Source organism: Streptomyces sp. NPDC047072 (genome assembly GCF_040643855.1).
Classification (GTDB): Bacteria; Actinomycetota; Actinomycetes; order Streptomycetales; family Streptomycetaceae; genus Streptomyces.
On the sequence record NZ_JBEYVC010000023.1, the window covers coordinates 4,821 to 90,660 of the forward strand.

Sequence of the window (85,840 nt, forward strand, 5' to 3'; positions counted from 1 at the left end):
CTTCGGCTCTTCGGCTCGGCGCGCTCGGCCCTCCGGGTTTGTCTGCTTCGGCTCTTCGGCTCGGCGCGCTCGGCCCTCCGGGTTTGTCTGCTTCGGCTCTTCGGCTCGGCGCGCTCGGCCCTCCGGGTTTGTCTGCTTCGGCTCTTCGGCTCGGCGCGCTCGGCCCTCCGGGTTTGCCCGCCTCGGCTCTCCGGCTCGACGCGCTCGGCTCCCCGCCTCCGCCCCCTCAGCTCTCCGGGTTTGTCTGCTCGGCTCTCGGGCTCCACGCGCTCAGTTCCTCGGCTCAGCGTGCCCAGGCTCCCTTGCGGCGCCCGTTCCGCTCTCCGGCTTCGCCCGCCCATCTCCTCGGCCCCACGTGCCCAGGATCCCTTGCGCCGCGCGCCCAGTTCTCCGGCCCTGCCCGTCAGGATCTGGCCCCGCCCGCGCAGCCCCCCGCCCGCTCAGCTCGGTTGCAGATCCCGCTTCCGGCGCGCCGCCCCCGCCCCGCTCGGCATCGCCGGGTGCAGGCCCAGCAGGACGATGCCGGTGACGATCGCCGCGAGGCCCGCCGCCTCCCAGGCCAGTGCGCCGGTGTCGGTGCGCAGGCGGTCGCCGAGGAAGCCGACCCCGCAGAGGATCCCGGCGAGCGGCTGGGCCGCGGTCAGGGCGGGGAGTGACATCCGCAGCGGCGCCGTCTCGAACGCGCTCTGGACCAGGACGAGCCCGGTGATCCCGAGGGCCAGCACGCCGTACGGCTGCCAGCCGGTCAGCAGCTCGGCGAGGCCGCCCTCGGAGAAGCGCTGGCCGCTGACCCGGGTGAGGGCGTCCTGGACGCCGTAGAGGAGACCGGCCGCGAGGGCGAGCAGGACGGGCCCGGCGCTCAGCCGGGACCGCTTGGCGTACGTGGTGAGCAGCAGGGCGAGGCCGATCATCGCGCCGATGATCAGCCAGTGCCGGAAGGGGTCGGTCACCGCGCTGCCGCCGCGCGGCTCGCCCGCCACGATGAACGCGGTCACCCCGCCGGCGAGCAGCGCGAGGCCCGCCCAGCCCTGGCGCCCGAGCGGCTGCCTGGTCTGTCTGCGGGAGAGCGCGAGGGCGAACAGCAGGTTCGTGGCGAGCAGCGGCTCGACCAGCGAGATCTCGCCCCGCCCCAGCGCGATCGCGCCCAGGACCATGCCCGCCACCATCAGGGCGATACCGCCGAGCCAGCGCGGCACCCGCATCAGGTCGAGCAGCAGGCGCGGCGAGAGGAAGTCGCTCAGTGGTGCCTGGCGCGCGGCGTTCTGCTGGAGCACGAACCCGAAGCCCAGGCAACAGGCGGCGCTCACGGCGAGAGTCAGAACCAGAACCGACACGCTGCGTACCTCGATCATCGGGCCGGGGTGGCGGGGTGCGTAGTGGCCGACTGTAGCGCCCCAGGGCCCGGCTTGCCCCTGGGAGTACCCGGATCCGGGCCGTCGACTCATGGTCACCGCGCCCTGTCGGTCGAGGCCGTCGGCGCGACCGTCCCGTCATGGTGCGGGCAGCCCGCGCGGGACGCCATGGCGTACGCCACAGGAGCAGCACCTTGACCGGGTCCCACCAGCATCAGTTCCTCACAATTCCCTCTCAGACATGGAGAGTTGACGCGTGTAATACGCCTGTGGGCCTTGACGTGAACCATGGGCGGGCGGTTGGCTGTGCGTGATCAGTCCATGGCGGTCCGCAGCAGTCGCCGATGCTCCCGTCGGCTGACGCCCCCGCCCACCACGAATCGCTTTCCGTGAGGAAAACACCCACGGTGTCCCCACCCCCGCCACCCTTCGGCCTGAGCCGGAAGCGTGCTGCCCACGCCTTCGACGCGGCCCTCGACGACACCGAACTCGTCGAGGCGCGCGCCGCCCTGGCACAGGGACGCTGGCAGGCGGTCCGGGCGCTGCTGGTGCGCACCGGTGACGACTGGGACCGCCGGGGCCACCGGGTCACCGTGCTCGCCGCCGAGCCCTCCACGGAGGCCTGGGCCCGCGACTGGCTGCTCGCCGAACCGGACTCCGCCGAGGCCGCCACCCTGCTCGCCCTCGCCCTCGTCGAGCGGGTCCGGCGGGGCAAGGGGAAGCCGGACACGGCCCGCGAGGCCTGCCGGACCGCGGCCGCGCTCGCGCCCGCCGACCCCACCCCCTGGCTCGGCCTGCTCATGCTGGAGCGCGACCTCGGCGCGGCGGACGTGGTCTCCCAGGTCTTCGACCAGCTGCGGACACGGCACGCCGACCACCACCACGCCCACCACCTGATGGTCGCCCGGCTCGCCGAGCACCGCTCCGAGGTGGGCCCCGACCCGCTGCACGAGGTCTACGACTTCGCCAACTGGGCCGCCGAGCAGGCCCCCGCCGACTCCCCGCTGGCGATCCTGCCGGTCATCGCGCACGCCGAGCGCTACCGGGTGCTGGCCGGGGGCGGGCACGAGCCGGGCGACCCGGTCGCCTCCGGCCACTGGGCCGGCCGCCGGGCCCGGCAGGTGATGAAGTCGGCCTTCGACTGGTGGCTGGAGTGGGAGCAGGAGGGGCACCCCCGCCGGCTGGTCGACCTCAACTTCCTCGCGCACGCCAAGTTCTGCGAGGGCCGGGTGGCCGAGGCCGCCGCCCTCTTCCACCGCATCGGCGACCACCCGACCCCGGCCCCCTGGTCCTATCCCGACCGCGAGCCGTACTCCGCCTTCCGTGCCGCGCGCGACAGTGCGCTCGGCGCGGTGTGACACCCCCCGAGACCCATGAAGGACGCCATGACCACTGAGAGTTCCCCCGCGAGCAGACCCGACATCAGCACCTTCAAGGGTCAGGACCGGGCCCTGCGCGCCGACCGCCTCGGCACCGGGGGCCTGCTGCTCTCCGTCCTCGCCTCGACCGCGCCCCTGCTGGTCGTCGCGGGTGTCATGCCCACTACATTCGCGGTGGTCGGCATCATCGGACAGCCGATCCTCTACGTCCTCATCGGCGTGGTCCTGATCCTCTTCAGCTTCGGCTACGCCGAGATGAGCCGGCACGTGCACAACGCGGGCGCCTTCTACGCCTACATCTCCCGCGGCCTCGGCGGTACGGCCGGTGCCGGGGCGGCCCTGGTCGCCCTCGTCGCCTACAACGGCTTCCAGATCGCCATCTACGGCCTCTTCGGCTTCGAGGTCTCCGGCCTCTTCGCCACCTACGCCGACCTGAGCATCGCCTGGTGGATACCGGCCCTGGTGGCCGCGCTGGTGGTGGGCGCGCTCGGCTGGCTGAAGGTCGACGTCAACGCGCGCCTGCTCGGCGTCCTGCTGGTGATCGAGGTGGCCCTCGTCGTCATCTTCGACATCGCCGCCGTCGCCGACCCGGCGAAGGAGGGCCTGTCCCTGCACGCCTTCAACCCGGACACCCTCACCGGCGCGGGGCTGGGCACCGCGCTCTGCTTCTGCTTCGGCGCCTTCGTCGGCTTCGAACAGGCCCCCGTGTACGCCGAGGAGACCAACCGCCCGGACGTCCTGGTGCCCCGCGTGATGTTCAGCGCGGTCGCCGGGGTCGCCGTCTTCTTCGCGATCAGCAGCTGGGCGCTCACCGTGGCCACCGGGCCCTCGGCGATCGTCGGCGAGTCGCAGAAACAGAGCGCCGGACTGCTCTTCGGCCTCACCGAGTCCCGCCTCGGCGCCACCTTCACCGACGTCCTGCACGTGCTGTTCGTGACCGGCATGTTCGCGGCCATGCTCAGCTTCCACAACGTCGTCGCCCGCTACACCTTCGCCATGGGCCGCGAGGGCCTGCTCCCCGCCGCCTTCGGCCGTACGCGGAGCTCCAGCGGCGCCCCCGGCACCGGTTCGCTGCTCCAGACGGTCGTCGCGCTCGTGATCGTCGTCGGCTTCGCCATCGCCGACGACAAGCCGACCGGCGACCCCACCGAGCCGATCCTGCACCTGTTCACCTGGGGCGGGAACATCGGCGCCCTCGGCGTGATCGTGCTGATGGCCGCGGCCTCCGTCTCGGTCATCGTCTTCTTCGCCCGCCGCGGTGCCGCCGGCGCCCAGGCCTGGCGCCTGGTCACCTCCGCGCTCGCCGGGATCGCCCTGCTCGTCATCGCCGGGTACACGGTCAAGGACTTCGACGTGCTCGTGGGCCTGGGTCCGGACTCCGCGCTGAGCTGGATCCTGCCCGGCATCGTCCTGCTCGCCCTGGTGGCCGGCCTGGTGCAGGGCCTGGTCCTGCGTGCCCGCAACCCCGAGGCCCACGCCCGCATCGGCCTCGGCAACGAGGCGTTCCAGCTGGAGAAGGCGGCGGGGGAGACGTCCTCACTCTGAGAGCCCGGTGAGAACTGGTTACGGAAGTCTGACGGCATCCGCGATTCCTGGTCGCGCCGGGGTCGCGGGTGTTCGAATGGGAACGTGAACTCCGGACAACCCGAGGAGGAGCGCGGCGCCCCGGTCGGCCGCCGCGTCCTCCTCGGCACCCTCGGCCTGGGCGCGCTCGGCGTGGTCGCCGCGCCCACCCTGCAACGCGGCCTGGAGGCCTTCCTCGGCAGCGCCGCCGACAAGGACCCCACCGGTCTGACGGGCCTGCTCCCCAACGGCGGCGGCTTCCGCTACTACTCGGTGACGTCCTCGGTGCCGCACAAGAACGCCGCGAACTACCGGCTGAAGGTCGACGGCCTGGTCGCGACACCGCGCGAGTACACCCTGGCCGACCTGCGCGCCCTGCCCCAGACCCGGCTGGTCAAGGACGTCCAGTGCGTGACCGGCTGGCGGGTCCCGGACACGCCCTTCGAAGGCGTACGACTCTCCGCGCTGCTGGACGCCGCCGGAGTGACCGCCAAGGCGGGCGCCGTCCGCTTCAGCTGCTTCGACGGGGCGTACACCGAGAGCCTCACCCTCGACCAGGCCCGCCGCTCGGACGTCCTGGTCGCCCTGCGCATGCAGGACAAGGAGATCGGCCACAACCACGGCGGCCCGGTCCGCCTCTACGTGGCCCCGATGTACTTCTACAAGTCCGCCAAGTGGCTCTCCGGCATCACCGTCACCGAGGACGTGGAGCCGGGCTACTGGGAGGAGCGCGGCTACGACGTGGACGCGTGGGTGGGCAAGTCGAACGGGCGGGACGATGAGCCTACGAACTGACGCGCCCCGGCTGGAGTCCCGCATCCGGCGCTTCGGCCGCGCCCAGAAGTGGGTGCACCGCACGACCGCCGCGCTGATGGGCGTGTGCGTGGCGACGGCGGCCTGTCTCTACATCCCCCAGTTCGCCGAACTCGTCGGCCGCCGCGAGCTGGTGGTCCGTATCCACGAGTGGGCCGGCCTGGCGCTCCCGGTCCCGGTCCTGGCCGGCCTCGTCTCCCGCGCCTTCCGCGCCGACCTCGGCCACCTCAACCGCTTCGGCCCACACGACCGCGTCTGGCTGCGCGCCGCCCTGCGCCGCGACAAGCGCCGGTCCTCGCGCCCGGCGGCCAAGTTCAACGCGGGCCAGAAGATCTACGCGGCCTGGATCGCCGGCGCGACCCTGGTGATGCTCGGCACCGGCCTGCTGATGTGGTTCACCCACCTCACCCCCATCCAGTGGCGCACCAGCGCGACCTTCGTCCACGACTGGCTCGCCCTCACTCTCGGCATCGTCCTGGCCGGCCACATCGGCATGGCGCTGGGCGATCCGGAGGCCCGGCGAGGACTCAGGACCGGGGACGTGAGCCGCGAGTGGGCGGAACGCGAACATCCCCTGTGGCGGCCGTGAGCCCTACGGGCACTCGGTCCGCCGGCGCTCCGCCCCGCTGACGTACTCCACCCGCAGCCCCGGATCCCCCTCGCGCAGCACGTACAGCGTGCCGTCCGACGGGGACCAGTGGCGGGGGACAAGGAACAGCCGGTCGCCGGAGACGTGGAACAGACGCAGCCCGGCGTACCGGAAGTGGTACGGGCTGCCCTTCTCCGCCACGGCCGCGACACAGCTGCCGCCACCGCGGATCAGCAGATCCTGCTCGCTGAACACGACGACCACGGGGAAGCCGCCGTCCACGGTGGCGGCCGTCTCGGCGGCCCGGGCCCGGCCGACGATCCCGGCGTACGCGTACACCGCCCAGAACAGGGCGACGACGGCCACGAGGAGCGCGGGCGCCCAGATCCGCGCGGCCGCCTGCCGCCGGGACTCCTCTCCGGGGTCCGGCCGGGTGCGGGCGTACGCGCTGAGCAGCACGCCGACGAGCGCGGCGAGCGGGACGAGCAGGTCGAGCAGGCTCGGCGACAGGTAGTACAGAAAGCCCAGCAGCAGCGCGGGCAGCCAGGCGTGCCGCAGGACACGCAGCACGGCCGCCGCCCGCTCCGGGTCCCGCTGGACCCTGCGGTGCAGCACGGCCGCGACCATCGAGGCGGCGGCCAGGGCGAGGACCGGGAAGTACAGGGCGTCGACGCTGCGCAGGAGGTAGTCGGCGGTGGAGAGCCGGAAGAGGGTGTCCCTGAGGCCCAGAGCACGGGTCTCCTGGTCCGTGCTGGCCCAGCCGAAGTAGAAGAGGACGGCGGTGAAGAGGGAGAGGAACGAGCCGACGGTACCGATCAGCTCCAGCCAGCTGCGGGGTTCGGGCGGGCGAGGAGGCGGGGGTGCCGGTGCGGGCGGTGTGGGGTCCGGCGGGGGAGTGGGCGGTGCGGGTGGCGGGGGAGCGGGTGGTGGGGGATCCGGTGCGGGTGGATCGGGCTGGGGCGGGGATGTCGTACGGCCGAGTCTCGCGCCCGCGCGGGCCAGTGCCCTTCGGAGACGGGGCAGGGGGGCGGGGGCGGTCACGGGGCCGTCGTGGGGTTCGGGTCCACGACGGTGAAGGCCTTCTCGAGGGTGTCCTCGACGCCGTACTTCATCCAGACGTCGACGATCCGCGGATAGGTGGCGAAGGAGGGGACCGTGGTGGTGAAGGAGAACCGGTCCTTGGACTGCGACCCCTCGACGAACGTGAGTCCGTCCGGCGGTTGCGCGCCACCGACGAGGAAGTTCCCGACCGAGACGGAGACCAGGTCCTCGGGACTGAAAGGGGCACCGCTGACCTGGACGGTGATCTGGTCGCCCGCTTTCACCTCGGCGGGGGTCGCCTTGACGATCCGGAAGGTGCAGACCGCCTTGCCACCGGTCTGGTCGGAACCGCTCAACTCGTCGGTGGCCGAAGGGTGTTGTCGGTGGAACCGCAGCAAGTCACCGAGCACGGCGTACGCGGCCTGCCCCTTGCAGGTGTCGGCGCCCCCCTTGGCGGCGGCGTAGTGTTCGGCCGCCTTGTCCCAGGTGCCGCCGCTCTGGCCCTGGACCGCGAGACAGACATGGGCCAGACCGCTCAGCACCTGCCACGCGGGGTCGGCCTTGTCCGGTTGGGACTCGATGATCCCCAGCGTGGCCGCGCACTCGCCGGGCTTCCGCCCGAGTTCGTCGTAGATGAACTCGGGGTCCGGCGACTGCTCGGTGTTGGGCGAACGCGGGCCCGGCCGCAGCCAGTTGGGCTTCTCCACGGGACCTGGCCCACTGCCCCCGGAACTGCTACCGCCGGAGCCGGAGCCCCCACCCCCGCCGCCGGAACCGCCCCCGCTGCTCCCGCCACCCCCACCCGCACCGCCACCGCCCGCGTCGTCGGAGGGCCTCCACGTCGGCATGCCCCCACCGGAACCGCCGGAACCACCAGAGCCGCCGGAACCCTCCGAACCACCCGAAACACTGGAGTCCCCGGAACCCCCAGAAGCGCTGGAACCACCGGAGCTGTCAGAACCGCCAGAACTGCCAGAACCACCAGAGCCGTCGGATTCCCCCGACCCCCCGCTCCCGCCCCCGTCCTCCCCGCCCCCGGAAACCCCTCCCGACACACTGGTCTCCCCGGACCCTCCGGAGCGGTCGTCCCCGCCTCCCCCGCAGGCCGCCGCCGTCCCGATCACCAGCGTTCCCGCGAGAAGTAACCCCGATACGCGCATCCCGAGTGAGATCGCCATGACGCCCCCCGTTGTCAGGTCACCTCATGATGGGACGAACCTCCGTGCCGGGGAAGCGACTTGGCCCAGGCTGCGAAAGCAGGGGCGAACGGATGCCGGAGGGGGAAAGCGGAACGGCCCGTCCTCGCGGGGAGGATGGGCCGTGGGAGCCGCAACACAGGGCGTAGAACCGCTAGATGACCAACGAGAGCAGCAGGACCAGACCGCCCGCGACCACCGAGATGATGGTCTCCATGATCGACCAGGTCTTGAGGGTCTGGCCGACGTCCAGGCCGAAGTACTCCTTGACCAGCCAGAAGCCCGCGTCGTTGACATGGCTGAAGAAGAGCGACCCGGCGCCGATGGCGAGGACCAGCAGGGCCGTCTCCCCGGTCGACATGCCCTCCGCGAGCGGGGCGACCAGACCGGCCGCGGAGATCGTGGCCACCGTCGCCGAGCCGGTCGCGAGCCGGATCGCCACCGCGATCAGCCAGGCCAGCAGCAGCGCCGGGATCGACCAGTCCTTGGAGATGTCCAGGACCATCTGACCCACACCGGAGTCGATCAGCGTCTGCTTGAAGCCGCCGCCCGCGCCGACGATCAGCAGGATGCCGGCGATGGGCGCGAGACCCTTCTCGACGAGCGGGGAGAGCCGCTCCTTGCCGAAGCCGGCGGGCCGCAGCAAGGTGAAGATGCCCACGAGGACCGAGGCGAGCAGGGCGATCATCGGCGAGCCGACGACGTCGAAGACCCGCTGCACGGTGTTCTCCGGGTCGTCGATCACGATGTCGACGAGGGCCTTGGAGAGCATCAGGACGACCGGCAGGAGAATCGTGGCGAGGGTCGGACCGAAGCCGGGCCGCTTCTCCAGGTCCTCCGAGACCCGCTGCGGGATCATCCGGTCCGGCGCCGGCACGTCCACCCAGCGGGCCGCGTACCGCGAGAACAGCGGCCCCGCGATGATCACCGTCGGGATGGCGACCAGGACACCGAGCGCGAGCGTGACACCGAGGTTGGCGTCGACCGCGTCGATCGCGACCAGCGGGCCCGGGTGCGGCGGCACCAGGCCGTGCATCACCGAGAGGCCCGCGAGGGCCGGGATGCCGATGCGCATCAGCGAGTAGTTGCCGCGCTTGGCGACCATCAGCACGACCGGGATCAGCAGCACCACGCCGACCTCGAAGAAGAGCGGCAGGCCGATCACGGAGGCGATGAGGACCATCGCCCACGGCATCGAACGGCCGCCCGCCTTCGCGAGGATCGTGTCGACGATCTGGTCGGCGCCACCCGAGTCGGCGAGCATCTTGCCGAGGATCGCGCCGAGCGCGATCAGCACGCCCACGCCGGCCACCGTGGTGCCGAGACCGGTGGTGAAGCTGGCGATGGCCTTGTCGAGCGGCGCCCCGGCGACCGCGCCGAGCACGAGCGTGCCGAGGGTCAGCGACAGGAACGCGTGGAGCTTGAACTTCGTGATGAGCAGGACGATGACGGCGATGCCCGCCAGGACGGCGATGCCCAGCTGCGCGTGGCCGGCCGAGGTGATCGGCTCGGGCGCGTCCGCTGCCAGCATCTCGACACTGAGTCTGGTCACGGGGATTCCCTTGCAGGTACGGGGGGTTGCTACGGGGGGGAGGGGGGTTACGGGAGTTCGGTGAGCGCCTTCGCGGCCCGGCCGGTGATCTCCTCGGGGCTGCCCGACACGTCCACCGCGATCCCGGCCTCGTCCTCCTGGAGGGGCTGGAGCGTGGCGAACTGCGAGTCGAGCAGGGCGGTGGGCATGAAGTGCCCCTGCCGATGGGACATCCGGTCCTCGATGAGGGCCCGGTCGCCCGCCAGGTGCACGAAGACGACGCCGGGCGCGGCGGCCCGCAGCCGGTCGCGGTACGACCGCTTCAGCGCCGAGCAGCTGACGACCCCGCCGAGCCCCGCCCGCCCGTGCGCCCACGAACCGATGGCGTCCAGCCACGGCCACCGGTCCTCGTCGGTCAGCGGGGTGCCCGCCGACATCTTGGCGATGTTGGCCGGCGGGTGGAAGTCGTCGCCCTCGGCGTACGGGACGCCGAGCCGCGCGGCGAGCAGCGGGCCGACGGTGGTCTTCCCGGTGCCCGCGACGCCCATGACCACGACGACATGGGGGGTGTTCATCGCTGCCTCGCTGTCTTCTTCGACGCTGTCTTCTTCGACTGTTGTGCACGCAACTGAAACCGATTAGATACGACTATTCAAGAGTCTGTGACAAATAAGTCTGACTTTTTCGCGGTGTGACACGCCCCGTACGCTGAGTGCATGAGCACATCCGGCCGGGGGCTGCACGGCCACGTACTGGAATCCCTCGGCCCCGCGATCACCGCGGGCGAGTACCCGCCGGGCAGCGTTCTGCGCACCGACGAGCTGGCCCAGCGCTTCGACGTCTCACGCTCGGTGATGCGCGAGGCGGTCCGGGTCCTGGAGTCGATGCACCTCGTCGAGTCCCGCCGCCGCGTGGGCGTGACCGTCCGCCCGGCGTCCGAGTGGAACGTCTACGACCCGCAGGTCATCCGCTGGCGGCTGGCCGGCGCCGACCGCCCGCGGCAGCTGCGCTCGCTGACCGTGCTGCGCTCGGCGATCGAGCCGGTGGCGGCGGGCCTGGCCGCGAAGAACGCGACGGCGGAGCAGTGCGCGGAGCTCACCGAGTGCGCGCTCGGCATGGTCGCTCACTCACGCGGACGTCAGCTGGAGGGCTATCTCTTCCACGACATCGCCTTCCACCGGGTGATCCTGCACGCCTCGGGCAACGAGATGTTCGCCCACCTGGGCGACCTCGTCGCGGAGGTCCTCACCGGACGTACCCACCACGAGGTCATGTTCGAGGACCCCGACCCGGCCGCCGTCACCCTCCACGTCCAGCTCGCGGAGGCGATCCGCGGCGGCGACGCGACCCGCGCGGAGGAACTGACCCGCGAGATCACCGTGGGCGCACTCCAGGAACTCGACATCCTGGCGCCCTAGTCACTCCAGGAACTCCCCGTCGACGTACACCCAGGCCCCGTCGACCCGCTCGAACCGACTGCGCTCGTGCAGCGAACCGCCCTTGAAAGAGGCCCGGAACGTCACCGTGCCGGTCGTGTGGAAAGCCGAGCCGTCGGTCGTGGCGAGAATCTCCAGACCCGTCCAGCGCATCCCCGGATCCAGCTCCAGCGAGCCGGGACGGGTCCGGGGGTGCCAGGTACGCACCAGGTAGTCCCGGTGCCCCTTCACGAACGCGCTGTACCGCGACCGCATCAACGCCTCGGCGGTCGGCGCGGCGGCCGTGCCCCGGTGGAAGCGGCCGCAGCACACGTCGTACGCCTCCGGCGAGCCGCACGGACAAAGGGCACGTCGGGCCACGGTCACCCCTGCCTGGTGTTGGTCGGCGGATGCGTGGGCCGCGCCGGGATCTGTGCCGGCAGCGGCGGCAGCGCCGTCCCGTGGACCCACTTCTCGAACACGTCGTCCAGGGGCTCGTCCGCGAAGCGGTTCACGTGGGACCGGAGCGTCGCCGTCGTCACCGCACCGCCCCGGTGCAGCCCCGCCCACCCGCGCAGCATGCGGAAGAACGCCTCGTCGCCCATCGCGCACCGCACCGCGTGCAGCGCGAGGCCGCCGCGCTGGTAGAGCCGGTCGTCGAACATCGTCTTGCGGCCGGGGTCGGCCAGCTTCAGGTCCTGCGGCTGCCCGGACAGCAACCGGTGCGCCACGGCGGCCAGTTGCTGGGCCGTACGGCCCCCCGACCGCTCCGACCACAGCCACTCGGCGTACTTGGCGAACCCCTCGTTCAGCCAGATGTGCCGCCAGTCGGCGATGGACACGCTGTTGCCGAACCACTGGTGCGCCAGCTCGTGCGCCACCAGCCGCTCCGAACCCCGGGCGCCGTCCACGTGGTTGGCGCCGAACAGCGACAACCCCTGGGCCTCGACGGGGACATCGAGCTCCTCGTCGGTCACCACGACCGCGTACTCGTCGAACGGGTAGGGCCCGAACAGCTCCTGGAACAGCTCCATCATCTGCGGCTGCCGCGCGAAGTCCCGTGAGAACTCCGGCAGTAGATGCGCCGGGATGTGCCCGTGCTGTGGCACCCCGCCCGGGCCCGGGTCGCCCAGCAGCACCGTCTGGTACTTGCCGATCGCGAGCCCGACGAGATAGCTGGACGTGGGGGCCGCCTGCTCGTACACCCAGGTCGTCGTGGACGCCTTCGTCGTACGGGTCAACAGCCGCCCGCCCGCCACCACCGCGTACGCCGACGGCGTGGTGACCGAGATCTGGTACGACGCCTTGTCGGCGGGCCGGTCGTTGCACGGGTACCAGGACGGCGCCCCGATCGGCTGGCTCGCCACCAGCGCCCCGTCCTCCAGCTCCTCCCAGCCGAGCCCGCCCCAAGGGCTGCTCACCGGCTTGGGGTTGCCCGCCCAGTGCACCTCGACCGTGAACGCGGCGCCCGGCCGGACCGGCTTGGCCGGGCGGATCCGCAGCTTGCCGCCGCGGTGCGAGTAGTGCGGCTGCCGGCCGTCCACCCGCACCCGGCCGACCTTGAAGTCGGCGAGGTTCAGCGAGAACTCGGCCAGCGGCGAGCGGCCCGCTATGGCGTTGATCCGGGCCGCGCCCGCCAGCCGGTTGGGTGCGGGGCGGTAGTCCAGCGTGAGCTCGTACCGGTGCACCCGGTACCGGGAATCACCGTGGTCCGGGAAGTACGGGTCCGAACCCGCCGCCTGCTGAACTGCCACTGCCGCTTCTGCTCCCTGCGCTGCGTCGCCACTCCAAGCCGCCGGTGCACCGCTCACCGGATCCGAGTGGCCCGCGTTCAGGGACGCCATGCCTCGATCGGGTTGCCGAGCCAGCGGGTGTCGTCCGGGACGGACTCCGCGGCCATGACGAGCGACGCGGGACCCAGCGTGGTGCGGGCCCCGACCGTGCTGCCGGGCAGCACGATCCCGCCAGGGCCCAGTGTGGCGCCCTCACGGAGAACAACAGTATCCGTCCGCAAGATCCGGTCGTGGAAGAGGTGGGTCTGGAGCACACAGCCCCGGTTGACCGTCGACGCGTCCTCAAGGCGTACCAGATCCGTCTCCGGCAGCCAGTAGCTCTCCACCCAGACGCCCTTGCCGATCTTCGCGCCGAGCCCGCGCAGCCACGCCGTCAGCACCGGCGTACCGGGCACGGATCCCGCCAGCCACGGCACCGCGAGCACCTCGACGAAGGTGTCCGCCAGCTCGTTGCGCCACACGAAGCCGCTCCACAGCGGGTGCTCCCCACTGCGGTGCCGCCCCACCAGCAGCCACTTCGCGACGATCGACACGAGCCCCGCGGCCGCACCGGCGGCAAGCAGCACCACGCCCGCCAGCAGCCAGGCCCACGCCCCCAGCACACACAGCGCGGCCACGGTCAGCACCGCGAGCCCCGCTGAGCAGAACACCGGCACGATCCGGCACAGCTCCACAAGACCGCGCGCCCACAGCAGCCGCGCCGGCGGTTCGTACGTCCGGCTCTGGTCGCCCCCGGCCGCGCTGCGCGGCAGCTTCACCGGCGGCAGCCCGAGGTACGACGTGCCCTTCTTCGCCTTCTTCGGCGTCGCCGACAGCACGCCCACCAGACCGCCGTCCGGCACGGTCCGCCCCGGCGCGGTCATCCCGGAGTTCCCGAGGAACGCCCGCCGCCCGATCTCCGCACGCCCTATCCGCACCCAGCCACCGCCCAGTTCGTACGGCGCGGTCAGGGTGTCGTCTGCCAGGAACGCGCCCTCGCCGACCGTCGTCAGGCTCGGCAGCGCGAGCACGGTCGACACCTCGGCACCGCGCCCGATCCGCATCCCGAGCAGCCGCAGCCACACCGGCGTGACCAGCCCGGCGTACAGCGGGAAGAGCGTCTCGCGCGAGCGGTCCATCAGCTGCGTCACGGTCCAGGCCTGCCACCCGATCCGGCTGTGCGTCGGATACGTTCCCTCACGCAGCCCCAGGCTCAGCAGCCGTACGGCGACCAGGAGCAGCAGCGCGTACGCGAGCCCGAAGGCGAGCGTGGCCGGGACCAGGGCCAGGGCGACGCTCGGGACGGTCGGGTCCGCCGGGTCGACGAAGACGCGGGCCGTGAGCAGCGCCGCCCCGGCCGCGAGCACCGGCAGGGCACTGAGCGCGAAGCCCGTGACGCCGTACATCACCCGCCACCACGTGCCCCGCACCGGCCGCTCCTTCGGCCAGTTGCGCTTGGCCTTGCCGAGCTTGACCGCGGGCGCGCCCGCCCAGCGCTGGCCGGTCGGGATCTGCCCGGTCACCGCGGAACCGGGAGCCACCTCGGCCCGCTTGCCGACCCGGGCGCCCGGGAAGAGCATGCTGCGCGTGCCGACGACGGCGTGCGCACCCACCTTGACCTGGCCGATCTCCAGCCGGTCCCCGTCCAGCCACCAGCCGGACAGGTCCACCTCGGACTCCACGGCCGCGCCCCGGCCCAGCTTGAGCATGCCGGTCACCGGCGGCAGCGAGTGCAGATCCACGTCCTGGCCGACCTTGGCGCCCAGCGCCCGCGCGTACCGCTCCAGCCAGGAGCCGGTCAGCGAGGTCGCCCCGCTGAACTCCGCGAGCCGCTCGGCGGTCCAGAGACGGAGGTGGACGCTGCCACCGCGCGGGTGGCGGCCCGGCTGGACGCCCCGCAGGAGCAGCCGCGCCCCGCCCGCCGCGATCGCGAGCCGTCCGGGCGGACTGAAGAGGAGCAGCGCCCCGGCCCCGACCAGCCACCAGGAGGCGCTCGGCAGCCATGCCAGTCCGAGGACATTCCCGAGCGCGGCGAGCGGCACCAGCCACCGCAGCCCGAGCAGCGTGAACAGGGGGAGCAGAACGAGGAGTTGGACCAGCTGAGCCTTCAAGGGCACCGGCGCGATCACCCGCGCGGCCCCGTCGTCCTGCGCAGACTCCTCCAGCCTGCGCGCCAACTTCCGCAGCACGGGCTGCTGGTAGATGTCGAGGACGGCCGCGCTCGGGTAGCGGGTGCGCAGCCGCGTGGTCAACTGGGCGGCGGCCAGGCTGGATCCGCCGATCGCGAAGAAGTCGTCACGGGCACCGGTGACCGGGATGCCGAGGACTTCCGTCCACTGCTCGGCCAGCCACGCCTCGGTGCCGTACAACTCCTCTGTCTTTACGGCGGTTTCGAGCCCCTCCAGCGGCCAGGGCAGGGCGTTGCGGTCGACCTTGCCGGAGGTCCGGGTGGGCAGTTCCGCGACCGGGGCCAGCAACGGCACCAGCGCGGCGGGCAGTTCGGCGCGCAGTTTCTCCACGGCGGCCGCCTGGTCCCAGCCGTCCTGCGTGACGACATACCCGACGAGGAGCTGGTTGCCGCTGCGCGCGGTCCGTACGGCGGCCGCGGCCCCCGCGACACCCGGCAACGCCTGGAGCGCCGCGTCGACTTCACCCAGCTCGATCCGCCGCCCGCCGAGCTTGATCTGCTCGTCGGCCCGTCCGAGGAAGACCAGCCCCTCGGCGTCGGCGCGCACGAGGTCACCGCTGCGGTACGCCCGCTCCCAGCCCAGCGACTCCAGCGGCGCGTACTTCTCCGCGTCCTTCTCGGCGTCCAGGTACCGGGCGAGCCCGACCCCGCCGATCACCAACTGCCCGCTCGCGCCCATCGGCACGGGCTCCCCGGCCTCGTCGACGACGGCCAGCTCCCAGCCGTCCAGCGGCAGCCCGATCCGGATCGGCTCCTCGCCGGTCATCAGCGCGGCACAGGCCACGACGGTCGCCTCGGTGGGCCCGTACGTGTTCCACACCTCGCGCCCCTCGGTGACCAGCCGCTGCGCCAGCTCGGGCGGGCACGCCTCTCCACCGAAGATCAGCAGCCGTACGTCGTTCAGGGCCTCCGGCTCCCACAGCGCGGCCAGCGTCGGCACCGTCGAGACGACGGTGATCTCCTGCTCGACCAGCCAGGGCCCGAGATCGGCACCGCTCCTGACCTGGGAGCGCGGTACCGGCACCAGACAGGCGCCGTAGCGCCAGGCCAGCCACATCTCCTCGCAGGAGGCGTCGAAGGCGACCGACAGCCCCGCCGCTCCAGGGCGCCCGGGCGGAGGTTGGTGACGAACACGTCGGCGCGTTCCAGCAGCCGCTCCAGTACGTCCTTGCCCTCCGGCGAGCGCAGGTCGAGGACGATCCCGCGCTTGCCGCGGTTGTCGGTCTCGAACGGGGGAGCGCCGTCGATGTCCTGCCCGACATGCTTGAGCGTGTAGCGGTTGGGGTCGCCGGTCGGCGCCTCCACCTTCACCACGTCCGCGCCCCAGTCGGCGAGCATGGTGGCCGCGGCCGGTGCCGCCACCCACATGCCCAACTCGACTACGGAATAGCCCTCAAGTGGCCGCACGGCCCACCTCCAGATCAGTCGGGACGTCTCAACACCCCTGCTCAAAACCCCCGTTCAACACCCCTGCCGTACGCCTGCTACACGCCGCGGAAGTCGCCCGGTCGGCGTTCCCGGAAGGCCTTGAGTCCCTCGGCCCGGTCCTCGGTGCTGAACAGCACCGCGACGGTCTCGCGCTCGTACGCGATCGCCGCCTCCAGGTCCATGCCGAGCCCGTAGTCGATGAGCCGTTTTCCGGCCGCGAGCGCGAGCGGGGCCCCGGCGGTGAGCTTCGCGGCCAGGGCTTCGGCGGTCTTGAGCGCGCCGCCGGGTTCGGCGAGTTCGTTGACGAGTCCGAGCGCGTGCGCCCGCTCCGCGTCGATCGGCTCGCCGGTGAGGATCATCTGCTTGGCGATCGCGGGCGGCAGGAGGCGGGGCAGCCGCTGGGTGCCGCCCGCGCCCGGCAGGACGCCGAGCTTCATCTCGGGCAGGCCCAGCCGGGTGCCGCGCTCGGCCACCCGCAGGTCGCAGGCGAGAGCCAGCTCCAGGCCGCCGCCGAAGGCGAACCCGTGGAGGGCGACGACCGACGGCTTGGGGAAGTCCTCCAGGAGCGCGAACGCCTCGGTCAGGCGCCCCACGAAGGCCCGGAACTGCCCGGGTGTCGTGAACGACTCGATCTCACCGAGGTCGGCACCGGCCGAGAAGGCCCGTCCCGCACCGGTGACGACCAGGGCGCGCACGTCGTCGTTGTCGCGGAGGTCGGCGAGAGCCTGCTTCAGCTGGTCGGCGGTCTCGGATCCCAGGGCGTTGAGCTGCCCGGGCCGGTCGAGCGTCAACACGGCGATTCCATCGCGGAGTTCAGTACGCAGCACGTCGCTCACCTCAGACCATCGTCAGTCCGCCGCTGACCGAGAGCGTCTGCCCGGTCATGTAGGCGGCGTCGTCGGACGCGAGGAAGGCCACCACACCGGCGATCTCGTCGGGCCGGGCGACGCGGCGCAGCGGGATGGCCCGCACGGTCGCGTCGTACATCTTCTGGCTGTAGTCGGCGACCTGGCCGAGCAGGGCGGTGTCGGTCGGACCCGGGCAGACGCTGTTGACGGTGATGCCGTGCCGGGCGACCTCGCGGGCCAGCGCCTTGCCGAAGGCGATGACCCCGCCCTTCGTCGCGGAGTACACCACCTCGCCGGACGAGCCGACGCGGCCGGCGTCCGAGGCGATGTGCACGATCCGGCCGCCCCCGCTCTCGATCATCGAGTCCAGAACGGCCCGGGTCACCGTGATCGTGCCGCGCAGATTGACGTCGATGATCCGGTTCCAGGTGTCCTCGGCGCTGTCGACGAAGCGGCCGATGACGTCGACGGCCGCGTTGTTGACCAGGACGTCCACCGGACCGAGCTCGACGGTCACCCGCTCCACGGCCGCGTGCACGGCCGCGCTGTCGGAGATGTCCGCGCCGACCCCCGTCGCCCGCACCCCGTACCGCTCGACGAGTCTGCCCGCGACCTTGGCGGCGGCCTCAGCGTCCAGGTCGCAGACGGCGACCGCGGCTCCCTGGGCGGCGAGCCGGTCGGCGATCGCCTCGCCGATGCCGCGTCCCGCTCCGGTGACGAGTGCCACCTTGTCCCGTACGCTCACGCGCCCTCCCTCGCCCAGGTCTGGATACAGCGCTATCGTATAACTACTTCAGCTAAATAAGCGAGATGCCTGAGTGGAGTCGAGCATGCGCCGAACGATCTTCACCGAGGAACATGAGCTGTTCCGCGAGACCGCCCGCACCTTCTACCTGCGCGAATGCGCCCCGTACGCCGAGCAGTGGGAGCGCGACGGTCAGGTGAGCCGGGCCGCGTGGGCGGCGGCGGGCAAGGCCGGACTCATCGGCTGGCAGTTCCCCGAGGAGTACGGCGGCCAGGGCGTCCGGGATTTCCGCTACAACGCCATCATGGCCGAGGAGATGGCGGCCACCAGCTCGGTCGGCATCGGACTCGGGTTGCAGAACGACGTCCTGCCGCCCTATCTGATGAACCTCACCACACCTGAGCAGAAGGCTCGCTGGCTCCCCGGGGTGATCAGCGGCGAGACGATCTGCGCGCTCGCGCTGTCGGAGCCCTCCGCCGGGTCCGACCTCAAGGCCATTCGCACCACCGCCCGCCGGGACGGCGACGAGTGGGTGATCGACGGCTCCAAGACCTTCATCACCAACGGCATCCTGGCCGACCTGGTGATCGTCGCCTGCAAGACCGACCCGGAGGCCGGCCATAAGGGCATCAGTCTGATCGTCGTCGAGCGCGGAGCCGAGGGCTTCGAGCGCGGACGCAAGCTCGACAAGGTCGGCATGAAGGCCCAGGACACCGCTGAGCTGTTCTTCCACGAGGTCCGTGTTCCCGCCGAGAACCTCATCGGAGAGGAGGGCCGCGGTTTCTACCACATGATGGGTAACCTCCCCACCGAACGGCTGGCCATCGCCGTCTCCTCTCTTGCGGCCGCCGAGCGGGCCTACGTGCTGGCGCTGGACTACGCCAAGACACGCACCGCCTTCGGGCAGCCCATCGGGGAGTTCCAGGCCAACCGGTTCGCGCTCGCCGACATCAGGGCGAAGCTGAACGCCGCCCGCGTGTACCTGGACGGCTGCATCATGGCCCTGATCCAGGGCGAACTGACCCCCGACGAGGCCGCCGCCGCCAAGTACTGGACCTCCGAGACCGGCTGGGAGGTCATCGACCGCTGCATGCAGCTCTTCGGCGGCTACGGATACGTCAACGAGTACGAGATCGCGCGCATCTGGCGCGATGCCCGGGTCCAGCGGGTCTTCGGGGGGACCTCGGAGATCATGCTGGAGATCATCGGGCGGTCGCTGGGTCTTTAGGCCGCGACCCGGAGCCCCGTAGGCCGCGACCCGGAGCCCTGAACTTATTGACTAGCTTGGCTTAATAGGTTAGCTATTTAACCTGGATGTGCGCAGTGTCGCGCGGTCTCTAGGAGGTACCCGTGGTCACGGTCGATGTGGAGCTGCACCAGGAAAGAGCGGAGCGCGACCTGCCGCAGCCGCGCCTGGTCATCGGCGGCAAGGACGTCACCGACACCAGCGGTGGTCTGTACGAGCACCGCAACCCGGCCACCGGTCTCGTCCAGGCCCACATTCCGCTGGCCGGGCCCACCGAGGTGGACCAGGCGGTCGCGGCCGCCCGCCAGGCCTTCGAGGTGTGGGGCACCATGCGCCCCGCGGAGCGCCGCCGACTGCTCACCCGCTTCGCCGGGCTCCTGCGCGACCACATCCCCGACTTCGCGGCGATCTGCCCGCTGGAGAACGGCGTGTGCATCGGCGGCTGGGCGGAGAACGTCGGACCGCACGTCGCCGAGTGGACCGAGTACTACGCGGGCTGGGCCGACAAGATCGAGGGCATGGTCGGTGCGGCCTACAGCCCGCACGAGAACGTCGAGTACACCATCGCCGAGCCGTACGGCGTCATTGGCCACATCATCACCTGGAACTCGCCCGCGCTGTCGCTGGCCATGAAGGTCCCGCCGTCGCTCGCCGCCGGCAACACCGTGGTCATCAAACCGGCCGAGTCCACACCGTTCTCCGCGCTGCTCTTCGCCGACCTGGCCCGCGAGGCCGGCATCCCCGAGGGCGTCGTCAACGTCGTCACCGGGCTCGGCGACGCGGGATCGGCCCTGGTGACCCACCCCGGCGTCGACAAGATCTCCTTCACCGGCGGCCCCGCCACCGCGCGCCGCATCATGGCCGACGCAGCGCTGAGCCTCAAGCCGGTCGTGTTCGAGCTGGGCGGCAAGTCCGCCAACCTCCTCTTCGCCGACACCGACCTGGACACCGTCGTCCCGTACTGCGCGGCCTTCGCCATGAGCAACACGGGCCAGGGCTGCGCCCTGCCCACCCGGCTCCTGGTGGAGCGCCCGATCTACGACGAGGTCATCGCGCGGGTCACCGGGGTGATCGCCCACCTTCCCGTGGGCGACCCGCTCGACCCGACGACGTACATAGGACCCCTCATCAACGCGGCCGCCCGCGACCGCGTCCAGGGAATGGTCGACAAGGCGGTCGGGGACCGTGCCGGGCGGCTCGTGTACGGCGGCGAACGCATCGACTCAGACGGCTACTTCGTGACTCCGACCGTCTTCGCGGACGTCGACAACCGCAGCGACCTCGCCCAGCAGGAGATCTTCGGACCGGTCCTGGCCATCACCCCGTTCGACACCGAGGACCAGGCCGTCGCCCTGGCCAACGACACCGAGTACGGCCTGTCCGCCTACATCCAGTCCCGCGACATCGCGCGCGTCAACCGCCTGGTGCCGCGCCTGAAGGCGGGGACGGTCTATGTCAACCCCGGGCCGAATCCCATCACTTCGCCTGCCACACCGTTTGGTGGCGTCGGCATCAGCGGGTTCGGGCGGGAAGGCGGCAAGGCCGGTCTGGACGAGTTCATCAACGTGAAGGGCGTCGGCATCGGCCGCGTCTGACCAACTTTGGGAGCAACGACGTGCCGAGTTTTTCCGGGGGAGAACCCCCAGACCCCCGCGTCCGCCGTCTGACGTTCGGCGACATCATCCGTGAGCACCGACGGTCCTTCCCCGACGCAGTCGCCCTCGTCGACGGCGACGTCCGGCTGACCTGGCCCCAGTTGGACGAGCGCACCAACCGACTCGCAGGCGCCCTCACGGACGCGGGCGTCGGCTCCGGCGACCGCATCCTGTGGCTGGGCCAGAACTCCTTCCGGATCTGGGAGCTGCTCGGCGCCGCCGCGAAGATCGGCGCCATGGTCTGCCCCGGCTACTGGCGCTGGGCAGCACCCGAGATGGCCTTCGCCGTCGAGGACTTCGACCCCAAGGTCGTCGTCTGGCAGGACGAGGAGATCGGCGACACGGTCGCCAAGGCGCGCGCCGAACTCGGCAGCGACCACCGGGCGTTGTGGCTGCGGCACGACGCCGAGGGCGCCGACTCCTACGAGTCCTTCCTCGCCTCCGGGTCGCCCGAGGACCCGGTCGCCGACGTCGACCCCGACTCCGCGCTCCTGGTCATCTACACCGCGGCGATCTCCGGCCGGCAGTCCGGCTCGATGCTCTCGCACCGCAACCTGCTCGCCATGGGCGCGAGCGCCGCCTGGATGGGGGACATCGGCACGGAGACGTCCTTCCTCGGCGCCGGTCCCATGTTCCACATCGGCAACTACCAGTTCTGGGGCGTCCCGGCCTTCGTCCACGGCGGCAAGAACGTGGTCGTGCGCCGCGTGGTCGCCGAGGAACTGCTCCCGCTGCTGGCGGGCGAGAAGTGCACCCACGCCTACCTGATGCCCCCGACCATCGCCCAGCTCGTCGCCCTCAACCGCGAGGCAGGACACGACCTCTCCCACCTGCGCGCGAGCGTCGCCGCACAGCTCTGGGAGGGCACCGTCCCCACCGACCAGAGCCGCTTCACCCGCAACGGCGGCGGCATGGGCCGCGGTTACGGGCAGACCGAGGTGACCGGCTTCGCGGTGACCGGCGCCTACGGCGACGCGGGCACCGGCAACGCGGGACGCCCCGGCCCCTTCACCGCCGTACGCATCCTGGACGGCACCGGCAAGGAGTGCGCGGTCGGCGAGGCCGGCGAGATCTGTGTCCGCGGTGACCTCGTGCACCTCGGCTACTGGAACCGGCCCGAGATCAACGAGGAACGCTTCCGCTTCGGCTGGTGGCACACCACCGACCTCGGCCGGCGCGAGCCCGACGGCACGATCAGCTTCCTCGGGACGACGACCCGCATGCTCAAGTCGGCCGCGGAGAACATCTTCCCGGCCGAGGTGGAGAACTGCATCGAGTCCCACCCCGCGGTGAAGGAGGCGGCAGTGATCGGCGTGCCCAACGAGCGCTGGGCGCAGGACGTCAAGGCCGTCGTGGTGCTCCAGCCGGGTGCCGACCCGGTCACCGCGGCGGACGTCATCGAGCACTGCCGGGCGCGCATCGCCTCGTACAAGAAACCGAAGACGGTCGAGTTCGTCGACGCCCTGCCGCGCACCAAGGACTACGCCAAGGACTACGAGGTGCTCGACGAGCGCTTCGGCGGTGGCGGCTATCCCGGCGGCGACACGCTCGGCGCGGGGCGGTGACCTCGTGAACGGCCGCCAGCCCGTGGTCGTCGGCGTGCACGCCACCGAACAGGCACTGACCCTGCCCGACCGCGACGCCATGGACCTCGCCCTGGAAGCGGTACGCGGCGCGATCGCCGACGCCGGACTCACCCCGGCCGACGTCGACGGCGCCCAGGTCGACTGGCCCGGCCCCGGCGGCGTACCCGGCGAGGGCAGCTCCTGGGCGCGGATGCTCGGCCGGGACCTGCGCTGGACCAGCGACTCGATGCTCGACAACGCCGGCTCACGAGGCCTGCTGAAGGCGGCCGCCGCCGTCAGCGCCGGATACGCGGACACCGTCGTCGTCGGCGGCTGCAAGCTGGTCTCGCGGGGAGCCGGTCCCGTCGGGGCCGGGGTACCCCTGGAGTTCGCCGACGTGTGGGGCAGCTATGTCGTCGCCCAGTTCGCGCTGGTGGCGGCACGGCACATGCACGAGTACGGCACGACCTCCCGTCAGCTCGCTGAGGTCGCCGCCACCATCCGCAACAACGGCACCACCAACCCGGAGGCGATGATGTACGGCCGCGGGCCGTACACCGCCGACGACGTCCTCGCGTCCCGGATGGTGGCCACGCCCTTCCACCTGCTGGACTGCTGCATCGTCGGCGAGGGCGGCGCCGCACTCGTGGTCACCACCGCCGAACGGGCCCGCGACCTGCCGCAGCCGCCCGTCGCCGTCCTCGGCGGCGGCATGGAGTACCACCAGGCCGCGTACGCCAATCCGGCGCTGTACCGGGAGGTCGGCCAGCTCGGCCGGGATGCCGCGACCCGCGCCTACGCCATGGCGGGCGTCGGCCCGCAGGACGTGGACGTGTTCTCCCTGTACGACCCCAACTCCTTCGAGATCATCCGGCAGTTGGAAGCACTCGGTCTGTGCGGGGAGGGCGAGGGCGGGCCACTGGCGGCCAGTGGTGCCATCGCCGTCGGCGGCAAGCATCCCGTCAACCCCGACGGGGGCTGTCTGTCGTACGCCTGGAACGGGACCCAGCAGATGACGCTCAAAGTCGTCGAGGCCGTACGGCAGTTGCGCGGCACCGCCGTGCACCAGGTCGAGGGCGCCGAGCTCGCGGTCGTCGGCAACGCCGGATCCGGCGCGCAGCACTACGAGATGAGCCTGCTGGGGAGGGCGCGATGAGCCGGCCCGTGCCCGTCCCCACCGACCTGTCCGCACCCTTCTGGGACGCGGCCCGACGCGGCGACCTGGTCGTCCCCTACTGCCCGAGCTGCGACCTGCGCTTCTTCGTCCCCGAGCCCGTCTGCCCCGGGTGCATGGCCGCGGGCTGGCATTACGTGGCGAGCACGGGCCGGGGGGCCGTCTACTCCGTGACCGTGGTGCACCGCGCTCCCGGCCCCGGCTTCGACACGCCCTTCGCGCTCGCCGTGATCGACCTCGACGACGGCGCCACTCTGCTCTCCCACGTGGACGCCGGCGATCCGGACGCCGTGGCCATCGGCATGCGGGTACGCGTCGACTTCCGGCCCCTCACGGACGAGATCACGCTGCCCTGGTTCGTACCGGAGTCCTGAGGCTCGTGCGCGGCGCGCTCGTTCTAGAGTCGAACTCGGTAACCTAGTTCAATCAGTTATCTAGTAGAGTGGACCGTCTACCCGGTGCTCGGGCCCTGTCCCGCACCCGTGGGCGGACGGAGGTGGCCCGGTGACGCGTACGACAGGGCAGCAGGGCGGCGGGGGCGTGAATGGTGTCAAGGTCCGCGTCCCCAAGATGGCCGAGCTGGTGGCGGCACAGCTGCGCCGCAAGATCGTGCGCGGAGAACTGGCCGAGGGCGAGGCGCTCCCGGCCGAGTCGGCGCTCATGGCGGAGTTCGCCGTCTCCCGCCCCACGCTGCGCGAGGCGTTCCGCGTGCTGGAGTCGGAGTCGCTCATCAGCGTGCGCCGGGGCGCCCGGGGCGGGGCACGGGTGCAGATCCCGGAGGGCACGGTCGCGGCCCGGTACGCCGGCGTGGTCCTCGAATACCGCGGCACGACCCTCAAGGACGTCTACGACGCCCGTACGGTCATCGAGGCACCGTGCGCCGGACTGCTGGCCGAGGAACGCACGGACGAGGACCTGGAGCGGCTGCGGGCCGCGGTCGCCGAGGCCGAGGCGCTGATGGACGACCCCTCGGCCTTCATCCGTGCCCACATGGAGTTCCACGCCCTGGTCGTCGAACTGGCGGGCAACGAGACGCTGAGCGTCCTCAACGGCATGGTCCGGCACATCATCGACCAGGCGAACTGGTCCCACGTCGACCTGGACGCGGGCAGCCCCGAGAACATCAGGGCCAACCGCCGGGGCTTCCGGGCCCACGGCGCGCTGGTCGAACTGGTCGCCCAGCGCCGGGCCGAGGCCGCCGAGGAGCTGTGGCGCCTGCATCTCCAGGAGGCCGAGGACTACCTGCTGCAGAACAGGTCCATGACCACCGTCCTGGACCTGCTCGGCTGACGCGACGTCACGTGCCGTGGAGTTCCTCGACGATGGGCTCCCACACCTCGGCGTCGATCTCGTACGCCGTGTAGAAGGACACCCGGTCGACCAGCGCCCCGTACCGGCGCCGGATCTCGCCCGCGACCCGCTCCGGTTCCGCCACGACCGCGAAGGTGTGCAGCACCTCGTCGTCGACGAGGCCGCTCATCGCCTCCCACTTGTCCTCGCGCCGGGACGTCGACAACGCGTGCAGCTCGTCGCCGAGTTCGCCCCAGCCGTGCAGCTCCAGCACCCCGCGGTAGGCGGGTGTGCTGCCGTAGAAGGCGACCTGGGCGCGGGTGCCGTCGATCGCGCGGGTCATCTCCTCCTCCGTGCGGCCGGTCGCGGTCAGCAGCAGATGGGAGACGGCGAAGTCGGCCCGCGTACGGCCGGACGCGGCAAGACCCGCCTCCACGGTCGGCAGGGTCACCTCCCGCAGGTACCGCTCGGTGGTGAAGCCGTGCGCGAGGAGCCCGTCGGCGACCTCGCCCGCCACCCGGGTCATCGCCTGGCCGACCGCGGCCACGAACACCTTGGGCGCGCCGCCGGGAGCGGGTGGGGGAGAGAAGAAGGGCGACATCAGGGTGTGCGAGTAGAAGTCGCCGCGGAAGTTCAGCTTCTCGCCCTCGTTCCAGGCGGCCCAGATCGCGTGCAGCGCGCTCACGTACTCGCGCATGCGGGCCGCGGGCCGGCTCCACGGCATGTCGAAGCGCCGCTCGATGTGCGGCTTGATCTGGCTGCCCAGACCGAGCGAGAAGCGTCCGCCCGCGTAGGTCTGGAGGTCGTGCGTGGTGTACGCGAGTTGCATGGGGGAGCGGGCGAAGGCGACCGCGATGGCCGTGCCGACCTCAAGCCGGTCGGTGTGCTCGGCCGCCAGCACCAGCGGCAGGAAGGGGTCGTGCTTGGACTCCGACGCCCACAGACCGTCGTAGCCGGCCTTCTCATGGTGCCGGGCCTCCTCCACGACCTCCGTGGTGCTCCACACGTTGAGCTTGCCGTCGACCTTCATGCCGCTCCCTTGTCCTGTTCCGTTTCCATGCCGATGCGCCGTGCGAGCAGCTCCCGGTGGTACGCCGGATCGCCGAACAGCAGCTGTGACGTCTTGGCCCGCTTCAGGTAGAGGTGGGCCGGGTGCTCCCAGGTGAAGCCGATGCCGCCGTGCACCTGGATGTTCTCCTGCGTGGCCTGTACGCACGCGTCGGAACAGAACGCCTTGGCCAGGCTCGCCACGGCGGGCAGCTCCGGGTCCTCGTTCTCCGACGCGAGCAGGGCGTAGTGAGCGGCGGCGCGCGCCGACTCCACCTCCAGCAGGACGTCGGCCAGCAGGTGCTTGACGGCCTGGAAGGAGCCGATGGGTCGCCCGAACTGGTGGCGCACCTTGGCGTACTCCACCGCCATGTCGAGCGCGCGGGAGGCCACCCCGACCTGCTCGGCGGTCAGCGCCACCGCGGCCCGGTCGAGCACCTCCGACACCAGGTCCCAGCCGTCGCCGTGCGTACGCAGCCGGGTCGCCGGTACGGCCTGGTAGTCGAGGCGGGCCTGGCGGCGGGTCGGGTCGATGGTGGGCAGTGGTGCCCGGGTCAGTCCGGCCGCGTCGCCCTCCACGCAGAACACCCCAACGCCGTCGTCGGCGCGGGCGACGGTGAGGACGACATCGGCGGTGGCACCGTCCAGGACGAACATCTTGTGCCCGGTGAGCAGCCAACTCCCGTTGCTCTCACGGGCGGTGAGCCGGACCCCGGTCTCGTCCCAGCGGGCGGAGTCCTCGGTCAGGGCCAGTGTCCCGACCAGCTCACCGGAGGCCAGTCCCGGCAACAGGCGCTTGCGGGCCTCCTCGTCGGCGCAGCGCAGCAGCGTGGTCGTCGCCAGCACGGCCGAGGACAGGAACGGCGCACACAGCAGCGCACGGCCCATCTCCTCCATCACCACGCCCACTTCGACCGGCCCGCACCCGGCGCCCCCGTACTCCTCGGGGACCGCGAGGCCCTGCAACCCGAGTTCCGTCCCCATCCGGCGCCACAGCGCCCGGTCGAAGCCCTCGGGCGTCTCCATCAGGCGACGCGTCTCCGTCTCGGGCGAGGTGTCGGCCAGGAACGCCCTTACGGTGCGCCCCAGTTCCTCCTGCTCCTCGCTGAACGCGAAGTCCATGCCTCAGCCCTCCCCGGCGGTCCGGCGGCGCGCGCGGGACGCGATGATCTTCTCGACGACGGCGATGTGGTCCGGCGAGTGCATGGTCTCCTGCTCGGCGAGCAGGGCGGGTTCGAGCACGGTGGCGAGCGCCTGCTCCAGGTGCAGGTTCACCGCGCGCTTGGTCTCGCGCAGCGCCTGCGCGGGCAGGGCGGCCAGCCGTCCGGCGAGGTCCATCGCCTCGTCCAGGAGCTTGTCCTTGGGCACGGCCCGGTTGGCGATGCCCAGCCGGACCGCCTCCTCGGCGCTCACCCGGTCGCCGAGGAACAGCAGTTCCTTCGCGCGGGTCAGTCCGACGAGGAGAGGGAGGACGAGGGCACCGCCGTCGCCCGCCACCAGTCCGACCTGTACGTGCGGGTCCGCGAGATAGGCGTCGTCGGCGATGAGGACGAGGTCGCTCAGCAGGGCCAGACTGCAACCCAGGCCCACCGCGGGCCCGTTGACCGCCGCGATGACCGGCAGCGGGCAGCGCACCATCCCGGTGATGATCCGCCGCGCCTCGTCGACGTTCTGCTCCCGGAAGGCGCGGTCGCGCTGGACCCGGGTCATGATGTCGAAGTTGCCCCCGGCGCTGAACGCCCGGCCGCGGCCGGTGAGGACGACCACCCGGGCCTCGGGGTCGTCGGCGAGGGAGTCCCACACCGAGGCGAGACCCGCGTGCAGCTCCTCGCTCATCGCGTTGAGCTGGTCCGGTCGGTTCAGCTCGATCAGCCGGACTGGCCCGACGGCCGTCACCAAGAGGTCCGTCATCTCCACCGCCATCAGTCATCATCGAACGAGTCAGTAGAGTTGAATGCTATAACTAATTAAGCTTTCTGGAAACGGCTCGCCGGAGTGACGGAGGACGCGTATGCCGCAGCAGGAGTACGACACCGTGCGGGCCGAGGTGGCGGACCAGATCCTCACTGTCACCCTCAACCGGCCCGAGAAACTCAACGCCTTCAACCCGCAGATGATGACCGACCTGCTCGACGTGCTTGACGCGGCCGATGCCGACGACGAGATCCGCGTGATCGTGGTGACCGGCGCCGGGCGCGGCTTCTGCGCGGGCGCCGACGTCAGCTCCGGCGGCTCCTCCTTCGACCACCGTAAGGCGGGCGCCTGGCACCGGGACACGGGCGGCCGGGTCGCCCTGCGGATCTTCTCCAGTACCAAGCCGGTCATCGCGGCGATCAACGGCCCGGCGGCGGGTGTCGGGGCCAGCATGACCCTACCCATGGACATCCGCCTGGCCTCGACCTCGGCGAAGTTCGGCTTCGTCTTCGCCCGCCGCGGCATCGTGCCGGAATCGGCGGCGAGCTGGTTCCTGCCCCGGGCCGTTGGCATGCAGAAGGCCATGGAGTGGGTGGCCACGGGTCGCGTCTTCGGCCCGGACGAGGCACTCGCGGCCGGGCTGGTCCGCTCCGTGCACCCGCCGGAGGAGCTGCTGCCGGCGGCGGACGCACTCGCCCGGGAGATCGCCGAGAACACCTCCGCGATCTCTGTCGCCCTCTCCCGCCAGATGATGTGGCGGATGCTGGGCGAACCCCACCCGATGACCGCCCACCGGCTCGACTCCCGGATCATGAGCCAGATCGGCGGCGGCCCGGACTCGGTGGAGGGCGTCCAGTCGTTCCTCGCCAAACGGCCGCCCGCGTTCCCGGGCCGGGTCAGCAAGGACATGCCACCCCTGTATCCCTGGTGGCAGGAGGAGGAGTTCCGCCCCCTGGAGGATCGGGCACCGGCACCGGAGGGCCAGGCATGACGACGTTCGACTACATCGTGGTGGGCGCGGGGTCCGCGGGCTGTGTGCTCGCGAACCGTCTCTCCGAGGACCCGAAGACGTCCGTCCTGCTGATCGAGGCGGGCGGCCGGGACGCCACCCCGCTGATCAGGATGCCCAAGGGGTTCGGCAAGCTGCTGGGCGATCCCCGGTTCGCCTGGCACTACCCGGTCGAGCCGGTGGGCCCGAGCCGCCGCGTCGAGCACTGGGTCCGCGGCCGGACGCTCGGCGGATCCAGCTCGGTCAACGGCATGGTCTACAACCGCGGTGACCGCGCCGACTACGACGAGCTGGAGCGGCTCGGCAACCCCGGCTGGGGCTGGGACACCATGCTGCCGGTCTTCCGGCGGATCGAGGACAACGCGCTCGGCGCCTCCCCGGCCCGGGGCGCGGGCGGCCCGCTGCACGTCTCCACCGCACCGCGGCCGGAGCCGCTCTGCGAGGAGGTGATCGCCGCCGGGACCGGACTCGGCTGGCACCGCACCTACGACCTGAACGCGAGCGACGACGAACGCATCGGCTACGCCATGGCCACCATCAAGAAGGGACAGCGGTTCAGCGCCGCCCGCGCCTTCCTGCACCCCGCCGCGGACCGGCCCAACCTGACCGTGGCCGTGGACACCGGCGTGACGCGCGTCCTCGCCGAGCACGGCAGAGCTGTCGGCGTGCGCACCCGCAGCCACGGTAGGGAGACCGACCTCCGGGCGCGGCGCGAGGTGATCCTCTCCGCAGGCAGCATCGCCACGCCCAAGATCCTCCAGCTGTCCGGCATCGGCCCGGCCGAGACGCTGAAATCGGCGGGCGTCGACGTCCTGGTCGACAGCCCGCACGTGGGCGGCCGGATGCGCGAGCACCGGTGTTTCGTCGTCCAGTACCGGCTGAAGGACGACCTCGGCTACAACAAGGCGCTCAGCACCCCGCTGCGGCAGGCCCTGTCGGGGGCGAGATATCTGGCCACCCGCCGTGGACCGCTGGCCGCGCCCGCCTTCGATGTCATCGCCTTCTTCAAGACCCGCCCCGAACTCGCCCGACCGGACGCCCAGTTGCTGATCGCGCCGGTGTCCCTGCTGCCTGACGTCCCCGGCAAGGAGACCGGCGTGGAACGCGAGCCTGGAGTGATGGGCCTCGGCTACATCCTGCGGCCGACCGCCGAGGGCGGCCTGCACATCACGTCGGCCGACCCCGACGCCCCTCTGACCATCACGCCGAACTACTACGGCTCCAACCACGACCGCACGGTGGGAACCGCCCTCTTCCGGCGCATGCGGGAACTCTTCGGGACCGAGCCGATCGCCGGCCGGATCATGACCGAGACGCTGCCGGGCCCCGGCGTGCGCGAGGACCGGGAGATCATCGACGCCGGTCTCGACCAGGGACGCTGCGGCTACCACGCCATCGGCACCTGCGCCATGGGCCCGGCCGAGGGCGACGTCGTCGACGGCCGGCTGCGGGTACGCGGCATCGAGGGCCTGCGGGTCGTCGACTGCTCGGTCATGCCGACCATGGTGTCCGGCAACCTGAACGCACCGATCATGGCCATGGCCTGGAGGGCGGCCGACCTCATCCAGGACACGGTCTGATCCCGTACCGGGAGATCTGGCCGAAACATTGTCGTAGTTTGTTTGACCTGTTAGCGTCCGGTCGGCGGACATTCAGTTGAATGCGCTAAACCATTCACCGCTGGACGGTAGCCATGAGCGATGGTTTCCTGCATGAATCCCTTCGCTGTGTCGACTGGGGGGTCGCCACGGCGGACACCATCGCGGCACCTCTGCCGCCCCTGCCGGAACGCGGCGGGCACTTCCGGCAGTGGACCGACGACCTCAAGCAGCTGACCGGCATCGTCGCGGACACCCACCGCATGGTCGCCGGATGGCCGCAGCTCCAGCCCGACGGCCCCAGCAGCTGGGACCGGGGCGCCCTGGACCGCTGCGACCGTGCGCTCGACGCACTGCTCGCGCAGGGCACCCGGCCCGCCCTCACCCTGCTCGACCGCTCACTGCCACCGTGGCTGGACGCCGCCGGCGGCTGGCTCGCCCGCGACACCGCCGAGCACTTCGCCGCCTTCGCCGCCGAACTCGGCCGCCGTTTCGGCGACCGGGTGGAACGCTGGATCACCTCCACCGACATCGCAGGCCCCACGCTCGCCGACCACGTGGCCGGAATGTACCCCCCGAACCGGGGCGCGGGCCGGGCCGGACTGCCCGCCGTCCACCACATCCTGCTCGCCAACGGGCTCGCCACGCAGGCCCTCAGGGCCACCGGCGCACGAGGCCGCATCGGCACCACGGTCACCCTCGTGGGCGGCTACCCGGCCACCGACGACCCCTACGACCGTCTCGCCCTGGAACGCCTGGAGTGCTGGACCAACCGGCTCTTCCTCGACCCCCTGCTCCTCGGCGAGCACATGGTGACCGAGGACGGCGACTCACCGGTCGACGACACCGGCTGTGTGCGCCCCGGCGACCTGGAGACCATCGCCACCGAGCAGGACCTGCTGGGCCTGTCCTGGCACACCCCGTTCCGCGTCACCGCGCCCGAGAACCTGCCCCGCGTGCTGCCGACGAGAACCTGCCAGAGCGCCCTCAACGAGGTGAACCGCCTGCTCGTGGGCCTGGGCTTCGCCATCGTCCCCTTCGACGACGTGGAGACCACCGCCTACGGCTGGCCGATCATCCCCGAAGGACTCGCCGACGCCGTCGCCGGCCTCTACGAGCTCTACGGCGACGCGCTGCCGCCGCTGTCCGTGATCGACAACGGGATGGGCGACCTGGATCTCGTCGACGCCACGGGACACAGCGACGACGAGCGGCGCCGGGCCCTGCTGCGCGCCCGCCTCTCCTGGCTGGCCGGACTCACGGCGGCCGGTGTACGGGTGTGCGGCTACGAGTACTGGTCGGTCCTGGACAACCTGGAGGCCAAGTTCCGCTACACCCGCCTGTACGCGATGGCGGTCCCGGACCACGAGGCCCCGCCGCGCCCCTCGATCCCCTCCGACTGGCTGCATCACGGCGCCTTCGCCGACGCGGCCGTACCGGAAGGGGGGCGGCCCATCGGCCTGAGTCTGGTGCCGGCCGCGCCTCGGACTCAGGACAGCACGACCTCGTAGCCCGGACGGCCGCGGCTCAGGACGCCGGAGCCTCGTAGTCCCTCCCGCGGATCAGCCGCACCGGCGTGTAAACGAGAACCTCCTCGTCCCGCTGGTTGCGTACCGTGATCCGGCTGGTCACCACGCCCCGGCCCGGCTTGCTGGAGGGCCGGGACCCGGTGGTCTCCACGACGGCGTACACGGTGTCGCCGACGTACACGGGACCCAGCACGTCGAGTTCCATGTGCAGGAAGGCGAGGCCCGTGCCGTGCAGCACGTTCGTCTGGAGGACGAGGCCCTCGGCGAGGCAGTACGTCAGTCCTCCCGGGACGAGTCGCCCCGTGTAGCCCCCGTCCGCCGCGTGCGAGGCGTCCCAGAAGAGGGGCTCGGTGAAGCCGCCCCAGGTCACGAAGTTGACCAGGTCGGTCTCGGTGATGGTGCGGCGGGCGGTCCTGAAGACCTGCCCGACCGGCATCTCCTCATACGTCAACCCCTTGACCAGCAGGGGGACTTCGGTGGTGGTCTGCTGCGGTGCCATGATCGGTCGGTTCCTCTCGTGCGGGGGTCACAGGTCCAGCGGATGCTTGGTGCCGACGCCCTCGAAGTCCGCGGCCCGCTTCTCGCGGTGCGCGGCGAGCCCCTCGACGACCTCGTGCCCGCCGAACCCGAAGAACTCCAGCCCCAGCGAGGCCTCGAAGATCGGCTGGGCGGTGCGGTACCAGTGATTGAGGGACCGTTTGGTCCAGCTGATGGCGCTGGCGGGCCCAGCGGCGAGGGCGGTCGCCACCCGCAGGGCCTCGGTGTGCACGTCGGCGTCGTCCACACACTTCGACACCAGCCCGATCCGCTCGGCCTCCTCGCCGGTGAGCGTCTCGCAGGTCAGCAGGTAGTACTTGGCCTTGGCCATGCCGCACAGCAACGGCCAGCAGATGGCGGCATGGTCACCGGCCGCGACACCGAGCCGCGTGTGCCCGTCGACGATCTTCGCCGTACGGGCGACGACGGAGACGTCCGCCAGCATGCCGATGACCAGCCCCGCCCCGACCGCCGGACCGTGGATCGCGGAGACCACCGGCTTGGAGCAGTTGAGCACCCCGTAGACCATGTCCCGCGCCTCCCGCATCACCCGGGCGCGCACCGCGTAGTCCTCGGTCATGGCCTCGATGGAGTCGAAGGTCCCGCCCGCGGAGAACGCCCTGCCCGCCCCCTGGACGAGCACAGCGCGGGTCTCCTCGTCCCGGTCCACGACGGACCAGATGTCGGCGAGCTCGCCGTGCATCCGTGGATCCACGGCGTTGAGGTTCGGGGCGTCGAGCACGATCCGCAGCACGCCGGGCGCGGGCCGCTCGAAGGTCAGGCTCGTGAACGGGGCGTAGGGATCGGTCACGTCGCGCTCCTGGTGTATTCAGTGTGGATACTATAATTATCTAACTGTATCGAGAGGTGGGCGGCAAGCAGGCCGCACGTGACGTTGCACCGAGGACGGGAAGCTCGGCATGGATCTCACCTTCAGCGAGGAACAGGACGAACTGCGCAAGGTCGTCCGCTCGTTCCTGGCCAAGCACTCCGACGAGGCGGACGTACGCCGCCTGGCCGCCGACCCCACGGGTCACGACCCCGTCGTCTGGCGACGGATGGCCAGCGAACTCGGCCTCCAAGGGCTCGCCATACCGGAGGAGTACGGCGGCTCCGGCTTCGGCTACGTCGATCTCGGCATCGTCTTCGAGGAGGCGGGCCGCGCCCTGCTCGGCGGACCGTACTTCGCCACCGTCGCCCTGGCCGCCGAGGCCCTGCTGCGCTGTGCCGACGAACAGGCGCGGCACGACTTCCTGCCGGGCATCGCGTCCGGCGAGACGGTGGCCACGCTGGCGCTCACCGAGGACAGCGGCCGCTGGGACGAGCAGGGCATCGGGCTCACCGCAGTCCGTGACGAGACCGGCGTCTGGCGGCTGAGGGGCGTGAAGACCTACGTCCCGGACGGACAGCTGGCCGACCTGCTCCTGGTCGCCGCCCGCACCCCGTCAGGCGTCAGCCTCCTCGCCGTCGAGACCGCCGACGCACCCGGCCTCGCCCGCACCCCCCTCCCCACCCTCGACCAGACCCGCAAACAGGCCCGGATCGAGTTCACGGACACCCCCGCCCGCCTCCTGGGCACCGAGGGCACGGCGTGGCCCGCCCTGGAGCGCACCCTCGCCACCGCCGCCGTACTCCTGGCCGCTGAACAGGTCGGAGGAGCCGCGGCCACCCTGGACGCCGCCGTGGCGTACGCCAAGATCCGCGAGCAGTACGGCCGGCCCATCGGCTCGTTCCAGGGGATCAAGCACAAGTGCGCCGACATGCTCATGGAGATCGAGTCCGCCCGCTCGGCCGCGTACGGCGGACTGTGGGCGCTGGACGCGGGAGACGGGACGGAGATCGCGCTCGCCGCCGCACTCGCCCAGGCCTTCTGCTCGGAGGCGTTCACCAAGGTCGCCGCCGACAACATCCAGGTCCACGGCGGTATCGGCTTCACCTGGGAGCACCCCGCGCACCTGTACTTCAAGCGGGCCAAGAGCTCCGAGGCACTGCTCGGCACACCGTCGTACCACCGGGAACTGCTCGCCACCCGGCTCGGTATCTGAGACCTCAGGGAGAAGCTGACATGGAGCTGGACTTCGGGCCCGCCGTACGCGACTTCCGCGACGAGGTGCGGGACTGGCTGGCGGACCACCTGGTGGGGGAGTTCGCCGAGCACCGGGGAGTGGGCGGCCCCACCGACGGCGCGGCCTGGGAGGTCCGCCTCGCTTGGGACCGTGAACTGTCCGCCGGGGGCTGGCTGGGCGTCGGCTGGCCCCGGGAGTACGGCGGACGCGGGCTCGGGCTGCTTGAGGAGATCGTCTTCGAGTACGAGTACGCCCGCGTGAACGCCCCGTACCGGGCCACCGTCAACGCCCTCGACCTGCTCGGCCCGATGCTGCTCAAGATGGGCAGCGAGGCACAGAAGAAGCGTTTCCTGCCGACGATCCTCGCCGTCGAGGAACTGTGGGGCCAGGGCTTCAGCGAGCCGGGCGCCGGCTCCGATCTGGCGTCCGTGCGCACCCGGGCGGAACGGGACGGCGACGAATGGGTGGTCAGCGGACAGAAGGTGTGGACCTCGTTCGGTGTGCACGCCGACTGGCTCTACGTCCTGACCCGCACCGACCCGCAGTCGGTGCGGCACAAGGGCCTGAGCCTGCTGCTCGTGCCCACCGACCAGCCCGGCGTGGAGATCCGCCCCATCCGCAACCTCGCAGGCCAGGACGAGTTCGCCGAGGTCTTCCTCTCCGACGCCCGCACGAGCGCCGACATGGTCGTCGGCGAGGTCGGCCAGGGCTGGCGCACCGCGATGGCCACGCTCGGCATCGAACGCGGCACCACGCTCCTGCCCCAGCAGCTCACCTTCGAGCGGGAGGCCGAGGCGCTGATCGACCTGGCCCGGGAGCGGGGCGCACTCGACGACCCGATGCTGCGCCGCCGTATCGTCGACGCCTGGATCTCCGTACGCATCATGCGCACCACCAACCTGCGCACCATCGCCGAACTGACCGCCGGACGCACGCCCGGCGCACAGGCCACCACCGCGAAGCTGTACGCCTCCACCCGGCACCAGCAACTGGGCCAGTTGGCCACGGAGTTGGCGGGCCCCGCCGGACAGATCGTAGGCGAGGACTACGCCCTGGACCGCCGCCAGCGCTCCTTCCTGCTCTCCCTCGCGGAGACGATCTACGGTGGGTCGAGCGAGATCCAGCGCAACATCATCGGGGAGCAGGTCCTCGGGTTGCCGAAGGAGCCGCGCCCGTGACCCCGGTCGAGGACCGTCTCGACCGCATCGAGTCGCAGCTCGCCATCCAGCAGCTGCCCATCCGCTACGCGCTCGCCGTGGACGGCCGCGACCTGGACGCCTGGGTCGGCTGCTTCCGGCCGGACGTGGACATGGGGCGTCACGGCCGCGGGCGGGATGTCCTACGGCGGCACATCGAACCCCAACTGCGCGGCTTCCACCGGTCGGTCCACCAGATCTGCGGCCACCGCGTCGAGTTCACCGGACGGGACACGGCGACCGGCGCGGTGTACTGCCGGGCCGAGCACGAGGTGGGGGAGCGGTGGATCGTGATGGCGATCTGCTACTGGGACGACTACGCGCGCGTGGACGGCGAGTGGTACTTCTCCCGCCGCCGCGAGCGGCACTGGTACGCGGCGGACGTGACCCAGCGCCCCCAGGCGGTGGGATTCAAGGGCTGGGAGGGCGCCGGGGAGCCGGCGCTGCCCGAGGCCTTCCCCGCCTGGTCGGCCTTCTGGAAGGAGACGTGATGGCACGGTTGTCAGGGAAGACGGCGCTGGTCACCGGCGGCGGGCAGGGCGTGGGCCGCGGCATCGCGCTCGCGCTGGCCGCCGAGGGGGCGGCCGTGGTGATCACCGGCCGCACCGAAGCCAAGCTGAAGCAAACGGCCGGGGAGATCGCCGAGCGCGGGGGACGGGCGTACACCGTGGTCGGGGATGTGGGGGAGCGGGAGGACGTCGACCGCATGGTGGCCGAGACGGTACGGGAGTTCGGGGGGCTCGACGTGCTCGTCAACAACGCGCAGTCCTCGGTGCAGCGCCGGTTGGCTGAGACGTCGTACGAGGACGTCGAACTCGCCTATCGCAGCGGGCCGTTGGCCGCCTTCCACGCGATGCAGGCCGCCCTGCCGTATCTCAAGGAGAGCCGCGGCAGCGTCGTGAACCTCGGTTCGTCGGCCGCCGTGCAGGGCGAGGCGACCTTCGCGGCGTACGCGATGGCCAAGGAGGCGATCCGCGGCCTGAGCCGGGTCGCCGCGCGGGAGTGGGGCGGGTACGGGATCCGGGTGAACGTCATCTGTCCGGCCGCGCTCAGCCCGGCGGCGGAGGCCTACCTGGCCGCGCACCCGGACAAGGCGGAGGAGCTCGCCCGCCAGATCCCGTTGGGCCGGCTCGGGGACCCGGAGACCGACATCGGCCGGGCGGTGGCCGCGCTCGTCAGCGACGACATGGCTTATCTGACAGGCGCGACGCTGATGTTGGAGGGCGGCCGGACCCTGATCGGGTGACCTCTCTATACGACACCACGGTCCCGCAGCGCGGTTAGCTGACTGTCCGTCACCCCCGCGAGCGCGGTGAGCACTTCGGCCGTGTGCTCACCCAGCGCCGGCGGCGGGGCGTACCCCTCGACCGGCGTCGCCGTGAACCGGATCGGGTTGGCGAGCATCGGCAGGGGTCCGGAGGCCGGATCCTCGACCTCGATCAGCATCTCGCGGTGCTGTATCTGCGGGTCGGCGAAGACCTCGGGCATCTCGTTGTACGGGCCCGCGGGGACGTCGTGTGCGTCGAGTACGGTCAGCCACTCGTCCCGGGTGCGGGTGCGCAGGATCGCCGCCAGCACCGGCAGGATCTCCTCGCGGTGGGCGATCCGGGCGGGGGTCGTGGCGAACCGTTCGTCCTGGAGGAGGTCGGTGCGGTCGGCCGCCGCGCAGAACGCGGCGAACTGCTTGTCGTTGCCCGCGACCAGGAAGATCGGCTTGTCCTTGCAGGGGAAGGCCTGCGAGGGGATCCCGCCGTACCCGCCGTTGCCACGCCGCTGCGGAACCTCCCCGGAGACCAGGTAGTTCATCGCGAAGTGGGACAGCGAGGCCAGGCCGCAGTCCAGCAGGGACAGGTCGATGAACTGGCCCTCGCCGGTGCGGTCCCGGTGGCGCAGGGCCGCGAGGACGGCCGTGGAGGCGTAGAGCCCGGTGAGGATGTCGATCATGCTGACGCCGACCTTCATCGGCTCCTCGGGGTGCCCGGAGACGCTCATCATCCCGGACATGGCCTGGAAGATGCCGTCGTAGCCGGGCCGGTCGGCGTACGGGCCGGTCTGGCCGAAGCCGGTGACCGAGAGGTAGACGAGGCGCGGGTTGAGCGCGCGCAGGCTCTCGTGGTCCAGGCCGTACTTCGCCAGCGTGCCCGTCCGGAAGTTCTCCACCAGCACGTCCGACCGCGCGGCGAGGGCGCGGATCAGTTCCTGCCCTTCTGGGGAGGCGTGGTTGACGGTGACCGACCGCTTGTTGCGGTTGCAGGAGAGGTAGAAGGCGGCGGTGTCGGTCCCCGGGGCGAACGGCGGGCCATAGGCCCGTGAGTCGTCTCCCGTCCCGGGCCGTTCCACCTTGATCACCTCGGCTCCGAGGTCGGCCAGTAGCTGAGTGGCCAGCGGCGCCGCGAGGATGCGGGACAGGTCGAGGACGCGGATCCCGGCCAGGGCGGTCGACGGCATGGAGATTCCTCCTTCAGCTGAATGAGTTAGATGAATATACTTCAGTAGCTGCGCGGCGAGGTCTATGATTGCTTCATCTAGGCGAATCATGTAGCTATATAGGTCGGTCGACAGGCCGAGACCGGAGGGCGTGCTGATGACCGTCGCGGCGAGGACCCTCACCGACCAGGAGCAGCGGGAACGCCGATCCTGGTTCCGAGCCCGCTGGGAGCGCGGAGTCGCCTTCAATCGCCGCTGCGGGATGCGCGTAAGACGTTGGGAACCCGACGGCGTCGAGATCGTGCTCCCCTACGCCGAGTTCCTCTCGGCCCACGAGGACGTCTTCCACGGCGGTGTCATCTCCGCGCTCATCGACACCGCGGGCGCCGGAGCCGTGATTGCCGGGCACGACTTCACCAAGGGCAGCCGGCTCAGCACCGTGTCGCTGTCGGTGCAGTACCTCGCACCCGCCCGCGGCCGTGAAGCGGTCGCGTACGCACGCTGTGTGCGGCGGGGCGGCCGGGTGCACTTCGCCGACGTCGACGTGCGCGCCGACGGACGCCTCTGTGCCCGAGGACAGGTGGTGGTGACCATCTCCGGGGAACGGCCCGGCGTCGGCGACCCGATCGAACCGCTGGACGAGGAGTGACGTGATGCCCGAGGAAACCGTGGTGGCCCCCGAGGACCTGGACCTGGTCCTGTACGAGGTGGACGAGGACGGCGTCGCCACCGTCACCCTCAACCGGCCCGAGCGCAAGAACGCGTGGAGCCTGCCGATGGAGCGCCGGTTCTTCACGCTCCTCGACCAGGCCGCACAGGACCCCGCCGTCAGAGTCGTGATCATCACCGGTGCGGGCAGGGCCTTCTGCCCGGGGATGGACATGCAACGCCTTGAGAAGAACTCCCAGCCGGGGGAGTCCCTCAACCTCCAGGCCCGCGTCCCCATGTACAGCAGGCGGAACATGCCGAAACCGTTGATCGCCGCCGTCAACGGCGCCTGCGCGGGCATCGGCCTGGTCCAGGCGCTCATCTGCGACGTCCGCTTCGCCGCCCGCGGGGCCCGCTTCACCACCGCGTTCACCCGCCGCGGGCTGGCCGGCGAGTACAACCTCCCCTACGTCCTGCCACGCGTCATCGGTCTGGAGAACGCCCTCGACCTGCTGCTGTCCGGCCGCGTCTTCGATGCCGACGAGGCCAAGAGCCTCGGCCTGGTCAGCCGCGTCGTGGAACCCGAGGACCTGCTCGACGCGGCCCGCGCCTACGCCCGGGACATCGCCCGCAACTGCTCACCGCGGGCCATGGCCGTCCTGCGGCACCAGGTGTACGGCGACCTGGACCGCACCTTCACCGACGCCCTCGCCCGCTCCTACTCCGCCATGGAGTTCTTCGCGGGCTCGCCCGACTTCCGCGAGGGCGTGTCGAGCTTCGTGGAGAAGCGGGAGCCCAAGTTCGAGGGACTGCCCCCGGACTTCGACCCGGACGAGGCCACGCGCGACGCGTTTCTGCCGTACTGAACCGATGTGAGGAGCACACGCAGATGACAGGGCAACCAGGGCAACCCTTCCCCGTCGAAGCCGGGCACATCATGATGTTCGCCCGTGCCATCGGTGACGAGAACCCGGCCTACGCGGGCGAGTCGGCGCTCGCACCGCCCACCTTCACCATGGCGAGCGCCCACTACGACCCCGGCTACCACCTGCGTCCCAAGCCGGACGAGGAGTGGTTCGGGTCGGGACGTGACGCCGGTGTCATGGCCGAGGGCGGGGGCGGCCTCCACGCCGAGCAGCACTTCGAGTACCACCGTCCGGTGCGCGCCGGCGAGACCCTCTACGCCCACAACAGCACCGGCCGCAGCTGGGAGAAGCAGGGCCGCACCGGCCGCCTGCTCTTCAGCGAGCGCATCACCGAGTACCGGGACGCCGACGGCGCACCGGTCGTCAGTGCCGTGACCGTGGCCGTCGTCCCCGAGGGCCCGGCGACCCCGAAGGACGCCCGATGACCCTGAGCCCGGACGACATCAAGGTCGGCGAGACGCGTGAGAGCGTCCTCGTCGACGACCTCAAGCGCACCCGGATCGTGCAGTACGCGGGCGCCTCCGGCGACTTCAACCCCCTGCACACCGACGAGCGGTTCGCCGTCGAGGCCGCGGGCTATCCCGGCGTCTTCGCCCACGGCATGCTGACGATGGGCATGACCGGCCGGGTCCTGACGGACTGGGTCGGCCCCGATGCACTGCTGCGCTACGGCGTCCGCTTCAAGGCCCAGGTCTGGCCCGGCGACACGTTGAAAGCGACGGTCACCGTCGAGTCGATCGAGGACACGCCGGCCGGCCCGGTCGCCCACTTCACCCTGCGCACCGTCAACCAGAACGGCGCCGAGGTGGTCACCGGCACCGCGGCGGCCCGCCTGGAGCCCTGACCCGATGGCCGCCGCGCAGGAGGCCGGTACGACGGCCACCTGGACCGCCCTGGTGAGCCACGCCTACGACCATGCCCGCCCCGCCGTCCGGTTCGGCGACCTGACCTGGACCGGACGCGAACTCCTCGACCGTGCGGCCGGTGCGGCCGACTGGCTGGACACCCTCGGCCTGGAGCCCGGCGAACCGGTGCCCGCACTGGTCGCCACCTCCGCAGACGCCCTCGCCCTGGTGATCGGCGGCGCCGGCTCCGGCCACCCGCTCGCCCCGCTCGGCGTCCGCATGACGGCCTACGAGATCGCCGCCGTGGTCAAGGAAACGCGAGCTCAAGTGCTGCTGGCCCAGCCCGAGTTCGCCGACCTCGGCAGGCAGGTCGCCGAACTCTCCGGCCGGCGGATCGCCATCGTGCCCGAACTAGCGCCCGGTACACGGCCGTTGACTGCCGAGCCCGACGACCTCGCCGCCGTCCTGCACACCTCCGGAACGACCGGCCTGCCCAAGCCCGTCCCCATGAGCCAACGGCGTCTCGCCGCCCGGGCCCGCGTGAACGGACGGCTGTGCGCGCTCGACCCCGACAGCTTCTACGGCGGCAGCGCCCCCTTCCACCACATCGCGGGCCTCGGCAACATCGCCGTCGCCCTCGCCGCCGGCGCCCTGATCACCGGTCTGCCCCGCTTCACCGTCGAGGGCTGGACCCTGCTGCGGGAGCTCGGCACCACCCACACCAGCATGGTCCCGGCGATGCTGGAGACCCTCCTGGCGGCCGGACAGGCCCGCCACGAGACACTGCGGACCCTCCAGTACGGCGGCGCGCCCGTCCGCCCCGGCACACTGCGGCGGACGTACGAAGCGATGCCCGGCGTCCGCATGCTCAACATGTTCGGCCAGACCGAGGGCTCCCCGATCAGCGTGCTCACCCCGGAGGACCACCGGGAGGCGGTGGCCGGGCGCACGGAACTTCTGCGGTCGGTGGGACGACCCGCACCCGGTGTCGAGATCAGGGTCCACGACCCCGGCCTGGACGGCGCCGGAGAGATCCACGCCCGCGCCGACCACCTCTTCAGCATCGACGCCGAGGGCTGGCTGCACAGCGGCGACCTGGGCCGCGTGGCGGAGGACGGGTACCTCTACCTGCTCGGCCGCCGCACCGACATGATCATCCGTGGTGGCGAGAACGTCCACCCGCTGGAGGTGGAGACGGTCCTGTCCGCGCACCCCGGGGTGGCGGACGTCGCGGTCACCGGCGTGCCCGACGAGAGGCTCGGCCAGACCGTCGTCGCCTTCGTCGTCCCCGCCGACCCCGACGCCCCACCGCAGCCCGCGGCCCTCGCCGGCCACACCCGCGCCCGGCTGTCCGGGTTCAAGGTCCCCGTCCGCTGGTGGTTCGTGGACGACCTGCCGCGCAACGCCAACGGCAAGGTCGTACGCCGCGAGTTGCGCGAACCAGGCCAAGGAGGAGCACATGATTGACCACTCGGTCGTCGCCCCGGAAGCCGTCGGCGTCGACCCGCACCGGCTGGACGTACTCCTGCGCCGGATCCGCCTGGAGGTCGAGCACGGACCTTTGCCGTCCGTGCAGGTCGCCGTGGCGCGAGGCGGAAGGCTGGTCGCCTTCGAGACCTGGGGGGAGGCCGAACCGTCCACGCGATATGTCCTGCAGTCCGTCGGGCGGTCGATCGTCGCGGGTGCGGTGTGGAAGCTGATCGGCGAGGGCCTGCTGGACGTGGGGGAGCAAGTCGCCTCGATCATCCCGGAGTTCGCGCCCAACGGTAAGGAGGAGGTGACGGTCGAGCAGGTACTCACCCACACCGCCGGCTTCCCCTTTGCACCGCTCGGCTACCCGAAGATGCTCGACCGAGAGCAGCGCCTTGCCGCCTTCGGCCGCTGGCGGCTCGACTATCCGCCGGGCAGCCGCTTCCAGTTCCACCTCACCTCGGCGGCCTGGCTGATCGCCGAGATCGTGGAACGGCGCACGGGGTTGGGGTTCGCCGATTGGCTGCGCGACCGGATCGCCGAACCGCTCGGCCTGTCCTCGCTCGAACTCGGCGTCCCGGTGGACCGTCAGGCAGACACCGTCGCCCCGATGACCGCCACCGACCGCACGAGCGACGAGCAGGAACCCGACCCCTGGGGCCCCTGGTACCTGTCCGACCCGCGGGTGCTGGCGGCCGGGGAGCCCAGCCACGCCCTGGTCGCCACGGCCGCCGACGTCGCCCTGTACTTCCAGGCGCTGGAGCACTCGGGACTGTGGAAGCCGGAGGCCGTGGCGGAGGGCACCCGGATCCGACTGACGGACCACCCGCACGGCGAGCAGATCTACGGAGGCGGGTCGGGTCGCCGTACCAGCATGGGCCTGTTCGTCACCGTGGCAGGCCCGGACGCGGGCAGCAACCTGCCGTCCACCGGTTCACCCGCCCTCTTCGGCAGCGCCGGAGCCGCCTACCAACTCGGCTTCATGGACCCGGAGACCGGCCTGTCCTTCGCCTGCCTGACCAACGGCTACCCGCTCGCCGGCTACGACCACTCCCGACGCGGCACGGCCCTGCTGACCAACATCGCGAACCTGGCTGCGGATCTGACGGACCAGTAGTGCGAGGCGCGTGCCGTGGTTGCCGTGGTCCCGGCCAACTACCGGACGAATGCGATGCCGGCGAGAACGCCGAGTGCGTAGCGCATCGCCCGGCCGCGGCGACCTGTGGAGCGGCGGATGCGATGTGATTCGGCCGACGCCGTGGAAAAGCCGTGCGTCGGTGTCACGGGCGGCAGACGGGGGGCGGCCCGGCAGCAGCACCAGATGTCCGGGTGCACGCGGGTGACCGCCTCCCCGCAGGGGTTCCCGCGCCACCAGGGCATCGGACTGGGCGGCGGACCCGCAGCCGCTATCCCCGGACAGGCCGGAGCCCGGCACCGGATTCCGGTACCGGGCTCCCGCTTGGGCCGTGTCGCTCAGCGGGTGATCAGCTGCTGGGCGTTGTTGAACATGATGTCGTCCTGGGCCGACTCGTCGAGTTCCGCGATGAGTTTGCGGAAGTCGGCCGGGTTGGCCAGGCCCTCCGCGTGGGGGAAGTCGGAGCCCATGACGATGGACTCGTGGTAGCCGAGGCGCTTGACGACGTTCACGATGTCGTCCTCCGGATAGGGCACCACGCGGACGTGCTTGCGGAAGACCTGGCTGGGGCGCTCGTCCAACTGCCCGCCGATCCAGGGGCCGTTGCGGCCCATGCCGCGGCTCTTGTCCATGTGGCGCACGAAGTGCGGCACCCACTCGGAGCCGAACTCGGACACCAGGATGTTGATGTCGGGGAACCGGCCGAAGAGGTTGTCGAAGATCAGCGCGGACAGCGTCTCCTCGACGGGGCGCTGGCCGTAGGTGTTCTGCCACTGCCAGGCCGACATCCGGAAGTGGATGGGGTTCGGGTCGTAGCCCCAGGAGGGCGCCACCTGCGAGTTGTAGTAGAACTCGCTGATGTGGTAGCAGACGCTCGCCTTGGCCTCGTTGACCAGCTTCCAGAACGGGTCGAAGTACGGGTCGCCGGGCGAGCGGCCGTACACCGGCCCGGTGGGCAGCAGGATGAAACGGGCGCCCTGGTTGAGGACGTACTCCAACTCCTTGACCGCGCTGGGCAGATCGCGCAGTGACAGCAGCGCGGGGGCGTAGATGCGGCCCTGGTGGTTGAAGCCCCAGACCTCGTTCATGTACCGGTTGAAGGAGTGGTAGTTGGCGTAGAGCGGCTCCACGCCCTTCACGTACTCCTCGGCGACCAGCGCCCAGCCGCCCGGGTAGATGATCGTCTGGTCCAGGCCCTGCTCGTCCATGACGCGCAGCCGGGCCTCGCGGTTCTGGTACGACTCGTGCATCGGCTCGAACTGGTACGTCTCCTCGGGATTGCCCGAGGCCATCGCCTTGAGCATCTCCTTGAGCGACCCGGGCCGGTAGACCTGCCCGAACTCCGGTTCCAGGCATACGACGATGCGGTCCCCGGCGAGGATCACCTCCCGCCCGTCCGGCAGGGTCACCGGGGCGACGGCCGCACCGAGGAACTCCTTCGGAAGGTAGCGGGTGAAGGAGTCCCGCTCCTCGTACATGTGCTGGTCGCAGTCGAAGATGGGCTTGCGCTGTTCGGCCATGGCGTCGCCTCCGGGCCCCAGGAACTATTCAGTACGCCTTCTATAATTATCTAACTGATTAGAGAGCGCAAGGGGGAGAGTGGAGGCGCGCGTCCGCCGCGCGGCCGGGCCGGTCAGTCGAGGAGTTCGAGCACCGTCTTGGGTCCCGCGGAGTTCACGACGTCGTCCGCACTGGAGATGTGCCGCTGCCACAGCTTCTCGGCCTCGTCCGCCTTGCCGGACTCGATCAGGCCGACCATCCGCACATGGGCCCGGTGTCCCTTGAGAGCCTGTGCCTTCTGGGCCTCGGCATCGGCCGCGCCCGCCGTGTACGAGGCGTTGGCACGGTCGATGATGTTGCGCAGCATGCCGCACAGCAGGATCAGGGTCTGGTTGCCGGTGAGCTCGACCAGCAGGGCGTGGAAGGCGTCCTGCGCGTCGACCAGGGCGAGCGGATCGTCGAGGACGGCCTTCTCGGCCGCCACCGCGTCACGCAGCCGCTTGATATCGTCCTCGGTGTGCTTCGTGGCGAGCTGGCGGGCGCAGGGCGGCTCGATGAGGGCCGCGGCACGGTAGATGTCGCCCAGGGTCGCGCCACGGTACTCGAGGATCAGGCCGGCGAAGCGGGCGGCGACGTCCGAGTCCGGAGCGCTTACCCGGGCACCGCCGTGGGCGCCGCGGCGTACCGTGATCAGGGACTCCGACTCCAGGACCCGGAACGCCTCGCGCAGCGTGGGCCGCGAGATGCCGAACTGCTCCATCAGGCCCGACTCCGGGGGCAGCGCGTCGCCGGGCTTCAGCTCGCCCCGTACGATCTGGCGACGCAGGTGGGCGGCGACCAGCTCGGCGGTCTTCGGCACCCGCACCTGACGTCCGACGCGACTGCGGGCGGGGACCGGGACGGTCGCCGATTCTGCGGTGCGGGCTGCCTCGGCCACGGTGGGCTCCTCGTATAGCTAAATGAATCGTCTTAGTGCATCGAGGGTACCAGGTCAAGCCCCCGGTGATCTTCTTCGTGCACGATCCGATCTGGCGCCCTGGCGGTCCTTGGGTATATAGATGATTCATCTAGCTATAAAACCGATGCGGGCCGATCCAAGCCGATCCAAGCCGGTCCAGCCGACGGATACCGCGGGAGTGACCTCGATGACCGAGAACCCGGCCCCGGAGATCCTCACCGATCTCACCGACGACGGGGTCATGCTGCTGACCCTGAACCGGCCCGAGCGGCACAACGCCTGGACGCTGGAGATGGAGCTGCTCTACAACGACCTGTTCGACCGGGTGGAACACGATCCACGGGTGCGGGCCGTGGTCCTCACCGGCGCCGGGCGCAGCTTCTGCCCGGGCATGGACATGAGCGTCCTGGACGCCGCCTCCTCGGGCGCCCGCCCCTGGCCGACCGACCAGCTGCCCCCGCGCACCCGCCCCATGTCCTTCCCGAAGCCCGTGGTGGCGGCCGTCAACGGCGCCTGCGCCGGCATCGGGTTCAACCAGGCCGTGATGTGCGACGTCCGGTTCGCCGTGCCGCACGCCAAGTTCGCGGCGGCCTTCAGCGCGCGCGGGCTGGTGGCCGAGGACGGCGTGTCCTGGATCCTGCCCCGGCTGGTCGGCTACGGCAACGCCGCCGACCTGCTGCTGTCCTCGCGCCGGATCACCGGGACGGAGGCGCTGGCGATGGGGCTGGTCAACCGTCTGGTCGAGCCGCAGGACCTGCTCCCGGCGGCACTCGCCTACGCGACGGAACTGGCCCGCTCGGCCAGCCCGTACGCGATGTCCCTCATCAAGCGGCAGCTCGCCGACGACCAGGCGAGGACCTTCACCGAGAGCCGCGACCACGCTGCCGCCCTGCTCGCCACGGCGAAACGCGCCCCGGACTACCGCGAGGGCGTGCGCAGCTTCATCGAGCGCCGGCCGCCGGAGTTCGCGGGCCTGGGCGAGACCCAGGTCCCGGTGCCGGCCTCGGCGCTTCCGGGGGAGGCGTCGTCGTGACCCGGTCCGAACTCCCGCTGCACCGCCGTACGATCACCGTCACCGCGTATGCGGAAGGCGGCGACGAGATCTCGGTCGAGGCGGAACTGAGCGACGTGCGCCCCTGGGCGGAGCCGTCAGCCGGCGTCGTCCACCGGATGGGGCTCGCGGTGCGCGTACGCCTGGCCGACATGGTCGTCGTGCACGCCGACGCGGACATGCGGACCTTCCCGCACGCCGAATGCCCGTTGATCACCCCGGTGTTCGACGGGCTGGTCGGGCTCAGCGTCGCCGCCGGATACAACCGGGCCATCCAGGAGCGGTTCCGCGGGGTGTCCGGCTGCTCGCATCTGCACGAGCTGGCCCGTGCCCTGGGTCCCGCGGTGGTCCAGGCGGCCATCTCGGCGAACGCGGGCCTGCGGTACGCCGGTGAGCAGGCCCAGGGCCCGCGCTCCACGGCGGGCGTGCTGAACAGCTGCCACGTCTGGGCGCCGGACGGCGTGGGGCTGCGCAAGCTGGACCTGGGCTGGGTCCCGGGGACGGGGCCGCGTCCGGTGCCGCCGCTGAGGACTTTCGAGCAGCGGGGTCCGGGGGTGTCCGGCGCCTGAATGCGGGGGAGGTCGGGGCGTTTCGGTCGACACGCCCCGCCTCATCGCCCTGCCCCCTACCGGGAACCGTCAGTCGACGTTGACCGGGCCGTCGTCCGTCCTGTCGTCCTTGCGTGAGTGCAGCTGGAGCAGACCGTTGTTGTTGCTCTCCGGCTGACGGCGGTCGTCGGAGGAGTCCGGGCCGCTCAGGTTCTGCCGGACCGAGTCGAGGATCGTCAGGCCCTGCGACACCAGGCCGGCGGCGATCTCGCCGAGCCCGTCGGCGCCGTTGAGGACGTTGACGTTGGCGCCTGCGAGGCCGCCCGCGGCCTCCTTGACGATCTGCGGGAGCTGGTCGATGAGCATCCGGTCGAGCGCGACCCGGTCGTAGGAGGCCGCCGCCTCCGCCTGGATCTTCATGCGCTGGGCCTCGGCGGCGGCGAGCACCCTGATCCGTTCGGCCTCGGCCTCGGCGGGCTTCACGATCTCGGCCACCAGCTGCTGCTGGCGCAGTTTCGCCTGCCGCAGGGCCAGTTCGGTCTGCGCGTCGAGAACCTCCTGCTGGGCGTGGGCCAGCGCCAGCGGCCCGGCCTGCGCGGCCCGCGCCTGGGCACGGTCCACCTCGGCCGAGTACTCCGCCTTGACCACGGCGGTCTGCCGGGCGTACTCGGCCTGGTTACGGGCCGCCACCTGCTCCGCCTCCACCGAGGCCTGGGTGGCCTGGGCCTGGGCGATCTGCGCCTGCCGCTGGATGGCCGCCTTGTGCGGGGCGGACATCGCGTCGATGTAGCCGGTGTCGCCGTCGTCGATCGACTGGATCTGCAGCGAATCCACGATCAGGCCGATCTTCGCCATCTCCGTCTTCGAGGTGTCCAGGACCTCCGCGGCGAGCTTCTGGCGCTCGGTGACGATCTCCTCGACCGTCATCGAGCCGATGATGGCCCGCAGGTGGCCGGCGAAGATCCGGCCGGTCAGCACCGACATCTGGTCCTGGTCCGAGAGGAACCGCTGGCCGGCGTTGATGATGCTCTCGTGGTCGTTGCCGACCTTGAAGGCGATGACCGCGCGGACGTGCAGCGCGATGCCCTGCCGGGTCACACAGGTCTCGGTGACCTCGGACTCGCACATCGACAGGGTGAGGAAGCGGGTCTTGCGGAAGATCGGGAGCACGAACTTGCCGTGCCCCGTCACCACTCGGAACGGCGCGCCCCCAGTCCCCGCCGTCCGCCCGAGATCAACATCGCCTCGTCGGGAGCGGGAACGCGGTATCCGAACATCGTTACTCCTCAGCCGGCGCCGGCGGGATCGCCGAGCGCGTCCAATGGATCCGCCCACTCGATGACGTCGACCGTGCGGCAGCCACGCGACTCGATCACGAGCACGGTCGCTCCGGTGGGCAGGGGATCCTCGGACCAGGCGAGGAAGGTCTCCGAACCGCCCCTGACCCGCACGAGGATCTCGCCGGGGCCCGCAGAACCGCGGGTTCCGATGAGCAGCTTCCCCGTACAGCCGATCACGGCCTCGTCCTGCGGCATTGCGGCCGCCCTTCATCGTCTGGCCCCAGAATCCCGACGATAGACCCACTGCTGCCGGGGGCCCAACGGGCATGACAGTCCGACGCGCGGCGCTCCGAGTGTGCGGCCGGAGATGCGGGCCGGCGGGTGTCGGTTGTCCCGCTTTTGGGGTGGCTCGCGGGGTGTCGGTTGTGGTGTGTGTGAGGTGGCCGAGGGGGTGCCGGTTGCCGTGTCTGCGAGGTGCCCAGGGGACGTGGCGTGCGTCGCCTGCGACGTGGCTCGGCGGGGGCCGTTGCTCCGTCTGGGACGTGGTCCGCCGCGTGTCGGTCGTACCGCTTGTGAGGTGGCCCAGCGCGCCGCCTGCCCCGCCCGTCACCCGACCCAGCGGGCGCCGCTTGCCCCGGCTTTGACGCCGTCCATCAGGCTTCGCCAGTTCCGTCTGCGAGGCGGCCCGGCAGGCTCCGCTCGACCCGCCCGCGACCTGACCCAGGGCCCCGCATGCCCGCCCACGACCCGCCCCACCAGCCGCCGCTCGTTCCGCTCGGGTCGCGCCCATCAGGCGCCGCACGCCATGCCCGCGATCTGGCTAAGGGGGCGCCGCATGTCCCGTCTGGGACGTGGCCCGCCGGGCGTCAGTTGTACCGCTCGCGACGTGCCCCATCAGGGCCCGCATTCCCGCCCGTGACCTGGCTGAGCGGGCGCCGGATGCTCGGGCTGCGACGCAGTTCATCAGGCTCCGCTCGCCCCGCCCGCGACGCGCCCCACCAGGCTCAGCATGCCCCACCCGTGACCTGACCCAGCGGCCGCCGCATGCCCCAGCTGCGACGCGGTCCATCAGGCCCCGCATTCCCCGCCCCTGATCTGCCCCTTCAGGCTCCGCTCGCCCCGCCCGCACCGCGCCCTACGAGGCCTCGCTCCCCCCGCCCGCAACGCACCCCACTGCCGTAGCCGACACCGCCCTCGCCCCCCTGCCCCCGCGCTAACCCCTCGGCTCCCGCGGCAGCCCCAGCACCCTCTCCGCGAGGATGTTCCGCTGCACCTGGGAGGTCCCCGCGTAGATCGTGCCCGAGCGGGCGATGAGGTACGTCGTCGACCAGGACGCCGAGGAGTTCGCGGCGCCGGGGTCGTCGGTGCGGTAGGTGCGCAGAGGTGGGCGGCCGACCGGTACCTGGCCGTGCAGGCCCATGATGTCCATCGCCAGATCGGTGACCTTGGTGTGGTACTCGCTCCAGTACAGCTTGGCGATGGACGACTCGGGACCGGGCTCGGCGCCCTTGAGCCAGCCGGTGAGGATCCGGTAGCCGAGATAGCGCATGATCTCGACCTTGGACCAGCACCAGGCGATGCGCTGCCGGATCACCGGGTCCTGGTCCTTGCCGTACAGCCGCGCCAGCGAGACCAGGCGTTCCACCTCCGCCTTGAAGAGGATCGGGTTGGTCGCCGCCTCCTCCCCACGCTCCACGCCGAGCAGGCTCTGGGCGACCGTCCAGCCGTTGTCGACGCCCCCGACGACCAGATCCGCGCGGGTGCGGGCGCCGTTGAAGAAGACCTCGTTGAAATGGAGCTGCCCGCTCATCATGCGGAACGGCCGCACCTCGACGCCGGGCTGGTCGAGGGGGACGAGGAGGAAGGAGATGCCGCGATGCCGAGGGGCATCGGGGTTCGTGCGGGCCAGGACGAAGATCCAGTCGCTGTGATGGGCGCCGGAGGTCCACACCTTCTGGCCGTCGATCACCCACTCCCCACCTTCACGCACCGCGCGCGTCCGCAGCGAGGCCAGGTCCGAGCCCGCGTCCGGCTCCGAGTACCCCTGGCACCAGGTGTCCTCGCCGCTGAGGATGCGCGGCAGGAAGTGGGCCTTCTGCTCGTCCGTGCCCCAGCGCAGCAGCGTGTTGGCCAGCATCTTCACGCCGAAGGTGTCCTGCGGCAGCCCGAACGGCACACCGGCCAGGGCCAGTTCCTCCATCAGCACCACCTGGTGGAGCTTGGTCAGGCCCCGGCCGCCGTACTGCTCGGGCCAGGTCAGCGAGAGGTAGCGGCGCTCGGCCAGCAGTCGGCGCCAGTCCCGCGCGAAGGCCCACGCCGCCTCCTCGTCGAGGGCACCGATCCCGCTCCAGTCCGCCGGCAGCGTCTCGGCGAGGAACGCCCTGACCTCGGTGCGGAACGCCTCGGTCTCGGGGGGATAGCTGATGTCCACCTGCGTACTCTCCTCGTCCGCTCCGATGCGCACAGCTGCGTCGCGCCGCCGCTCCATCGCTGTATTGATTGTTTCAGCATAATAGGTTATCTATTTAAGAGGAATAGCGTCGAGCCAGGGCGGGCTGACATGGGACTGCTGGACGGCCGCAACGCGGTGATCACCGGCGGCGCACAGGGCATCGGCTTCGAGATCGCCGGAGTCCTCGGCACCGCGGGGGCGTCCGTCGTCCTCGGTGACATCAACGAGGACGCCGCGGCGGAAGCCGCCGAACGCCTGGCCAAGAACGGTGTGGCCGCCACCTCGCTGCGCTGTGACGTCACCGACGAGGACGAGGTCGCCGCCCTCGTCGCCCACTGCGCCGACAGCTTCGGACCGGTCGACGTGATGGTCAATAACGCCGGGATCACCCGGGACGCGACCCTGCGCAAGATGGCTCTCGCCGACTTCCGCGCCGTCGTCGACGTACACCTGACCGGCGCCTGGAACGGCACCCGGTACGCCGCCGAGGCGATGCGCGCGCACGGACGGGGCGGCAGCATCGTCAACATCTCCTCCATCGCCGGCAAGGTCGGCAACTTCGGCCAGACCAACTACAGCGCCGCGAAGGCCGGTCTCGTCGGCCTCACCAAGGCCTCCGCCAAGGAGCTCGCGAAAGCCGGCATCCGCGTCAACGCCGTCCAGCCCGGCCTGATCCGTACCGCCATGACCGAGGCGATGCCCCCGGCCGCCTGGGACGCGAAGCTCGCCGAGATCCCCCTCGGCCGTGCGGGCGAACCCGCCGAGGTGGCCCAGGTCGTTCTCTTCCTCGCCTCCGACATGGCGAGCTACATCACCGGAGCCGTGGTCGAGGTGACCGGTGGCCGGTACATGTGAGCCCGCTGAACCCGCTGATGAAAGGCATGACCGATGCGTGACGCGGTGATCTGCGAACCGATACGGACTCCCGTCGGGGGCTACGGGGGCGTGTTCCGGGACGTCACCGCGGCCGAACTGGCCGCTACCGTCATACGCGCCGTACTGGAACGCACCGGCATACCGCCCGCGGCCGTGGACGACGTCCTGCTCGGCCAGTGCTACCCCAACGGCGAGGCCCCCGCCATCGGCCGCGTGGCCGCCCTCGACGCCGGTCTGCCCGTGGAGGTCCCCGGACTCCAGATCGACCGCCGCTGCGGCTCCGGACTCCAGGCGATCATCACCGCGGCGATGCAGGTGCAGACCGGCGCGAGCGGCCTCGTGCTGGCCGGGGGCGTCGAGTCCATGAGCCAGGCCGAGTTCTACACGACCGGCGTCCGCTGGGGCGTACGCGGGGCCGGCACCACCCTGCACGACCGGCTGGCCCGCGGCCGCGTCACGTCCGGCGGGGTCAACTACCCCGTCCCCGGGGGCATGTTGGAGACCGCCGAGAACCTACGGCGCGAGTACGCCATCCCCCGCGAGGAACAGGACCGACTCGCCCTGCGCTCCCACGAGAAGGCCGTCGCGGCCCAGCGGGAGGGCCGGTTCGCCGACGAGATCGTTCCCGTGGCCGTACGGTCTCGGAAGGGGGTCACGGTCGTCGACATCGACGAACACCCGCGCCCCGACTCCTCGTTGGAGAAGCTCGCGACACTGCGTCCCGTGCTCGGCCGCCAGGACCCGGAGGCCACCGTCACCGCGGGCAACGCCAGCGGCCAGAACGACGGCGCCGCACTGTGCGTCGTGACCCACCCCGAGCGCGCCGCCGAACTCGGACTGCGTCCGCTCGGCCGCCTGGTCTCCTGGGCCGTCGTCGGCGTACCACCCGACACGATGGGCATCGGCCCGGTACCCGCCACCGCCCGGGCGCTGGAGCGAGCCGGACTGAAGCTCGCCGACATCGACCTGATCGAACTCAACGAGGCCTTCGCCGCCCAGGTACTGGCCTGCACTCGTGAATGGGGCCTGACCGAGACCGACTTCGAGCGGTTCAACGTCAACGGCTCCGGCATCTCGCTGGGCCACCCCGTCGGCGCCACCGGCGGCCGCATCCTCGCCACCCTGCTGCGCGAACTCGACCGCCGCCAGGCCCGCTACGGCCTGGAGACCATGTGCCTGGGCGGGGGCCAGGGTCTGGCCGCGGTCTTCGAACGGCCCACCGACACGACCCACGCTCATGGAGGACGCTGACATGGCCGGACTCATCGCGTACGGCGCCTACGTGCCGTACCACCGCCTCGCGAGGACCGATGTCGCAGCCGCCCTGGGCGGCAGGGGAGGCAAGGGCACCCGCGCGGTCGCGGGCTACGACGAGGACACCACGTCCATGGCCGTCGAGGCGGCCCGCGGCGCCCTGGCCCGTGAAGGGCTGCGATCCCGCGTCAGCCAGCTCTTCCTCGCCACCGCCGCGCCCGCCTACCTCGACAAGACCAACGCGGCCGCCGTGCACGCCGCCCTCGGCCTCGACCCGCACGTGCTCGCCGCCGACATGGCCGGCTCCGTGCGCTCCGGCCTCGGCGCCCTGGTCACCGCCGCCCGCTCCCCGGTGCCGACCCTGACGGTCCTGTCGGACCTGCGCACCGGTCTGCCCGGCGGCACCGACGAGGTCGCGGGCGGCGACGGCGCGGCGGCGTTCGTCTTCGGCGGACACCGCAACGGGGCCCCCGTCATCGCGGAGCTGCTCGCCCACGACACGGTCAGCGACGAACTCCTCGACCGCTGGCGGCTGCCCGGCGCGCCCGTCTCCCGGGTCTGGGAGGAGCGCTTCGCCGAGGAGATCTACGTGTCCCTCGCCGACAAGGCGCTCACCGCGGCCCTCGACCACGCGGCACTCGACATCGGCTCGATCGACCACTTCGTCGTCGCGGGTCTGCACACGCGCGCGTGCGCGACGGTCCGGCGCACCGCCGGTGTCCGTCCCGAGGCGGTGACCCCGGACCTCACCGGGGCGATCGGCAACGCCGGCACCGCGCAGCCTGGACTGCTCCTCGCCGACGTCCTCGACCGGGCCCGGCCCGGCGAGACCATCGCCCTCGTCGTGCTCGGCGACGGCGCCGGAGTCCTCCTGCTGCGCGCCACCGACGCGCTCCCGGCCCACCGCGCCGCCCGCCCGGTCGCCGCCCAGATCGCCACGGGCAGCGCCCCGATGCCGTACGCCACCTATCTGTCCTGGCGGGGCCTCCTCGACCGCGAACCGCCCCGTCGGCCGGACCCCGAGCCGCCGTACGCGCCGCCCGCGCACCGCCGTACCGGCTGGAAGTACGGCTTCGTGGCCTCCCGTTGCGAGAAGTGCGCCACCCGGCATCTGCCGCCGGACCGGGTGTGCACCTCGTGCCGGAGCGTCGACGCCATGACCGACGAGCCGATGGCGGACGTGCGCGGCACGGTCGCCACGTTCACCGTCGACCGCCTGGCGGCCACCCCGAGCCCGCCGATGCTCGTCGTGGTCGTCGACTATGACGGCGGCGGCCGGTTCCGCTGCCAGCTGACCGACGCCACCGAGGCCGACGCCGTCATCGGGGCCCGGGTCGAGATGACGTTCCGGCGCACGGTCACGGCGTCCGGCGTCCACAACTACTTCTGGAAGGCCCGGCCGGTGCGCACGGGCGAGACCGAGGGGACACACTGATGGGCTCGCACGGAATCAGGGACCGGGTCGCGATCGTCGGCATGGGCTGCACGCCCTTCGGCGAGCACTGGACCCGCTCGGCGGACGACCTGCTGATCGACGCCGTCGGCGAGGCCGTCACCTCGGCCGGCATCACCCTCGACGACATCGACGCGTACTGGTTCGGCACCCAGGCGTCCGGCGTGTCCGGGCTGACCCTGAGCCGCGCGCTCCACCTGCCCAACAAGCCGGTCACCCGCGTCGAGAACATGTGCGCGACCGGCTCCGAGGCCCTGCGCAACGCCTGCTACGCCGTCGCTTCGGGGGCGTACGACGTGGCGATGGCCGTCGGCGTGGAGAAGCTCAAGGACTCCGGCATGTCCGGACTGTCCGGTACGGCCATCCCGGGCGCCGGCGACGACAGCCGCGGGGAGATCACCGCCCCGGCCAACTTCTCCCTCCTGGCGCCCGCCTACGCCGCCAAGTACGGCCTGGCGGAGGAGGAGATGAAGGACGTCATCACCCGCATCGCCTGGAAGAACCACGTCAACGGGGCCCGCAACCCGCGCGCGCAGTTCCGCAAGGAGGTGCCGCTGGAGCGCATCCGGTCGGCCCCGATCGTCGCGGGCATGCTCGGCGTGTTCGACTGCTCGGGCGTCTCGGACGGCTCGGCGGCGGCCATCGTCGTACGCGCCGAGGACGCCTACAAGTACACCGACAAGCCGATCTTCGTGAAGGCGCTGTCCTTCGCCGCCGGTCCGGCGGACGGGCTCCTCGACCCGGAGTACGACTTCACCACCTTCCCCGAGGTCGTCGCCTCCGCACAGGAGGCCTACCGGCAGGCGGGCATCACCGACCCGCGCGCCGAACTCGCCCTCGCCGAGGTCCACGACTGCTTCACGCCCACGGAGTTGGTGCTGATGGAGGACCTGGGCTTCGCCGAGCGCGGTCAGGGATGGAAGGACGTCAGCAGCGGGGCGTTCGACCTGGACGGCTCGCTGCCGGTCAACCCCGACGGCGGCCTGAAGGCCTTCGGCCACCCCATCGGCGCCTCAGGACTGCGCATGATGTTCGAGGCCTGGCTCCAACTGCGCGGCGAGGCACCGGCCGAGCGGACCGTGAGGTCCGTGGCCGAGGGGCGCTCGCTCGCCCTGACCCACAACCTCGGCGGCGGACCCGGCGAGTGCGTCTCATTCGTGTCGGTCGTCGGCAGTCAACTCACCGAATAGGTCCGGCCATGGGACGACTCGAAGACAAGATCGCCGTAGTCACCGGGGCCGCGTCCGGCATCGGCGCGGCCACCGCCCGCCGCCTCGCGGCCGAGGGCGCGCACACGGTGGTCGCCGACCTGAACCTCGACGGCGCCAAGGCAGTGACGGAGGAGATCCGCGCCGCCGGCGGCTCTGCGACGGCCCTCCCGGTCGACCTCGGCGACATCGAGAGCGTACGGGCCATGGTGGCCACGACGGTCGAGACGTACGGCGGTCTCGACGTCCTGCACAACAACGCGGCGGCCACCCACCTGGCCGCCCGTCAGGACCTCGCCGTCGTGGAGGCCGACCCGGCGGTCTGGGACGACACGATGCGCATCAACCTGCGCGGGACCATGGTCGCCGTCCAGGCCGCCGTCCCGCACATGATCGCGCGGGGCGGCGGCTCCATCATCAACACCTCGTCAGGGGCCGGGCTTTCGGGCGACCTGCGCAACCCGGCGTACGGCGCCTCGAAGGCCGCCCTCATCAACCTCACGCAGTACGTCGCCACCCAGTACGGCAAGCAGGGCGTGCGCTGCAACGCCATCGCGCCCGGCTTCATCGTGACCCCGGCCAGTTCCGGTTCGGCGCACGGGGCGATCCGGGAGGCGATGCTGCGCCACCACCTCACACCGCGCCTCGGACGCCCGGAGGACGTCGCGTCGGCGGTCGTCTTCCTCGCCTCCGACGAGTCGGCGTTCATCACCGGGCACACCCTGCGCGTGGACGGCGGGCTGCTGTCCCATCAGCCGTACGTCGCGGATCTGCGCGACGCCTGAGAACCGAGGTCGCTGCCGCCGGGGGCGCTGACATCAGCGCCCCCGGTTCTCGGCGTCGCCCGGGGCCGGGACGCTCAGACCAGCGTCTCCGGCTCCACCGTCTCCGGCTCCAGGTCCCCCAGGTAAGCCGCCCGCACCGCCGGATCGCGCCGTACCTCCTCCGGCGTACCGGCGCAGATCCGGCGTCCGAAGTCCAGAACCACGACCTGGTCGCAGACGCTCATCACCATGTCGACGTCGTGCTCGACGAGCAGGACCCCCATGCCCCAGTCCTCGGCGAGCCGCCGTACCAGGTGGGCCAGTTCCCTGGTCTCGTCGTCCGAGAGGCCCGCCGCCGGTTCGTCGAGCAGCAGCACCGACGGCGAGGCCGCCACCGCGCGGGCGATGGCCAGCAGCCGGCGCTCTCCGTACGACAGGTCGTCCACCGGCCGGTCCAGGCTGTCCTGGAGTCCGAACTCCCGTACCGCGACCAGCACATGCGCGGGCAGCGGGCGGCTGCCGGGACGGATCAGGTCCGTGAGGTATGCCCAGCGGCCGGGCCGGTCGCAGGCCGCGTACAGGTTGTCCAGGACCGTCATGTCCTCGAACAGCTCCAGGGACTGGAAGGACCGGCTCAGACCGGCGGCGGCCCGCCGGTGGACCGGCAGCCGGGTCGCGTCCCGCTCGCCGAGGCGCACACTGCCCGTCGCGGCCCGGGTGAAGCCGGTGACCGCGTCGATGGCGGAGGTCTTGCCGGCGCCGTTAGGACCGATGAGCCCCACGACCTGGCCCGGCTCGACGTCCAGGGAGAGCCCGTCGACGGCGACGACGCCGCCGTATCGGACGGTGAGGTCCCGTACCTGGAGGGGGAGTGGGGCGGCACGGGGCACGGTCTCGTCCTTCGGGACGCTCGCCGACCCCTTCGAAGGCAGCATGCGCCGGCTCCGTGCCGCCCGTGTGCCGAGGCCCTTCCCGATGCCGTCCTGGTTGCCCACCAGCGTCAGCACCAGGATGATCCCGCCGATCAGCGGCATCCACGCACTGAGCCCGGGCAGGACGAGGTCGCCGAACCGGGCGCCCACCGTGCCCGCGGCGAAGGTCGCGCCGAACAGCGGGCCGACGAGGAAGCCGACTCCTCCGATGACCGCGAGGCCGAGCGCGGTGATGGAGCCGAAGCTAGCGAAGTCGGACAGGACGACCGAGGTCGAGCGGAAGCCGGTGAGCACTCCGGCGAGCGCGGCGATGGCCGCGGACAGGCCGAAAGCGTAGAGCTTGGCGGCGCGGACGTCGATGCCGAGGGCGGCGGCGGCCCGTTCGTTCGCCCGTACGGCGATCAGCCGGCGGCCGGTCCGGCTGCGCCGCACGTTGGCGACCACGAGGGTGGCGGCGACGAACAGCACGAGCACCACGGCGGCGTACCGCTGCGGATGGTCGACGCCGGAGATGCTGACCCCGAAGAGCGTCTGCTTGCCGACCGCGATGCCGTCGCTGCCCGGGGTCGTCGACAGGTCGGTGTTCTGGAAGACCATCGCCTCCAGGGTGGTGCCGAGGCCCAGGGTGATGATCGCGAGATTGACGCCGCGGGTGCGCACGGCGGGGAGTGCGAACAGCAGGCCGATCGGCACGGTCCCCAACACCCCGGCCAGCAGGGCCAGTTCGAACGGCCACCCCCAGTCGGCCGCCGCGTGTCCGGCCAGGAAGGCGCCGGTCCCGGCCAGTGCGTAGGCCGCGAGGGAGACCTGTCCCGCGTATCCGGTGACGACGACGATCGACAGGATGATCAGCGACAGCACCAGGGTGGTGGTGATCGCGTCGGCCCACAGCGGTGTCGCCAGGCTGACCAGCGCCAGCCCCGCCACAACGGCGAGCGCCAGGGGCAGGGGGCGCACCTTCCCGGTGCCCAGACCGGGCAGCCGGTCCAGGAACGTGCCGCGCAGCGGCAGCGCCCGGCCGCGTGCGACCAGGGCCAGGGCGATGAAGAGGAAGGGGACCGAGGCGGCGAGCCCGGTGACGTCGGAGCCGAAGCGGGTCAGCTCGGACTGCACGACGCCGATGACCAGGCCACCGGCCAGCGTGACGGGGAACGAGGAGAACCTGCCGACCAGGGCGGCGGCCAGAGCACTGAGCAGGAGGGTGGTCAGCCCGGTCACGGACAGGCCGATGACCGGCACGATCAGGATGCCCGTCAGCCCCGCGAGCGCCGATCCCAGCGCCCAGTTGCCGGTGGCGATCAGATCCGGGGACCAGCCGAGCGAGGCAGCCGCGCCCTCGTTCTCCGCGACCGCGCTGGTGCCCAGGCCGAACAGGGTGCGCTTGTAGAGGAGATGGAGGAGCACGGTCGCGACGACCGCGATGCCGATCAGCCAGACGCGGTCCTCGGAGACCGTCGCCCCGGCGATCGTCAGAAGCTTGGTGGGCAGCTTGCCCGGCACCAGCTCCAGGCTGTCGCCGTAGCGCTTGACGGCGATCGCGGTGAGCACGATGAACACCGCCAGGGTGCCGACCAGGCGGGCCAGCGTGGACGCGCTGCGCAGCGGGCGGAGCACCAGCAGGTGGGTGAGCACGCCCAGGACCGCGGAGGCGAGCACACCGCACGCGGTGGCGGGCCAGTACGCCACGCCGTGCTGGGTGGCGAGCTCCCACTGGACATAGGCCCCGGCCATGCCGATCGCGCCGTGCGCGAAGTTCAGGACGCCGGAGCCCCGGTAGACCAGCACGATGCCGTGCGCGGTGAGCGCGTAGAGGGCGCCGAGACCGAGGCCGAGCAGGGCGAAACGCAGGACGTCGTCCATCGAGGAACCTCCCGAGGGCAGGAGCGAGACAGCACATTCATTTAAATAATTGTGCCGAGAGTACTTCACTAACCACAAAACGCACCCCATGCTGTTCGGCATCTCGACGACGAGCACAGCGGAGGAACCATGAACCACTCACGCCGACGCAGAACCGCCGCAGCGGGCGCCCTCGCGGTGACCGGAGCCCTGCTCGCCGCCGGCTGCGGGGGAGAGGCGTCCGGCAGCTCGAAGGAGGAGACCTCCGCCCTGAAGGGCACACCGGTCAAGGTGATGGTCTGGGCGCCGGAGGACACCCAGGGCAGCGCCCAGCCCGGAGTCCGGCTCACCGCCCAGGCGTACGAGAAGTGGATCAACGCCAACGGCGGGATCAAGGGCGCCCCGCTGAAGGTCCTCACCTGCAACGAGAAGGGCAACCCCGACGAGGCCGAGAAGTGCGCCCAGCAGGCGGTGGCCGAGAAGGTGGTCGCGGTGGTGGGCTCCTACAGCCTCGCCGGTGACCGCTACATGCCCATCCTGCAGAAGGCCGGCATCCCGTACATCGGCGGCACCGGAGTCTCGGCGGCCGAGTTCTCCAACCCGCTGTCGTTCCCGGTCAACGGCGGCACCCCGGTGGTGTTCGCGGCCCACGGGCGGCAACTGGTGCAGGACGGCTGCAAGAAGATCTCCGGTGTGCGCTACGACGTGGCAGCCGCCGCCGTCGTCTCGCAGTTCCTCACCGTCGGCGCGGTCTCCGCGGGAGCGCCGGCGCCCAAGGACATCAAGGTGCCGCTCACCGCCACCGACCTCGCCCCGCAGGTCGCCGCCGCGACCAAGGGAAGCGACTGCGTGAGCGTCATCATGGGCACCGCCTCGGGCCTGTTCGTGAAGTCGTACGTGCAGTCGGGCGCCAAGACGAAGCTCGGCAGCGTCGTCGGCAACCTGACCCCGCAGCTCGCCGAGAGCACCGGCGGAGCCGGCGGCCCGCTGGAGGGCGCCGCGATCACCGGCTACTTCCCGCCGACCTCCGACGCCGCCTGGAAGGACTTCCTCGCGGCCACCAAGGGCGACAAGGACATCGACACCTCCAACGGCGCCAACGAGACGACGTGGGTGGCCTTCAAGGTCTTCACCGAGGCCGCCAAGAAGCTCCCGGCGATCACCTCGAAGGCCCTCGTGCAGGAGCTCGACACCAGCTCCGGCATCAGCACCGGCGGACTGACCCCGCCGCTGAGCTGGACGGCGTCCACGGCCCTGCCGATCAAGGGGCTCAACCGCATCCACAACACCACCGCCACCGAACTGACCATCCGCGACGGGAAGATCGAGTGGGCCAAGCCCGGATCGACCTTCGTCGACGTCCGCAAGATCCTGACGGCCCTGCCGTCCAGCTGAGGAGCAGGCCAGTGCCGGACACCACCGACGCACCCCTGATCGAAGCACGCTCCCTGTCCGCCGGATACGGCAGCCGGCCCGTCGTACGCGACCTCGACCTGGAGGTCCGCCCCGGCGAGGTCGTCGCCCTGTTCGGCCCCAACGGCGCCGGCAAGACCACCACCCTCAGGGCGCTCTCCGGCAGCCTCGCCCCCCTGGAGGGCGAGGTGCGCTGGCTGGGCGAACCCGGCCGGACACCGCTGCACCGCCGCGCCCGCCAGGGCCTGGCCTACGTCGGTGAGCGGACGGTCTTCACCCGGCTCGACACCGCGGACAACCTGCGGGTCGGCCGGGTGAGGTCCCAGCAGGCGCTGGAACTCTTCCCCGAGCTCGAAAAGCGACTCGGCACCGGCGCGGGCATGCTGTCCGGCGGCGAGCAGCAGATGCTGTCGCTGGCCCGCGCCCTGTGCCGCGCGCCCAAGCTGCTCCTCGCGGACGAACTCTCCCTCGGCCTCGCCCCGTTGGTGGTCGACCGCCTCCTGCGCGCGGTACGCGAGGCGGCCGACCACGGCCTCGGCGCCCTGCTGGTCGAACAGCATGTGCGCAAGGTCCTGGACGTCGCCGACCGCGTGTACGTCCTGCATCGCGGCCGCGTCACCCTGTCCGGCACCCCGGCGGAACTGCGCGGCAACCTCGACGCGATCGAGTCGTCGTACCTCGCGCAGGCCACAGCGGAAAACACCACGTACGCAACCGATTGAGGTGAACGCCGTGTCAGGCGCACGCGAGCAGATCCGATCCCTCGTCCTCTCCGGCGACACCTTCGACCAACCGGCCGACGAGCTAAGGGAGTTGCAGCTGGAGGCCGCCCGGGAGACCTTCACCGCCCACCGCGAGCGGGTTCCGCTGCTGCGCACCCGGGCGGCGGAGACCGGCGTCGACGAGATCACCGGCCTCGACGACCTGGTGCCGCTGCTCTTCTCGCACACCAGCTACAAGTCCTACCCCGTCTCCCTCATCACCGCGGGCCGCTGGGACCGGCTCCTGCGCTGGTACACCACCGTGTCCGCGGTCGAACCAGGCGACGTCGACATGGACGGCGTCAGCGACATCGACGAGTGGACCGACCGCATCACCGCCGCGGGCCACCGCCCGTACATCACCAGCGGCACCTCCGGGAAGGTCTCCTTCCTCAACTGCGATGCCAGTGACCTGAGTTTCCTCCACGACATCCTGGAGCACCTCACCTGCTGGCCCGACCCTCTGCCGGCCAAACCCACCCGCCGCGGCTATCTGCTCGCACCGGCGAGCGGCCCGATGCGCTCCATCGACGGCTTCCGCTGGCACGCCGAGGTCTTCGCGCAACCCGGCGGGACCAGGCTGCTCACCGAGGACCCGATGCGGGTGTCCGAACTGATGAGCAGCGCGTTGCTGCGCCGCAGGATCGCGGAAGGCGCTGCGACCCCGCAGGAGATCAGCTCCTTCGAGACCGTCTCCGAGTCCCGCGAGCGGGAACTGGGCGTGGCCATGTCCGCCATCGTCGACGACATCGCCGCCCACCGCGACGAACCGCTACTGATCGCCGGCATGAACAACCAGCAGTTCACCCTCATCCAGGCCCTGCGTGCCCGCGGTGTGGCCGACGGCAGTCTGCACCCGGACACGCTGGTACTGAGCGGCGGCGGCAACAAGGGCCGCGCCCTCCCCGACGACTACCAGCAGCAACTCACCGCCTTCTACGACGGAGTCCGCCGCGTCCGCAGCTACGGCATGACCGAACTCCAGGGCTCCTGCCTCGCCTGCGAGGAGGGCAACTACCACGTCCCGCCCTGGGTGATCCCCCTGGTCCTCGACGAGCCCGGCGAGAAGCTGCTCAACCCCGAACAGGGCGTCGTCGAGGGCCGGTTCGCCTTCCTCGACGTCTCCCTCGAAGGCCGCTGGGGCGGACTGATCAGCGGCGACCGGGTCTTCGTGGACTTCTCGCCGTGCGCCTGCGGCCGCCCGGGACCGGCGGTCCTGCCCGACATCCGGCGCTACGGCGACCTCGGCGGCGACGACAAGATCACCTGCGCGGCGACACTCGACTCCTATGTGCGAGGGATGATCCACTGATGAGCCGTACGACACTCGACGGCACCGCGGCCGCCCCCGTGACCGTCGTCCACGTGGTCCGGGGCGAGGTCGACGCGGGCACCCCCGTCGACCTCGGCCGGTTCGCCGCACCCGCCCTCGACCTGGACCGTCTGGTGTGGCCCCGCACCGAACCCGGCCCCGCCTTTAACGTGCCCGTGGCGGAGATCGTCGACCTGCTGGTGGAGACCGGCGAGGCCCTCAAGGCGGACCGCGCGGGCCTGCTCGCCGAGGCCCTGGAGCGGATGGTCCCGGTCAGCCCGCTGCCCGCGGAGGTCCTGGAGCGCGCCTACGCCGTGCTGTGGCGCAGCTTCCAACGCCCCTCTCTGTACGCCCAGATCGACCACGAACTCGGCGGTGCGGACGTGCTCGACGGCTGGCGCGAGGTCCGCCTGCCCGACGACCGGATCGCGGCCACCCGCGCGTTCCCGCCCCGCCTGGTGCACATCATCGCGGGCAACGCGCCCGGAGTCGCGGCGATGTCCGTCGTACGCGGCGCGCTCACCAAGGGCGTCAACCTCCTGAAGCTGCCCTCGAACGACCTGTTCACCGCGACCGCGATCCTGCGCACGATGGCCGCGGTCGCCCCCGGGCACCCGGTGGTGCGGTCGTTCTCCGCGGTGTACTGGCGCGGCGGCGACGAGGCGGTGGAGAGTGTGCTGTTCCGCCCGCAGTTCTTCGACAAGCTGGTCGCCTGGGGCGGTGAGTCCACCATCCGCAGCGCGCTGAAGTACGTCGGCCCGGGCTTCGAGCTCGTCTCCTTCGACCCCAAGACCTCGATCTCGATGATCGGCCGCGAGGCCTTCGCGTCCGAGGAGAGCCTGGCCCGGGCGGCCGACGCGGGCGCCGCCGACGCCACCTTCTTCAACCAGCAGGCGTGCGTTGCCAGCCGTTTCCAGTTCGTCGAGGGTTCCTGGGACGACGCCGACCGCTACGCCGCGCTGCTGTGCGAACGCCTGGGCGTGGCAAGGGAGTTCAGCTCGGCCGGCGGCCCACGGGTCGCCGCGGAACTGCGCGAGGAGATCGACGTCCTGCGGTCCATGGAACCGGAGTACCGCGTCTGGGGCGGCTACGACGGCCAGGGCCTGGTCATCCGCTCACCGGAACCGGTCGACTTCCACCCCGACGGCAAGATCGTGGACGTCGTCCCGGTCGCCGCCCTGTCCGAGGCGGTGGCACACGCCGGGGTCGCCACCCAGACGGTCGGCGTCTACCCCGACACCCGCAAGGCCGAACTGCGCGACGCCCTCGCCTGCGCCGGCGTACAACGCGTGGTCTCCCTCGGCAGGGCAGGCGGCATGCCACCGGGCCTCTCCCACGACGGCTTCTACCCCCTGCAACGCCTCATGCGGTGGGTGAACGACGAGTGAGGCCTCCGGCCGCGGCGCCCGGCGGTACGTCCGGCCTGCGTGACCGGTCACCCGGTGGAGGTTGGTCCGGCTGAGGAGTTCGAGGATGCGGCTGTGATCTCCGCGCGATCCCGGGCGGAGCCGACTGCATGCACTGGCTGCGGTCGGATCCCTGAACCGGGAGCACAGCCGGTACCTGCGCCACGTTGCCGACGAGGCAGTCGGTGTCCGTCCGGCGCGGATCGAGCTGACGATCAGCCGCCTGTACTGCGAGAACCCTGCACGCCCGAAGGCCACATTCGCGGAGCGCATCGCCGGGCCGACGGTGCGGTATCAGCGTCGAACTCCCGGACCGCAGGCGATGATTGCGACAGCGCCGGCCGGGAAGGAGGTCGCCCCGACCTGGCCCCGCGGCGACAACATCCTCGCCCCTACCAAGGCCAGGGGCACCTGCACCGGCGTTGGGCCGAGGGCGAACACAACATTGCGGCCCTCGGCGTGCACGCTGACGGCGACCTCGCAGTTCGCCCCCTCGTCCATTGGCCCGTAGTACTGCCGATACGCGGAGGCCCGCACCTCGCCGGGCATCGTCGCCCCGGGTGCGTGCGGCGCCGCGTGGACCAGTTTGGTTAAGCTGCCACGTTGCGGGGGCAGTTGGCGCAATATCGCCGATCTCAGGGCTGTTGCTCCTGAGGGGACCGTTCTGGGGCCTGGGGTGACGGGCCGTGCGCAGGTCCGGGGCCCGTCGCTGTTCCTTGGCTATGCCCGCGATGGCAAGGTGGTGGTGCCGGCTCTGACCTCGGACGGGTTCTTCCTCACCGGTGATCTGCTGGTCTGCGGTGTGGACGGCACGGTCGCGGTGATGGGCCGTGAGAAGGACGTGATCATCCGTGGTGGACGTAACCTCGACATCACTGAGATCGAACGGGCTGTCGCCACGCACCCGGGCGTGGCCCGTGTCTGCGTGGCCCCGGTACCGGACCCGCTCCTCGGTGAACGCGCTGCCGTGCTCCTGGTGGTGGAGGACGGCAGCGGTGCACTCGGCCTGGACGAGATCACCGCACACCTTGCCGGTACGGGCCTGTCCAAGGCCAAGTGGCCCGAATTCGTGTTCACCGTGAGCGAGTTGCCGCAGACGGCCGTCGGCAAGCTCGACCGCTTTGGTGCGCGCGGACTCGCCCACGACCTGCACGCGGGGCTCACCCCGCAGCCTGGAGCTCACCCCGAACAGCGCCTGCAAGGAGATGCATGACGACCTCCACGACCCGCACCCCCCATTTCGACCGCGGCCGGTGGGCGCGAGGCGGTCCCGAGACCGTAGGTCCGGGCGTGCACCGCATCCCGCTGCCGCTGCCGGAGGACGGACTGCGGGCCGTCAACGTCTACGCGCTGGAAGGGCTGACGGAAGGACTGGTCCTCATCGACGGCGGCTGGTCGGTCCCCGAGTCCCGCAAGGCACTTGAGGACGCCCTGGCCGAACTGGGGCATGACCTCGGCGAGATCAGCCACGTGCTGGTCACCCACATCCACCGCGACCACTACACCCAGGCCGTCGAACTGCGCAGGCTGCTGGGCTCCCAGGTCTACCTGGGCGCCGGCGAACGGCGCGGTCTGGAGCTGCTGGGGGAGCTGCGCACGGACGAGCCGGTCGGCTCGCTCGGCACACTGCGCCGGGCCGGCGCGCACGACCTTGCCGAGCGGGTCGCGGCGATGTACGACGACGGCTTCGACCACACCGTCTGGGAGGCGCCGGACCGCTGGCTGGAGGCGGAGGAACTCCGTTTCGGCGACGTCCGGTTGACGGTCGTTCCGACCCCCGGCCACACCCAGGGGCATGTCGTCTACCTCGACCGGGCGCGCGGGCTGCTCTTCTCGGGCGACCACGTCCTGCCGCACATCACCCCCTCCATCGGCTTCGAACTCGGCGCCCCCGCCCTGCCGTTGGGTGACTACCTTGACTCACTGCACACGATGACCACGCTCGCCGACGCCCAACTGCTGCCCGCGCACGGCCCGGTCGGCGACAGTGTGCATGCCCGGGTGGGCGAGCTGCTGACCCACCACGACGACCGGCTCGCCGCGACGCTGGCGGCTCTGGACGGCCGTACCCGCACGGCGTACGAGGTCGCGGGGGAGCTGGGGTGGACCCGGCGCAAGGTCTCCTTCGCCGACCTCGGAGCCTTCGACCAGATGCTCGCCGTCAACGAGACCGCGGCCCACCTGGACGTGCTGGTGGCCCGCGGACGCGCCTCGTGCTCCAGGGCCGACGGGGTCAACCGGTACGCGGCCGCGGGCGTTTGAGGGAGGGCGCTCAACGCGCCGTCCAGCCTCCGTCGACGTAGAGCTCGGAGCCGGTCATGAAGCTCGCGTCGTCGCAGGCGAGGAAGGCCACGGCGGCCGCCACCTCCTCGGGCGTGCCGAGCCGGCCGAGCGGCGTCCCCTCGACCATCGCGGTCTGCCGGGGTGTGTCGTGCCACAGTTCGCGGGAGCGGGGTGTGGCGATGAAGCCGGGGTGAATCGAGTTCACTCGCACGTTGTGCTGTGCCCAGTGCAGTGCGGCGTTCTTCGTCATGGTGCGTACGGCGCCTTTGGCTGCGTGGTAGGAGAACTGGGCGCCGAAGCCGCCGACGGTGCCGAAGATGGAGGCGATGTTGACGATGGAGCCTCCGCCGGAGCGCCGGATGGAGGGTCCGCCGTACTTCATGCCGAGCCAGACACCGGTCTGGGTCACCCCGAGGACCCGGTTCCAGGACTGCATGGTCTCGGTCTCCACTGTGTGCATGGTGGCGATGCCGGCGTTGTTGACCAGCACGGACAGCTCGCCGAGCGTGGCGGTCGCGGTGGCGACGACTTCGCGCCACGCGGACTCGTCCGAGACGTCGAGGGCCAGGCCGAGGGCGCCGCCCCCGACCTCCTCGGCGAGCTTTTTGCAGGGCCCGGCGTCGAGGTCGGTGACGACGACCGCCGCGCCCTCGGCCGCGAGGCGTCGTACGACGGCCTCGCCGATGCCTCCGGTGGCGCCGGTGACCAGTGCCGTCTTCCCGGCCAGCCTTGATCGCATCGTGCCGTCCCTGTTCCTCGGTGTTCCTTGGTGTTTCTCAGTGGCGTATGCCGAGCCAGGCGAGTGCTCCGCCGTCGATCACGTACGACGATCCGGTGATGAACGCGGCATCGTCGCAGGCCAGGAAGCACGCCAGCCCGGCGACCTCCTCCGGCTGTCCGAGTCGCTCCACCAACTGGGGTGCGGTCAGCTCGCGTTCCATGACGTCACGGTCCTCGGCGGCGGCGAAGTAGTCGCGGGCCAGCGGCGTTTCGATCACGCCGGGACACAGGCAGTTGCAGCGCACCGGGGCCAGGTCGACGGCGGTGACCTTGGTCAGATGGATGACAGCGGCCTTGGTGACGCCGTACGCGGGGGCGTTGGGAAAGCCTGTCAGGCCGGAGACGGAGGCCATGTTGACGATGGCGGGCCCGCGAGGCGAGCGCCGCAGATACGGTGCGGCGAACTTGGTCGCCAGCCATGCCGCCTTGAGATTGACCTCGTAGACCGCGTCCCAGACCTCCTCGGGAAGCGAGTCGACGGCGCGGTCCGGCGCGGTGGTGAAGGCGGTCTCGATCACACCGGCGTTGTTGACCAGCACGTCGAGCCCCTCGAAGCGCTCCGCGGCCCGCGTCACCATGCCCGCGATGCTGTCGCCGGCGCGCAGATCACAGCCGATCGCCTCGGCTCGGGCCCCGGCGCCGCGTACCAGCTCCGCGGTGTCGGCGGCCGTCGCCTCGTTCCGGTCGGCGACGGCCACCGCGGCCGCTCCGCGCCGGGCCATCTCCACGGCGATCGCCCGCCCGATGCCCTGCCCCGCACCGGTGACGAGCACGCTCTTACCGTCCAAGCCACCTGCCATGGGGCCGCTCCCGAACTCGCTCACCCAAACTGAATTTACTTCATTCCATGGAGTCTAGGTTCACGGATCGGGGTGGACAAGACTCTGGTTGGGGCGATGAGGGTGTGTCGTTGCGGGGAGTTGAGGCGGGGGGGCGATGCCGGGTGGCGGGGGAGAGGCAGGGTGGTCGCCGGGGTCCAGGGGTGTCGCGTCGTGGGGGCCGTCGGTCGGCGGCCGGCCTCCGGTCCGTATCAGCCGAGTTCGGCCAGTCGTCGTACGGGTCGGGGCCGCGAAGGTCTCCATCCGGCGTGATGTGGCGCCCAGGTGCGGCGAGACGATCACCGTGTCGATGCCGAGTCTGCCGTAGGGCTCGATGCCATGCCTGAAGGGGGACTGTCAAACGAGTGGTGTAACTGCGGTAGTTGTGATTACTGACGGGCCGCCGACAGGCGGCCGTCGAAGGTGATGTCGAAAGCGTTCAGGGCGGTCTTCCAGCGCATGGTCCAACGGGCGTGGCCCTTGCCCGTGGGATCGAGCGACATGATCGCCATGTAGACGCACTTCAACGCGGCCTGCTCGTTGGGGAAATGTCCACGGGCCTTGACCGCTCGCCGGATCCGCGCGTTGACCGACTCGATCGCATTGGTGGTACAGACGATGCGCTGGATCTCGGTGTCGAACCGCAGGAAGGGGGTGAACTCCTCCCAGGCGTTCTCCCACAGTTTCACGATCGCCGGATACTTTCTGTCCCAGGAATCGGCGAACTCCGCGAACCGGTCCAGGGCGGCCTCCTCGGTCGGCGCCGTGTAGACGGGCTTGAGGAGACGCGCGATCTTGTCCCAGTCCTGACGGGCGGCATAGCGGAAGGAGTTCCGCAGCAGATGCACGACGCAGGTCTGCACGATCGTCCGGGGCCAGACCGTCTCCACCGCCTCGGGCAGGCCTTTCAGCCCGTCGCAGACCAGCATGAGCACGTCGCTGACGCCGCGGTTCTTGATCTCGGTGAGGATGTGCAGCCAGTGCTTGGCGCCCTCGCCGCCGTCGCCGGCCCACAGGCCCAGGATCTCCCGTCGGCCCTCGGTGGTGACGGCCCGGGCCACGTAGATGGGCCGGTTGGCGACCACGCCGTCGCGGATCTTCACGTGGATGGCGTCGATGAAGACCACCGGATAGACGGCGTCGAGGGGACGGCTCTGTTATTCGGCCATGCCCTCGAGGACCTGGTCGGTGATGGTTGAAATGATCTGGCGGGAGACTTCGGCGCCATAGACCTCGGCCAGGTGGGCTTGCACCTCGCCGGTGGTCAGGCCCTTCGCGGCGAGCGAGATGACCATCTCGTCGACGCCGGTCAGGCGCTTCTGCCGCTTCTTGACGATCTTTGGTTCGAAGGAGCTGTCCCGGTCGCGCGGCACCGTTATCTCCACCGGGCCGACGTCGGCCAGCACGGTTTTGGTGCGTTTGCCGTTGCGGGAGTTGCCGCCGTTCTTGCCGGCCGGGTCGTGCTTGTCATAGCCGAGATGGTCCGTGATCTCGCTTTCCAGAGCGGACTCCAGCAACCGCTTGGTCAACTGCTGCAGCAGCCCGCCTTCACCGGTCAACGCAGCCCCTTCCGCCTGGGCCCGGTGCACCAGCTCGTCGATCAACTGGTCGTCCACGGCCTTCGCCGACACTGCGCTTGTGGACTCGTCACCCTCGGACTCGGACACGTTCTCACTGGTCATCGATGCATCTTCCATGATCGGGAGTTACACCGAACGTCTTACAGTCCCGGACCCGCTTGTCGACGTGACAGTCAGTCGTGGTGGGCGAAAGCCGCCCCTGCACGTGGCGGCGGCGGCTAAATTCACGGGATGGCCGTACAGATCGAATTCGTCGATCAGACCCGCGCCACGGCGCAGTTCGTGGACTCGCGGGTCAGCAAGACAGAGGCACACTCGTACTTCTACGAGCTCCTGCCTCACGGCGCAGTCGCCGTCTACAAAGTGGTTCAGCCCACGACCAAGAGAGGGGACCCAACGGGTGAAGCGGTGTCCGGAGAGATCGTGGTCTACGGCCCCGGAACTTGGTTCGCGGCCTACGGCACTCGCTTCGCGCGGTAGCGAGCGGCAGCCACCTGCTCGTCGTGGCTCTTTCGCGACGGCCCGGTGCTGTGCTGCCAGTGCAGAGAGAGAAAGTGCGCCGGGTCGGTGCCGCGGCTGCGCGGGCCCATGAACCGGGAAAGTGACCGTCGTGCCGTGCCGAGGGCAGCCAGGAGATCAGGAAACCTTCCGCCTCGTAGGGCGGGTCAGGCCGTACCCGACGGGAGTGGGGCGCCTGGAATCGTGCGCAAGAGGAAGCCTCTGACACGTAGCCGCGCGGGGACATGCCTCACCGCGTCTCCCTGCCCCCCGGGCTCCAGGACGTGCTTCCACTGCGGTGGCCTGCTCTGACCGGCTCTCCCCGGAGGGCAGCTCGCCGGTGGACTCGGTTGTTTTCAGGTGCAGGTGGCTGGTCTCGTTTGTGCGGCGGGCCGGGTTGCCGGCTGTGGGTGGCCGCCTCGGCGGGATCGCTGTCCGGGCGCGGGCGCGGGCGCGGGTGCGGGTGAGGGCGCGGGTGCGGGTGAGGGCCGCATGCATCGGCAACTTCTGGGCGGGAGCCCGGTGTTGGGCCCCGTGCAGGTCGGCGCCCTCCGGTGTCGCGCGACCGGCACCAGCGTTTCTTGTGCGGTCTTGGTGGTGCCTGGTAGGACTGTGACACGCCGTCACCGTCACATGTTCGATTCTGCGGGGGTTGCATGTGGCCGCCTCGGCCTTGAGTTCTTCGCCTGGGCCGCGCTCTGGTGCCCCGCGTCCTTCTCGGCAGCGGCTTCCCGCCGTGGTCAGACGGGCCGGACAGCACGGTTCGGCGCTGGCCGCTGTCGCGGTGACTGTGCTGCTGTGTGCGACAGTGCTGGCCGCGCTCGCGGCGCTGGCCGGGAGTTCCGTGCAGGACGGCGCCGTACGGCGGCTGGCCGGTCGCTTCGACGCGCAGGCGAGCGTGAGCGCGTCCTTCCGGGCCGGCGGCATGGCCGTCGCCGATCGGGATGTGCGGGCGGCTGTCGAGCGGGTGTTCGCCGGGGTGCCGCAGCAAACCTACGTCGGCCTGCTGGGCGTGTCGCCGGTCTCGGTGACAGGGATCGGCGAAAAGGCCGGCCCGCCGCGTGTTCCCGGAGCCGGCGATCTGCATCCGGTCGCCGTCCAAGGCGGGGGCAGGTTCGGGCAGTTGGTCGCCGGGCGGTGGCCCGCCGGCACCGCCGACGCACCGGCCGCCGCGTTCACCTCCCTGCCCGAGGTCCGGGTCGCCACCGGATCCACCGCCCCGGTCGACGCGGCGGTGCCCGAGGCGCTGGCCCGGCGGCTGGGCGTCGGGCCCGGCACCGCCCTGCGGGTGGAGGACGCCTTCGGGCGGGCCGTGACCGTACGGATCACCGGCGTCTTCCGGGCGCGCGGCGCCGTCGGGTTCTGGCCGGCCATGGCCGGCGACCTGGCCCCCGGGACGACCGCCGACCAGAGCCTGCTCGTCGTGTCGGCGTCGGCCCTCAACGGCAGCGCTGTCCTGAACGGGCACCTGACGGCCCACTGGAGTGCGCAGCCCGACTTCTCCCGGACCGACGCGGCCGACTTCGCCGGGCTGCACGAACGGCTGCGCGCGTTCTCCGGGAGCCAGAGCCGCGTGTCGGTGTTCGGCGTGCGGCAGCCGTCGCTGGACGACCTGAGGGTGGTCTCCGGTCTGCCGGGTGCGATCGACGATCTGACGGTGCCGATGGTGGCGGCCCGCTCCTCGCTCTACCTGCCGAGCGTGATGCTGGCGGCTCTCGCCCTCGCCACCCTGGTCCTGGCCGCACGGCAGTTGACGGTGCGCCGGCGCGACGAGCTGGCCCTCCAACGCGCCAGAGGCGCCGGCACCCCGCGGCTGCTGGGAGGCGCCGCGGCGGAGTGGGCACTCACCGGCATCCCGGCCGCAGTCGCCGCCCCCTTCCTGGCCGGACTGCTGCACCCAGGCGCCCGGGGAACCGGTGTGTGGGTGGCGGTGGGTCTGACCCTGTTGGTGCACGCGGCGGCGGTGCTGCTGCCCGTCCTGCCGTCGGCGCGGATGCGCCCGGCGCGGGGCGCGCGGGCGGCTGCTGCGCAGCGGCTGGGCGCCGACCTGGCCCTGGCGGCCGTCGCCGTCCTGGGCTATCTGGAACTGCGGCGGCACCATTCACTGCTGGCCGGTCTGGGGACCGGCGGCGCGGCCGCCGACCCGGTACTGGTCCTGGTGCCGGCCCTGGTCGCGGGCGCCGCAGCCCTTCTTCTCCTACGACTGCTGCCGCTGGCCTCCCTCGCGCTGGACGCGTTCGCCCGTCGTAGCCGCGGGGTGGTCTTCGCGCTGGCCGGCTGGCAGCTGGGCCGGCGGGCCGCACGCAACGCGGGGCCGGTGGTGCTGATGTGCCTGGCCGTGTCGGTGAGCGCGTTCGCGACGACCGCGCTGGCCTGCCTCGGCGCGCTGGCCTTCGAGGAGGCCGCGTACACCGTGGGGGCCGATGTGCGGATCTCGCCGTCCGCAGCCGGCAGTTACCCCTCCTCCGTACTGGGCACCGCCTATCGCGCGCTGCCGGCGGTGACCGCTGTGACACCGGTGACGCGGTCGACGGTGAATCTGCCCGGCGGCGCCACCGAGGACCTGGTCGGCACGATCGGCGGCCCCGCTCCCCGCACCCCGTCACCGGACGTCCACGGGATACGGCTGCCCGGGCGTGCGGCCGCGCTGCTGCTGGACGAACGGCTCAGCAGTGACGGCAGCCGGGCGGCACCGGGCGTGGAGCTGACGGTGCAGGACGCCGCCGGTCTCGTCAGCACGGTGACCACCCGCCTGCCCGCCGCCGACGGAGCCCGGCACACGGTCGTCGTTCCCCTTGAGGTGGCGCTGAGCGGCGGCCGCCTGCGGCAGTTCCCGCTGACGGTGACCGCCGTGAGCCTCCACCCGCAGCCGGGTAGGCATCCCGCGCGACTGGACCTGGAGCTGATCCGGGTGGGCGCACGCGGCACCACGGACACCTGGGTGAGCCGGCTGCCCCGCGGGCAGGCCTGGGCCGACGGCACGGACCACGCCTCCGACTCCACCGCGGGCGCATGCGAGGGAAAACCGACGGGTGTCTACGAGCCCGGCACCCCCGGGGTGTGCTCCCTCGTTCCCGGCGGCGCCGGGGTACTGCGGGCCATCATCAGCACCGGCATTCGGCCCTCGCAGGCCGCCGATGACGCCTTCGGCGGAGGCCTGTCCGACAGCGACTACGACACCCGGCCCGCCGGCACGGTGCGACTGGTCGCGGGCCCGGCCGGCCCTGCCGCGCCGCTGCCGGTGCGCGCCGACGCCGCGACGCTGAGCGCCGCGCGCCTGAGCGTGGGCGCCACCACAACACTGGATCTGGGAAGCGCCCGGATCACGGCCGAAATCGTCGGCCGAATCGGCGCGGTGCCCGGACTGGGCCGCGGACAGGGGCATCTGATCGCCGACCAGCGCCAGCTCGCCGCCGCGATGACGCGGGCGGGTGCCGACCAGGAGGATCCCGCGTTCTGGTGGCTGAGCAGCACCGACAGCGCGCGCACGGCAGCCGCCGCCGAGGCGCAGCCCGCGCTGGGCCGCGTCACCACCACAGCCCGTACCGCCGCTGCCCTGCAGGCGGACCCGTTCCGCAGCGGGCTGCGCCGGGCGCTGGAACTGGTCCGGTATGCGGCTCCCGCTTTCGCGGTCATCGCCTTCACCGTGCACGCCATCATCTCCACCCGCCGGCGCCGCACGGAGTTCGCCCTGCTGCGGGCGATCGGTGTCCGCACCGGAAACCTGTCCGCGCTGCTGGGCACCGAGCAGCTGGGGCTGGCCCTGTTCGCGGTGGTCCCCGGGGCGCTGATGGGCATGGCCCTCGCGTCGGCGGTGCTGCCACTGGTCACGGTGGACGACAGCGGGCAGGCTCCCTTTCCGCCGCTGCCGCTGGTCATGCCCTGGGCGAGCGTGGCGCTCTTCACGGTGGCCACCGCTGTCCTCATCAGCGCGGTCGTGCTGGTGCTGGCCCGGCTGCTGTCCCGGGTGGACCTGGTGCGGGTGCTGCGAGCGGGTGAGGACCGTTGAGCCCGCAGTCCGGCACGACGGACATGGACGGCCCCGGGCACGGCCGGACACGCCCTGGGAAGCACGGACGGTGACGCGACCGGTGGGCGCGGCGGTGACGCGGCGCCTGATACGCAAGGAGAGCCGCGGCGATCTGCCGCTGCTGGCCTGCCTCGCGGCCATCGTCCTGGTGCTCACAGCACTGTGCGCGTGGGCGCCCGCCTACGCGGGCGGCCAGGAGGACCGGGCACTGCGCCAGCGCGTCCACGCCTCGCAGGCACCAGCGCCCCTGATCAGCCTGAGCACCACGCCCGAGGTCTTCACCACGGTGCCGCCCGCGCTGGACGCGGCCGGCCTGCTCGACGCCGGCCGCACCCTCACCGAGCACCTCACCGGCCCCGCCGCACCTCTGGTGACCGTCACCGGCGCCGGCTACGACTACAGCCAGGCGTCCCTCGTCTCACCGCGGCCTCCTGGCCCGGCGAACGCCGCCACCCAGCTGGCGCTCAGCTACCTGCCGTCCGCGCGAACGCACCTGCGCTACGTCAGCGGCCACCCGCCCGCCGAGCGCACGCCGTTGGGCACCGCGCCGCAGATCGCCTTGTCGCAGGCCAGCGCGAAGGCGCTCGGTGTGCGGGCCGGCAGCCGGCTGACCCTCAAGTTCGCCAAGACGCTCGGCGTGCAGAGCGCACCGCCCCAGGCGCAGCTGCTCGTGAGCGGCGTCTACCGCACCACGGCCACGCGCGACGACTTCTGGTCCGGCCGCGAGACCCTGGACCAGCCATCGCGCTACCCGGCCGAGCGCTCCGCGGGCACTGTGCTGGCCGTCCGAGGCCTCGTCGGCCTCGACGCGGCCGACCTGCTGGCCGGCGCCGGCGTCGGCGGCCCCCGCATGACGTGGCAGCTGCGCGCCGACCTGTCCGGGGCGGCACTCGACCAGGCCCGCGCCCTGACCGGCCCGCTGTCCCACTACAGTGCGGACCTGAACGATGCCCTGTGCCAGGGGGTCGACCCGATCACCAGCGACCTCAGCTGCCATCTCGCCGGTCAGCCCACCGGCCCCCTGCTGCTGATCGACTCCCTGACGCCGCTGCTCGCCGACTTCACCGCCGAGGACCAACAGGCCAGACAGCTGGCGACGTTCGCCGTCGACACGCTGGCCGCGGTCGCGCTGGCCACCGTCACCGTCGCGGTACGGCTGCTGCTGCGCCGCAGGCAGGCGCAACTGCGGCTGCAGCGCGCGCGGGGCGCGTCCACCGTGCGGCTGGTGCTGCTGCGCTGCGCCGTCGCCTGGCCGGTCGTGGCGATCGCCGCACTGCTCGGCTGGACGGCCGGAGAGGCCCTCGCTCCCACCGGCACCTCCGGATCGCCCCAACCGATGACCGCGACCCTCACCGCCTCGGCAGTGGCACTCATACTGCCCCTGATGACCTGGCGCGCGGTCCGCGAACCACGCAGACCCGGCCGACTGCGCCGCCCACGCCGCACCCTCGCCGCCGGCCGACGCGTCGTCATGGAACTGACGGTACTGATCGCCACAGCGGCGGGCGTGATCGCGCTGCGCTCGCAGGGCCCCGACCCCATCCTCGGCGCCGTGCCGGTGCTGGTGGCGCTGAGCGTCGTACTCCTCCTGCTGCGCTGCTCCCCGCTCGTACTGCGCCTGGTGCTGCGGCAGGCCCGGCGCGGCCGGGGAACGGTGGGCTTCATCGGGGCGGCCCGGGCCGCGCACGACGCCCCGGCGACCGGGCTGGCCCTGTTCGTCCTGGTCCTGACCCTGGGGACGGCCGTGTTCGGCGGCCTCGTGCACCGTACGATCGACGACGGCCTGGCCACCGGCGCGGCCTGGACCACCGGCGCCGACGCGGGCGCGACCGTGGCCGGGACCGTCACGCCCGCACCGGGCAGCCGTACAAGCGGCATCCGGACCGCCCTCCAGCACCTGTACACCCTCGACCTGACAGCACAGGCCGACGGAGCGGAGATCTCGCCGGTCGCCGTGATCACCGTGGACCCGGAGCAACTGGCCGCCGTCGCACCGACGTCACCGCTGGCCACCACCCTGCTGGCCCGCCTGGCCACGTCCACGGATGCCCGGGGCGACGCGGACGCCCCCCTGCCCTGCCTCCTCTCACCCGGCCTGCGGGCCAGAGAACACACCGGAGGCTTCACCAGCACAATCGCACCCCAGGGACAGCGTCCAAGAGACCTGATGTTCAAGCCGGTCGGCACCCTCACCGCCGCCGAACTGCACGACCCGCTCCTGGGCCCGGTCACCGCGCAGGTCGCCGCCGGAACACCCCTGCTGATCACCACCACCAAAGCCGCACACCTGATCCCGCCGCAGCACCTCCGTCGACGTACGCCCGTCGCGGATCCCTACGGTGCGCTGCACCTGCTCGGACACCAGCGCGTCATGGGTGACCACGACCACGGTGACACCCAGCTCCTCATTCGCCCGGCGCAGCGCGGCGAAGACCTCGTCGCTGGTGGCGGTGTCGAGTTGACCGGTGGGCTCGTCCGCGAACAACACCCGCGGCTCGTTGGCGCTGGCCACGGCGATGGCCACCCGCTGCTGCTCCCCGCCGGAGAGCGTGTCGGGGATGCGGTTGCGGCAGTGGCCGACGGACAGCAGGTCGAGCAGTTCCTCCGCCCGGGCCCGGCGCCGGGAGCGCTTGATCCCGGCGTACGTCATCGGAAGCATCACGTTCTCCGTCGCCGAGAGGTACGGCAGGAGGTTGCGGGAGGTCTGCTGCAGGACAAAGCCCACCGTGCTACGCCGGTACCCGAGCCGCTCGCGGCGCTTCATCGCCAGCAGGTCGTACCCGGCGACCTCGGCGCCGCCCGCGGTGGGCACGTCCTGGCCGGAGAGTATGCCCAGCAGGGTCGACTTGCCCGAACCGGAGGCACCGACCACCGCGATCATCTCGCCCTCGGCCACCGTCAGATCAAGGCCCTGCAGCGCCTGCACCTCGACACCCTCGCTCTGGAAGATCCGTACCAGGTTCTCGCACACGACCAGCCCCGCCTCGCGCTGCGGTGCGGCGGCCTCGGCCCGCCGACGCAGCTCGTCCAGGTCCGGTGCCCCGGTCGGCTGTTCATGAACGGGCACACGGTCCCCCGGGGAAGGTGAAGTCTGCGGACAACGCTGTCAGGCCATCGCCAGGGTAATGCGGAAATCTCCCCGAGAGGCCGGATCCACCAGTTCGCCGACGGCACACCGATCAGCACGGCCGCGGGGCCGATGCCGGCGCCGAAACGCTGGACGCATCCCGCCGACGGCTGGTCCGGGCGCGCCAGTTCAGGACGATGCCCGCGATCTCACTGAGCCACTGCTCCTCCTGCGCTCGCGTGCGAGGAAGGAGTAGATCCTTCTCGGTCTCCGCGGGCCTGAGGGCTGTCCGCGAAGGCTTCCTGGAGACCCGGTGGCCTGGCGAGCCGTCTGGATGCGGAGGAGTCCGAGGCCGCGCGCGGTCTGCTGGCGGCGGGTGTCGGGGAGGTGGTCGTCAAACGCGGCGCGCGCGGGGCGACGGTCTTCACCTCCGACGGGGCGACCTATAGTGCCGCCGCACGGCAGGTGGACGCCGTCGACCTGGTCGGCGCGGGCGACGCTTTCGTGGCCGGATACCTGTCCGGACTCCTGGACGGCGCCGGTGTGCCGGACCGTCTGCACCGGGCGGTGACCACCGCGGCCTTCGCCGTCGCCACCCGGGGCGACTGGGAAGGGCTTCCCACGCGCGACGAACTCGCCCTGTTCGACGAACCCGACGGCACGACCATCCGCTGTCCGCTGTCCGCTGTCCGCTGTCCGCTGTCCGCTGTCCGCTGTCGGGTGAGGGGTGAGGCATGACTTTCACGGCAGCACCCGCCACGGTCGTCGTGGACGCAGGGCATGAGCTGGCCGAGGGCGGCCGCTGGATGGATGGCCGGTCCGTGTATGTCGGCCTCCTCACCGGCCGCCTGAACGAACTGTACGAGACCACCGGGAAGCCCGCGTGCCCGCGTCAACTGGCCTGGTTCGGCGTGCCGTTGGGGCGTGGTTGCCCCGGTGTGCGACGAGCCGGACGTGTGGATCGCCGTTGCGGGCGCTGACAGCGTGCCGCGCAGCGCCGGCCGGGGCCGGCTGTCCCGTGCCGGACCGAGCAGCGGTACGGCTTCCCTCTTCCTGGGCCGACGGGGCCGACGGGGCCGATGGTGCCGGGTCGCGGCGGGCTGTTACGGTCTGGCGGCGGCGCGCAGGTCGCCTGCCCCGTGTCGTTCCTGTCCGACGGGTCGGCGGGATCGCCTTCTGGCGGCCGTGTGGGAGCCGTGTGAGCCGTGCGGTATCCGCGTGCCGGACGACGGAGGGGCGTTACGATGCCGGGCGCGCTCGGAAGATCAGCCTCACCACCGCCACCACTAGCCGGGGAACAAGTGTCCGACAGTAGCCAGGCTGTGAACTCAACCGCCCCGGACCTTGAGCGGGTGGCTCTGGACCGTCTGCTCGAACTCGTCCGCTCCTTCGTGACCGGCCACGTCTCGTGGAAGCCACTGTTCACCGGCGCGGTCGTCACCGGGGAGGACCGCCTGCGCCTGTACTTCCGCTCACCCGAACGGGACCGTACCTACGGTGTGGATGTCCTGATCAGCCGTACGGGGCCCGGCCTGTTGGGTGCTCTGACCTCTCCGGCATACCTGGCCAACGAGCACCTGCACCAGCTCTCCGACGACCCGCACTGTGACGTGATCGTGGACTGCACCGAGTACTGACAGGTCTCCTTAAGGGCGTCGACCAGGATGCTGACGCCTTCCACGGCCTGGGCCGAGCGCACCACCTCCTCGGGGCGATGCGGGCGCGTGGCCGGGGCAGAAGGACGCTTCGAGGACACGTCCCTGCCCGCCCGGCTCCGGCAGCCGAACGGGCAGGGAGCGGGAGCTGTGTCGCTGCCGGCACGGCGGGGAGTGCCAGGGCCGGCCTCCCGGCGGTGCCGCACCGTCACGGGGCCGGCCCGAACCGGTGCGGCGCCCGCGCACGACGTGCCGGACACTGCCAGACAATCCTGGACATGGATCGGCGCAGGGAGCGCCCTCCGGTCCCGGGGCGCGGGGCGCAGACGGTCTCGCCAGGCTCCGGGCCGCACAGTCCGGCGATGACGATGCTGTCGCCCGGCATGCGGAGCGTCCTGCCCATGCCGAGGCCCCGGCGCCCGTGGAAGTGGGTGACGCCTCTGCCCGGGCACACGGCCGGCAGATTGCCCCCGGTGCATCCGGGCCGCGCGCCGACGGCTGGGAATCGTGTCCTGCCGGGGAGGTGGCCGCGAGGACGATGGGCACTCCTCGCCGACCTGCGGGGGGCACGCAGGCAGCGTGCATGTGCCGTCACGTGCCGGAGTGCAGGCGGTCAGGTGAACAGCGGACAGGCCCGTTTCGTAGCCGACTCCGGTGTCGGCTGCACGAACTGGACCTGCACCCTGGTCTGCCTCGCCCCGCCGCCCTGTACGTGCACTCCCAGTGCCGTGCACACGATCTGGTCGATGCCGCGCGCTGTCACCTTGTCGACGGTCAGGGGCACCATGAGCCGGATCGTTGCCGAGGCCGTGGTCACCACGACCTGCCGCGTCGCGGCCGGGCCGATCTCGGTGCGCAGCCCCGCATCACCCGGCCCGCTCAACAGCAGCGAGACCGCCTCGGAGACCGTGCCCAGCCGCCCGGTCCGCCGCAGCTGCGGCTCAAGCCGTCCGTCGCCGCCGACGAAGTAGAGCGTCACACCGGGAGCCAGCCCGGTCAGCGGCTCACCTGCCCCGGCCACCCCGGAGGGCCGGATACCGCAGCCCGCAAGCAGCACGGACAGCACGAGCAGCAGTGGCGGCAGCACCCGCCGGATCCCTCTCACAGCCCCTCCCATTCCTTCCGGTCCTCCCACTCCTCCCGATCTTTCCGGTCTTTCGGGCCGTCCCGCTCGTCCCGGCCGCGGGGCAGGCTCAGAACGAAACAGGCACCGCCCGCGCCCGCCGGACGGGCGGTGAGATCACCGCCGTGCAGGCGGGCGTTCTCCAGAGCGATGGCCAGCCCGAGCCCACTGCCGGGAGTACGGGTACGGGCGGTGTCGGCCTTGTAGAAGCGATCGAAGACATACGGCAGGACGTCCGCGGCCAGCCCGGGCCCGGCGTCGGTGACAGTGACCGTGACATGCCCGGGGCTGGCCGCGAGATGGACCCGCACCGGAGGAGCACCGTGCCGCAGGGCGTTACCGACCAGGTTGGCCAGGGCGACATCGATGCGGCGCCGGTCCACCCGCAGCCAGATCCGCTCGGGCGCCACGACCTCGACCCGATCCAGCCAGCCCCGCGCGCAGACAGTCGTGCACGGCGGCCGCCAGATCGACGTCCTCCCGCCGCAGCCGCGCACTGCCGCATCGAAACGGGAGACCTCCATCAAGTCCTCGACAAGCCGGACGAGGCGATGGGTCTCCTCGATCGCCAGCTGCGCGGACTCCTGCGCGTCGGGATCCGGCTGGTGCTCGGCGCCGGCCGCCAGCACCTCCACGACGGCCGTCAGGGTGCTCAGCGGCGTGCGCAGTTCGTGGGAGACATCGGCGGCGAACCTCCGGGCATCCGCCTGCATCCGCGCCATCGTGGTCATCGACCCCTGCAGGGACGCGGCCATCTCGTTCACGCTCACACTCAACTCGCCCAGCTCGTCCGCGCCGCCCCGCGGCGACCGCGCGTCCAGGTCACCGTCGGCCAGGCGGCGCGCGGTGTCCCGCAGATCGCGCACCGGCCGCAGCACGCTGCGCGCGGCCAGCAGCGCCAGCACAGCCGCCAGCGGCAACGCCAACATCGCGGTCCGGACGGCAGACTCCGTCAGAGCGTCGATCCGAACCCCTCGCCGACCGCCTCCCGGACATCCTCGACTTCCTCTCCCACACCTTCGGCCCCTACCCTTACTCCTCCGCCGGCAACGTCTTCGTGAACGTCAACGACGACGGCCCCGGAACCGCACCCGCAACCCGCCCCGTCTACCTCGGCGCTGGCAACACCGCATACATGACCCTCGACCAGGTCGTCCACGAGCAGGCCCACCAGTGGTACGCCAACGCGGTCATCCCCGCCGCCGACGAAGACTCCTGCCTCAGCGAATGCCTCGCCACCTACGCCACCTGGCTGTGGAACGAAGCAAAAGACGGCACCGACCTCGATACCCGCTACCGCCAACAAGTGCAGCAGCACAAGAACGACACCACCTGGTGGCACAGCCTCTACCAGCCCGGCAAACCACCAGGAATCAGCATCTGCACCAAGTGCCCCCTCGCCCTGCACGCACTACGCCACCAGATCGGCGATACCGCATTCCACCGCACCATCAAAGAATTCTCAGAGAACAAACGCGGAACATACGCCACCTGGACCGACTTCGAGTCCTTCGCCGAAAAGACCAGCGGCCAGAACCTCACCGTCTTCTTCAAAGCCTGGTTCCACAATGACACAATACCCGCCAACGAATACCTGTGGCCAGAATAACCAAACCTCTGAAAAACCTTCCTGCACCCCAGAAGACGACCCGGCAAATCCCGGCGAGCAACGCCTCGTCACACCTCAGAACATCTACGACGTCCAACGCTCGAAAGCCGCTCCACGATTTCCGCATTCCGAACAGACCCAGCCTCATCAACTCCCCGACACCCACAGCCAACCAGACTGCGAGCACCGAATACCAAAGCAACCACGCAACCGCAGGAATATCGCTACCGTCCCGTCCACGAGGCGCTCAAAAGGCCACCCAACGAGAGACCACTACCAGAAGGAAAAGCCGTGATGGCGGACGCTGCAGCCCAGACACCCACTGGTACGGACGCGAGCGCAACCGAGGTGCAGGAAACGCCAACCTCCATCGGAGAGGCGCTTTACCCCGAAGCGCCCCACCACAACTAGAACGAAAGCCAGCGTCCCTGAGCCAAGGCCACTGAACCGCGCACCCCCCCCGCTGGGAAACCATGCCGCCCCTCACTAAAGAACGCCAGCACGACCTCCTCAGCGTGAACACGGCCGACCACCCATCACCGGTGAAATAACGCATGACCAAGGGGCGGACCAGACCGACTCCATGACACAGACCTCGCAACGGGAGGCGTTGGGAAACAGCGACCCGCTCCTCCCACGGCACCTCGACGACGCCCGCCAGCTCGCGGCCGTCCTGCGGCTCTGCATCGACAAGGACGTCCACCTCCTCTTCAGCTGACGACGGCCGGCGCCACCGGCTCACCGCGACCAGCAGTCACGGGACAGACCTTAGGCGCGATTCGGCCGGCGACTCCCGCTGCCAACAACCGCAGGGCTACGCAGCCGCAGCCGCTCGCCCTGCGGCCCGAACACAACCAGGTACTCAACAGGCCCGCCGGAGCCGACATTCACCACCCCATGCGGGGCGCGGGTGTCGAACTCGACAACATCCCCGGCACTCAGAACCAGGTCCTGGTCACCGAGCGCGACCCACAACCGCCCATACAGGACGCACAACCACTCATAGCCCTCGTGGGCGACCTGCCGCGGCCGTACCGCCACACCCTCGACAGCAGGCAGGACATGCTTGTGGACGTGCAGGCCACCGACGTACCGGGTCAACGGCAGCACCGCCTTGCCATCCCCAAAGCTCAACGGCGCCCCAGCCCGCGGCCCGGCCGCGGGGGCGGGCGCGGTGCCGGCCAGTTCGTCCAGGGAGACCCGGTACTCCTTCGACAACCGCAGCAACACCTCCAGAGTGGGCTTGCGCCGACCGGTCTCGATCCGCGACAGCGTGCTGACCGAGATGCCGGTCGCGCAACTGACCTCGCAGAGCGTCGCACTGCGGCGCTCGCGCGCGGCCCGCAACCGGGGCCCCATCGCAGCCAGCGCGCCGTCCACATCGTCGACCGCCACCCTGCCCCTCCCTCCCGCCATGCCACCCCACCGCCCTGTCCTGCGAGTTTGCCAGATGGGCAAGACCGATCGCATCGGACGGGTACCGCGCCGCATGATCGACGGACAGCCGCGCCCGCCCGCGAATCCAGGAGAAACCCATGCAGCCCGAGCCGACCACCGAGCCCCGCCACCGCACCCTCAAGGCCCCCGCCGGGCGCCTGCACCTGGTCGAGCAGGGCACCGGCCCACTGGTCCTGCTCGTCCACGGCTTCCCCGAGTCCTGGTACTCCTGGCGCCACCAACTCCCGGCCCTCGCCGCGGCCGGCTACCGGGCGGCAGCGATCGACGTGCGCGGCTACGGCCGTTCCTCCAAGCCGAAAGAGACCGACGCCTACCGGATGCTCGACCTGGTGGAGGACAACATCGCCGCCGTACGCGCACTCGGCGAGGAAAACGCAGTGATCGTCGGCCACGACTGGGGCGGCACTATTGCCGCCACCTCAGCCCTGCTCCACCCCGAAGTCTTCCGTGCCGTCGGCCTCCTGAGCGTCCCCTACACGCCGCCCGGCGGCCCACGCCCCACCGACATCCTCGACCAGATCGGCGGCCCCGAGCAGGAGTTCTACGTCTCCTACTTCCAAAAGCCCGGCCGCGCCGAGGCGGAGATCGAACCCGACGTCCGGGGCTGGCTCGCGGGCTTCTACGCAGCCCTGTCCGCCGACACCATGCCCACCCAAGGAGAACCCGACCCCCACTTCGTCCCCCGCACCGGCGGCCGACTGCGCGACCGCTTCCCCACAGGGACCCTCCCGGCCTGGCTGAGCAAGAACGACCTCGACATCTACGCCGGTGAATTCGAGCGCACCGGCCTGACCGGCGCCCTCAACCGCTACCGCAACATGGACCGCGACTGGGAAGACCTCGCCCCACACCACGGAGCCCCGATCAAACAGCCCTCCCTGTTCATCGGCGGCACCCTCGACGCCTCCACCACCTGGATGGCCGACGCCATCGACGCCTACCCCACCACTCTCCCCGGCCTATCGGCCTCCCACCTCCTGGACGCCTGCGGCCACTGGATCCAGCAGGAACGCCCCAACGAGGTCAACCGCCTGCTCACCAACTGGCTCGCCACCCTCCCAGACTGAACCAGACAGGCCACCTGGGCAGCTTGACAGCCCGTTCGAGTCAAGCGCCGGTGACGTAGCACGACGGTCTCCTCACCGATACCGAACAGCCGCATCAGCCTTGGGCCGTGTCCGGCGAGGCACGAGCGGGCGAGGAGGGCCTTGGGAGCGTGAACACGCGTGAGTCCCGGAAGGGTCTGCTCTCTCCCGGGACAGTCGCGACACCTTACGGGGTGACGATGGTCCCCCGTAGATGCACGCGGCGCCGGACGAACAGCCGACGGGGGCCGCCGAGGCCGGCGACGCCGCACCCCGCCGAACTCGCCCGCTACCTCGGCACATACGCCCAGCTGGTGATCACACTGCGCGGCACCGCGTCGACGACCGGCCTGGACCTGATGAGCGCGCTGCGCCCGCCGACCCGTACGGAGAAGAACGAGGCGGCCGACGAGTTCGAGCGGGCCTTCAACGCGGACGCGCTCACCGCCGTGTACCAGCACATGGAGCGTGAAGTCCCGGACGAGCACCCGATGTTGAAGGGGAGTAGATCTTCGGACGGTCCTGTAGCGGGGAAGGTCCCTCCGAGCTCGCCCGTCGACACGACGCGCGGCCGGACCCGAAGGTGTTCGCCTGCGTCCCCAGTGAAGGCGCCGCACGCACCCAGGAGCTGTCGTACGAGGACCTGGCGGCCCATTCCGGACGGCTGACCCGTCCCTGAACCCACAGGCCCCGCACCAGCGAGCAGCGACACGGCGCGGTGCCACCACGCGTATTCGCGGGGATCGGAGGTTCATCACGCGACGCCGTGTCCAACGCCTCGAGGCGGGGCCCGGTTACGCTCCCGGGTCGGCGGAGGACTCGGCAGAACGCCGGCGGACGACGTCGGGCAGTTCGGGGGAGCGGGCGGCCGGGATGAAGAAGAGACTGGCATGCCCAGCCCGGTGACACGCAGCTCAGCAGCCCGTTGGACACGTCGGGATCGTCCACGGCGGCGACGCCACAGAACACCGGCACCGCCGATGATCAGCAGCACCATCACGGTCCACCGCTCCCGCAACGGGGCCGCCGCGCGCGTCACCACGCTCACCCACCAGGCGTGCCCGACCAGGATGCACAGCACCGCAGCGGCCGCGGGGACCAGCGTCGGCAGCACCCGGCGGATGACGTCACCGCCGGGCAGCCGGTGCTGCCCGGTCAGGTAGCCAGCCCGCACCAGCCACACCACGTACACCGGCACGGCGGCCACGATCAGCACCCACATCGCGATCTCCAGCGCCCACGCCCGCCCGCTCACCGGCTTCCCCTCGCTCGCCCGGCCGGGAGGAACGGCACAACTACACCGTGGGCATCGGGTCGGTGGAGTCGTCGGCGCCGAGGAGGAGTACGTGGTGTCCGACGGTCTCGGTATGGCCAGCGGTGACCGGGAAAGACCCGAGGAGTGCATTCCTCAGATTCTGTTGGGAATAGGGGAATTGATAGAAGGCCAGGTTTATAATTCCTGGAATTAACTGAGGAAGTTTTGCATCTGTAAGAGCAAGGGATTTTCTGAACGCGCGTTACGTTCCCTCCGGGGCCAACGCAGCTGCGCTTTTCTGGAATTCGCGGAGCGAATTCCAGGCTGAATTGCGGAGCAATTCAGCTGATCGTCACGGAGAGGCCACGATCGCCGCGGGCAACGGCAGTCCCGCCGCACGGGCCGCGAGACAGGTCGTGACGGTGAGGCCGCCCCCGGCGGAGTCCCCGGCGAAC

71 protein-coding genes and 7 pseudogenes are annotated in these 85,840 nt (G+C 71.2%); 46 read left to right on the forward strand and 32 right to left on the reverse strand.

Features of this window, described 5'->3' with window-relative positions:
• Positions 1–440: 440 nt before the first annotated feature.
• Positions 441–1,334, reverse strand: coding sequence for a DMT family transporter (locus ABZ896_RS13155; RefSeq protein WP_360926570.1), 894 nt, complete (start codon positions 1,332–1,334; stop codon positions 441–443).
• Positions 1,335–1,759: 425 nt separating this feature from the next.
• On the opposite strand from ABZ896_RS13155, the gene ABZ896_RS13160 reads away from it, so the two are divergent.
• From ABZ896_RS13160 to ABZ896_RS13175, 4 genes are all read left to right on the forward strand, one after another.
• Positions 1,760–2,710, forward strand: coding sequence for a hypothetical protein (locus ABZ896_RS13160; RefSeq protein ID WP_360926573.1), 951 nt, complete (start codon positions 1,760–1,762; stop codon positions 2,708–2,710).
• A gap of 27 nt (positions 2,711–2,737) precedes the next feature.
• Positions 2,738–4,276 carry an APC family permease gene (locus ABZ896_RS13165; protein ID WP_360926576.1) on the forward strand — a complete coding sequence of 513 codons (1,539 nt, stop codon included), beginning with the start codon at positions 2,738–2,740 and terminating at the stop codon, positions 4,274–4,276.
• Positions 4,277–4,360: 84 nt separating this feature from the next.
• Complete coding sequence (locus tag ABZ896_RS13170; RefSeq protein WP_360926578.1) at positions 4,361–5,089, forward strand: molybdopterin-dependent oxidoreductase; 729 nt, start codon at positions 4,361–4,363, stop codon at positions 5,087–5,089.
• Positions 5,073–5,696: a cytochrome b/b6 domain-containing protein gene (locus tag ABZ896_RS13175; RefSeq protein WP_360926581.1), complete on the forward strand. Its 624-nt coding sequence runs from the start codon at positions 5,073–5,075 to the stop codon at positions 5,694–5,696. The genes ABZ896_RS13170 and ABZ896_RS13175 overlap by 17 nt, the downstream gene beginning before the upstream one ends.
• 3 nt (positions 5,697–5,699) lie before the next feature.
• On the opposite strand, the gene ABZ896_RS13180 is transcribed toward ABZ896_RS13175, so the two are convergent.
• The 4 genes from ABZ896_RS13180 to ABZ896_RS13195 form a co-directional block, all read right to left on the reverse strand.
• On the reverse strand, positions 5,700–6,737 hold the full coding sequence (locus ABZ896_RS13180; RefSeq protein ID WP_360926584.1) for a hypothetical protein: 1,038 nt from the start codon (positions 6,735–6,737) through the stop codon (positions 5,700–5,702).
• Positions 6,734–7,585 carry a hypothetical protein gene (locus ABZ896_RS13185; protein WP_360926587.1) on the reverse strand — a complete coding sequence of 284 codons (852 nt, stop codon included), beginning with the start codon at positions 7,583–7,585 and terminating at the stop codon, positions 6,734–6,736. The genes ABZ896_RS13180 and ABZ896_RS13185 overlap by 4 nt, the downstream gene beginning before the upstream one ends.
• 502 nt (positions 7,586–8,087) lie before the next feature.
• Entirely contained in the window at positions 8,088–9,485 is a 1,398-nt protein-coding gene (locus tag ABZ896_RS13190; RefSeq protein WP_360926592.1) for a gluconate:H+ symporter, read from the reverse strand.
• Between the two features lie 47 nt (positions 9,486–9,532).
• Positions 9,533–10,039: a gluconokinase gene (locus tag ABZ896_RS13195; protein ID WP_360926595.1), complete on the reverse strand. Its 507-nt coding sequence runs from the start codon at positions 10,037–10,039 to the stop codon at positions 9,533–9,535.
• A gap of 141 nt (positions 10,040–10,180) precedes the next feature.
• On the opposite strand from ABZ896_RS13195, the gene ABZ896_RS13200 reads away from it, so the two are divergent.
• Entirely contained in the window at positions 10,181–10,882 is a 702-nt protein-coding gene (locus ABZ896_RS13200; protein WP_360926598.1) for a FadR/GntR family transcriptional regulator, read from the forward strand.
• Here ABZ896_RS13200 and ABZ896_RS13205 read toward each other — a convergent pair whose 3' ends face one another.
• The 6 genes and pseudogenes from ABZ896_RS13205 to ABZ896_RS13230 form a co-directional block, all read right to left on the reverse strand.
• The gene (locus tag ABZ896_RS13205) at positions 10,883–11,266 is read right to left on the reverse strand and encodes a YchJ family protein (RefSeq protein ID WP_360926601.1); all 384 of its coding nucleotides are present in this window, start codon (positions 11,264–11,266) and stop codon (positions 10,883–10,885) included. It lies immediately after the preceding gene.
• The gene (locus ABZ896_RS13210) at positions 11,263–12,633 is read right to left on the reverse strand and encodes a M1 family metallopeptidase (RefSeq protein WP_360926604.1); all 1,371 of its coding nucleotides are present in this window, start codon (positions 12,631–12,633) and stop codon (positions 11,263–11,265) included. The genes ABZ896_RS13205 and ABZ896_RS13210 overlap by 4 nt, the downstream gene beginning before the upstream one ends.
• A gap of 77 nt (positions 12,634–12,710) precedes the next feature.
• A pseudogene (locus ABZ896_RS13215) lies at positions 12,711–15,935 on the reverse strand (Pls/PosA family non-ribosomal peptide synthetase); the annotation flags it as partial.
• 50 nt (positions 15,936–15,985) lie between these two features.
• Positions 15,986–16,207, reverse strand: a pseudogene (locus ABZ896_RS13220) (CoA transferase); the annotation flags it as partial.
• 116 nt (positions 16,208–16,323) lie between these two features.
• Positions 16,324–17,103 carry an enoyl-CoA hydratase/isomerase family protein gene (locus ABZ896_RS13225; RefSeq protein ID WP_360926606.1) on the reverse strand — a complete coding sequence of 260 codons (780 nt, stop codon included), beginning with the start codon at positions 17,101–17,103 and terminating at the stop codon, positions 16,324–16,326.
• A gap of 1 nt (position 17,104) precedes the next feature.
• Positions 17,105–17,860, reverse strand: coding sequence for a 3-oxoacyl-ACP reductase family protein (locus ABZ896_RS13230; protein WP_360926608.1), 756 nt, complete (start codon positions 17,858–17,860; stop codon positions 17,105–17,107).
• An 85-nt stretch (positions 17,861–17,945) separates the two neighbouring features.
• Between ABZ896_RS13230 and ABZ896_RS13235 the strand changes: the two genes are divergently transcribed.
• The 6 genes from ABZ896_RS13235 to ABZ896_RS13260 all read left to right on the forward strand — a co-directional run bounded on the left by ABZ896_RS13235 (position 17,946) and on the right by ABZ896_RS13260 (position 24,790).
• Complete coding sequence (locus tag ABZ896_RS13235) at positions 17,946–19,088, forward strand: acyl-CoA dehydrogenase family protein (RefSeq protein WP_360926610.1); 1,143 nt, start codon at positions 17,946–17,948, stop codon at positions 19,086–19,088.
• Between the two features lie 122 nt (positions 19,089–19,210).
• A complete protein-coding gene (locus ABZ896_RS13240) occupies positions 19,211–20,701 on the forward strand; it encodes an aldehyde dehydrogenase family protein (RefSeq protein ID WP_360926612.1) in 1,491 nt (496 codons plus the stop codon).
• A gap of 20 nt (positions 20,702–20,721) precedes the next feature.
• Positions 20,722–22,326 carry an AMP-binding protein gene (locus ABZ896_RS13245; RefSeq protein WP_360926613.1) on the forward strand — a complete coding sequence of 535 codons (1,605 nt, stop codon included), beginning with the start codon at positions 20,722–20,724 and terminating at the stop codon, positions 22,324–22,326.
• Between the two features lie 4 nt (positions 22,327–22,330).
• Positions 22,331–23,482, forward strand: a complete 1,152-nt coding sequence (locus ABZ896_RS13250; RefSeq protein WP_360926615.1) for a thiolase family protein — start codon at positions 22,331–22,333, stop codon at positions 23,480–23,482.
• A complete protein-coding gene (locus tag ABZ896_RS13255) occupies positions 23,479–23,874 on the forward strand; it encodes an OB-fold domain-containing protein (protein ID WP_360926617.1) in 396 nt (131 codons plus the stop codon). The genes ABZ896_RS13250 and ABZ896_RS13255 overlap by 4 nt, the downstream gene beginning before the upstream one ends.
• 130 nt (positions 23,875–24,004) lie before the next feature.
• A complete protein-coding gene (locus tag ABZ896_RS13260) occupies positions 24,005–24,790 on the forward strand; it encodes an FCD domain-containing protein (protein WP_360926619.1) in 786 nt (261 codons plus the stop codon).
• A gap of 7 nt (positions 24,791–24,797) precedes the next feature.
• Here the strand turns inward: ABZ896_RS13260 and ABZ896_RS13265 are convergent, their stop codons facing one another.
• Genes ABZ896_RS13265 through ABZ896_RS13275 form a run of 3 tightly spaced genes read right to left on the reverse strand, consistent with a single transcriptional unit; the run spans position 24,798 to position 27,748 of the window.
• Positions 24,798–25,820 carry a TIGR03617 family F420-dependent LLM class oxidoreductase gene (locus ABZ896_RS13265; RefSeq protein ID WP_360926622.1) on the reverse strand — a complete coding sequence of 341 codons (1,023 nt, stop codon included), beginning with the start codon at positions 25,818–25,820 and terminating at the stop codon, positions 24,798–24,800.
• Positions 25,817–26,959, reverse strand: a complete 1,143-nt coding sequence (locus ABZ896_RS13270; RefSeq protein WP_360926624.1) for an acyl-CoA dehydrogenase family protein — start codon at positions 26,957–26,959, stop codon at positions 25,817–25,819. Before ABZ896_RS13270 ends, ABZ896_RS13265 begins: the two co-directional genes overlap by 4 nt.
• 3 nt (positions 26,960–26,962) lie before the next feature.
• Entirely contained in the window at positions 26,963–27,748 is a 786-nt protein-coding gene (locus ABZ896_RS13275; RefSeq protein ID WP_360926626.1) for an enoyl-CoA hydratase/isomerase family protein, read from the reverse strand.
• Between the two features lie 100 nt (positions 27,749–27,848).
• Between ABZ896_RS13275 and ABZ896_RS13280 the strand changes: the two genes are divergently transcribed.
• From ABZ896_RS13280 to ABZ896_RS13290, 3 genes are all read left to right on the forward strand, one after another.
• Positions 27,849–28,742, forward strand: a complete 894-nt coding sequence (locus ABZ896_RS13280; RefSeq protein WP_360926629.1) for a crotonase/enoyl-CoA hydratase family protein — start codon at positions 27,849–27,851, stop codon at positions 28,740–28,742.
• Positions 28,739–30,340 carry a GMC family oxidoreductase N-terminal domain-containing protein gene (locus ABZ896_RS13285; RefSeq protein WP_360926632.1) on the forward strand — a complete coding sequence of 534 codons (1,602 nt, stop codon included), beginning with the start codon at positions 28,739–28,741 and terminating at the stop codon, positions 30,338–30,340. The genes ABZ896_RS13280 and ABZ896_RS13285 overlap by 4 nt, the downstream gene beginning before the upstream one ends.
• Before the next feature lie 113 nt (positions 30,341–30,453).
• On the forward strand, positions 30,454–31,869 hold the full coding sequence (locus tag ABZ896_RS13290) for a family 1 glycosylhydrolase (protein ID WP_360926635.1): 1,416 nt from the start codon (positions 30,454–30,456) through the stop codon (positions 31,867–31,869).
• Positions 31,870–31,885: 16 nt separating this feature from the next.
• On the opposite strand, the gene ABZ896_RS13295 is transcribed toward ABZ896_RS13290, so the two are convergent.
• Both ABZ896_RS13295 and ABZ896_RS13300 read right to left on the reverse strand, forming a co-directional pair.
• Complete coding sequence (locus tag ABZ896_RS13295; protein ID WP_360926638.1) at positions 31,886–32,386, reverse strand: MaoC/PaaZ C-terminal domain-containing protein; 501 nt, start codon at positions 32,384–32,386, stop codon at positions 31,886–31,888.
• Positions 32,387–32,413: 27 nt separating this feature from the next.
• Complete coding sequence (locus ABZ896_RS13300; protein WP_360926641.1) at positions 32,414–33,235, reverse strand: enoyl-CoA hydratase/isomerase family protein; 822 nt, start codon at positions 33,233–33,235, stop codon at positions 32,414–32,416.
• A 109-nt stretch (positions 33,236–33,344) separates the two neighbouring features.
• Here ABZ896_RS13300 and ABZ896_RS13305 point away from each other — a divergent pair, with 109 nt between their 5' ends.
• Genes ABZ896_RS13305 through ABZ896_RS13320 form a run of 4 tightly spaced genes read left to right on the forward strand, consistent with a single transcriptional unit; the run spans position 33,345 to position 36,932 of the window.
• Positions 33,345–34,469, forward strand: coding sequence for an acyl-CoA dehydrogenase family protein (locus ABZ896_RS13305; RefSeq protein ID WP_360926644.1), 1,125 nt, complete (start codon positions 33,345–33,347; stop codon positions 34,467–34,469).
• 20 nt (positions 34,470–34,489) lie between these two features.
• On the forward strand, positions 34,490–35,668 hold the full coding sequence (locus tag ABZ896_RS13310; protein ID WP_360926646.1) for an acyl-CoA dehydrogenase family protein: 1,179 nt from the start codon (positions 34,490–34,492) through the stop codon (positions 35,666–35,668).
• Complete coding sequence (locus ABZ896_RS13315) at positions 35,665–36,177, forward strand: nuclear transport factor 2 family protein (protein WP_360926649.1); 513 nt, start codon at positions 35,665–35,667, stop codon at positions 36,175–36,177. Before ABZ896_RS13310 ends, ABZ896_RS13315 begins: the two co-directional genes overlap by 4 nt.
• Complete coding sequence (locus ABZ896_RS13320; protein WP_360926652.1) at positions 36,177–36,932, forward strand: SDR family oxidoreductase; 756 nt, start codon at positions 36,177–36,179, stop codon at positions 36,930–36,932. The genes ABZ896_RS13315 and ABZ896_RS13320 overlap by 1 nt, the downstream gene beginning before the upstream one ends.
• A 5-nt stretch (positions 36,933–36,937) precedes the next feature.
• Here ABZ896_RS13320 and ABZ896_RS13325 read toward each other — a convergent pair whose 3' ends face one another.
• Entirely contained in the window at positions 36,938–38,134 is a 1,197-nt protein-coding gene (locus tag ABZ896_RS13325; protein WP_360926655.1) for a CoA transferase, read from the reverse strand.
• Positions 38,135–38,270: 136 nt separating this feature from the next.
• Here ABZ896_RS13325 and ABZ896_RS13330 point away from each other — a divergent pair, with 136 nt between their 5' ends.
• From ABZ896_RS13330 to ABZ896_RS13355, 6 genes are read left to right on the forward strand one after another with little or no spacing between them, the layout of a single operon-like run.
• Positions 38,271–38,762, forward strand: coding sequence for a PaaI family thioesterase (locus ABZ896_RS13330; RefSeq protein WP_360926658.1), 492 nt, complete (start codon positions 38,271–38,273; stop codon positions 38,760–38,762).
• A gap of 4 nt (positions 38,763–38,766) precedes the next feature.
• Entirely contained in the window at positions 38,767–39,627 is an 861-nt protein-coding gene (locus ABZ896_RS13335; RefSeq protein WP_360926661.1) for an enoyl-CoA hydratase-related protein, read from the forward strand.
• Positions 39,628–39,650: 23 nt separating this feature from the next.
• Positions 39,651–40,112: a MaoC family dehydratase N-terminal domain-containing protein gene (locus tag ABZ896_RS13340; RefSeq protein WP_360926664.1), complete on the forward strand. Its 462-nt coding sequence runs from the start codon at positions 39,651–39,653 to the stop codon at positions 40,110–40,112.
• Positions 40,109–40,531 carry a MaoC/PaaZ C-terminal domain-containing protein gene (locus tag ABZ896_RS13345; RefSeq protein ID WP_360926667.1) on the forward strand — a complete coding sequence of 141 codons (423 nt, stop codon included), beginning with the start codon at positions 40,109–40,111 and terminating at the stop codon, positions 40,529–40,531. Before ABZ896_RS13340 ends, ABZ896_RS13345 begins: the two co-directional genes overlap by 4 nt.
• Before the next feature lie 4 nt (positions 40,532–40,535).
• Complete coding sequence (locus ABZ896_RS13350; RefSeq protein ID WP_360926670.1) at positions 40,536–41,999, forward strand: class I adenylate-forming enzyme family protein; 1,464 nt, start codon at positions 40,536–40,538, stop codon at positions 41,997–41,999.
• Positions 41,992–43,119 carry a serine hydrolase domain-containing protein gene (locus tag ABZ896_RS13355; protein ID WP_360926673.1) on the forward strand — a complete coding sequence of 376 codons (1,128 nt, stop codon included), beginning with the start codon at positions 41,992–41,994 and terminating at the stop codon, positions 43,117–43,119. The genes ABZ896_RS13350 and ABZ896_RS13355 overlap by 8 nt, the downstream gene beginning before the upstream one ends.
• 356 nt (positions 43,120–43,475) lie before the next feature.
• On the opposite strand, the gene ABZ896_RS13360 is transcribed toward ABZ896_RS13355, so the two are convergent.
• Together ABZ896_RS13360 and ABZ896_RS13365 are read right to left on the reverse strand one after the other, a co-directional pair.
• Entirely contained in the window at positions 43,476–44,657 is a 1,182-nt protein-coding gene (locus ABZ896_RS13360) for an amidohydrolase family protein (protein WP_360926676.1), read from the reverse strand.
• A gap of 113 nt (positions 44,658–44,770) precedes the next feature.
• A complete protein-coding gene (locus ABZ896_RS13365; protein WP_360926679.1) occupies positions 44,771–45,574 on the reverse strand; it encodes an FCD domain-containing protein in 804 nt (267 codons plus the stop codon).
• Between the two features lie 208 nt (positions 45,575–45,782).
• Here ABZ896_RS13365 and ABZ896_RS13370 point away from each other — a divergent pair, with 208 nt between their 5' ends.
• Together ABZ896_RS13370 and ABZ896_RS13375 are read left to right on the forward strand one after the other, a co-directional pair.
• A complete protein-coding gene (locus ABZ896_RS13370; RefSeq protein WP_360926682.1) occupies positions 45,783–46,628 on the forward strand; it encodes an enoyl-CoA hydratase-related protein in 846 nt (281 codons plus the stop codon).
• Complete coding sequence (locus ABZ896_RS13375) at positions 46,625–47,215, forward strand: DUF2889 domain-containing protein (protein ID WP_360926685.1); 591 nt, start codon at positions 46,625–46,627, stop codon at positions 47,213–47,215. Before ABZ896_RS13370 ends, ABZ896_RS13375 begins: the two co-directional genes overlap by 4 nt.
• A 69-nt stretch (positions 47,216–47,284) precedes the next feature.
• Here ABZ896_RS13375 and ABZ896_RS13380 read toward each other — a convergent pair.
• The 3 genes and pseudogenes from ABZ896_RS13380 to ABZ896_RS13390 all read right to left on the reverse strand — a co-directional run bounded on the left by ABZ896_RS13380 (position 47,285) and on the right by ABZ896_RS13390 (position 50,905).
• Positions 47,285–48,471 (reverse strand): annotated as a pseudogene (locus ABZ896_RS13380) (SPFH domain-containing protein).
• A gap of 9 nt (positions 48,472–48,480) precedes the next feature.
• The gene (locus ABZ896_RS13385; protein ID WP_360926688.1) at positions 48,481–48,729 is read right to left on the reverse strand and encodes a hypothetical protein; all 249 of its coding nucleotides are present in this window, start codon (positions 48,727–48,729) and stop codon (positions 48,481–48,483) included.
• Between the two features lie 958 nt (positions 48,730–49,687).
• Complete coding sequence (locus tag ABZ896_RS13390; RefSeq protein WP_360926690.1) at positions 49,688–50,905, reverse strand: acyl-CoA dehydrogenase family protein; 1,218 nt, start codon at positions 50,903–50,905, stop codon at positions 49,688–49,690.
• 129 nt (positions 50,906–51,034) lie between these two features.
• Between ABZ896_RS13390 and fabG the strand changes: the two genes are divergently transcribed.
• The 5 genes from fabG to ABZ896_RS13415 are packed head-to-tail and all read left to right on the forward strand — an operon-like array spanning position 51,035 to position 56,502.
• The gene (gene fabG, locus ABZ896_RS13395; RefSeq protein ID WP_360926693.1) at positions 51,035–51,781 is read left to right on the forward strand and encodes a 3-oxoacyl-ACP reductase FabG; all 747 of its coding nucleotides are present in this window, start codon (positions 51,035–51,037) and stop codon (positions 51,779–51,781) included.
• Between the two features lie 33 nt (positions 51,782–51,814).
• Positions 51,815–53,053 carry an acetyl-CoA C-acetyltransferase gene (locus tag ABZ896_RS13400; protein WP_360926696.1) on the forward strand — a complete coding sequence of 413 codons (1,239 nt, stop codon included), beginning with the start codon at positions 51,815–51,817 and terminating at the stop codon, positions 53,051–53,053.
• Position 53,054: 1 nt separating this feature from the next.
• Positions 53,055–54,491, forward strand: coding sequence for an OB-fold domain-containing protein (locus tag ABZ896_RS13405; protein ID WP_360926699.1), 1,437 nt, complete (start codon positions 53,055–53,057; stop codon positions 54,489–54,491).
• A complete protein-coding gene (locus ABZ896_RS13410) occupies positions 54,491–55,699 on the forward strand; it encodes an acetyl-CoA acetyltransferase (protein ID WP_360926701.1) in 1,209 nt (402 codons plus the stop codon). Before ABZ896_RS13405 ends, ABZ896_RS13410 begins: the two co-directional genes overlap by 1 nt.
• Before the next feature lie 8 nt (positions 55,700–55,707).
• Positions 55,708–56,502 carry a glucose 1-dehydrogenase gene (locus ABZ896_RS13415; RefSeq protein ID WP_360926704.1) on the forward strand — a complete coding sequence of 265 codons (795 nt, stop codon included), beginning with the start codon at positions 55,708–55,710 and terminating at the stop codon, positions 56,500–56,502.
• 74 nt (positions 56,503–56,576) lie between these two features.
• Here the strand turns inward: ABZ896_RS13415 and ABZ896_RS13420 are convergent, their stop codons facing one another.
• Positions 56,577–59,273, reverse strand: a complete 2,697-nt coding sequence (locus ABZ896_RS13420) for a branched-chain amino acid ABC transporter permease/ATP-binding protein (RefSeq protein WP_360926707.1) — start codon at positions 59,271–59,273, stop codon at positions 56,577–56,579.
• A 129-nt stretch (positions 59,274–59,402) separates the two neighbouring features.
• Here ABZ896_RS13420 and ABZ896_RS13425 point away from each other — a divergent pair, with 129 nt between their 5' ends.
• The 6 genes from ABZ896_RS13425 to ABZ896_RS13450 all read left to right on the forward strand — a co-directional run bounded on the left by ABZ896_RS13425 (position 59,403) and on the right by ABZ896_RS13450 (position 66,406).
• On the forward strand, positions 59,403–60,647 hold the full coding sequence (locus ABZ896_RS13425) for an ABC transporter substrate-binding protein (RefSeq protein ID WP_360926710.1): 1,245 nt from the start codon (positions 59,403–59,405) through the stop codon (positions 60,645–60,647).
• Positions 60,648–60,658: 11 nt separating this feature from the next.
• A complete protein-coding gene (locus ABZ896_RS13430) occupies positions 60,659–61,387 on the forward strand; it encodes an ABC transporter ATP-binding protein (RefSeq protein WP_360926712.1) in 729 nt (242 codons plus the stop codon).
• A 10-nt stretch (positions 61,388–61,397) separates the two neighbouring features.
• Positions 61,398–62,738 carry a hypothetical protein gene (locus ABZ896_RS13435; RefSeq protein ID WP_360926715.1) on the forward strand — a complete coding sequence of 447 codons (1,341 nt, stop codon included), beginning with the start codon at positions 61,398–61,400 and terminating at the stop codon, positions 62,736–62,738.
• Positions 62,738–64,126 carry an acyl-CoA reductase gene (locus ABZ896_RS13440; protein ID WP_360926718.1) on the forward strand — a complete coding sequence of 463 codons (1,389 nt, stop codon included), beginning with the start codon at positions 62,738–62,740 and terminating at the stop codon, positions 64,124–64,126. The genes ABZ896_RS13435 and ABZ896_RS13440 overlap by 1 nt, the downstream gene beginning before the upstream one ends.
• A 763-nt stretch (positions 64,127–64,889) precedes the next feature.
• Complete coding sequence (locus ABZ896_RS13445) at positions 64,890–65,357, forward strand: hypothetical protein (RefSeq protein ID WP_360926721.1); 468 nt, start codon at positions 64,890–64,892, stop codon at positions 65,355–65,357.
• Entirely contained in the window at positions 65,354–66,406 is a 1,053-nt protein-coding gene (locus tag ABZ896_RS13450) for an MBL fold metallo-hydrolase (RefSeq protein ID WP_360926724.1), read from the forward strand. The genes ABZ896_RS13445 and ABZ896_RS13450 overlap by 4 nt, the downstream gene beginning before the upstream one ends.
• Positions 66,407–66,416: 10 nt before the next feature.
• Here the strand turns inward: ABZ896_RS13450 and ABZ896_RS13455 are convergent, their stop codons facing one another.
• The 3 genes and pseudogenes from ABZ896_RS13455 to ABZ896_RS13465 all read right to left on the reverse strand — a co-directional run bounded on the left by ABZ896_RS13455 (position 66,417) and on the right by ABZ896_RS13465 (position 69,707).
• Positions 66,417–67,166: a glucose 1-dehydrogenase gene (locus ABZ896_RS13455; RefSeq protein ID WP_360926727.1), complete on the reverse strand. Its 750-nt coding sequence runs from the start codon at positions 67,164–67,166 to the stop codon at positions 66,417–66,419.
• A 37-nt stretch (positions 67,167–67,203) separates the two neighbouring features.
• Positions 67,204–68,007 (reverse strand): SDR family NAD(P)-dependent oxidoreductase, encoded by an 804-nt coding sequence (locus tag ABZ896_RS13460; RefSeq protein WP_360926730.1) that lies wholly within the window; start codon positions 68,005–68,007, stop codon positions 67,204–67,206.
• 407 nt (positions 68,008–68,414) lie between these two features.
• Positions 68,415–69,707 (reverse strand): annotated as a pseudogene (locus ABZ896_RS13465) (IS256 family transposase).
• 129 nt (positions 69,708–69,836) lie between these two features.
• Here ABZ896_RS13465 and ABZ896_RS13470 point away from each other — a divergent pair.
• Complete coding sequence (locus ABZ896_RS13470) at positions 69,837–70,085, forward strand: hypothetical protein (protein ID WP_360926733.1); 249 nt, start codon at positions 69,837–69,839, stop codon at positions 70,083–70,085.
• Positions 70,086–70,887: 802 nt separating this feature from the next.
• Positions 70,888–74,112: an ABC transporter permease gene (locus tag ABZ896_RS13475; RefSeq protein WP_360926736.1), complete on the forward strand. Its 3,225-nt coding sequence runs from the start codon at positions 70,888–70,890 to the stop codon at positions 74,110–74,112.
• A 2,305-nt stretch (positions 74,113–76,417) separates the two neighbouring features.
• On the opposite strand, the pseudogene ABZ896_RS13480 reads toward ABZ896_RS13475, so the two are convergent.
• Positions 76,418–77,164 (reverse strand): annotated as a pseudogene (locus ABZ896_RS13480) (ABC transporter ATP-binding protein); the annotation flags it as partial.
• Between the two features lie 372 nt (positions 77,165–77,536).
• Between ABZ896_RS13480 and ABZ896_RS13485 the strand changes: the two are divergent.
• The 3 genes and pseudogenes from ABZ896_RS13485 to ABZ896_RS13495 all read left to right on the forward strand — a co-directional run.
• A pseudogene (locus tag ABZ896_RS13485) lies at positions 77,537–77,872 on the forward strand (PfkB family carbohydrate kinase); the annotation flags it as partial.
• Between the two features lie 62 nt (positions 77,873–77,934).
• Positions 77,935–78,180 carry a hypothetical protein gene (locus tag ABZ896_RS13490; RefSeq protein WP_360926738.1) on the forward strand — a complete coding sequence of 82 codons (246 nt, stop codon included), beginning with the start codon at positions 77,935–77,937 and terminating at the stop codon, positions 78,178–78,180.
• A 342-nt stretch (positions 78,181–78,522) separates the two neighbouring features.
• A complete protein-coding gene (locus tag ABZ896_RS13495; RefSeq protein ID WP_360926741.1) occupies positions 78,523–78,837 on the forward strand; it encodes a hypothetical protein in 315 nt (104 codons plus the stop codon).
• A 631-nt stretch (positions 78,838–79,468) separates the two neighbouring features.
• Here the strand turns inward: ABZ896_RS13495 and ABZ896_RS13500 are convergent.
• Complete coding sequence (locus ABZ896_RS13500; protein WP_360926744.1) at positions 79,469–79,960, reverse strand: hypothetical protein; 492 nt, start codon at positions 79,958–79,960, stop codon at positions 79,469–79,471.
• Positions 79,957–80,907 carry a HAMP domain-containing sensor histidine kinase gene (locus ABZ896_RS13505; RefSeq protein WP_360926747.1) on the reverse strand — a complete coding sequence of 317 codons (951 nt, stop codon included), beginning with the start codon at positions 80,905–80,907 and terminating at the stop codon, positions 79,957–79,959. Before ABZ896_RS13505 ends, ABZ896_RS13500 begins: the two co-directional genes overlap by 4 nt.
• A 128-nt stretch (positions 80,908–81,035) precedes the next feature.
• Between ABZ896_RS13505 and ABZ896_RS13510 the strand changes: the two genes are divergently transcribed.
• Positions 81,036–81,587, forward strand: coding sequence for a hypothetical protein (locus tag ABZ896_RS13510; RefSeq protein ID WP_360926750.1), 552 nt, complete (start codon positions 81,036–81,038; stop codon positions 81,585–81,587).
• A 583-nt stretch (positions 81,588–82,170) separates the two neighbouring features.
• On the forward strand, positions 82,171–82,305 hold the full coding sequence (locus ABZ896_RS13515; protein ID WP_360926753.1) for a hypothetical protein: 135 nt from the start codon (positions 82,171–82,173) through the stop codon (positions 82,303–82,305).
• A 50-nt stretch (positions 82,306–82,355) separates the two neighbouring features.
• Here ABZ896_RS13515 and ABZ896_RS13520 read toward each other — a convergent pair whose 3' ends face one another.
• Entirely contained in the window at positions 82,356–82,982 is a 627-nt protein-coding gene (locus ABZ896_RS13520) for a helix-turn-helix transcriptional regulator (protein WP_360926756.1), read from the reverse strand.
• A gap of 140 nt (positions 82,983–83,122) precedes the next feature.
• Here ABZ896_RS13520 and ABZ896_RS13525 point away from each other — a divergent pair, with 140 nt between their 5' ends.
• The gene (locus ABZ896_RS13525; protein ID WP_360926759.1) at positions 83,123–84,112 is read left to right on the forward strand and encodes an alpha/beta hydrolase; all 990 of its coding nucleotides are present in this window, start codon (positions 83,123–83,125) and stop codon (positions 84,110–84,112) included.
• Positions 84,113–84,330: 218 nt separating this feature from the next.
• Positions 84,331–84,798, forward strand: a complete 468-nt coding sequence (locus ABZ896_RS13530; protein ID WP_360926762.1) for a hypothetical protein — start codon at positions 84,331–84,333, stop codon at positions 84,796–84,798.
• Between the two features lie 86 nt (positions 84,799–84,884).
• On the opposite strand, the gene ABZ896_RS13535 is transcribed toward ABZ896_RS13530, so the two are convergent.
• Positions 84,885–85,385, reverse strand: a complete 501-nt coding sequence (locus tag ABZ896_RS13535; protein WP_360926765.1) for a hypothetical protein — start codon at positions 85,383–85,385, stop codon at positions 84,885–84,887.
• Between the two features lie 355 nt (positions 85,386–85,740).
• A pseudogene (locus tag ABZ896_RS13540) lies at positions 85,741–85,840 on the reverse strand (alpha/beta hydrolase); the annotation flags it as partial.

Excerpts from the sequence above, each read along its gene's own strand:
- ABZ896_RS13330 (WP_360926658.1), top strand. The coding sequence starts at position 38,271 with ATGACCGTCGCGGCGAGGACCCTCACCGACCAGGAGCAGCGGGAACGC.
- ABZ896_RS13470 (WP_360926733.1), top strand. The coding sequence starts at position 69,837 with ATGGCCGTACAGATCGAATTCGTCGATCAGACCCGCGCCACGGCGCAG.
- ABZ896_RS13185 (WP_360926587.1), bottom strand. The coding sequence starts at position 7,585 with ATGCCGACGTGGAGGCCCTCCGACGACGCGGGCGGTGGCGGTGCGGGT.
- ABZ896_RS13340 (WP_360926664.1), top strand. The coding sequence starts at position 39,651 with ATGACAGGGCAACCAGGGCAACCCTTCCCCGTCGAAGCCGGGCACATC.
- ABZ896_RS13530 (WP_360926762.1), top strand. The coding sequence starts at position 84,331 with ATGGTCCCCCGTAGATGCACGCGGCGCCGGACGAACAGCCGACGGGGG.
- ABZ896_RS13525 (WP_360926759.1), top strand. The coding sequence starts at position 83,123 with ATGCAGCCCGAGCCGACCACCGAGCCCCGCCACCGCACCCTCAAGGCC.
- ABZ896_RS13505 (WP_360926747.1), bottom strand. The coding sequence starts at position 80,907 with ATGTTGGCGTTGCCGCTGGCGGCTGTGCTGGCGCTGCTGGCCGCGCGC.
- ABZ896_RS13165 (WP_360926576.1), top strand. The coding sequence starts at position 2,738 with ATGACCACTGAGAGTTCCCCCGCGAGCAGACCCGACATCAGCACCTTC.
- ABZ896_RS13275 (WP_360926626.1), bottom strand. The coding sequence starts at position 27,748 with ATGACGGACCTCTTGGTGACGGCCGTCGGGCCAGTCCGGCTGATCGAG.
- ABZ896_RS13270 (WP_360926624.1), bottom strand. The coding sequence starts at position 26,959 with ATGGACTTCGCGTTCAGCGAGGAGCAGGAGGAACTGGGGCGCACCGTA.
- ABZ896_RS13440 (WP_360926718.1), top strand. The coding sequence starts at position 62,738 with ATGAGCCGTACGACACTCGACGGCACCGCGGCCGCCCCCGTGACCGTC.
- ABZ896_RS13335 (WP_360926661.1), top strand. The coding sequence starts at position 38,767 with ATGCCCGAGGAAACCGTGGTGGCCCCCGAGGACCTGGACCTGGTCCTG.
- ABZ896_RS13345 (WP_360926667.1), top strand. The coding sequence starts at position 40,109 with ATGACCCTGAGCCCGGACGACATCAAGGTCGGCGAGACGCGTGAGAGC.
- ABZ896_RS13235 (WP_360926610.1), top strand. The coding sequence starts at position 17,946 with ATGCGCCGAACGATCTTCACCGAGGAACATGAGCTGTTCCGCGAGACC.
- ABZ896_RS13405 (WP_360926699.1), top strand. The coding sequence starts at position 53,055 with ATGGCCGGACTCATCGCGTACGGCGCCTACGTGCCGTACCACCGCCTC.
- ABZ896_RS13305 (WP_360926644.1), top strand. The coding sequence starts at position 33,345 with ATGGATCTCACCTTCAGCGAGGAACAGGACGAACTGCGCAAGGTCGTC.
- ABZ896_RS13460 (WP_360926730.1), bottom strand. The coding sequence starts at position 68,007 with ATGGCAGGTGGCTTGGACGGTAAGAGCGTGCTCGTCACCGGTGCGGGG.
- ABZ896_RS13295 (WP_360926638.1), bottom strand. The coding sequence starts at position 32,386 with ATGGCACCGCAGCAGACCACCACCGAAGTCCCCCTGCTGGTCAAGGGG.
- ABZ896_RS13290 (WP_360926635.1), top strand. The coding sequence starts at position 30,454 with ATGAGCGATGGTTTCCTGCATGAATCCCTTCGCTGTGTCGACTGGGGG.
- ABZ896_RS13415 (WP_360926704.1), top strand. The coding sequence starts at position 55,708 with ATGGGACGACTCGAAGACAAGATCGCCGTAGTCACCGGGGCCGCGTCC.
- ABZ896_RS13360 (WP_360926676.1), bottom strand. The coding sequence starts at position 44,657 with ATGGCCGAACAGCGCAAGCCCATCTTCGACTGCGACCAGCACATGTAC.
- ABZ896_RS13420 (WP_360926707.1), bottom strand. The coding sequence starts at position 59,273 with ATGGACGACGTCCTGCGTTTCGCCCTGCTCGGCCTCGGTCTCGGCGCC.
- ABZ896_RS13410 (WP_360926701.1), top strand. The coding sequence starts at position 54,491 with ATGGGCTCGCACGGAATCAGGGACCGGGTCGCGATCGTCGGCATGGGC.
- ABZ896_RS13255 (WP_360926617.1), top strand. The coding sequence starts at position 23,479 with ATGAGCCGGCCCGTGCCCGTCCCCACCGACCTGTCCGCACCCTTCTGG.
- ABZ896_RS13490 (WP_360926738.1), top strand. The coding sequence starts at position 77,935 with ATGACTTTCACGGCAGCACCCGCCACGGTCGTCGTGGACGCAGGGCAT.
- ABZ896_RS13325 (WP_360926655.1), bottom strand. The coding sequence starts at position 38,134 with ATGCCGTCGACCGCCCTGGCCGGGATCCGCGTCCTCGACCTGTCCCGC.
- ABZ896_RS13280 (WP_360926629.1), top strand. The coding sequence starts at position 27,849 with ATGCCGCAGCAGGAGTACGACACCGTGCGGGCCGAGGTGGCGGACCAG.
- ABZ896_RS13450 (WP_360926724.1), top strand. The coding sequence starts at position 65,354 with ATGACGACCTCCACGACCCGCACCCCCCATTTCGACCGCGGCCGGTGG.
- ABZ896_RS13285 (WP_360926632.1), top strand. The coding sequence starts at position 28,739 with ATGACGACGTTCGACTACATCGTGGTGGGCGCGGGGTCCGCGGGCTGT.
- ABZ896_RS13425 (WP_360926710.1), top strand. The coding sequence starts at position 59,403 with ATGAACCACTCACGCCGACGCAGAACCGCCGCAGCGGGCGCCCTCGCG.
- ABZ896_RS13515 (WP_360926753.1), top strand. The coding sequence starts at position 82,171 with ATGACACAGACCTCGCAACGGGAGGCGTTGGGAAACAGCGACCCGCTC.
- ABZ896_RS13265 (WP_360926622.1), bottom strand. The coding sequence starts at position 25,820 with ATGAAGGTCGACGGCAAGCTCAACGTGTGGAGCACCACGGAGGTCGTG.
- ABZ896_RS13310 (WP_360926646.1), top strand. The coding sequence starts at position 34,490 with ATGGAGCTGGACTTCGGGCCCGCCGTACGCGACTTCCGCGACGAGGTG.
- ABZ896_RS13400 (WP_360926696.1), top strand. The coding sequence starts at position 51,815 with ATGCGTGACGCGGTGATCTGCGAACCGATACGGACTCCCGTCGGGGGC.
- ABZ896_RS13370 (WP_360926682.1), top strand. The coding sequence starts at position 45,783 with ATGACCGAGAACCCGGCCCCGGAGATCCTCACCGATCTCACCGACGAC.
- ABZ896_RS13350 (WP_360926670.1), top strand. The coding sequence starts at position 40,536 with ATGGCCGCCGCGCAGGAGGCCGGTACGACGGCCACCTGGACCGCCCTG.
- ABZ896_RS13320 (WP_360926652.1), top strand. The coding sequence starts at position 36,177 with ATGGCACGGTTGTCAGGGAAGACGGCGCTGGTCACCGGCGGCGGGCAG.
- ABZ896_RS13200 (WP_360926598.1), top strand. The coding sequence starts at position 10,181 with ATGAGCACATCCGGCCGGGGGCTGCACGGCCACGTACTGGAATCCCTC.
- ABZ896_RS13175 (WP_360926581.1), top strand. The coding sequence starts at position 5,073 with ATGAGCCTACGAACTGACGCGCCCCGGCTGGAGTCCCGCATCCGGCGC.
- fabG (WP_360926693.1), top strand. The coding sequence starts at position 51,035 with ATGGGACTGCTGGACGGCCGCAACGCGGTGATCACCGGCGGCGCACAG.
- ABZ896_RS13385 (WP_360926688.1), bottom strand. The coding sequence starts at position 48,729 with ATGCCGCAGGACGAGGCCGTGATCGGCTGTACGGGGAAGCTGCTCATC.
- ABZ896_RS13355 (WP_360926673.1), top strand. The coding sequence starts at position 41,992 with ATGATTGACCACTCGGTCGTCGCCCCGGAAGCCGTCGGCGTCGACCCG.
- ABZ896_RS13455 (WP_360926727.1), bottom strand. The coding sequence starts at position 67,166 with ATGCGATCAAGGCTGGCCGGGAAGACGGCACTGGTCACCGGCGCCACC.
- ABZ896_RS13195 (WP_360926595.1), bottom strand. The coding sequence starts at position 10,039 with ATGAACACCCCCCATGTCGTCGTGGTCATGGGCGTCGCGGGCACCGGG.